This is a genomic window from Pseudomonas sp. JQ36 (genome assembly GCF_053851495.1).
In genome coordinates, this window is the sequence record NZ_CM132642.1 from 1,765,482 (window position 1) to 1,880,824 (window position 115,343).

Sequence of the window (115,343 nt, forward strand, 5' to 3'; positions counted from 1 at the left end):
GGGATTCTGATGGCTCAGGACTTTCGTCAATTGCTGGCCGATGCACGCCAGCGCCACATTGACTTCCAGCCCTTGGGCGACTTGTTGCCCGAGTATTTCAATACCTTGCCCGTGGGCCGTGTACAACGTGGCGCGCTCGAAGGCCGTGAAGGCTGGCTGGGAGTGCAAGGCGCATGACCAGACGCTGGGCACTGCCGTTGTTGGTCGGTTTCTGTCTGCTGGCCTATCTGTTGCCGTTGAGCAGCCATGGCCTGTGGATCCCCGACGAAACCCGATACGCACAGATCAGCCAGGACATGCTGCTCAGTGGCAATTGGGTGTCGCCGCATTTCATGGGCCTGCGTTATTTCGAGAAACCGATTGCCGGCTACTGGATGATCGCCCTCGGCCAGGAATTGTTCGGGCAGAACCTGTTCGGCGTGCGCTTCGCCTCGGCCCTCAGCAGCGCATTGAGTGTGCTGCTGGCCTACCTGGTTGCGCGCAGGCTGTGGAACGACCCGCGCAAGAGCTTCGTCTGCGCCCTGCTCTACATGAGCTTCACGGTGGTTGCCGGTCAGGCCGGGTACGCCAACCTTGATCCGCAGTTCACCTTTTGGGTCAACCTGAGTCTGGTGGCGCTGTGGTTTGCGCTCGACAGCAAAAGCACCGCGCAGCGACTGGGGGCCTGGGCGATATTGGGGCTGGCCTGCGGCATGGGTTTCCTGACCAAGGGTTTTCTCGCCTGGTTGCTGCCGGTGTTGATCGCGTTGCCGTGGATGCTCTGGCACAAACGCTGGCGCGAGCTGCTGATGTTCGGCCCGGTGGCGGTCGCCATCGCGCTCATCGTCAGCCTGCCGTGGGTACTGGCGGTGCATGCACAGGAACCGGATTACTGGCGGTTCTTCTTCTGGCACGAACACATTCGGCGCTTTGCCGGTGACGATGCACAGCACGATGCGCCGTGGTGGTTCTACCTGCCACTGCTGGTGGCGTTCAGTCTGCCGTGGGTGGGCCTGTTGCCGACCACGTTCAGGCAAGCCTGGCAAACCCGGGCCGAGCCGAAGATGGTCTTCCTGCTGTTGTGGCTGCTGCTGCCGCTGGTTTTTTTCAGCCTGAGCAACGGCAAGCTGCCGACCTACATCCTGCCGTGCCTGTTACCGATGGCGTTGCTGCTGGGCAATGCGCTGGCCGATCGCTTGCGTCTGGAGCAAGGACGGGCGCTGGCGATCAATGGCTTGCTGAACCTGCTGCTGGGTGTGCTCACTCTGATTGCACTGGTTTACCTGCAACTGAACAAACCGGTGTACGACCACGAACTGCACAGCCTGGTGCTGGTGTTCATCGCCCTGATCGGCTGGATCATCGCCAACCTGGCGCAAGCGTTCCTGCCGCTGCAATGCTGGGCGGCACCGGCGCTGGGCAGCCTGTTGCTGGTGGGGATCCTGCCGGCCGCATTGCCCGAGTCAGTGGTGGCCAACAAAACCCCGGATCAGTTCATCCGGCAGCACGTCACCGAGCTGTCTGGCGCCACGCATCTGCTGAGCAATGATCTGGGCGCCGCAGCGGCACTGGCCTGGCGCATGAAAGACCCGCAGGTCGCGCTGTACAACACGGTCGGCGAGCTCAAGTACGGACTTTCCTACCCGCAAGGCGCAACACGCCGAATCACCAAGGACACCGTTCAACAATGGGTACGTGACGCGCGCCGCAGCGGCTCGGTGGGTGTGCTGATGCGCGTCAAGGGACAGGGCGAACTCGAAGAGCTGGACCTGTTGCCCAAGGACGGTACCCGTTACGAGTCGGGCAATCTGGTGATCATGGTGCTGCCGGAGGATCCGGCATGAGCTGGTTTTTGTTACTGACGGCGTGCCTGCTGACCTGCCTGGGGCAAGTCGCGCAGAAATTCGCCGTCGAGAGCTGGCGCGGCGTCGCTTCGTCGTGGGCCGACAAACTGCGTTCGCCGTGGTTGTGGCTGGCGCTGGTTTCGCTCGGCGCCGGGCTGGTGGTCTGGCTGCTGGTGTTGCAACGCCTTGAAGTGGGCATCGCTTACCCGATGCTCAGCCTCAATTTCGTCCTGATTACCCTGATCGCCCGCTTCATCTTTCGCGAACCCATCGACCGTCGGCATTGGCTGGGCGTGGCGCTGGTGATCGGCGGCGTGGTTCTGCTGGGGCAACCGTCATGAACCAGGCGCAAGGTATCGGTTTCGCTCTCGCCAGCGTGGGGCTGGTCAGCAGTGCCCAACTGGGCATGCGCTGGAGCATGACGCGCCTGCCGCAGCCGGAACAATGGCTGGCGGCGCTGAGCGCCGGCCGTGTCGATCTGTCGGCATTGGCCGTGGTTGTGGCCGCGATTTTCGCCTACGCCCTGTCGATGCTCTGCTGGCTCGCGGCATTGCGCGATCTGCCGTTGGGCCGGGCCTATGCGCTGTTGAGCATCAGCTACGCGCTGGTGTACCTGCTGGCGGCCAGTCTGCCGCTGTTCAACGAATCGTTCAGTTTCACCAAGTCGCTGGGCGTGGCACTGGTCATGCTCGGGGTCATCACTATTAACACTCGTCCCTCTCGTGCGCCCGAACTCAGGAGTGCTCCATGAAAATCACAGTTTTTGGTAGCGGTTATGTCGGTCTGGTGCAGGCCGCCGTGTTGGCCGAAGTCGGTCACGACGTCGTGTGCATGGACATCGATCAGAAGAAAGTCGACCTGCTGCGTCAGGGGCACGTCAGCATCTTCGAACCGGGCCTGTCGAGCCTGGTGCGCGAAGGACTGGACTCCGGTCGCCTGCATTTCACGTGTGATGAAAAACTCGCCGTGCAACACGGTCGCGTCGCCTTCATCGCCGTGGGGACGCCGTCCACCGAGAATGGCTCGGCCGATCTGAAATATGTGCTGTCGGTGGGCGACGCCGTGGCGCGGCATCGGGAACAGCCGCTGATTCTGGTGGAGAAATCCACCGTGCCGGTCGGCACCGGCGACACCCTGCGTGCACACATTCAGGCCGCACTGGACAAGGCCGGTCGAGCGTTGCGGTTCGATATTGTCTCCAACCCGGAATTCCTCAAGGAAGGTTCGGCGGTGGCCGATTGTCGTCGTCCGGACCGCATCGTCATCGGCTGTGAAGGTGACGACGTGCAAGACGTGATGCGCGACCTGTACTCGCCATTCAACCGCAACCACGACCGCATCATGTTCATGGATCTGCGCAGCGCCGAGCTGACCAAATACGCCGCCAACTGCATGCTCGCAACCAAGATCAGCTTCATCAACCAGATCGCCGAACTGGCCGAGCACCTCGGGGCCGACATCGAGTCGGTGCGTCAGGGTATCGGTGCCGACTCGCGCATCGGTTATCACTTCATCTACCCGGGTTGCGGCTACGGCGGGTCGTGCTTCCCCAAAGACATGCGCGCGCTGATTCACAGCGCCGAGCAGGCGCACTGCTCCAGCGACCTGCTGCAAGCGGTCGAGGCGATCAACGAGCGGCAGAAGCACAAGTTGTTCGACCGCATCAATGCGTTCTACCAGGGTGACCTGCGCGGCAGGACCTTCGCCCTGTGGGGCCTGGCCTTCAAGCCGAACACCGACGACATGCGTGATGCACCCAGTCGCGTACTGCTCGAATCGCTGTTCGCCGCCGGTGCCCATGTTCGTGCGTTTGACCCCGAAGCCATGCAGGAAACCCAGCATCTGTACCTGAACGAAGAGAAACTGATGTTGATGGGCACCCCTGAATCGGTGCTGGCCGGTGCCGATGCGCTGATCATCTGCACCGAATGGCAGCAGTTCAAGGCACCGGATTTCGACCTGATCCAGCAACGCCTGAAAGCCCCGGTAATCTTCGACGGGCGCAACCTGTACGACGCCGAGCGTCTGGCGCGCAATGGCTTCCAATACTTCCCGATCGGCCGTGGTGATTCACGCAAACTGCCGATGCCGCTGCAGCAGTGGTCTGACAAAGCGAAAGTCGCTTGATCAGCTTGTCGCCTGTCATCCGCCGGCAGTCCCTGATCGCAGGGCTGCTGGCACTGCTGCTGTTTATCGCCGGGGTTCACGGGCAGGCGCCCGTTGGCTTCGATTCACGTTTCGTACTGTTTGCCCAAGAGATGTTGCGACACGGGCCAACGGTATTCCCGACCACTTACGGTGAGCCGTACGCCGACTATTCGGCGCTCTCGACCCTGTTCATCTGGTTGTTGGCGCTGCCCTTCGGCGCGATCAACCCCCTGACGGCATGGCTGCCGAGCGCCATTGCCGGCGGTGTGATCGTGACGTTGATGTACCGCTTGCTGGCGGTGCATTCGCAGCGCTGGGCACTGATCAGCATTGCGTTGCTGATGCTCACCAGCACCTTTGTCACCGAAGTGCGCGCGGTGTCACAAGACCTGATGCTCGCCGCCGTGGCGCTGTCGGTGTTTTACCTGGGCTACGCACACAACCACTTCGGTTCGCGCCGGCGCTGGCCGCTGATCTTTGTCCTGTTGTTGCTGGGCTTCGGGATTCGTGGGCCCATCGGTCTGGTGGTGCCAACCGGCATGCTCTGCAGTTACTACTTGCTCAATCGCGAGTGGCAACGCCTGTTGGTGTTCGGTGTGCTGGCGTCGATCCTGCTCGCCGCGTGCGTCGGCCTGCTGCTGTGGCTGGCCAGACTCAGTGGTGGCGAAGCGTTCCTGCAGGACGTGATCCGCATGCAATTCATGGGGCGCATGGACGGCAGTGAAGGCGTCAGCGGCTCGCTGTATTACTTCACCAGCTCCATGGGCAACTACGCACTGGCGTATCCGCTGGCGATCCTGACGCTGGCCGCGACCTGGCTGAGCAAACCGCATCAGCGCGGGCCGGCCTTGCGTCTGGTGCAGTACTGCGCGGCCGCCGGGCTGATCGTGATGGTCGGCTTGTCGATTCCACAGGCAAAGAAGGCGCGTTATCTGCTGCCGATGTTGCCGATGGCGGCGATCATCGCCGCGTACCCGTTTCAGGTGCTGCATGGCCGGGTGTTCCGCGTATTGCGTGGGGTGATTCAAGGCATCTGGCTGGTGACGCCGGGACTGTTGATGGTGGCCCTGCTGGTTTCCAGGCGCCGCTTTCCCGAGCAACTCGACGGCATCACTGTGGTACTGATCGTACTTGGTGTTGTGCAATTGCTCGCGTTGTCGCGACTGATGATCCCGCGCTGGCGAGCCGAAATGTTGGCGCTGTGCGCAGTGCTGGCGTTGTGGACGGTGTATGTCGCAGTGTTCGAACCGGTAGAGCGACGCCTGTACGACACGCAGACCTTCAGCCGCGCTGCCTTCGCGCAGGTGCAACAGCACCCGGCACCGCTGGTGCTGCACGGCATGGGCAAAGACGCCAAGGCGATCAAGTTCATGGTCAACGTCGAGCAGGATCTGCAACCGCAGTTCACCGAAACGGTGCAGCAACTCGAAGCCCTCAAGGGCCCGGCCTGGCTGATGATGGACAGCAAGGACCTGCAATCGCTGCAAGGCACTTCGCTGGCTGGCCTGCAACCGGTGCTGACGGGGCGTTTCGACAAGAACGATTACGTGCTGTTGTATCTGAAGCCCTTGTAGGAACTGATTGAGGCTGCGATCTTTTGCGCTTTCAGGAAAATCGCAGCCTGCGGCAGCGCCTACAGGGACTTTTTACCATGAGTTTTGTTGTACGCCGGGCGCGGCAGAGTGATGCCGCCGCCCTCCCCGCCATCGAGCGCTCGGCTGCCGAACTGTTTCGCACAGATCCGACCCTCGCCTGGCTTGCCGACACCGACGTGGCCAGTGCCGCGCAACATCGTCAGGCCATCGACACTGCCCATGTCTGGGTCGCCGAAAACACCTCGGCGCAACTGGCCGGATTTATCCGCGCGCAGGATGTTGGCAAGCAACTGCACATTGAAGAGCTGTCGGTCAGCCTCGCGTTTCAGGGTCAGGGCGTAGGCCGTCGACTGGTGCAGGCCGCGATTGAACATGCCCGCCGTCAACAAATGCGCGCCGTGACCCTGACCACGTTTTGTGACGTGCCGTGGAATGCGCCGTTTTATCAGCGGATGGGGTTTGTCGTGATCGCACCGGGTGAGCAGGAAGTGCATTTGCGAAATGCTCTGCAGAAAGAGATCGAGCATGGTTTTGCCGCCGAACGACGCTGCGCCATGCGCCTGAGATTGCCCTGACAGGACAAATCCCTTGTAGGAGTGAGCCTGCTCGCGATAGCGTCCTGTCAGTCAACTGCGTTGGCGCCTGGGACTCAGTATTCGCGAGCAGGCTCGCTCCCACAGGGTTTCTCACCATGAAAATAAGGACATTTGCACTGCCGTGGCCACCTACTCCCGCCTGATCCGCCGACTGATGATGACCTCGCTGAGCATCGTCATCAGCCGTGCCCTGATCAGTCCGCTGCTGACCCTGTTCCTCAGCAACAAACTGGGCCTCAACCCGCAGGACGTCGGTCTGCTGTTGGGCATCGCCGTGTTCAGCGCCACGCTGTTTTCGCTGTACGGCGGCTACATCATCGATCGCCTCGACAAGCGTCAGCTGTTGATCCTGACCATGCTTTCCAGCGGTGTCGGCCTGATGCTATTGACCTTCGCGCAGAATCTGTACCTGGTCACGCTGGTGCTGATCATCAGTGAAACGGCGTCGGCGCTGTTCCTGATCTGTTCCAAAGCGATGCTCAGTGAAAACCTGCCGGTCGGCCAGCGGGTCAAGGCGTTTTCGCTGAACTACACGCTGACCAACATTGGCTACGCCGTTGGCCCGATGATCGGCGTGGTGATTGCCGGGGTTCAGCCTTCTGCGCCGTTTATCGTCGCGGGGCTGATTGCCGCTGGCAGTGTTTTCCTGCTGCTGGGCGTCTCTCGTGAGGCCAGTCCGGTTGCGCCGGGCAGCCCGCCGCAGAGTTTCCTGAACACCCTGATCATCCTGAAAAACGACCGCACGATGATCCTGTTCACCCTCGGTTGCCTGCTCAGCACCCTGGTTCACGGGCGCTTCACCCTGTACCTGTCGCAATACCTGCTCGCGACTCACACCCAGCAACAGACCCTCGACACCATGGCCGCCCTGCTCGCATGCAACGCGATCACGGTGATCCTGCTGCAATACCAGATCGGCCGCTTTCTCAAGCGCGAGCACCTGCGGTTCTGGATTGCCGGCGGCACCGCGCTGTTCATCGTCGGCTTGATCGGCTTCAGCCTGGCCGACAGTCTGGTCGGCTGGTGCGTGGCGATGTTCATCTTCACCCTCGGCGAGATGATCATTTACCCGGCGGATTTCCTCTTCGTCGACACCCTTGCACCCGAAGAGCTGCGCGGCAGTTACTACGGCGCGCAGAACCTCGCGGCGCTGGGCGGCGCGCTGAGCCCGGTGATGTGCGGGTTCCTGCTGATGCACACGCCGGCACCGAGCATGTTCTATGCCTTGAGCGCTCTGGCGGCGCTGGGTGGGTACTTGTGTTTTGTCAGTGGACGCCGTGTGGCGACAATTCAAAAATAATGCACTGAAACTGCATTTATATGAATTTGTCAGCATCGAATTTGCCCGGCACACTGTGCGCGTTCCTCCCCCAATAGTTGGAACGCTTCGAGGACTTTCCGAAACGGACAAGTCCTTTTTTTGCCCCGAATTTACCGCAAGGACCCGATTCACATGCTCGCTCGCTGGTTGCCTGCCGCCATCAACACCCGCCCCACCGAATGGAGCCGCGCCGCGATTGGCATGGCCTTGGGCACTTTGTTCAGCGTCTGGGCGTGCAGTCAGCTGTTCGGCCATGAAGTGGCGTATCACCTGATCGGGCCGTTGGGCGCCTCGGCGGTGCTGCTGTTCGCCGTGTCCTCCGGCGCACTCGCGCAACCGTGGTCGATCATCGGCGGCTACCTGTGCGCCAGCGTTGTCGCACTGTTGGTGGCCCACGTGTTGGGCCGAACCCTCGGCAGCGCCTGCCTCGCGGCGGGCATGGCACTGATTCTGATGTGCTGGCTGCGTTGCCTGCATCCACCGGCCGGCGCCCTGGCGCTGACGCTGGTACTGGCCGATCCGGCCACCATCGCCATGGACTGGAAAGCCATGGAACCGGTGATGCTCGCCGCCGCCTGCATGCTGCTCAGCGCCCTGGCCTATAACAACCTGACGCGCATCCGCTACCCGAAACGCCCGGCCGAGCCAGCGCCGGCACTGGTGCCGGTGGATAGCCAGGCAATTACCGCCGAGGATTTGAAACTGGCACTGGCGGACATGGAAGCGTTTATCGACGTCACGCCCGAAGACCTTGAACAACTGATCCACGCCAGCGAACTGCACGCCAAGCGCCGTAGCATCGGTGAAGTTTTCACCCGTTAAGCACCTGAATCTCTGTGGCGAGGGAGCTTGCTCCCGCTCGGCTGCGCAGCAGTCGTAAACTCGCCGTGTCGGGCCGCTTCGCAGCCCGGCGGGAGCAAGCTCCCTCGCCACAAAAGCAATCCTCAACCTGCTGCAAAAACGCAAACTCCCCCTGCACATATCCCGGTTGTACACGGCAAATTTGCACTGTTACGATCCGTCAACGCTCGCGCGCGAGCTTCTCGAATAAAGACAATAAAAGCAGGGAGTTAGTGATGACTGCTCAGGCTTCATCCCCGCGGACGCCGTCCATGGATGCCACGCCAGACGAAGTGCTGGCCGAGGTTCGCAATCACATCGGTCACCTGACCCTCAACCGCCCCGCCGGTCTCAATGCCATCACCCTCGACATGGTTCGTCAGTTGCAGCAGCAACTCGATGCCTGGGCGACTGACACCAACGTGCGTGCCGTTGTTTTGCGCGGTGCCGGTGAAAAGGCTTTTTGTGCCGGTGGCGATATCCGTTCGCTGTACGACAGCTTCAAAAGCGGCGATACGCTGCACGAAGATTTCTTTGTCGAGGAATACGCCCTCGACCTGACGCTTCATCATTACCGCAAACCGGTGCTGGCCTTGATGGACGGTTTCGTCCTCGGCGGCGGCATGGGCCTGGTGCAAGGTGCGGATCTGCGGGTGGTCACCGAAAAGAGCCGGCTGGCGATGCCAGAAGTGGCGATCGGTTATTTCCCCGATGTCGGCGGCAGCTATTTCCTCTCGCGGATTCCCGGTGAACTGGGGATCTATCTGGGCGTCAGCGGCGTGCAGATTCGCGCGGCCGATGCCTTGTACTGCGGGCTGGCCGACTGGTTTGTCGACAGCAGCCAACTGCCGAGCCTCGACGAACAACTCGACCACCTGGAATGGCGCGACACGCCGCTCAAGGATCTGCAGGGCCTGTTGGCGAAAAACGGCGTGCAAACCCTCGCCGATGCACCGCTGAAGAAACTGCGTCCGGCCATCGACCATTTCTTCGCCCTGCCGGACGTGCCGAGCATCGTCGAGCAACTGCGCGCGGTCACCGTCGCCGACAGCCATGAGTGGGCGACCACCACTGCTGATCTGCTGCAGACCCGCTCACCGCTGGCAATGGCCGTGACCCTGGAGATGCTCCGGCGCGGTCGCCAACTGAGCCTGGAACACTGCTTCGCCCTCGAACTGCATCTGGATTGCCAGTGGTTCGCACGCGGCGACCTGATCGAGGGCGTGCGCGCCCTGCTGATCGACAAAGACAAGACACCACGCTGGAACCCGCCGACCCTCGCTGCGCTGGACGCCGGGCATGTCGCGAGTTTTTTCCACGGTTTCACTGAGAGCGGGAGCTGAGCCATGCACGATCTCGAACTGACTGAAGAACAAGTGATGATCCGCGACATGGCCCGGGACTTCGCCCGTGGCGAAATCGCGCCGCATGCGCAAGCCTGGGAAAAGGCCGGCTGGATCGACGACGCGCTGGTGGCAAAAATGGGCGAACTCGGCCTGCTGGGCATGGTGGTGCCCGAGGAATGGGGCGGCACTTACGTCGATTACGTGGCCTACGCCTTGGCGGTGGAAGAAATCTCTGCCGGCGACGGCGCCACCGGTGCGTTCATGAGCATCCACAATTCGGTGGGCTGCGGCCCCGTCATGAATTACGGCAGCGAAGAACAGAAAAAGACCTGGCTGGCCGACCTCGCCAGTGGCCAGACGATTGGTTGCTTCTGCCTGACCGAACCGCAGGCCGGCTCCGAAGCGCACAACCTGCGCACCCGCGCCGAACTGCGCGACGGCCAGTGGCTGATCAACGGCGCCAAGCAATTTGTCAGCAATGGCAAACGGGCGAAACTGGCGATCGTGTTTGCAGTGACCGACCCGGATCTGGGCAAGAAAGGCATTTCCGCGTTCCTCGTACCGACCGATACCCCGGGTTTCATCGTCGATCGCACCGAACACAAGATGGGCATCCGTGCCTCCGACACCTGCGCAGTGACCCTGAACAACTGCAGCATTCCCGAGGCCAACCTGCTCGGCGAACGCGGCAAGGGTCTGGCGATTGCCCTGTCCAACCTCGAAGGCGGCCGCATCGGCATCGCCGCGCAGGCCTTGGGCATCGCTCGGGCAGCGTTTGAAGCGGCGCTGGTGTATTCCCGCGATCGCATCCAGTTCGGCAAGCCGATCAACGAACACCAGAGCATCGCCAATCTGCTGGCCGACATGCACATGCAAATCAACGCGGCGCGCTTGATGATCCTGCACGCGGCGCGCCTGCGCACAGCGGGCAAACCATGCCTGTCGGAGGCGTCACAGGCCAAACTGTTCGCCTCGGAAATGGCCGAGAAAGTCTGCTCCTCGGCGATTCAGATTCATGGCGGGTATGGGTATCTGGAGGACTATCCGGTCGAGAAGTACTACCGCGATGCGCGGATTACCCAGATCTACGAGGGGTCGAGCGAGATTCAGCGGATGGTGATTGCGCGGGAGCTGAAGAACTACCCGTTGTAATGCCAAAAGCTTCGCGAGCAAGCCCGCTCCCACACTGGATCTGTGTCGTACACAAATCCAGTGTGGGAGCGGGCTTGCTCGCGAAGGCGTCAGTCAGCTCAGCGCATTATTTGCCCTGAAACTCCGGTGCACGCTTGGCGACAAACGCCGCCATGCCTTCCTTCTGATCCTGCGTGGCGAACGCCGCATGGAACACTCGGCGCTCGAAGCGCACGCCTTCAGTCAGGTTAACCTCAAAGGCACGGTTGACGCTTTCCTTGATCATCATCGCAATCGGCAGTGATTTGCTGGCGATCACCGCAGCGACCTTCAGCGCCTCGTCGAGCAGTTCATCACTCGGCACGATCCGCGCGACGATGCCGCAGCGCTCAGCCTCCACCGCATCGATCATCCGCCCGCTGAGGCACATTTCCATGGCCTTGGCTTTGCCCACGGCGCGGGTCAGGCGCTGGGTGCCGCCCATGCCCGGGAGCACGCCGAGGTTGATTTCCGGTTGGCCGAATTTGGCGTTGTCGCCGGCCAGAATGAAGTCGCACATCAGCGCCAGTTCGCAGCCGCCGCCAAGGGCGAAGCCGTTGACCGCAGCAATGATCGGCTTACGGCGGTTGGCCACGCGATCACTGTCGCTGAACAGGTCATCCATGTAGATCTGCGGGTAGGTCAGCTCGGCCATTTCCTTGATGTCGGCACCGGCGGCGAAGGCTTTCTTCGAACCGGTAATGACGATGCAGCCGATGTTCACATCAGCCTCCAGCGCATCCAGGGCATGGTTCACTTCGCTGACCAGTTGCGCGTTCAGGGCGTTCAGCGCCTGTGGGCGGTTGAGGGTGATCAGGCCGACGCGGCCATGGTTTTCCAGCAGAATCGTTTCGTAGCTCATACATGACTCCTGAATTTGTACCCTGTAGGAGCTGCCGCAGGTTCGGGCCGCGTTCGGACGATCTTTTGATCTTGTTTTTAACAATCAAAAGCAAAAGATCGCAGCCTGCGGCAGCTCCTACACAGGTTTGGGTTTAAAGGTTTCGTGAGATGACCATGCGCTGAATGTCGCTGGTGCCTTCGTAGATCTGGCAGACGCGCACGTCGCGGTAGATGCGCTCCAGCGGGAAGTCGTTGAGGTAACCGTAACCGCCCAGCGTCTGCAATGCCATCGAGCAAACCTTCTCGGCCATTTCCGAAGCGAACAGTTTCGCCATCGAGGCCTCGACCAGTGCCGGTTGACCGCTGTCACGCAGGGCCGCGGCGTAATGCACCATTTGCCGGGCGACGGCGATCTGCGTGGCCATGTCGGCCAGACGAAACGCCACGGCCTGGTGCTCGATGATCGGCTTGCCAAAGGTATCGCGCTCACGGGCATAGTCGCGGGCCGCTTCGAACGCAGCGCGGGCCATGCCCACCGCTTGCGACGCGATGCCGACCCGCCCGCCTTCGAGGTTGGCCAAGGCGATCTTGTAGCCTTCGCCCTCCTCACCCAAGCGGTTGGCGACCGGTACTTTGACGTCTTCAAACAGAATCTGGCAGGTGTCCGACGCGTGCTGGCCGAGCTTGTCTTCGACCCGCGCGACTTTATAGCCCGGTGAATCGGTCGGCACGATGAACGCGCTAATGCCGCGCTTGCCGGCACTCGGGTCAGTCACCGCAAACACGATCACGATCCCGGCGTTCTGCCCGGAGGTGATGAACTGTTTGCAGCCGTTAAGTACGTAGTGATCACCTTCCAGACGGGCACGGGTTTTCAGGCTGCTGGCGTCGGAACCGGCCTGCGGTTCGGTCAAGGCGAAGGCCCCGAGCATGGCGCCACTGGCCAGCGGTTTGAGGAAGCGTTCGCGCTGGTCGTCGTTGCCGAACTTGAGGATCGGCACGCAGCCCACCGAGTTGTGCACGCTCATGATGGTCGAGCAGGCGCCGTCGCCGGCGGCGATTTCTTCCAGAGCCATGGCGTACGCCAGGTAGCCGGTGTCACAGCCGCCCCACTGCTCCGGCACCAGCATGCCGAAAAAGCCCAGTTCGGCCATTTCGCCGATGGCTTCCTTGGGGAAACGATGCTCGCGATCCCACTCGGCGGCGAACGGTTTCAGCCGCTCCTCGGCGAACTGCCGGGCCATGTCGCGGATCTGGGTTTGGTCTTCGTTGGGAATCATGGTGAATCCTTAAATTCAAGTCGCACCGCCTATACATTGTGGGAGGGGGCTTGCTCCCGAATTGGCCGTGTCAGTCAGATAATTTCTGAATGACACACTGCCTTCGGGAGCAAGCCCCCTCCCACAGGGAGAACGGGTGCTGGCCTCAGTAGACGCATTCCACGGCCATTGCCGTGGCTTCACCGCCGCCGATACAGATCGCCGCGATCCCGCGTTTCAGGTTTTTCTGGCGCAGGGCCGAGAGCAGGGTCACCAGAATCCGCGCGCCCGAGGCGCCGATCGGATGGCCCAGCGCGCAGGCGCCGCCGTGCACGTTGAGCTTGTCGTGAGGGATTTCCAGATGGGTCATCGCCGCCATCGCCACCACGGCGAACGCTTCGTTGATTTCGAACAGATCGACCTCGTTCAACGCCCAACCGGTCTTCTTCACCAGCTTCTTGATCGCGCCAATCGGCGCCACCGGGAACAGGCCAGGAGTGTCGGCAAATGCCGCGTGACCGTGAATCACCGCCAGTGGTTTGAGACCAAGTTTCTGTGCTTGCGACTGGCGCATCAGCACCAGCGCCGCAGCGCCGTCGGAGATCGAGCTGGAGTTGGCCGCAGTCACCGTGCCGCCTTCGCGGAACGCCGGTTTCAGCGAGGCGACCTTGTCCAGTTTGGCTTTCGGCGGCTGCTCGTCGTTGCTGATCAGCACCTGCTCCTTGCCGACGGTCACGGTCAGCGGAACGATCTCGGCCTTGAAGCTGCCGTCCTCGATCGCCTGCTGGGCGCGGGTGGTCGAAGCGATGGCAAAGGCATCCTGGGCTTCGCGGCTGAAGTCGTTGGTTTCGGCGCAGTCTTCGGCGAAGGTGCCCATCAGCCGGCCCTTGTCGTAGGCGTCTTCGAGACCGTCGAGGAACATCGAGTCGAGCACCCGGCCGTGGCCCATGCGGTAGCCGGCGCGGGCACGATCCAGCAGATACGGGGAGTTGGACATGCTTTCCATGCCGCCGGCGATCACCACATCGGCGCTGCCGGCGACCAGCATGTCGTGGGCGAGAATGGTGGTTTCCATGCCCGAGCCGCACATCTTGTTGACCGTGGTGCAGCGCGTCGATTTATCCAGCCCGGCGCCCAAAGCTGCCTGCCGCGCCGGCGCCTGACCGAGGCCGGCGGGCAATACGCAACCGAACAACACCTCATCAACCGCGTCGCTGGCAACTCCGGCGCGCTCAACCGCTGCCTTGATCGCGGCAGCGCCAAGTTGCGGCGCGGTGAGGCTTTTCAGTTCGCCCTGAAAACCGCCCATTGGGGTGCGGACGGCGCTGACAATAACAATCGGATCGTTGGCAATAGTCATGACAAATCCTCCTTACTTGGCGGCCATGCGCAAGGCGCCGTCGAGACGGATCACCTCACCGTTGAGCATGCTGTTTTCGATGATATGCCGAACCAGCGCGGCGTACTCGGCAGGTTTCCCAAGACGCGGCGGGAATGGCACGCCAGCGGCCAGCGACTCGCGCACTTCCGGGGTCATCCCGGCCATCATCGGCGTTTCGAAAATGCCTGGGGCAATGGTCATCACGCGGATGCCGAAGCGCGCCAGTTCACGCGCGGCTGGCAGGGTCAGACTGGCGATCGCGCCTTTAGAGGCGGAATACGCGGCCTGGCCGATCTGGCCGTCGAACGCCGCGACCGAGGCGGTGTTGATGATCACCCCGCGCTCACCGTCGGCATTCGCCTCGCTCTCGGCGATGGCCGCCGCGGCCAGACGCAGCATGTTGAAGCTGCCGATCAGGTTGACGTTGATCACCTGGGCAAAACTCGACAGCGCATGCGGGCCGTTCTTGCCGAGGATCTTTTCGCCACGGACGATACCGGCGCAGTTGACCAGACCGTTGAGGCTGCCAAAGGCTTTGAGCGTGGCCTGCACGGCGGCTTCGGCAGCGGCTTCATTGCTGATGTCGGCGACGACGCTTTGCGCGCCGAGGCGCTGGGCCTGAGCGGCAACGGCTTCGGCGTTCATGTCCACCAGCATCACTTTGGCGCCGGCGTTGACCAGCAATTCAGCGCTGGCCGCACCCAGGCCCGAGGCGCCGCCGGTGACGATAAAAACCTTGTTCTCGATCTGCATGACTGACTTCCTGATTCAAGCTGAAACGTTGTGCGCCACGGCCTCTTGAGCCTTGGCGATTTCCTGGTTGCGCAAGATAAAGCGCTGCAATTTGCCGCTTGGGGTTTTCGGCAATTCGCTGACAAATTCGATTTCACGCGGGTACGAATGCGCGGCCAGACGTTTGCGCACGTGTTGCCGCAACTCCTCGGCCAGCGCCGGTTCGGCGCGGTATTGCGGGTTGAGCACGACGAAGGCTTTGACCAGCTCGGTGCGCTCCGGATCAGGCTTGCCGACCACGGCCGCTTCGACCACCGCCGGGTGCTCGATCAGCGCGCTCTCGACGTCGAACGGGCCGACGCGGTAGCCGGAGGTGGTGATCACGTCATCACTGCGCCCGACGAAGCTGATGCTGCCGTCCGGGTTCCACTCCACGGTGTCGCCGCTGAGGTAGTAGTTGCCGACGAAAGCTTTGGTCGGCACGCCTTCGTAGCCGCCGAACCAGCACATCGGCGACTGGGTGCGGTCGATGGCGAGGATGCCCGGCTGGCCGACACCGAGTTCGTTGTACTGCTCGTCGAGCACCACGATGCGATGGCCCGGCGAGGCGAAACCGGCGGCGCCGAGGTGGATCGGGTGTTCGAGCCCGTGGTGGTTGCACAGGACCATGCCCAGTTCGGTCTGGCCGTAATGGTCGTGAATGACTACGCCGAGGTTGTCGGCGAACCAGCGGATCACTTCCGGGTTAAGCGGCTCGCCAGCGCTGCTGACGATGCGCAGCTTGCCCTTGATCGACTTGGCGAACTCGTTGCCGCCGGCAATCAACAAGCGGTACGCGGTCGGCGAACCGGTGAGGTTGGTGATGGCGTATTTGTTGATCACCCGGCAGGTGCTTTCGAGGGTGAACGGGCCATCGTAAAAGGTGATCGGATGCCCCATCGCCATCGGCCCGGTGACGCCGAAATAGATGCCGTAGGCCCAGCCCGGATCGGCGACGTTCCAGAACGAATCTTCGGGGCGCAGATCCACCGCGTCGCGGGTGTAACTCTGGAACGCGACGATGGCCTTGAGCGGCACCGACAGCGCTTTCGACGGGCCGGTGGTGCCCGAAGTGAACATCAGCAGGAACGGGTCTTCGCCGCTCAGCAGCACCGGCTCGCAGAGATTGGAATAGTTGGCCAGCTCGGCCCAGAAACTGAAATCGCCACGGACGATGCCCTGGCCCTTGGCGCCGCCGACGGTGACGAGGGTCGGGCAATCGCTGACTTCAGCGAGTTTTGGCCGGTTGACCGCGTCGGTGACTACCACTTTGGCGCCGGAACTGTTCAGGCGATGTTCGATGGCCTTGGGGCCAAATGCGGTGAACAACGGCTGATACACCGCGCCGATGCGCCAGGTGGCGAACACGGTGATGAGCAATTCGATGTTGCGTGGCAGCAGGCCGGCGACCTTGTCGCCCTTCTGCACGCCTTGTTCGAGAAGGAAATTGGCGAAACGCGCGGCATGGTCTTGCAGCTCGCTGAAGGTGTACGTGGCGCTGGCGCCGTCGCGGCCCTCCCAGAACAACGCAATGCGCCCCGGCAAGGCGTGGCGGTCGCAACATTCGACGCAGGCGTTGAGCGCCTCCAGCGTGCCGCTGAGCGCAGCGTCCACGGTGTGCTGATAGTTGAACTGTTCGGTGGCAGACAGGTAATCGCGCATTGCCAGAATCCCTCGGTGTTTTTATTAGGCTGGGAACCGTAAACAACACAGGGATAGTCGCGCTGCGGCGCGGAGGCGGCAATGGTCAAAGCCATCAAAGTGGCTGACTGGTTTGGCCAAGGTTCGCGAGATGTACAGGCTGGACTGACGCCTTCGGGAGCAAGCCCCCTCCCACAGGAGATTGCATTTCACAATGAGGGATCAGCCACAAAAACAAGGGAGGCTGCAATCACAGAAGGGATGCATTTCAAATGAAAGGCCACCTGGACAAGCCAGGCAGGCTGAAAATTACAGGAACAATGCATTTCAAATGTGGGAGGGGGCTTGCTCCCGAAGAGGCCTGATCAGGCTACAAACAGTCCGGATCAGACCGCTTCGTTGAGGATCAGCGTGCGGTAATGCCCCGGATTGGACCCCGACCACTTGCGAAACGCCTTGTAGAACGAACTCGCATCGGCAAACCCCAGCCGTGTGGCGATCTCGACGAAGCTGATCGACGGCTCCGCCAGCCAGGTGATTGCCAACTCCTTGCGCACGCTGTCCTTGAGGCCCTGATAGGTCTGCCCTTCCTCGGACAAACGCCGGCGCAGGGTCGAGGCGGACATGCACAGCTGTTGCGCCAGAGCCTCGGTCTCCGGCCACTGTTCGGCAGGTAGCTGGCGTAAATCTTGTTTGATTCGGCTGGCGAGGCTTTCCGGGTCGCGGTACTTGACGAGAATGTTCGCCGGCGCATGGGCCAGAAAGCGTTTCAGCTCTTCGGCCGTACGCTTGATCGGCAGGTCGAGGCAGTCGGCGGCGAAGATCATCCGCGTGCGTGGACGGTCGAAGCGCAGGTTTTCCGAGAACATCACCCGGTAGTCGTCGCAGAAATCCGGCTCGGCGCAGCGCAGCTCGATCGCCAGAATCGGGATCCGCCGCCCCGCCAGCCAGCAGGCGACGCCGTGGACGATCATCCAGTAGGTGAAATAGGTAAACGCCCGACGCGGTTCGGGGTCGTCTTCGAGCAGGACGATTTCCGCCAGGCTCTGCTGATGCGCCAATTGCGCGGGCATTCTTTCCAGCATCAAGGAGAGGAAATTCAGGCCCATGTCCAGGCCGGCGGCCAGGGTCGGTTGCGCCATGGCGCTTCGACAAAGGAACTCAAGGCTGCCGGACTTGAGCTTGCGTGGATCCATGCCGAAGAACTCGTCATCACCGCGCCGGGCCAGCAAGCGCCAGAGTTTCGCGTATTGCGAGGCCGGCACCCGGCCCTCTGCGCCGTGCAGCAAGGCTGAATCGATACCGACCTTGTTCAAGACTTCATCCGTGGCCACGCCCGGGGCACAACTTTGCAGCAGTGCTTCACGCACCAGTTGCACGGCGATGGTGTCTTTTTCCGACATGGAGCGAGGCAGACCTTGTTGTTTTCGAGTGACCGGCATCTTAACGCAGGATGCGAATTCAACACGAATCCCCTGTGGGAGCGGGCTTGCTCGCGAAGGCGATGTGTCAGCAACATCCTTATCGACTGACACGCCGCCTTCGCGAGCAAGCCCGCTCCCACAGTTGGAGATGAGCAAGGCAAAGATAGGTGCCGTTCAGCTGACGTTCAGGTAAATGTCAACCATCCCCATTTGGGAATGAGTGTCATTATGTTACAACTTAGCCACCTATCTAAATCACTTGTGGTTGCCTGAATGCTCGTTCCCTTTCTGATCATGCTGCGCGAAGGCATTGAAGCCGCGCTGATCGTTGGCATCATCGCCAGCTACCTGCAACAGACCGGCCGTGGCCAGTGGATGCCGGCGGTGTGGATCGGTGTGTTTCTTGCCGCTGCGCTGGCGTTGCTGGTCGGCGGCGGTCTGGAGCTGGTCAGCGCCGAATTCCCGCAGAAAGAGCAGGAATTGTTCGAAGGTATTGTCGGACTGGTCGCGGTGGGCATTCTCAGTTCGATGGTGTTCTGGATGCGCAAGGTCGCGCGTTCGATCAAGCATTCGCTGCAGGCCTCGCTGGATCACGCCCTGACCTCGTCAAAGCATCAGGTAATCGCGCTGATCGCCATGGTGTTCTTCGCCGTGGCCCGCGAAGGCCTGGAAACCGTGTTCTTCCTGCTCGCGGTGTTCCAGCAGAGCGAAGGCCCGGGCGCGCCGATCGGTGCCCTGCTCGGTCTGGTGCTGGCGATTGTCGTCGGTTTCCTCATCTACAGCGGCAGCATGCGCCTGAACCTGTCGGCGTTCTTCAAGTGGACCGGGCTGTTCATTCTGGTGGTCGCCGCCGGGATCCTCGCCAACTCGGTCCAAGCCCTGCATGAAGCCGGTGTGTGGAATCACCTGCAGACTGTGCTGTTCGACTTCAGCGCGACGCTGCCGATGGACGGCCCGCTGGGCTCGGTGCTGGCCGGCATGTTCGGTTATCAGGATGCGCCGACCGTCAGCACCCTCGGTGCGTACCTGATCTATCTGGTGCTGGCGCTGGTGATGTTTTTCTACCCCGCCGCGCCGGCCTCCAGCGCTGACGCAGCCGGCAAATCGTCTTCCGTTTCCAGCCAATAAGGGCACCCATGTCAAAGCCTAATACTCCCCAGGCCTCCCCTCCCCGCGCCTTGCGTTGGGCGGTGGCCGGTTCGGTGGTCGTGATGATCGCCGCCGGTGGCCTGTTCTACTACGCCTCGAAAATGGCCGCGGCCAAGCGTCAGCACAACCATGATGAAGTGGTGGTCAACATCAACGCGCACAGCTGCGATCCGAACGAGCTGACGGTTCCCGCTGGCCGCGCCAGTTTCCGCATCGTCAACCGTTCCGACCGGGCGGTGGAGTGGGAAATTCTCGACGGTGTGCTGGTGGTCGAAGAACGTGAAAACATCGCCCCGGGCCTGAGCCAGGTGATCAACGCCAACCTGCAACCCGGCGACTACGCGATCACTTGCGGCCTGCTGAGCAATCCGCGTGGCGTGCTCCACGTAACGCCGACCGCAGCCTCCGACGCTGCCGCCAAGGCCAAGCCGTCGATGGTCGCCTTCGTCGGGCCGCTGTCGGAGTTCCGCGTGTATCTGGCAACTCAGGGCAGCGGACTGATCAAAGCCGTGACCGCGCTGAATCAGGCAATTACCAGCGGCGACCTGGCCCAGGCGCAAGCGCTGTACCTGCCGGCGCGTGCCGCTTACCAGCGTCTGGCGCCTGCCGCGCAACGGCTGGCGGAACTGGACAACAGCATCAATGCCCGCGCCGATTACTTCGAAAAACGCGAGCAGGATCCAGCCTTCGTCGGCTTCCACCGCGTCGAATATGCGCTGTTCCAGCAACGCAGCCTCGACGGCTTGAACCCGGTCGCCGAGCGCCTGCTGGCCGACGTCACCACGCTCAAACAACAACTGCTGGCCCAATCGCTGCCGCCGGAGCAACTGGTGAGCATCGTGGTGCGCAATCTCAACACCCTGGCTGATGTGCGCGCCGCTAGCGGTGAAGAGGAGCGCTACAGCCACGCCGATCTCAATGGCTTCGCCAGCAACCTGGAAACCGCGCACAAAGTGGTCGAGCTGCTGCGGCCGATGCTGAGCAAGTCGGCGCCGGAGCTGCTGCCGAAAATCGACGCGGCGCTGAGTGATTTCGACAGCGTACTGAACAGCTTCAAGGTCAAGGACGGCTACGCCACTTACGACACGGTCAGTGGCGAACAACGCAAACAGATCGCCGACAAGGCCAAGGCACTCGCCGACGCTCTGGATGGCATCGATCCCGCCCTCGGCCTCTCCGGCCTGTAAGCAGAAGACGAATACCGATGAAAGAATTGCAAAACCTCGATCTGCAACGTCGCCGCCTGCTGATGGGCATGGGGGTCGCCGGTGTCGCACTGGCCGGTTCCGCCCTGAGCTGCCCGGCCATGGCGGCGGTCCCGGCGCAAGTCACCGAAGCGCCGAGCAGCGACAAGACCGAAGACCGCCACGACTTCCACGGCGTGCACCAGACCGGCATTGTCACCCCGCGTCCGGCGTCCGGCATGTTCGTGTCGTTCGACGTACTGGCCAGCGATCGCGAAGACCTTGAGCGGCTGTTCCGCACCCTCAACGAGCGCATCGCGTTCCTGATGAAGGGCGGCCCGGTGGCACAGATCGATCCGAAACTGCCGCCGCCGGATTCCGGCATCCTCGGCCCGGTGGTGACCCCGGACAACCTGACCATCACCGTCTCGGTAGGCGAATCGCTGTTCGACGAGCGCTTCGGTCTGGCCGCCGCCAAACCGAAGCGCCTGCAACGCATGGTCGGCTTCCCCAACGATGCGCTGGAGGCCGATTGCTGCCACGGCGACTTGAGCCTGCAGTTCTGCTCGAACACCGCCGACACCAACATTCACGCCCTGCGCGACATCGTCAAGAACCTGCCAGACCTGCTGCTGGTGCGCTGGAAACAGGAAGGCAGCGTGCCGCCGCAAGCTCCGGCGAAACCGGGTGTACCGGCGCAATCGGCGCGCAACTTCCTCGGTTTCCGTGACGGCTCGGCCAACCCCGATTCCAACGACGCCAAGGCAATGGACAAGATCGTCTGGGTGCAACCGGGCAGCGATGAACCGGCCTGGGCGACCCACGGCAGCTATCAAGCGGTGCGGATCATCCGCAACTTTGTCGAGCGCTGGGATCGTACGCCGTTGCAGGAACAGGAAAGCATCATCGGCAGGGTCAAGACCACTGGCGCGCCGATGGGCGCGCAGCATGAGACCGAAGTCCCGGATTACAGCAAAGACCCGGAAGGCAAACTGACCAAGCTCGACGCGCACATTCGCCTGGCCAACCCGCGCACCGCCGCGAGCCAGGCCAACCTGATTCTGCGCCGGCCGTTCAACTACTCCAACGGCGTGAACAAGAACGGCCAGCTCGACATGGGCCTGCTGTTCATCTGCTACCAGGCCGATCTGGAAAAAGGCTTCATCACCGTGCAGACCCGGCTCAACGGCGAGCCGCTTGAGGAGTACCTCAAACCGGTCGGCGGCGGCTACTTCTTCACCCTTCCGGGTGTCACCGGCGACAAGGATTTCATCGGTCGCTCGCTGCTCAACGCCACCCAACCCAAAACCGCTGCCTAACCATAAAAAACCTCGGAGCCGCTCCATGAAAAAGTCGCCACTCGCGTTACTGCTGACCCTCGGTTTGCTCAACACCCCGCTTTCCGCGTTCGCCGCGACGGCGCCGCTGGATCTGGTCGGCCCGGTGTCTGACTACAAGATCTACGTCACCGAGCAACTGGATGAACTGGGCAGCCACACCCAACAATTCACTGATGCGGTGAAGAAAGGTGATCTGGCCACTGCGCAAAAGCTCTACGCCCCGACCCGCGTCTACTACGAGTCGATCGAGCCGATTGCCGAGCTGTTCAGTGACCTCGATGCGTCCATCGACTCCCGCGTCGACGACCACGAAAAAGGTGTGAAGGCTGAAGACTTCACCGGTTTCCATCGCATCGAATACTCGCTGTTCTCGGAGAAAAGCACCGAAGGCCTGACGGCGCTGGCGGACAAGCTGGACAGCGATGTGAAAGACCTGCAGACCCGCGTCGCCGGCCTGACCTTCCCGCCGGAGAAAGTCGTCGGTGGCGCTGCCGCGCTACTGGAAGAAGTGGCCGCGACCAAGATCTCCGGTGAAGAAGACCGTTACAGCCACACCGACCTGTACGACTTCCAGGGCAACATCGACGGCGCGAAGAAAATCGTCGACCTGTTCCGTCCGCAGATCGAGAAGCAGGACAAGGCGTTCGTTGCCAAAGTCGACAAGAACTTCGCCACCGTGGACAAGATCCTCGCCAAGTACCAGACCAAGGACGGTGGTTTCGAGACGTATGACAAGGTGAAGGATAACGACCGCAAGGCGCTGGTTGGCCCGGTCAACACTTTGGCTGAAGATCTTTCCACGTTGCGTGGCAAGCTCGGTCTGAACTGATTGATGTAGAGGCCTTAAGTGCCCCATCGCGAGCAGGCTCACTCCTACAGTTGGAATGCATTCCCCTGTAGGAGTGAGCCTGCTCGCGATAGCGGTTTTAACCGCACCGAATAATCTGAAGGTTTACAAAATCCTGTAGAGCAACCGCTCGATCCGCACCCGACTCACGCGCTTGAGAAACTTCGCCACCCCCGCCGGATACTCCGGCAAGGTTTCCAGGTTCTGGAAGCTGGCAATCCGCGTGGTGTTGCGGAAGATCTCTTGCTGCTCCTTCGCCCGTGGCTCAAGCCACTCGCCTTGCGGATCATCGATCAGCAGCGCGTTTTCCAGGTCGAGGCGGAACGCCCGCGGATTGAGGTTGTTGCCGGTCAGCAGCGTATAGCGCTGGTCGACCCACATGCCCTTGAGGTGATAGCTGTTGTCGCCGTCACGCCACAGGTGCAGGTTCAACTGGCCGCTGTCGATGTTGCGCTGATGGCGCTTGGCAAAACGCCGCAGGCTGATTTCGTACAGATACGGCAACGCCGCAATCACCTTGAACGGCTCGCTCGGCGGAATGTAGAAATCGTTGGCGGTCTTGTCGCCGACCACGATGTCGATCTTCACCCCACGGGCCAGCGCGCGATTGATCTCGCGGATGATCGGCAGCGGCAGATTGAAGTACGGCGTACAGATGGTCAGCTGCTGTTGCGCACTGGCGATCAGCTCGACAATCACCCGGTTCAACGGATTGTTTTTGCCCACGCCCAGCAACGGACTCACCGACAGGCCGCTGTGCGCCGTGCTGCCGGCGCTGGTGTCGTACGCCGCATATTTGAGACGGCTGCGCAGATCGCCGATGTCGTTGCGCAGGCTGCGGGTGGTCGGCAGATTCGGCAGGTCGAGGCGATGTACAGCCTTGGACTCGATCAGGCCATGCTTGACCAGATGATGCATCGAGTCGGCCAGTTCGCGGCTGTGCAGCACGTGATAACGGTCGAATCGGTACTTGTCGAACTTGTGCAGGTAGACGTTGTTCAGGCTTGCACCGCTGTAAACCACGCAATCGTCGATCACGAAGCCTTTCAGATGCAGGACGCCGAACAGTTCGCGGGTCTGCACCGGCACGCCGTAGACCGGCACTTCGCTCTGGTGCGTGCGAGTCATTTCCTGGTACCACGCCGAGTTGCCCGGCTGTTTGCCGGCACCGATCAGCCCACGCTGGGCGCGCAGCCAGTCAACCACCACGACGATCTCCAGCTCCGGGCGCTTGAGCTTGGCGGCGTGCAAGGCATCAAGGATTTCCTGACCGGCCTCGTCATGCTGCAGATACAGCGCAACGATATAGATGCGCCGGGTCGCCTCGGCGATTTTCTCCAGTAGGCAACGACGGAACTCGGCGGCGCCGGACAGAATGGTCACGGCCTCGGGAGTCAGCGGAAAGCTGCGCAGTTTGGGCAGCAAAGAGCGTTTGAAAAGCAACGGCATAGGGCTCGCAATGGGTCGAATCCGAAGAACCCGAGAGCTTACACCATCAACCGGTTCGGGTCTTGTTACTGTCTGTAATGCCCCCTTCGCGAGCAAGCTCGCTCCCACATTCGAATGCATTCCCCTGTGGGAGCGAGCTTGCTCGCGAAAGCGGTATGGCAGACACAAAAAAATAACCGCTTGACCAAGGAGAACGATCGTTCTACTGTTAGCCCCATGAACGAAATCACTGACACCTCGACCCGCGACATCATTCTGGATGTCACCGAAAAGTTGATCTACAAAAGTGGCATCGCGGCCACCGGCATGGATCTTCTGGTGAAAACCGCCGGCGTCTCCAGAAAAAGCATTTACCGCTACTTCGCCAACAAGGAGGAGCTGACCGTCGCCGCCCTGCAACGCCGCGATGTGCGCTGGATGCACTGGTACCGCAGCGCCGTCGATCAGGCCGAAACCCCGGCCGACCGCCTGCTCAACCTGTTTACCGTACTCAAGGGCTGGTTCGCCTCGGAAGGCTTCCGCGGCTGTGCCTTTATCAATACCAGTGGCGAGACCGGCGATCCTGAAGACCCGGTGCGCCAGGTCGCCAAAGACCACAAACAGAAACTGCTCGACTACCTGTGCGAGCTGTGCACCGAACATGGCACCGAGGACCCGCAACGTCTGGCCAGACAGTTGCTGATCCTGATTGACGGCGCCATTACCGTAGCGCTTGTGATGGGTGATCACAGTGCCGCTGATAATGCGCAATGCATGGCGCGTAAGTTATTGGACCTGTAACGCCTTAAATAAGCCTCAACCGTTGTTTAATCGTTAATTAGATCGGGAGACTGACAATGTCGACTGCTGCCCAAGTGCGTCCACCGCTACCGCCATTCAATCGTGAATCGGCTATCGAAAAAGTACGTCTGGCCGAAGATGGCTGGAATTCCCGCGATCCCGAGAAGGTGTCGCTGGCTTACACCCTGGATACGAAATGGCGCAACCGCGCCGAGTTCGCCAACAACCGCGAAGAAGCCAAGGCCTTCCTGACCCGTAAATGGGACAAGGAACTTGATTACCGCCTGATCAAGGAACTCTGGGCCTATTCGGACACGCGCATCGCCGTGCGCTACGCCTATGAATGGCGTGACGATTCGGGTAACTGGTTTCGTTCCTACGGCAATGAAAACTGGGAATTCGACGAGCATGGGCTGATGTTCCAGCGCTATGCCTGCATCAACGACATGCCGATCAAGGAAAGCGAGCGCAAGTTCCACTGGCCGTTGGGTCGGCGTCCGGATGATCATCCGGGGCTCTCCGATCTCGGTCTGTAAGCTCACATAGTTCCAATTGTAGGAGTGAGCCTGCTCGCGATAGCGGTGTGTCAGTCAACCTAAATATTGAATGTTCATACGCAATCGCGAGCAGGCTCACTCCTACAGGAGATTTGTTGGTGGTCAGGCTACTGCGGCAGTCCTTTCAGCCTCCAGTTCCCGCACCAGCGGCAACACCCGCTTGCCGAAATACTCCACCTCCTCCTGAAAGTGCAGAAACCCCGCCAACACCAGATCCACCCCCACCGCTTTCAACGCCACAATCCGCTCGGCAATCTGCTGTGGCGTGCCGATCAGGTTGGTCTTGAAGCCATCGTTGTATTGCACCAGATCCTCGAAAGTGGATTTCGCCCAGTTGCCCTCACCTTCCGGCGACGCCCTGCCCGCTTGCTTCGCCGCATCGCCAAACGCGTTCACCGCCTCAGGGTCGGCCTGGTCGATGATCTGCGCCAGTACAGCGCGGGCCTCTTCTTCGGTGTCGCGGGCGATGACGAAGGCGTTGACGCCGATCTTCACCGAATGCTTGTTCGCCGCCGCTTTGGCGCGAATGTCATCAACTTGCGCCTTGATTCCTTCGACGCTGTTGCCGTTGGTGAAATACCAGTCGGAGACTCGCGCCGCCATGTCTCGTGCCGCGCGGGAACTGCCGCCCTGAAAGATTTCCGGGCGGCCCAGCGGTTTCGGTTTGAGGCTGTAATTGTCGAAGCGGTAGAAGTCGCCGCGAAAGCTGAAGTTGTCCTGACTCCAGATCCCGCGCAGCGAGCGGATGAATTCTTCGGAGCGCCGGTAGCGCTCGTCGTGCTCCAGCCAATGTTCGCCGATGGCCTGGAATTCGCCCTTGAACCAGCCGCTGACGATGTTCACGGCGATCCGGCCGTTGGTGAGTTGATCGATGGTCGCCAGTTGCTTGGCTGCCAGCGCCGGCTGCCATGGTCCCGGCAGAATCGCCGCGATCACCTTGAGCTTGGTGGTAGCCGCCAGTAGCGCATGACTGAACGCCACCGATTCATGCTGAAACTCGGCGCCGTAACCGGCGGTAAAGCGGATCTGCGTCAGGGCGTACTCGAACCCGGCCGCTTCGGCGAGTTGCGCGAGTTTGCGGTTGTAGTCGATGCCCCAATCGGTGCGCTGCTCGATCTTGCTGACCACCAGGCCGCCACTGACGTTCGGCACCCAGTAGGCGAATTTCACGGCTTGCTTGCTCATTGGCGTGTCCTCGGGACATTGGGAAGGTCAATGGGACAGAGCAGCAAGCGTGCCAGGGCTCAGGCACCCGGTTTTATTGGGCTTGAGACTGATGGAGTTGCATTGTTGGAGGGTGATTTGTTGTCGAGGTGTTGGGTGGGCAACAGTTGGGTTTTGAGTTGAAAGGGCTGACCCCATCGCGAGCAGGCTCACTCCTACAGGGGGAACGCATTTCAAATGTAGGAGTGAGCCTGCTCGCGATGAAGCTTTACGGGTCGCCGCAACACCTGGAAATGAGTAACATGTCAGCCCTTCCCCGCAGCCCCTCTGCGCCCTGCCGAATAAGCCGATTCCATGCCTTTCGAACTCAGCGTTGACCTCACCACCCTGGCCGTTCTGGCCCTTGTCGCTTTCATTGCCGGTTTCATCGACGCCATTGCTGGCGGCGGCGGTCTGTTGACCACCCCGGCGCTGCTCACTGCCGGCCTGCCACCGCACCTGGTGCTGGGCACCAACAAACTGAGTTCGACCTTCGGCTCGGCCACCGCCAGTTTCACTTTCTACCGACGCAAACTGTTCCACCCTCGACAGTGGATGCACGCGATCGTCGGCACCCTGGTCGGTGCGCTCACTGGTGCTGTCGTCGCGCACTACCTGCCGGCGGAATGGCTGAACAAGATGCTGCCGGTGATCGTCTTCGCCTGTGGCCTGTATCTGTTGTTCGGCGGCACGCCAAAAGCGCCGCTGGACAGCGATGCCCCGATCAAGAAGAAATGGCAATCGACCCAAGGCTTCAGCCTCGGTTTCTACGACGGCGTGGCCGGCCCCGGCACGGGCGCGTTCTGGACCGTCAGCAGCCTGCTGCTCTACCCGATCGACCTGGTCAAGGCCAGCGGCGTGGCGCGCAGCATGAACTTCGTCAGCAACATTGCGGCACTGTCGGTGTTCGTGTTTTCCGGGCAAGTGGACTGGATCATCGGCCTGAGCATGGGCCTGTCGGTGATGGTCGGCGCGTTCTTCGGGGCGCGCACCGCAATCAGCGGCGGCGCCAAGTTCATTCGTCCGGTGTTCATCACCGTGGTATTGGGCTTGACTGTGCGGCTAGCCTGGCAACACTGGTTCAGCGTGGCCTAAACGGCGCGCCACGTAGACGTCGATCAGGTAACGGGCAATCGATTTTGACGCCGGCAACGGCGGCAGATCGTGCACGTTGAACCATTGGGCGTCTTCGATCTCGTCTTCCTGACAGACGATCTCGCCCCCGGCATATTCGGCATGGAAGCCGAGCATCATCGAATGCGGGAACGGCCAGCACTGGCTGCCCATGTACTGGATGTTCTTCACCTCAATGCTGACTTCCTCGCGCACCTCGCGAATCAGGCAGTCCTCCGCCGATTCGCCCGGCTCGGCGAACCCGGCCAGCGTGCTGTAGACCCCGGTGACGAAACGCGGTGAGCGCGCCAGCAAAATTTCGTCTCCGCGGGTGATCAGCACGATCATGCTCGGCGAAATCCGCGGGTAACTGCGCAGGTCGCACGGCTGGCAATACATCGCTCGCTCGCGCGGCACCTGCGTCATCGCCTGCCCACAGTTGCCGCAAAAGCGATGTTCACGCGCCCAGGTGCCGATCTGCGCGGCATACCCGAGCACTTTGTAGACGGTGTGATCGCCATCGAGCATGAACGCCCGCAGGCCTTTCCAGTTGCAGCCCGGCACGTCACTGGAACTGCGCAGCTCCAGCAGATACACCGGCTCGCCATCGAGATGGCCGATGCCGTGTTCGGCGAGGACTGACAGGTCCTGACGCTTGAGCCATTCCCGCGGGAACAGCGCGCCGTTGTCATCGAACAGAAAGCCTTCGGGGCTGCGCGCCACGGCCCAGCCGCCGGGTTGATCGGTGTCCAGTACTGCAGTGGTCCAGCGAGCTGTCATGGTTTCTCAATCCAGAAATTCGGGTTTCTGTTTACTCATATGGGCGGCCATGGCCACGCGCAAGTCGGTGGATTGCAACATGGCGGCGTTCCAGGTGGCAACGTATTCGAGGCCGTCGTCGATGCGATGGTCGCGCATGTAGCTGATCATTTCCTTGGTGCCGGTGACCGCAATTGGCGATTTGCTGGCAATGTCGCGAGCAATGTCCATCACGCCTTCGAGCAGCAGATCCTTGTCAGCGTAAACGCGATTGACCAGGCCGATGCTGCGGGCTTCTTCTGCGCCGAAAGTGCGCCCGGTGTAAGCCAGTTCACGCAGCATGCCGTCACCGATGATCCGTGGCAACCGTTGCAAAGTGCCAACATCGGCGGCCATGCCGATATCGATTTCCTTGATCGAGAATTGCGCATCTTCGGCGGCGTAGCGCATGTCGCAGGCGGCGATCAGATCGATGGCGCCGCCCAGGCAATAGCCTTGAATCGCCGCCAGCACCGGTTTGCGGCAGTTGTCGACGGCATTGAACGAGGCTTGCAGGGTGAGAATCTTGCGCCGCAGCAGGCGCGCGTTACGGCCGACGTCCTTGCCCAGTTCGTTGGCGACGCCGGCGAGCATCATCAGGTCGATGCCGGAGGAAAAGTGTTTGCCGTTGCCGCTCAGCACCACCACCCGCACTTCATCAGTGTCATCGATCCACTGGAAAATCTCGACGATCTCGCTCCAGAACGCGGCGTTCATCGAGTTGATCTTTTCCGGGCGATTGATCTGCACATGAGCGATGTTGTCGGCCAGTTCGACGCTGAAGGCGGTGTATTGAGTCATGGCAGTGATCCTTTACCGGGCAGAAAATGAGGCCCGAACTATAACAAGGCATGACGATGGCGGTTCGGCCAAATGCGGGACTGCTTCGAGAAATGGGGTGTCAGGGCTGGCCTCTTCGCGAGCAAGCCCGCTCCCACATTGATGTTCAGTGAACTCAGTTTCTGCATTCACCACCGATCCTTGTGGGAGCGAGCCTGCTCGCGAAGGGCTGTACCGCCGATCTAACTGACCTTCACCGCCACATACGCCGCTGTCACATAAGGCACCGTCAGCTCATGCCGCCCACGCAACGCCGGTTCCGAGACAATCAGCGCGCGAATCTGCTCATCAACGTTGTCGCGCTGCGCCTGCGGCAATGCTGCAAGGAAACTGGTGGAGCGCACCCGATTGAAAATCACGTCCTCGGGCGAGCCGGTGTGTCCGTGATGAAACTGCTGCAACTGCAGCGCCCCGAACGCCGGATGCGGAAACGCTTCGCGCCATTGACCGGTGTAGTAACGCGGCGTGTCCCCCTCCAGCGCGTTGACGATTGCGTCGAGTTTCGGCACCCAGCTGACCTGCGTATCGCGCAGGTTCCAGATCAGGCCAAGCTTGCCGCCGGGCTTGAGTACCCGGGCAATTTCGCTCAAGGATTCTGCGGTAGCAAACCAGTGAAACGCCTGGGCGCAGACCACCACGTCCACCGACGCGTCGGGCAATGGCAGATCGGTCGCGGTACCGCTCACAGCCAGTACATCGGGCCAGGCAGCGGAGAGTTTTTCCAGCATCTGCGCCACCGGTTCCACAGCGATCACCTGCGCGTCGGTCGCCACCAGCCGTCCGGTGAACTTGCCGGTACCGGCGCCCAGATCGATGACAGTCTTGTGACTGTCCAGACCCAGCGTCTGCGTCAGCCACTGACTGACCTGCGGCGGATAATCGGGGCGACCTTTGACGTAGGTATCGGCGGCAGTCTTGTAGCCGGCAGCAGCGGAGTGATGGACCTGATCTTTCATGGCAGTTCCTCATGTGTCAGCGCGGCAGCATGGCAAGGCGCTGGATGGACGGCTGGCATTGCTGAGCATAACGCCGGCATTTGCGCGCTCCTTGAACAGAGCCTGACAAAACAATGAATCAAATGCCGTACGGTGTTGTTCAAAGTGAAACATAACCCTCTGTGGAACCTTGCCCATGACTATCCGTTCCGTTATGTTCGCCGCCCCGTGGCCGCTGGTGACCGCGCTGTCTGCGTCGATGGCGTTTGCCAACGGTGACGAAAGCACCGCCTGCAAGGAATACCAGGACCTGGCTGAAGCCATCAACGATTCATCGAAAACCTGACATAGATAAAGGAACGCCATCATCGTCAGCGATCAGGCATTCAGAGCGGAACTCGGACAGCATCTGGCGCGGCTGTGGCGCTACGGCTTGCTGCTGTCGCGCAATCGGCACGTGGCCGAGGATCTGGTGCAGGCCACGTGTGTGCGGGCGCTGGAACGTGCCGGCCAATATGTGGCCGGCACGCGCATGGATCGCTGGCTGCTGAGCATCCTGCATTCGATCTGGCTCAACGAAGTGCGCGTGCGTCGGGTGCGTCACGGTGCGGGACAGGTCGATGCCGACGGGCAACTGGCCTTCGCGCAGACTCATGTGCTGGCGGCGCAGGTGATCCGCCGGGTCGATGCGTTGCCGGAAACCCAGCGCGAAACCGTGTACCTGGCGTATGTCGAAGGCTTGTCCTACCGCGAGGTCGCCGAGATCCTGCAAGTGCCGATCGGCACGGTAATGAGCCGTCTGGCCACCGCGCGCCTGAAACTGGCTGAATACCCGCCGCTGCAAGCCGTGCCGCAAACCACCGGAGGTGACCGCTCATGAACAAGGCCTCCGACGAACAACTGACGGCTTACCTCGATAACGAGCTGGACCCGGCGTATCGCAGCCAGCTCGACAGCGCGATTGCCGACGACCCGTTGCTCAGCCTGCGCGTGCAATGGCTTGATCGCAGCAGCCTGCCGTACAAGGAAGCCTATGACGAACTGGCGCAACAGGCACCGCTGGAACGTTTGCAGGCGCGCCTTGATGCCATTCCCGCCTCCCAGCAGCCAGGCCTGAGCCGGCGCTGGTTCATCGGTGCCGCCGCCGCGAGTCTGCTGGCGGGCGGTGTGTTGGCCGATCGCCTGTTTCTCGCCTGGCAAACCCGGCAAACACATAACTGGCGTGCGCTGGTGGGCGACTACATGGCGCTGTATGTGTCGCACACCCTCGATCACCTGCCGAGCGACGAAGCCAGCCAGCGCGCGCAACTGCGTGCGGTGGATGCACGCTTGGGGCTGAATCTGTCGCCGGCGCTGGTGAGGTTGCCGGGCGCCGAACTCAAGCGTGCACAAATGCTCGAGTACGACGGCGTGCCGATTGCACAACTGACCTATCTCGATGCGAAACACGGGCCGCTGGCCTTGTGCGTGACCCGCTCCAACAGCGGCAGCCGGCCATTGGCGCACGAACGCCGACACGAGATGAACGTGGTGTACTGGACCGAAGGTGAACATGCCTGGATGCTGATCGGCCACAACCCGGCGCCGGCGCTGGAAGACCTGGCAAAACACCTGGTCGACAAGCTGGGCGCGTGAGTGCCGCTCCACTATGCTGAGCGGGTGATTATCCAAGGAGGAAGCCCCGATGCAGATTTCACCCCGCACCGCCCTGCTGGTCATTGACGTGCAGAACGACTTCATCCCCGGCGGCCAGTTGGCCGTGCCCGAAGGCGATCAGATCGTGCCGCTGATCAATCGCCTCGGTAGCCTGTTCAAACAGGTGGTGATTGCCCAGGACTGGCACCCGAGCGGCCACGCGTCCTTCGCCTCAAGCCACCCCGGACGCCAGCCTTACGAGGTGATTCAGTTGCCCTACGGCGAGCAGGTACTCTGGCCGGAGCATTGTGTGCAAGGCACATCCGGTGCCGAGTTTCACCCCGGGCTGGATCTGCCGCACGCGCAGCTGATCATCCGCAAGGGCTGCAATCCGGACATCGACAGCTATTCGGCATTTCTCGAAGCAGACCGGCACACCACCACCGGTCTGGCCGGTTATCTGAAGGAGCGCGGTATCGACACGGTGTACATGGTCGGTCTGGCGCTGGACTTCTGTGTGATGTTCTCGGCGCTGGATGCGCGGGCGGCGGGGTTCAATGCGTTCGTGGTGCTGGACGCCTGTCGTGCCATTGACAGGGATGGATCACTGGCAGCGGCGATGGAGCGGATGCAGACGGCCGGGGTTGGCTTGATTCAGTCGAACCAACTCATCTGACCAACACATATCCCTGTGGGAGCGGGCTTGCTCGCGAAGGCAGAGTGTCAGTCGACATAAGTTAATCTGACAGACCGCCTTCGCGAGCAAGCCCGCTCCCACAGGTTTCGGGTCAAGTCATGTCAGGCAACCACAACCTGAACCGCGCCCCACCCAACGGCGAACTTTCCACCGTCAGCGTCCCGCCCTGCGCCTCCAGCGCCCGGCGGCTTATCGCCAGGCCCAGACCAAAGCCGCCGGTGGCGCGGTCGCGGCTGCGATCAAGGCGATAGAACGGTTCGAAAATCCGCTCCCGCTCGTCATCCGGGATGCCAATGCCATCGTCGTCGACCCAGATCTCGCAACCATCGGGGCTGACCTGCACACCAATCTGAATACGTTTTTCGCAATAGCGCATGGCATTGCGCAGCAGGTTCTGAATCGCCCGGGCGGTCAGGCGCGGATCCAGCGTGAAGCGTTCGAGCTGACCGTGCAGCAGCACGTCGATGACGATGTCCGGTGAGTCCAGCTCTTCATCGACACTGCCCAGAATGCTGTCGATGAACTCATCCAGCGAAACCTCGACCTGCTCCGGCAACTGCGCCGGGTTCTGCAAACGGCTGTAAGACAGCAGTTCCAGCACCAGCTCATCCAGTTCCCGAATGTGTGCGACCAGCCCTTGCAGGCGCTCGCGACTGGTCACCGGCAAGTCATCGGACAGCGCCAGGGCCAGACCGAAGTCCAGCCGGGTCAGCGGCGTGCGCAATTCGTGGGACACCGCATTGAGCAGGTCGCGCTGCTGATTGAGCAGATCCTCGATGTCGCCGGCCATGGTGTCGAACACGTTAGCCAGACTACCGATGTTGGAACTGGCCGGAATCTGTGTGCGCTCGTTCAGATGCCCCTTGCCGAAGCGTTCGGCGGCGCCCTTGAGGCGCTCCAGATCGCGCCAGTGCGGACGAATCCACAGCAGCAGGCAGGCGAGCATGCTCGCGCCGATCAGCACGTTGATGCTCCAGTACAACAAATTGACGTCCAGCGGATCCGGCGGCACCACCATTTGCACAGCAACGTCATCGTTCAGTGGGGTGACCGCCAAGGTGCGCCACCCCCAATCGCCGATACGCACCACGTTTTCCCCGGCGCGCAAACGCGCCTGCTCGGCGGCGGTGAACCCGGCGTCGTCGATGCGCGCCAGGACGATGTGCAGCGGCTGGAAATCCTTGTCCATCGACTGCGCCAACGCTGGCCACTGCTCCTGCGGCACCGCGCGAAACTGTCGGGTGATCAGCGATTGCAGGCCGCGCGAGTAGTCGAGGTTGTAGGTGATGAAGCGCTCGCGGAATGCCATGACCACCAGATCCGGCACCAGATAGATCGCCGCGCTGTAGGAGACGATCGTCACCAGATACAGACGAAAGAGGATTCTGAACATCAGCTCAGCATTCCCATTCGGAACGGCTGAACAGGTAACCCTTGCCCCACACGGTCTTGATCTTGCGCGCCTCGCCGGCGTGGTCATCGAACTTGCGCCGCAGCTTGGAAATCGCCACATCCACCGAACGATCAGTGCCGTTGAACTCGATGCCGCGCAGGCGTTGCAGGATCTGGTCGCGGCTCAGCACTTCCCCGGCATGCCGGGCCAGCACCACCAGCAAATTGTATTCGCCGCTGGACAGCTCCACCGGTTGCTCGCGCCAGGTCACGGTGCGCTCGGACAAGTCGATGCACAGATTGCCCATGACGATGCGGTCATTGACCGTCATCGGTTCACCGAGGCTGCTGCGCCGCAACAAAGTACGCACCCGGGCCAGCAGAACCCGTGGCTCGCACGGTTTGGTGACGTAATCGTCGGCGCCCATTTCCAGTCCGAGTACCTGATCGTGACTGTCGTCGCGGGCGGTCAGCATCAGGATCGGCAGCGTCGCCGAATCCGCCCGCAGCAAGCGGCAGACCTGCAAGCCATCGAGGCCGGGCAGCATCAGGTCGAGGATCACCAGATCCGGCGGATTGATCCGCGCCCGTTCACGCACATGGTCGCCACGCCCGATCACGCAGACGGAATAGCCGTTGCGCTCCAGGTAGCTGGAAATCAGTTCGGCGAGGGCGGTGTCGTCTTCGACCAGGAGGATGTTGGGCATGGGGTGTTCCAGGAAAGTGCTGTGGCGACTGTTTGGGCCTCATCGCGAGCAGGCTCACTCCTACAAGGTTCGTGTCTGGCACAGTTCCAATGTAGGAGTGAGCCTGCTCGCGATGGCGGTTTATCTGTCGCAATAAATTTCAAGGCGTAAAGGATATACGCCCTCACCCGTCCCTGAGTAAAACCCTTACACAATTTCACACAGCGCCTACAAAGCTTCACCGCTACCCTCGGCGTCTGGCCTTAGGATGCGGGCTTCAATATTGGGGGTGGTACATGTCGAAAAATCTGCTGGCCGGGCTCGGCCTGATCGCCGTTGCGCTGTTGCTGAGCGCCTGTGATTCGTCCTCGAAGGCCGAAGAAGAAGCGCCGCCAGCCACCGTGCGCATCGAGACCATCGAGGCCCGCCCCCTGTCGATCAGCAGCGAACTGAGCGGGCGTATCGCCGCGCCACGCATCGCCGAAGTGCGTGCCCGTGTGGCCGGCGTGGTGCTGCAACGGACCTTCCGTGAAGGCAGCGACGTGAAAAAGGGCGACGTGCTGTTTCGCATCGACCCGGCGCCGTTCAAGGCTGACCTGGACAGCGCCGAAGCCGCGCTGCGCAAGGCCGAGGCCAATGCCTTCCAGGCCAGGCTGCAGGAGCAACGCTACGCTCAGTTGATCGACGACAAGGCCATCAGCGCTCAGGATTACGACAACGCCCGCGCCAATGCCCGGCAAACCGCCGCCGACGTGGCAGCCAATAAAGCTGCGGTAGAACGGGCGAAGCTGAACCTCGGCTACGCCACCGTCACCGCGCCGATTTCCGGGCGTGTCGGTCGTGCTCTGGTCACCGAAGGTGCACTGGTCGGGCAGAATGAAACCACGCCGCTGGCGCTGATCCAGCAGCTCAACCCGATCTACGCCGACCTCACCCAGTCGACCCGTGAGCTCAATGAGCTGCGCCGTGCGTTCCGTTCCGGGCAGTTGCAGGAAGTCGGTCAGGATCAGGTCAAGGCCACGCTGATTCAGGATGACGGCAGTCTCTACCCGTTACCGGGCAAGTTGCTGTTCAGCGACATCACGGTCGACCCGGGTACCGGCCAGATCATTTTGCGCAGCGAGTTCCCCAATCCTGACCTCGACCTGCTGCCGGGCAGCTTCATCCGCGTACGTCTGCAACAAGCCACCGTACAGAACGGCATCACCGTTCCGCAACGTGCGGTGCAGCGTGACAGCGCGGGTATCGCCCAAGTGCTGACTGTCGACGAGCAAATGCGCGTGGCCCAGCAGCCAGTGCAGCTGGGTGCGGTGCAGAGCGATCGCTGGATCGTCAGCGATGGCCTCAAGCCCGGCGACCGCATTGTCATTGAAGGCCTGCAGCACGCCCGTCCCGGCGAAAAAGTGCAGATCGACGACACCCCTCTTCCACTTGCCCAGACCTCTGGTCAGTAAGCAGGACGCTTTTATATGCCGCAGTTCTTTATCGATCGCCCGGTGTTCGCCTGGGTTGTCGCCCTGTTCATCCTGTTGGCCGGTGCGCTGGCCATCCCGCAATTGCCGGTGGCGCAGTACCCCGACGTTGCCCCTCCGCAGATCGAAATCTACGCCGTCTACCCCGGTGCCTCGGCGCAGACCGTCGATGAAAGCGTGGTCAGCCTGATCGAGGAAGAGCTCAACGGCGCCGATCATCTGCTGTACTTCGAATCGCAAAGCAGCCTCGGCAGTGCGACGATCAAAGCGACGTTCCAGCCGGGCACCAACCCGGAGCTGGCGCAGGTTGATGTACAAAATCGCCTCAAAGTGGTCGAGTCGCGGCTGCCGCAAGCGGTCAATCAGCAAGGCTTGCAGGTAGAGAAAGTCTCCGCCGGCTTCCTGCTGCTGATCACCCTGACCTCCAGCGACGGCAAGCTCGATGACGTGGCGCTCAGTGATTACCTGGCGCGCAACGTGATGAACGAGATCAAACGCATCGACGGTGTCGGCAAGGCTCAGCTGTATGGCGCCGAACGCGCGATGCGGATCTGGATCGATCCGCAGAAGCTGATCGGTTTCAACCTGACCCCGGCCGATGTCAACGCCGCCATCGTCGCGCAGAACGCCCAAGTGTCGGCGGGTAGCATTGGCGACTTGCCCAATCCGTCCTCGCAGGAAATCACCGCGACCATTCTGGTCAAGGGTCAGTTGTCGACGCCAGAAGAGTTCGCCGACATCGTGCTCAAGGCCAATCCTGACGGCTCCACCGTGCGCATCGGCGATGTGGCGCGGGTCGAAGTCGGCAGTCAGGAATACCAGTTCGGCACGCGCCTGAACGGCAAGCCGTCCACCGCCGTCGGCGTGCAACTGGCGCCGGGGGCCAATGCGCTGGCGACCGCCACTTTGATCCGGGCGAAGATGGACGAGCTGTCGCGCTATTTCCCGGCCGGTGTCGAATACAAGATTCCGTACGACACCTCGCCGTTCGTCAAAGTCTCGATCACCAAAGTGGTTTACACCTTGGGCGAGGCGATGCTGCTGGTGTTTGCGGTGATGTTCCTGTTCCTGCAGAACATCCGCTACACGCTGATCCCGACGCTGGTAGTGCCGGTGGCCCTGATGGGCACCTTCGCCACCATGCTCGCACTGGGCTTTTCGATCAACGTGCTGACCATGTTCGGCATGGTGCTGGCGATCGGCATTCTGGTGGACGACGCCATTGTCGTGGTGGAAAACGTCGAGCGCATCATGGCCACTGAAGGCCTGTCGCCGAAAGAGGCGACGCGCAAGGCGATGAAGCAGATCACCGGGGCGATCATCGGCATTACCCTGGTGCTGGTGGCGGTGTTCATCCCGATGGCGTTCATGCAGGGTTCGGTGGGGGTGATTTACCGGCAGTTCTCGCTGTCGATGGCGACCTCGATCCTGTTCTCGGCGTTCCTGGCCCTGACTCTGACGCCAGCACTGTGCGCCACGCTGCTCAAGCCGATCGCCAAGGGCGAGCACCACGAGAAAAGCGGATTCTTCGGCTGGTTCAACCGCCGCTTCGAGCAACTGACCGATCGTTATCAAGGCTGGGTCGGTTACGCGCTGAAGCGCAGCGGGCGTTATCTGCTGATCTACGGCGTGCTGCTGATCGGCATGGGTTTGTGCTTTGCGCGTCTGCCCTCCTCGTTCCTGCCGGTTGAGGATCAGGGTTACACCATCACTGATATTCAGTTGCCGCCGGGTGCGAGCAAGAACCGTACGGTGCAGGTGGTCGAACAGATCGAAGCGCACAACGCCAGTGAACCGGGGGTGGGCGACAGCACGGTGATTCTCGGCTTCAGCTTCTCCGGTAGCGGGCAGAATGCGGCGCTGGCGTTCACCACCTTAAAGGACTGGTCGGAACGCGGCAGCGACGACTCGGCTACTTCGATTGCCGACCGCGCCAATATCGCCCTGAGCCAGATCAAGGACGCCATCGCGTTCGCGGTGTTGCCGCCACCGGTCGACGGCCTCGGTACGTCGAGCGGTTTCGAATTCCGTCTGCAGGATCGCGGCGGCCTCGGTCACGCGACATTGATGCAGGCGCGCACCGAACTGCTCGCCGCCGCCGACAAAAGCCCGATGCTGATGAACGTGCGCGAAAGCGCGCTGGCCGAAGCGCCGCAGGTGCAACTGGAGGTAGACCGCAAGCAGGCCAATGCGCTGGGCGTGTCGTTCGCTGACATCGGCAACGTGCTGTCCACCGCCGTGGGTTCTTCCTACATCAACGACTTCCCCAATCAGGGGCGCATGCAGCGGGTGGTGGTCCAGGCCGAAGGCGATCAGCGCAGTCAGGTTGATGACCTGCTGAAAATGCACGTGCGCAATAACGCCGGGCACATGGTGCCGCTGTCGGCGTTCGTCCAGGCAAAATGGACGCAAGGCCCGGCGCAACTGACCCGTTACAACGGTTATCCGGCGATTGCGATTTCCGGCGAACCGTCGCCCGGGCACAGCACCGGTGAAGCGATGGCGGAGATTGAACGTCTGGTCGCCCAAGGGCCGAAGGGTCTGGGTCAGGAGTGGACCGGGCTGTCGTTGCAGGAACGGTTGTCCGGCAGTCAAGCGCCGATCTTGCTCGGTCTGTCGTTGCTGATCGTGTTCCTGTGTCTGGCGGCGTTGTACGAGAGCTGGTCAATTCCGACTTCGGTGCTGCTGGTGGTGCCGCTGGGCGTGCTCGGCGCAGTGCTGGCGGTGACCTTGCGCGGGATGCCCAACGATGTGTTCTTCAAGGTCGGGCTGATTACCATCATAGGCCTGTCGGCGAAGAACGCGATCTTGATCATCGAGTTCGCCAAGAGCCTGTATGACGAGGGTCACGACCTGATTGATGCGACGTTGCAAGCCGCGCGCCTGCGTCTGCGGCCGATCGTCATGACTTCGCTGGCGTTCATCCTCGGCGTGGTGCCGCTGGCCATCGCCACTGGCGCCAGTTCGGCGAGCCAGCAAGCCATCGGCACCGGAGTGATCGGCGGGATGATCACGGCGACGCTGGCGGTGATCTTCGTGCCATTGTTTTTTGTAGTAGTGATGAAGCTCGTACAACGCTTCACCAAACACCACTGACCCCTGTGGGAGCGGGCTTGCTCGCGAAGGCGTCGTGTTAGTCAATACTGATGTAGCTGACACACCGCTTTCGCGAGCAAGCCCGCTCCCACAAGGTCATTCGAACAGTCACGTCAGTGGTCATCCCGGACGTCGCTGGGCTAAGGTGTAAAGACATCCTGGCCCATCGAGTCCCCATGCGCTTTCTCGCCCGCACCCACCCTCGCCTGTCCGCCGCCGCTCTGGTTGGCCTTGCCACTGGCCTGCTGATCCCTGCCGACTCCATCGTCAGCAAAATCCTCATCGGCTGGAATGCCGGCGTCTGGACTTACCTGATCCTGATGTTCTGGCTGGCCACTCGGGCCAAGGCACCGGACGTCAAACGCATCGCCGTCGTTGAAGACGAGAACGCCGGACTGGTGCTGTTCGTGGTGTGTATCGCAGCATTGGCAAGCCTGGCCGCCATCACCCTGGAACTGGCCGGCACCAAGGATCTGGATACTCATCGCAAACTTCTGCATTACGCGTTCACCGCCGTCACCGTGGTGGGTTCGTGGCTGGTGATCGGGGTGATCTTCTGTGTGCACTACGCGCGCCTGTTTTACACCTGGGACGGCAAGGAACCGGCCTTGCGTTTTGCCGAAGGCCTGACCACGCCCAATTACTGGGACTTCCTGTATTTCTCGTTCACCATCGGCGTGGCGGTGCAGACTGCCGATGTCGGCGTGGCTACTCGCGATATTCGCAAGATCGTGTTGGCGCAATCGTTGATTGGATTTGTGTTCAATACGGCGATTCTGGGGTTTTCGATCAATATTGCTGCCGGCCTGTTTGGCTGACGAATACTTGACCTTTTCAGTTATGCAGAGCGCCGCCCGTCGGTGTTCTAACGAAGTTTCACGCGCATTCACTTGACGGAGCGTCGGCTTCTGGTGTTTCCTGAAACCGGTTTCAGCGCCATCGCGGCGCACGGAACGAATAAATCCAATAATAGGTTTCAGACCGTGAACGACTTCTCCGCCGCCCAGCGCAGCCGCGTGACCATGCTTGATGTTGCCGAGCGCGCCGGCGTGTCCAAGGCCAGCGTCTCGCGCTTTATCGGCGATGACCGCGCCCTGCTCTCCGATGCCATCGCACTGCGTATCGAGCAGGCGATCAGTGAGCTGGGTTATCGCCCGAACCAGATGGCCCGTGGCCTCAAACGCGGGCGTACCCGCCTGATCGGCATGCTGGTGGCCGATATCCGCAACCCTTATTCGATTGCCGTGATGCACGGGGTGGAAACCGCCTGCCGTGCGCACGGCTACAGCCTTGTCGTGTGCAACACCGACCGTGATGACGAACAGGAACGCCAGCACCTGGCGCTGTTGCGCTCGTACAACATCGAAGGGCTGATCGTGAACACCCTTGGCCACCACCGTGACGAACTCCACGAACTGCACCGGGAAATGCCGCTGGTGCTGGTGGATCGCAAGGTCGATGGCCTCGACAGCGACATGCTCGGGCTGAACAACCCGCAGGCGGTCGAGATGGCCCTGACGCACCTTGAGCAGCGCGGCTATCGCGATGTGTTGCTGGTGACTGAGCCTTTTGACGGCACCAGTTCGCGGATCGAGCGAGTCAGCAGTTTTCAGCAGCAGATGGCCCAGCGTTCCGGTCTGACCGGTGCGGAGCTGGAAACCGGCGCAGAACTCGCCACTCAACTTCAGAACTTCTTGAAGCAACCGGCGAATGGGCCGAAAGCGCTGTTCTGCGCCAATGGCGTGGCAGCGTTGGCCTGCACCCTCGCCTTGCGCGAAATCGGTTGCCGATTGTTCGAGGATGTCGGGCTGATTGCCCTGGATGATCTGGATTGGTACCCGTTGGTCGGCAGCGGGATTACCGCCCTCGCTCAGCCCACAGCCGAGATTGGCGCGCGGGCGTTTGAGTGTTTGCTCAAGCGTTTGCGGGGGGATGTCGAGGTAGCGCGCAGAGTGGATTTTGCGCCGGTGCTGGTTGAGCGCGGGTCTACCCGAGGATCTTTGCGGTGACTGTTATGGCGCCATCGCGAGCAGGCTCACTCCTACAGGGGGAGCGCATTCCAAATGTAGGAGCGAGCCTGCTCGCGATGGCGCCCGAACGCCCGACGAAGATCAATCAGATTTTTTTGAACAAAAATGAAACCGGTTTCAGAGGTAGATAACAATGAATAAACCTGCCGTTTCCATCAGTCTGTCCAGCTACGGCGCCGAGCTTGTGCGCCAACGCGGGCAGGACTTCTTCATCGATGTGCTGGCCGCTGCCGGCGCTGATCGCATCGAGTGGCGCGAAGAGTTGCTGACCCGCGAAGTGCCCGAGCAACTGCACGCCGCCGCCCGGGCGCAGGGCCTGCAAAGCATTTATTCGTCGCCGAGCGAACTGTGGCTCGCCGGGCAGGCACGGCCCAATCCCGAGTTGATCAGCGCCCTGCAACATGCAGAGGCGTTTGGCTCGAAATGGCTGAAAGTCTCGCTCGGTTACTTCACCGACAACTGTGATTTGCAGGTGCTGAAACAACTGCTGGGCAACAGTCCGGTGCAGTTGCTGGTGGAAAACGATCAGACCTTGCATGGCGGCCGCATCGAGCCGTTCCAGCGCTTTTTCGCGGCGGTCGAGCAGCATGATTTGCCGATCAAGATGACCTTCGACATCGGCAACTGGCAGTGGCAGGACCAGTCCGCCGCCAACGCCGCACGCCTGCTCGGACGCCACGTCGGCTACGTGCACTGCAAAGCGGTAGCGCGCCGCGCCGACGGCAAACTGGTCGCCGTGCCACCGGCCGTCAGCGACCTGCATTTGTGGGAACAACTGCTGCGGCACATGGCCCAAGGCGTCATGCGTGCCGCCGAATACCCATTGCAGGCCGATGACCTCGTGGCACTGACTACCGAGCACGTGGCCGCCCTCGCCCGCCTCGGCCAATCGCGTCTGGAGCCTGCCCATGTCTGACATCGATATTCTGTCGTTCGGCGAAACCATGGCGATGCTGGTCGCCGAGCAGACCGGTGATCTGGCTGCGGTCGAGCACTTTCACAAACGCATTGCCGGCGCCGACAGCAACGTGGCGATCGGCCTGTCGCGCCTGGGTTTCAATGTGGCGTGGCTGAGCCGGGTCGGCAGCGATTCCCTCGGACGTTTTGTGGTCGAGACCTTGATCAAGGAAGGTCTGGATTGCAGCCATGTCGCGGTCGATCACCAGCATCCGACCGGTTTTCAGTTCAAGTCCCGTAACGACGACGGCAGCGACCCGCAGGTCGAGTATTTCCGCCGTGGCTCGGCGGCCAGTCATTTGTCCGTGCAGTCAATCAGCGACACCTTGCTCGGCGCCCGTCACCTGCACGCCACCGGAATTCCGCCGGCGCTGTCGGCAACCGCCCGGGAAATGTCGTTCGAGCTGATGACACGCATGCGCCATGCCGGGCGCAGCGTGTCGTTCGACCCCAATCTGCGCCCGAGCCTGTGGGCCTCTGAGCAAGAGATGATCCGCGAGATCAACCGCCTCGCTGCCCTCGCCCATTGGGTCTTGCCGGGTTTGAGCGAAGGTCGCTTGCTGACTGGCTTCGAAGACCCGGCGGACATCGCCGCGTTTTATCTCGATCAGGGTGCCGAAGCCGTAGCGATCAAGCTTGGGCCACAGGGTGCCTATTACCGCACGCATCTGGATCAGGGTTTTGTCGCCGGGGTGCCGGTGGCCAACGTGGTCGACACGGTGGGTGCGGGCGACGGATTTGCCGTCGGCATGATCAGTGCCCTGCTGGAACATCAGAGCTTTGCCGAGGCGGTGCAACGCGCGAACTGGATTGGCAGTCGGGCGGTGCAGAGTCGCGGGGATATGGAGGGTTTGCCGACCCGGTCTGAGCTCGTCGCCGAATTCGAGGCCGCTGATCGCGAGCAGGCTCACTCCTACAGTGGATCTCCGCCAGTCACAGCTGCAGCGGCAAACACATAACCCTTGTAGGAGTGAGCCTGCTCGCGATGAGGCCCGCTCAGACAACCGATTCATTGAACCTGCTGCGACAAAAACAACAAGCTCAGGAGCAACACCATGAAAACCGCAACCCTCGCCGCCCGCCGTTGGTGGTACATCATGCCCATCGTGTTCATCACCTACAGCCTGGCGTATCTGGATCGCGCCAACTACGGCTTCGCCGCCGCGTCCGGTATGGCCGCCGACCTGATGATCACCCCGGGCCTGTCTTCATTGCTCGGTGCGCTGTTCTTCCTCGGCTACTTTTTCTTCCAGGTGCCGGGTGCGATCTACGCGCAAAAGCACAGCGTGAAAAAGCTGATCTTCTTCAGCCTGATTTTCTGGGGCGGCCTCGCCACCCTGACCGGCGTGGTGTCCAACGCTTACTGGCTGATCGTGATCCGCTTCATGCTCGGCGTGGTCGAAGCGGCGGTGATGCCGGCGATGCTGGTCTACCTGTGCCACTGGTTCACCCGTGCCGAACGCTCGCGGGCCAACACCTTTCTGATCCTCGGCAACCCGGTAACGATGCTGTGGATGTCGGTGGTTTCGGGCTATCTGGTGCAGCACTTCAGCTGGCGCTGGATGTTCATCATCGAAGGTTTGCCGGCGGTGCTCTGGGCGTTTATCTGGTGGAAACTGGCCGATGATCGTCCCGCTCAGGCCAAGTGGCTGAGCGAGCAGGAAAAGCACGACCTGGAAAGCGCCCTTGCCGCCGAACAGGTCGGGATCAAAGCGGTGAAGAACTACGCCGAAGCCTTCCGTTCGCCAAAGGTGATCATTCTGGCGCTGCAGTTTTTCTGCTGGAGCATCGGCGTCTACGGCTTCGTGCTGTGGCTGCCGTCGATCCTCAAGGCCGGCGCACAAATGGACATGATCGAGGCCGGCTGGCTGTCGGCGCTGCCGTATCTGGCGGCGGTGATTGGCATGCTCGCGGTGTCGTGGGGCTCGGACAAACTGCAGAAGCGCAAACGTTTCGTCTGGCCGCCACTGCTGATCGCCTCCGTCGCGTTCTACGGTTCCTACGCCTTGGGCGCGGAACATTTCTGGTGGTCGTACACGCTGCTGGTGATCGCCGGCGCCTGCATGTACGCGCCTTACGGGCCGTTCTTCGCCATCGTTCCAGAGATCCTTCCGGCCAACGTTGCCGGTGGGGCCATGGCGCTGATCAACAGCATGGGCGCGCTGGGCTCGTTCGGCGGCTCGTACCTGGTCGGCTATCTGAACAGCTCCACCGGTTCGCCCGGTGCCTCGTACTTGCTGATGAGCGGCGCGTTGCTGCTGTCGGTGGTGCTGACGATTTTTCTCAAGCCCGGCGCCAGTGATCGTGTCGTGGCCAAAGCCGTAGTCACGCGTCCCGTGCCGGCGCATTCCTGAAGAGATTTTTGCTCATGAAAAAGCAAGTCGTGCTGTACAAGAAACTCTCGCCGGCGCTGATGTCGCGTCTGCAGCAACAGTGTGAAGTGACGCTGATCGAAAGCCTCGACGCCGACGGCTTGATGAAACTGCGCGACGCCCTGCCCGGCGCCCACGGTTTGCTCGGCGCCAGCCTCAAACTCGATGCCGCGCTGCTCGATCTGGCGCCACAACTTGAGGCGATTGCCAGCGTCTCGGTGGGTGTCGACAACTATGACATCGACTACCTGACTCAGCGCAAGATCCTCCTCAGCAACACCCCGGACGTGCTCACCGAAACCACCGCCGACACCGGTTTCGCCCTGATCCTCGCCACCGCCCGGCGCGTGGTCGAGCTGGCGAATATGGTGCGCAGTGGCCAATGGCATCGCAACATAGGCCCGACGCATTTCGGCACCGATGTGCACGGCAAGACCCTGGGCATCATCGGCATGGGCCGCATCGGCGAGGCGTTGGCCCAGCGTGGACATTTCGGTTTTGGCATGCCGGTGCTTTACCACAGTCAGTCGCGAAAACCGGCGGTCGAGGCGCGCTTTGACGCGCAGTACCGTAGCCTTGAGGCGCTACTGCAAGAGGCGGATTTCATCTGCCTGACCCTGCCGCTGACCGCGCAGACCGAAGGCCTGATCGGCGCCGAGCAGTTTGCGCTGATGCGCCCCGAGAGCATCTTCATCAATATCTCGCGGGGCAAAGTGGTGGATGAAGCGGCGCTGATCGACGCGTTGCGCCATCAGCGGATTCGCGCAGCGGGGCTGGATGTGTTCGAGCGTGAACCGCTGAATCATGATTCGCCGTTGTTGCAGCTGAATAATGTGGTGGCAACGCCGCACATGGGCTCGGCGACGCATGAGACGCGGGAGGCGATGGCCAGGTGTGCGGTGGACAATCTGCTGGCGGCTCTGGCTGGGGAGAAGCCGGTGAATCTGGTGAATCCGGCGGCTTGGCAGGGCTGAAAAATGCGCTGAATGGCAGATTGCATTCGCGAGCAAGCTCGCTCCCACAGGGTTCGGTGTGTACAGAATATTTGTGTACAGCCCCCATCCACTGTGGGAGCGGGCTTGCTCGCGAAGGCGGACGACCAGTCGACATAGATGTTGAACGACATACCGTTTTCGCGAACAAGCCCCCTCCCACAGGGTTCGGTGTGTACAGAATATTTGTGTACAACCCCCATCCACTGTGGGAGCGGGCTTGCTCGCGAAGGCGGACGACCAGTCGACATAGATGTTGAATGACATACCGCTTTCGCGAACAAGCCCCCTCCCACAGGGTTCGGTGTGTACAGAATATTTGTGTACAGCCCCCATCCACTGTGGGAGCGGGCTTGCTCGCGAAGGCGGACGACCAGTCGACATAGATGTTGAATGGCAGATTGCATTCGCGAGCAAGCCCGCTCCCACAGGGTTCGGTGTGTACAGAATATTTGTGTACAGCCCCCATCCACTGTGGGAGCGGGCTTGCTCGCGAAGGCGGACGACCAGTCGACATAGATGTTGAATGACATACCGCATCCGCGAGCAGGCCCGCTCCCACAGGGGATTGGGTGATGCTGCGTAATTGGCGGAAGGCAGCCGGAGTCGAACCTGCCCGGGAACGGATGCCGTCCCCAACCGGGTTTGAAGCCCGGCCGCGCCACCGGGCGCGATTGCCTTCCTTTGAACTCAGGGTGCGTCGGCACTGGCCAGCGCGTTGTCGTGGCGGATCACCCGGGATTCGCCGATGCGCCGGGTCAGGCCGAGGCGGTCGAAGTATTCCAGGTACTGAATACAGCGTTTGCGTCCCAAGCCTAGCGCATCACGGAAGGTTGTCACCTGGATCGACGGATTTTCCTGTTCCATTTGCAACAGGATGTCGGCCATACGCCGCAGTTGCCCGTCAGGCAGAAACAGATCGCGCACCACTTGGTGCATCAGACCCAGGCGCGCCAGTTTGCGCAGCAGCAGGCGCACCACGGCATCTTCCGTACCGAGCACTGTGGCGACGTCGCGCACCCAAGGCGGATCAAACCCGGCCTGTTCGAACAGCGGCTGCATACGCTGCCACAGGGTTTCGTCTTCGGCATTCAAACGCACCTGATGATCCGGCAGATGCAACCACGGCCCGCTGGCGTTGATCGATCCGGCGACGCGCAGTTCTTCCAGCAGGCTGACGAAGGTCGAACGCTCCAGCGCCAGACCACTGAAGCGCCGCAGGCGATCGCGATCCGGTCCCATCTGGTCCGGTTCCAGCTCGTGCAATTTTGCCAACTGGCCCAACAAGGTGAACTTCAACAGCCCCCAGCGCTGCACGTTGAACAGCACCGGGCCTTGGCGGGTGTCGATCAGGCGCACGTTGGCTGGTAGCGCCCAGTCTTCACGCGGGCGATTGAATTGACGCTCCAGCCGTTGCGGATCGAGGCCGCCAGCGCTGTGGTCAAGCAGCAGTGGTAACGCTTGTTCAAGACTGTCGCTGCCGGCCAGGGCCTGCAGTTGCGCCAGCCGCTCCGGGCTGCGGCGTTGTCGGGCCGGGGCGAACGGGTCGAGCACCTGACCGCCACCGAGGGTGCGTTGCGCGCTCTGGTCGCGCAGGATCAAGCGATCGCCCTTCACCGCGTGCACCGGGGCGTTGATCAGCAATTGCGCGAACATGCGCTGACCGGGGCTCAAGCGCGAACCTTCGAGCAACGCCACACGGGCGATGACGTCCTGAGTGCCGAGATGCACATGCACCGGGTGAAAATGTTCGAACGTGCGCTCGCCGGGCAGCAGTTGAAACTCGATATCGAGCCGTTGCGTCGGCGCGTGCAGCCACTCCGCCAACAACCATTGGCCGCGATGGATCTGCTCCAGGGTCAATCGATCGCCACTGATATTCAGTGCCACCCGTTGCCCGGCGAAGGCCTGTTCGGCAGGCTGGTTTTGCGCGTGCAAGCCCCGCACCCGCACCGATTTGCCGGACGGCCCGAGGGCCACTCTGTCCCCGACAGAAACCGTGCCCGACAACGCCGTGCCAGTCACCACAATCCCGGCGCCCGCCACGCTGAAGGCGCGGTCGATGGCCAGGCGAAAACCACCTTCGCGGCTGCGCTCATGCACTTCGCTTTGAATCTGCAGCAAGCCCTGGCGCAGCTCATCGACACCCTGCCCGGTCACGCTCGACACGGTCAGTGTCGGCGCATCGGCGAATGGCCCGGCTTCGAGCAAATCCAGAACCTGGCGCTGCACCTCTTCTACCCTGCCCGCTTCAACCCGATCGCATTTGGTGATCGCTACCAGCGCCCGGGGAATGCCCAGCAACTGGACAATCGCCAGATGCTCGCGGGTCTGCGGCATCACCCCGTCATCCGCCGCCACCACCAGCAACACCAGATCGATGCCCTGCGCGCCGGCGAGCATGTTATGGGTGAATTTCTCGTGGCCCGGCACATCGATGAACCCGGTCAGCCCGGCACCGGGTTCCAGCTCCGCGTAGAGATAACCGAGGTCGATGGTCATGCCGCGCTCGCGCTCCTGCGGGCGACGGTCGCCGGTTTGCCCGGTCAGCGCTTGCAGCAGCGAGGTCTTGCCGTGGTCGATGTGCCCGGCGGTGCCGACGATCACGACTCGACCTGCAACTGTGGCAACTGCGCCAGCCACGCCGGCTCATCGTCGAGCTGCCGCAGATCGAGCCACAGCGCATCGTCGTCAATGCGCCCGAGCACCGGGATCGGCAACTGGCGCAATGCCGCTTCCAGATTCAGCAGACAACGCCCGCGCATGCGTTTCGACACCTGCGGGCGCAGGCACAGCGCCGCACTCGGCAACCGCGCCACCGGTTGGCTGCCGCTGCCGATCATGCCCAACGCCTGCACGGCGCTGACCTGCCAGGGTTCGCCCAAGGCTTCAGCCATCGCCGGTTGCAAACGGCAAGCCTGGGCGAGGATCTCGGCTTGCGGGCGAGTCAGCAGGCGCAAACTCGGCAGACGTTCGGCGAGGCGATCCGGATCGCGATACAGGCCCAGCACTGCCTCCAGCGCGGCCAGTGTCAACTTGTCGACCCGCAAGGCGCGCTTCAACGGATTCTTCTTGATCTTCGCGATCAAGTCTTTGCGCCCGACAATCAACCCGGCCTGCGGCCCGCCGAGCAATTTGTCGCCGCTGAAGGTGACGATGTCCGCGCCATCAAGCAGCGCCTGTCTTACCGTCGGTTCCGCTGGCAGCCCCCAACGGGTCAAGTCCAGCAGACTGCCGCTGCCCAGATCCTCCAGCAGCGGCACGCCGTGCCGATGGGCCAACTCGGCCAGTTCGGCGGTGGGCACCCGGGCGGTAAAGCCTTCGATGCTGTAGTTGCTCGCATGCACGCGCATGATCAAGCCGCTGCGTGGGCTGATGGCGGCTTCGTAATCGCGGGCGTGGGTGCGGTTGGTGGTGCCGACTTCGTGCAGACGCACACCGGCGCGGGCCATGATGTCGGGAATGCGGAACGCGCCGCCGATCTCGATCAGCTCGCCACGGGAAATGATGCCTTCCTTGCGCGCACCAAGGCTGTTGAGGGTCAGGAGCACCGCAGCGGCATTATTGTTGACCACGGTGACGGCTTCAGCACCGGTCAGTTCGCGGATCAGGCCTTCGATCAGGTCATCGCGATCACCGCGTTTGCCACTGACCAGATCGAATTCCAGATTCAGCGGATAACGCGCGGCCATCTGCACCGCGTCGATGGCTTCGTCCGGCAGCAAGGCGCGGCCCAGATTGGTGTGCAGCACCGTGCCGGTCAGGTTGAACACTCGCCGCACGTTGCTGCGCTGTTGCTGCGTCAGACGCTCGCCAACCCGCCCGGCGAGCACGTCGGGGCTGATTTCGACGGCTGACAATTGCCCGTGCAACACGTCTGAGCGCAATTCATCCAGCAACTGCCGCAAACCGCTCAGCAACACCTCACGACCATAACGTTCAAGCAGTGGCACACAGGCCGGGTGACGCAACAAACCATCAATGGAAGGCAACCGCAGGGCAACACTCGAAGACATCCGCCACTCCCGAAAACAAAAGACTCTCCGGCATGGCCAGACGCAACGCGTCTAAATACAGCACACCGGCCCCCAATTGTGGGAGCGGGCTTGCTCGCGAATGCGGTGAGTCAGCCACAAATAATCTGACTGACACGGCCCCTTCGGGAGCAAGCCCCTCTCACAAGTTTTTCAGGAGTGTAGACGCTCTGGTCATTCGTCTCCCGGCGCCAGCAACAGATTCGGTGCCAGACGCTGATAACCGTCCTGCGCCAGACGCATGTCGAGCAGCAGGCTGCTGAGATCCGCCGACAACGCTTCGCCTTCGGCATCGTTCTCCAGATAGACCAGTTTCAAGTAGCTGTTGCAACTGGGGCAGACCTCCGCGCGAATCGGCGCCTGATTGGCGGCGTGGCGATCATCCTCTAGGCTCAGGTAATCGAGGCCTTTGCTCGATTCGCAATACACGCACTTGACCCGCACCACATGCCATTCGCAGGCGCACAACGAACACACCAGATAGCGCAGACCGTTGTGTTTGCCGCGATGACGAATGACCCCAGCCATTGCCGGTGAACCGCAACCCGGGCACTGGCTGAGGCTGTCGCCGGGTTTCAGTTGCAGGTTCGGTGCGCTGAGCAGCCAATGGCTCCACGCCGCTTGCAGGCCGGCGCCGAGAAACGGCACCAGCGCCGCCGGCACCATTGAATACTGACCGCTGACCAGCGCCACCGCCCACGCACGCAACTGCCCGGCGCTGGCGCCGCGTAATGTGGCGAGCGCTTCGACTACAGCGGGTTGATCCGGCGCCACATAACGTTGCAATAAAGCACCCAGATAAGCCTGCCAGCCCTCTTCGCGCACCAATGTGTCGGCGGCGAACGGCGGTAAGCCATGTTGCTGACAGGCTTCGATCCTTTGCTGATCAAACGGTGCCGTCAGCGGTGGATCGTCGAAAACCTGCTGTTGAGCCCGGCACAATCCGGCGATCAGACGCAGGTAATCGGCCAGCGGATGCTCCTGAGCCAATTGCTCCAGACGCTGGGCGCGTAAAGTGAACAGATTATTTGGTGGCAGGTGCAGAAACGGCGGCGAACTGGCCGCCGCTTCGATTTCCCCGGGTTCAAGAATGGTTGCCAAAGGTCAGCCCTTTTTGGTGATCGGTCGCTCCGGCACGTCCGGATTGCGTTCATCGCGGGTGATGTCGCGATACCACAGTTCGTGGTGCTTCCTCGCCCAGGCGCGGCTGACCCAGCCATGCAGCATCGCGTCCACCGAGCCCTTGATCCACAGGCCCGCGTAGATGTGAATGATGATGCTCAGCACCAGAATGAACCCGGCCAGCGCATGCAACAGCATCGCCCAGCGAATCACGGTGATGCCGAAATACGCACTGAACCAGGCGCGCCAGATCACCAGCCCGGTGAACAGCAACCCGAGCATGCACAGCAGTAAAGTCCAGAACAGCAGCTTTTGCCCAGCGTTGTACTTGCCCACTGGCGGTACGCTTTCTTCGTCGTTGACCAACACCCGATCAATGCGGCGCATCCACTTGCGGTCGTTGCTTATGAAGAAGTTGGCGCGCCAGAAACTCAGCACCAGACCGAGGAACAACACGAACATCGCTATTCCCATGTACGGATGCAGAATCCGCGTCCACGGCCCGCCGCCGAACAGGTTGGTCAGCCAGAACATCGACGGATGAAACAACGCCAGTCCCGACAGCCCGGCCATGAAGAACAGAATCGCCACCAGCCAGTGATTGGTGCGCTGGTTGGCGGTGTAGCGCAGGATCGTCTTGTTGCTCATGGCCGGTCCTCCCCGCGTGGATCGAAGGTGTGCACCGCCGGGTCGACAACATGTACGGAGGTATCCGGCGGCGTCGGATGTTCATCCTCTTCAACCCGATTCGGGCCGATGCGTACGTAATGGAAGAACCCGGCCAGCACTGCCGCACCCATCGCCAGCAGGCCCAAGGGTTTGCTGATGCCTTTCCACAAGCCCACCAGCGGACTGATGGCCGGCGCCTCCGGCAACCCGGCGTAGATCTTCGGCGTGTCGGCGTGGTGCAACACGTACATCACGTGGGTGCCGCCGACGCCTTCCGGGTCATACAGCCCGGCGTTGTCGAAGCCACGGCTTTTTAAATCGACGATGCGTTCGGCGGCATGTTCCTTCATATCTTCCTTGGTGCCGAAGACAATGGCGCCGGTCGGACAGGTTTTCACGCAGGCCGGTTCCAGCCCGACCGCGACGCGGTCGGAACACAAGGTGCATTTGTAGGCCTTGTGATCCTTCTGCGAGATGCGCGGAATGTTGAACGGGCAACCGGTGATGCAATAACCGCAGCCGATGCAGTGATCCTGATCGAAATCGACGATGCCGTTGGCGTGCTTGATGATCGCGCCGGGACTCGGACATGCCGCCAGGCAACCCGGCTCGGCACAATGCATGCAGCCGTCCTTGCGGATCAGCCACTCGAGGTTGCCAGCGTCGGTTTCGTGTTCGGTGAAGCGCATCAAGGTCCAGGTTTCTGCGCTCAGATCCTGCGGGTTGTCGTAGGTGCCGTGGTTGTGGCCGACCTCGTCGCGCAGCTCGTTCCATTCCGAGCAGGCGACCTGGCAGGCCTTGCAACCAATGCATTTGGTGGTGTCGATCAGCTTGGCCACCGCCTCCTGATTCCTCACCGAGGGCGGCACCGTGGTGGTGGCCGAGCGGGCAATGATGTCTTGGCTGGCCATTTACAGTTTCTCCACGTTGACCAGGAATGACTTGGATTCCGGGGTCTGTGTGTTGCCATCGCCGAGGAACGGCACCAGGGTGTTGGTCAGGTAACCGTGGCGTGTCTGACCGGTGAATCCCCAGTGCAGCGGGATGCCGATCTGATGCACCACCTGGCCGTTGACCTGCAGCGGCCGGATGCGTTTGGTCACCACCGCCACCGCCTCGATGAACCCGCGTTTGCAGCTGACCCGCACCCGATCTCCCGCCGCAATGCCCTTCTCCTTCGCCAGCACTTCGCCGATCTCGACGAACTGCTCGGGCTGGGCAATCGCATTCAACTTGCAATGCTTGCTCCAGAAGTGGAAGTGCTCGGTCAACCGGTAACTGGTGCCGGCGTACGGGAAGTCCTTGGCTTCGCCGAGGCTTTCCCAGACCGAATCGAAGATCCGCGCCGCCGGATTGCTGATGGCTTTCTTGTTTTGCGGGTGCAGCGGATTGATGCCGATCGGCGTTTCGAACGGCTCGTAGTGCTCGGGGAATGGCCCTTCGTTCATCTTGTCGACGGCGAAGAACCGCGCCACGCCTTCCGGGTTCATGATGAACGGGTTCATCCCGGCTTCCGGCGGCACATCGGCCTTGTAGTCCGGCACATCGGTGCCGCCCCAGGCCTTGCCGTTCCACCACACCAGACGTTTTTTCGGATCCCACGGTTTGCCGGCGACATCCGCCGAAGCGCGGTTGTAGAGGATCCGCCGGTTGGCCGGCCACGCCCAGGCCCAGCCCTGATGCTGATGCATGCCATACGGGTCGGCATTGTCACGTCGGGCCATCTGGTTACCGGCCTCAGTCCAGCTGCCGGCGAAGATCCAGCAACCGGACGCGGTGCTGCCGTCATCCTTGAGCAGACCGAACCCGGCCAGTTGCGAACCGGCCTTGACCACCACGCCGCTGGCATCGGTGAAGTCGACCATGGCGCTGCCGTTGATTTCCTTGGCCAGCTCCTCCGGCGATGGCTCGTCAGGGATCTTGTACGGCCATGACAGGTTCAGCAGCGGATCGGGGAACTTGCCGCCCTCGGCCTGATAACGCTTGCGCAGGCGCAGGAAGAGTTCGCTCATGATGCGGATGTCGGTTTGCGCTTCGCCGGGGCCGTCGGCGCCTTTCCAGTGCCATTGCAGCCAGCGGCTGCTGTTGACCAGCGAGCCGTCCTCCTCGGCAAAGCAGGTGGTCGGCAGGCGAATCACTTCGGTCTGGATCTCGGCGCTTTTCACATCGTTGTATGGCCCGACGTTTTGCCAGAACTCCGAGGTTTCGGTGGCCAGCGGGTCCATCACCACCAGCCATTTGAGCTTGGCCAGTGCGCCCATTACCCGGTTTTTGTCCGGCAGCGCAGCGATCGGATTGAAGCCTTGGCAGAAGTAGCCGTTGACCTTGCCTTGGCTCATCAGGTCGAACATCTTCAGGACGTCGTAATTCGGGATATCCAGTTTCGGCAGGTAATCGTAATTCCAGTTGTTCTCCAGCGTGGCGTTGGCGCCGTACCACGACTTCATCAGGCTGACGTGGAATTTGCTGTAGTTCTGCCAGTAGGACAGTTGCCCCGGACGCAATGGCACTTGTGTGCGTTTTTTAATGAACGCGGGGTAGTCCTGCTCGGCGTCGCTGCCCAAAGTCAGATAGCCCGGCAACGCGTTGGACAACAACCCGAGGTCGGTCAGGCCCTGAATGTTCGAGTGCCCACGCAAGGCATTGACCCCGCCGCCGGGCATGCCGACGTTGCCCAGCAGCAGTTGCACCATCGCCGCGCTGCGGATGATCTGCGCGCCGATCGAGTGCTGCGTCCAGCCGAGGGCATAGAGAATGGTCATGGTCTTGCCGGGCGTTGAGCACGTGGCAATCTCATCCCAGATTTTCTGCATGGCATCGACCGGCATCCCACAGATCTGGCTGGCCAGATCAATGTTGTAGCGGCTGTAATGCTGCTTCATCAATTGATAGACGCAGCGCGGATCCTGCAGGGTCGGGTCGACTTTGACGAAGCCGTCCTCGCCCAGCTCGTAACCCCAGCCGGATTTGTCGGTGTAGCTGCGTTTAGCCGCGTCATAGCCGCTGAAGATGCCGTCCTCAAAGCCATAGCCCGCTTTGACGATGAACGAAACGTCGGTGTAGTTGCGCACGTATTCGTGCTGGATCTTGTCCTGAGTCAGCAGGTAATTGATCAGCCCGCCCATGAAGGCGATGTCGGTACCGGTGCGGATCGGCGCGTAATAGTCGGCCACCGAAGCGGTCCGGGTAAAACGCGGGTCGACCACAATCAGCCGCGCCGCGTTATGCGCCTTGGCCTCGGTCACCCATTTGAAGCCGCAGGGATGCGCTTCTGCTGCGTTGCCACCCATCACCAGGATCAGATTCGCGTTGGCGATATCGGTCCAGGTGTTGGTCATGGCTCCACGGCCGTACGTCGGGGCAAGACTTGCCACCGTCGGGCCGTGTCAGACACGCGCCTGGTTATCGAACCCCAGCATGCCGAGACTGCGAATCACCTTCTGAGTGATGTAGCCGGCTTCGTTGGACGCGGCCGACGCGGCGAGGAACCCGGTGGTCAGCCAACGATTCACCGTTTGCCCGCTGTCGTTCTTCTCGATGAAGTTGGCGTCACGGTCGGCCTTCATCAGGTCGGCGATGCGATCCAGCGCCTCGTCCCAACTGATGCGGGTCCATTCGCTGCTGCCGGGTTTGCGCGTTTGCGGATACTGCAAGCGGCCCGGGCTGTGAATGAAGTCCAGCAGGCCAGCGCCTTTTGGACACAGGGTGCCGCGGTTGACCGGGTGGTCGGCGTCGCCCTCGATGTGAATGATATTTTGCGCGACGTTCTTCGAGGTATCGCCCTGGCTGTACATGATCAACCCGCAACCGACCGAGCAATACGGGCAGGTGTTGCGGGTTTCATGGGTGTGGGCAAGCTTGAAGTGGCGCACCTGCTCGGCGAAGGCCTGCGTCGGGGCCATGCCCAACGCGCCCAGGCTAGAGCCTGCAAGGCCGATACCGGCGACCTTGAAGAATTGACGACGGCTGAGATCCATCGTGCACTCCTGATCAGGTGGAACCCGGTACTTGAGCCGGGCTTTTTCTGGACAAACACGGTTACGGCAGAATGCCTGCCGGCTTTTTCACTGTAGACAATGACCACACACTCTGTGTGAAAACCGACCGTCGGCCGTTTGTCGGCTAACCCCATTCCCCTGTAGGAGCTGCCGAAGGCTGCGATCTTTTGATTTTGGTTTTTTAAAACAAGATCAAAAGATCGCAGCCTTCGGCAGCTCCTACAGGGGTTCCGGGTTTATCATGACGCCCATGAACAACCCGCCTTCACGAGACCGCGCATGACTTTCGATTTTGATCAGGTATTCGACCGCCACCACACCGGCAGCACCAAGTGGAGCCGCTACCCGGCCGATGTGTTGCCGATGTGGGTCGCTGATATGGATTTCGCCGCGCCGCCGGTAATCATCGAGGCACTGCAGCAGCGTCTGTTGCACCCGCTGGTGGGTTACAGCGTGGCGCAGGACAACCTGCGTGAAGCCATCGTCGCCGACCTGTTGAACAAGTTCGCCTGGAAGGTCAAACCGCAGGAGCTGATCTTCCTGCCGGGCGTTGAATCGGGTTTCAACATGGCTTTGAAAGCGCTGGTGCAGCCGCAGCAGAATGTTGTGGTGCAGGTGCCGAACTACCCGCCGCTGCGGCATGCGCCGGGGCATTGGGGGCTGAACAAGGTCGAGCTGGAATTCGTCGCCCAGGCCGATGGCACTTATGCCACCCCACTGGAGACCCTGCGCGAGTCGCTGAACGGTGGCGGCGCCCTGCTCCTGAGCAACCCGCACAACCCGATCGGCAAGGTCTTTGCCCGTGAGGAGCTGCAAGCCGTAGCGGATATCTGTGCGGCACAGGACGCCTGGATCATCTCCGACGAGATCCACGCCGAGCTGTGCTTCGACGGCCGCGTGCACATTCCGACCGCCTCCCTGAGCCCGGAAATCGCCAAACGTACGATCACCCTGATGTCGGCGAGCAAGGCCTACAACATCGCCGGCCTCAAAACCTCGTTCATGATCATCCAAGACGCCGCCCTGCGCGAGCGCGTCAACCACGCCCGTTGTGGCATGGTCGATAGCGTCAACCCGCTGGGCATGGAAGCCACCCGCGTCGCCTACAGCGAAGGCGCGCCGTGGCTGGCCGAGCTGAAAACCTATCTGCAGGCCAACCGCGACTGGCTGGTGGATGCGGTGCGCAGCCGCTTGCCGGGCGTGACGATCAATGTGCCGCAGGGAACCTATCTGGCGTGGCTCGATTGCTCGGCGCTGGACCTGGACAATCCGCAGCAGTTCTTTCTTGAGCAGGCCAGAGTTGGTCTGAGCGCGGGGCTGGATTTTGGTGATCAGCACCAACAATTCGTGCGCCTGAACTTCGGCTGCCCGCGGTCGTTGCTCGAAGAGGGCATCAGTCGCATGGAGCGTGCCCTGACAAACCGCAATATCTGAAAACACCACCAATCTGTAGGAGTGAGCCTGCTCGCGATAGCTGACTGACATTCAACATCAATGTCGGCTGATACACCGCCATCGCGAGCAGGCTCACTCCTACAATGGTTTTGTGGTCATCCAAAATCCGATCGAACTCACGGCAAACCGTCCGGGTCAACCACCCATACCTGCCCTGAGAACCTCGGAGATTTGTGATGACCGACTATCCAAAACCACCCTTCCCCGCACAAGCCCAAGCCGTCCCCGGTGCGCAAAGCAAAATGCAGCCTTACCCCGACTGTGGCGAGCAAAGCTACGTCGGCTCCGGGCGGCTGGCCGGCAAGATTGCGCTGATCACCGGCGCCGACAGCGGCATTGGGCGTGCGGTGGCGATTGCCTTTGCCCGCGAAGGCGCAGATGTGGTGGTGGCCTATCTCAATGAACATGATGACGCCAAAGAGACCGCACGCTGGGTTGAACAGGCAGGCCGCCAATGCCTGCTGCTGTCCGGCGACCTCGCGCACAAGGCCCACTGCCAGGAACTGGTGGACAAGACCGTCGAACGCTTCGGGCGCATCGACATTCTGGTGAACAACGCCGCGTTCCAGATGACCCACGAGACCTTCGAAGAAATCCCCGACGACGAATGGGTGATGACCTTCGACGTCAACATCACCGCGATTTTCCGGCTGTGCCAGGCGGCGATCAAACACATGCGTCCCGGTGCCTCGATCATTAACACCAGCTCGGTCAACTCGGACATGCCCAAACCGACCCTGCTGGCCTATGCCACCACCAAAGGCGCAATTGCCAACTTCACCGGCGGTCTGGCGCAGATCCTCGGGCCGAAAGAGATCCGCGTGAACTGCGTGGCCCCAGGGCCGATCTGGACGCCGCTGATCGTCTCGACCATGCCCGATGAAGAGGTGCAGAACTTCGGCGGCAACACCCCGCTCGGCCGCCCGGGGCAACCGGTGGAAGTGGCGCCGATTTACGTGCTGCTGGCCTCCGATGAAGCCAGTTACATCACCGGGCAGCGCTATGGCGTGACCGGCGGCAAGCCGATGCTCTGAGCGGCGCGAGAAAAACTGAACCTGGCGGCATGACGTCCCTCCATACCTTTAAGAGCCCCAACCGGTCCGCAGGATCAGGAGGTCGTCATGTCCGCCCCGCTCATCAAACTCTTCACCCAGCCCAACTTCGTCTGGACTGACATCCGCCGCGAAGAAGAGGCCCATCCCCGCCACTATCTGGCGCATCTGCTGCTATTGGCGCTGATTCCCGCCGTGTGCCTGTTCCTCGGTACCACGTATGTCGGCTGGAGTCTGGCAGCCGGCGAGACCGTACGCTTGAGCACGGCCAGTGCACTGCAACTGAGCATTCTGCTGTATGTGGCGATTGTCGCCGGGGTCGCGATCATCGGCGGGTTCATCCGCTGGATGTCACGGACGTTCGACGCATGCCCCACGCTTAACCAATGCATCGGTTTCGCCGCCTATACCGTGACGCCGTTCTTCGTCGCCGGGATCGCCGGTCTCTATCCGAGCCGCTGGCTGGCGATTCTGGTGCTGGGTGCCGCGTCGGTGTATTCGACGTTCCTGCTGTTCGTCGGCCTGCCGACGTTCATGCATGAGCGTAAAGAACAGGGCTTGCTGTACTCGGCCTGCGTCTGGGGCGTCGGCCTGCTGGTGATGGTGACCATTCTGGTGTCGATGATTCTGCTGTGGTTCAACGTGCTCTCGCCCGAGTACCTGCGAACTACCGTTGGTTAACCCGGTGCCAACGCTGTCGTCGATGGACGACCGGACATGAGCTTTGTCGTGTGGGTCGCGGTGCTGGGCGCCGTGTTGCTGACCCTTGCGCTGACCTCGTCATACCTGCGCTGGATGCCGGTCACCACGTCGGCGGTGTGCCTGCTGCTGGGGATCGGCATCGGCCCCAGCGGTCTGGACTTGCTGAAGCTGTCACTGGAAAACGCCTCGGTCTGGATGGAGCACCTCACGGAAGTGGCGGTGCTGTTTTCGCTGTTTGTCTGCGGGCTGAAGTTGCGTCTGCCACTGCGCGACAAGCGTTGGCGGATTGCCTTCGGGCTGGCCGGCCCGGTAATGGTCTTGACCATTGCCGGGGTCAGTGTATTGCTGCATTGGGGCCTGCAATTGCCTTGGGGGCCGTCGCTGTTGATCGGGGCGATGCTGGCGCCGACCGACCCGGTACTGGCTGCGCTGGTACAGGTCAACGATGCGCGGGATGTTGACAGTGTGCGCTTCGGTCTGTCCGGTGAAGCCGGGCTCAACGACGGTATCGCTTTTCCGTTCGTGATCCTCGGGCTGTTGCTGTTGCAGGCCGATGCGCAACCCGGTGCTTTGACCGATTGGGTGCTGCACGGTCTGCTCTGGGCGGTGCCGGTGGGTTTGCTGACCGGTTACTGGATGGGTCGCGGCATCGGTCGGTTGACCCTGTCGCTGCGCATCCGCAACGATGACAGCACCCTGAGCCCGAACGACTATCTGGCGCTGTCGCTGATTGCCCTGGCCTATGTCGGCGCAGATGCGATTGGCGGTTACGGTTTTCTGTCGGTATTCGCCGCCGGCCTCGGCTTGCGCCAGGAAGAAGTCAAATCCACCGGCGCCAGCCAGCCGCCGGCCGAACATCTGGTGCAACCGGTGGTGGGCCATCAGAACATCGAACCGCAGGACGCGGTGCACGGCGATACCGAACGACTGGAAAGCAGCCAGGTCGCCGCCGGCATCATGATGGGCGACATGCTCTCGTTCGGCAGCCTGGTGGAACGGGCCATGGAAGTGTTTCTGGTGACCCTGCTCGGTGTGGTGCTGGTGCCGCATTGGGACTGGCGGGCATTGGTCATCGGCGCGGTGCTGTTCTGCGTGGTGCGTCCGCTCTGCGTCGCGTTGATGCCTTGGGGCACCTTGCTCGACGGTGGTCAGCGGCTGTTGATCGGCTGGTTCGGCATTCGCGGGATCGGCAGCCTGTTCTATCTGTTTTATGCCTTGAACCACGGGCTGAGTCCTTCAGTCGCGACGTTGTGCACCAACATCACCCTGTCAGTGGTGGCATTGAGCATTTTGCTGCATGGCATCAGCACCCAGCCGCTGCTGGCCCGCTACGAACAACGGCAAAAACGAAAAAACTGATTTTTCAGACGGGAATCACTTGGGTAATTAATCGAAGTTTTTTCTGAAAATAAATGGATCCCTCGACCAAAGCGGACAGTCACAAGCATAACCCCTCGCTGGAAGCACTCGGCGGGGTCCGGCAGGTTCGGTTCCCCTGCGGCTTGCAGCCCATGAAAAGGAATCTTTGGATAACAAGGTCACGGTCATGAAAGAATGCTCGACTCCTGCACAAATCAAGGCTTGCAGGGCTTTGGCCCTGGAACGCAATCGTCAATTGTTCGAAGATGCCCACGCCCTCAACCGAGCGGCTTACGAGCTGCTGGAAGCGGACAATCTGGACCTCGAACAGTTTGAGCACTATCGAGCACTGCGCCGCAAAGCCGATGCGAAGTTCGAGGAAGCCATCGATCACCTGTGTGTCCTCAACGAAGACTTCCCGCCGATTCCGATGTCGCCGCATCATTCGCAGGAACTGCGTCGGCAGCTTGAAACCGTCGAATAAAGCGCGCAAGAAAAAGCCCGGCAGCGATGTCCGGGCTTTTTCTTTGGGCGGCGTTCAGCCCCCGGGGTTGGTTACCTGAATGAACACCGCGTAAGCCCCGAGCAGGATCCAGAACGTAGCGAAAATCCAGGGCGTGCGCACCGAAAACAACAGCGACTTGCGATAGCCCTTGTGGCTCGACTCCATCTCGCTGAACAGCGGCGACTCGTCGTAAGCCATGCCCATGATCGGCTCGCTGCGCAACAACTCGCTCTGCTTGTAGTGCCAGTGATCGATGATGTCGTACGCCGCACGAATCCCCGGCCAGGCGTTGAGCGAACTGAGTAGCCCAAGCAGTGCGAGAAACGGCGGCACCACCAGTGTGAACAGCTTGCCCCACTCAGGGTTGAGGTTGGCCATGCACGAAGCAAAGGCAATCACCAGAAACGACTGCGCCGCCAGATAGGCATCGGTGCGATTGGCAAGGATGCTGGTTTCGTACTGGATTTCCTTGCGATAGAAATCCAACCGTTCCTTGGGTGAGCCGAACATCTTGGCGTCATGTTCGGTCAAGTGTTCTTCAGCGGTGGGCTGGGTCAGTATGCGAGGCAAGGGACGCGCACTCCATGGCGGGGAAACCTTTTAGAAGGCCCTCGCCACGGACAAGTTCAGGCGGATTCACTTCATCGAGCGGGCGATGATTTCCATCAGGTTGAGCTGGGTGAACGGCTTGGGCAGACGCGGCAATTGCGCGGCGAAGCCTTCCAGACGTTCGGCGTAACCGGTGGCCAGGACGATCGGCAAATCCGGTTTGAGCAGACGCACCGCATGCGCCAGTTGCGCGCCGCTCATGTGCGGCATGGCCATGTCGGTGATCATCAGATCAATTACTTCGCCCTGCTCGAACAACGTCAGCGCCCTGGCACCGGACGTCGCGCTGAGCACCCGATGGCCAAGGTCTTCGAGTAGCAGCGTGGTGCTGGTCAACACTAACGAGTCGTCGTCGACCACCAGCACGCTGAGGCGTGGCACGGTGAGCGGTTCGCTGCCCGGCTGCACCGTTGGGGACCGTGCACCATGCGCCGCTACCGGTAACCAGAGTTCTGCTGCCGTGCCCTGCCCCTTCTCGCTCTTGAGAATAAAACGGCCACCGAGCTGCTCGATGAAACCATGCACCATCGACAGCCCCAGCCCGGTGCCTTTGCCCAGGCCTTTGGTGGTAAAAAACGGATCCCGGGCCGAGGCCAGCGTGTGCTCGTCCATGCCTTCGCCGGTGTCGAGCAGACTCAGGCAGACATAACGTCCCGCTGCCATGGTCGAGTGGCTCTGTTCAAGGACGACTTCCGCCCAGGCGCTGATCACCACTTTGCCGCCATCGGGCATGGCGTCGCGGGCATTGGTCGCCAGATTGAGCACCGCCAGTTCCAGTTGGTTGGTATCGGCCAGCACCGGTTCCAACCCTTCGGGCAGCGAGGTTTCGATGCTGATTCCCGGCCCCAGCGAACTGCGCAGCAGCCCGGTAATGCCTTGCACCAGTTGCGCGATATCGACCGGTTCGGTCTTGAGCTCCTGACGCCGGGCAAACGCCAGCATGCGTTGGGTCAGCGATACGCCGCGCAGCGCACCTTGTGTGGCATTTTCCAGCAGGCGATTGAGTTTCGGGTCGTCACCCACGCGCTTGCGCACAATTTCAAGGTTGCCGAGGATCACCGTCAGCAGGTTATTGAAGTCGTGGGCAATGCCGCCGCTGAGCTGACCGATGGCCTGCATCTTCTGCGCCTGGAACAGTGCCTCGCGGGTTTTCTCCAGGGCCTGCTGCGACTCATGGACCTCGGTCACGTCACGGGTGATTTTTGCGAAGCCGAGCAACGTCCCGGTCTCGCCACGAATGGCATCCACCACCACATGGGCGAAGAATCGGCTGCCGTCCTTGCGCACCCGCCAGCTTCTGTTTTCGAAACGCCCTTCCCGCGCCGCGATTTCCAGCGCCCGTTGCGGTTCGCCGCGCTCGCGGTCTTCAGCGGTGTAGAAAATCGAGAAGTGCTCGCCAATGATTTCTTCCGGCCGATACCCTTTGATCCGCTGGGCGCCCTGATTCCAGTTGGACACCCGGCCGTCCGGGCTGAGCATGTAGAGCGCGTAGTCCGTGACACCCTGCACCAGCAGGCGAAACTGCTGCTCGCTTTGCTTGAGGGTTTCTTCGGCCATTTTGCGGTCGGTCAGGTCGCGGGTGATCTTGGCAAAGCCCAGCAGCGTGCCGTCCGGATCGATGATCGGGTCGATCACCACATGGCACCAGAAATGCGTGCCGTCCTTGCGAACGCGCCAGCCTTCGCCTTCGTATCGCCCTTCGCGGATTGCGGTGTCCAGCGCCCGTTGCGGCAAGCCCGCCGCGCGATCCTGCCCGGTGTAGAAGCGCGAGAAATGCTCGCCGATGATTTCTTGCTTCTCGTAGCCCTTGAAGCGTTTGGCGCCAGTGTTCCAGCTGGTGATGATGCCGTCCGGATCGATCATGTAAATCGCATAATCGACCACCGCATCGATCAGCAGACGGAAACGCATCTCCTCGATCGCGGCAGTTTTGCTCGGGTTGTCACTCATCAGGTTCACCGCTGGTTTTCGTTAGTGCAAGTATGCGGCAATCCGGCGCCATGGGAAGGTGCAAACGCGCGTCAATTCACGACGTGATCAAAGTGCTCGCTGCACACGAGTCTGTACCGAGCGACCACCAGCGCGGCAACAGTTGCTGAATACGCGGTTCGGCGAAGCGGTCATCGATCAGCATCACCACACCACGATCCTCGCGGGTGCGGATCACCCGCCCGGCAGCCTGCACCACTTTCTGCACACCCGGATACAGATAGATGTAGTCGTAGCCGGCGCCGAAAATCGCCGCCATGCGCCGTTTCAACTGCTCGTTGATCGGGTTGAGCTGGGCCAGCCCCAGGGTCGCAATGAACGCGCCGATCAGCCGTGCTCCGGGCAGGTCGATGCCCTCGCCGAACGCACCGCCCAACACGGCGAAGCCGATGCCCTGGCTGTCGGCGGTGAACTGATCGAGAAAGGCCTGCCGTTGCCCTTCGGCCATGCCCCGGGATTGCTGCCACAGATTGATCTGCGGATGGCGTTCAGCGAGTAGCGTCAGCACTTGTTGCAGGTAATCGAAGCTGCTGAAGAACGCCAGGTAATTGCCCGGGCGCTCGCTGAACTGGCGGGCGATCAGCTCGACGATCGGCTCCAGCGACGCCTGCCGATGATTGAAGCGCGTGGAAATCCGGCTGACGATCTGCACCTGCAGCTGTTCGGCACTGAACGGTGATTCGACATCGATCCACACTGTGTCGGAGGGTGTGCCGAGCAGGTCGGCGTAATAGCGCCGCGGGCTTAGCGTCGCCGAGAACAACACGCTGCTGCGCGCCGCTTTCAGGCGCGGGCCGATGAACGCCGCCGGCACCACGTTGCGCAGGCACAACTGCGACAGCGGCCGCTTGCGCTCGAGGTCGCGCTTGCTGATGTCGAACAGGTAATGCTCGTCGAACAGCTCCGCCACCCGGCCGAACTGCAGCATGTCGAAATAGAAGGTTTGCAGCGCGCTGTCGAGTCCCTGCGGATGATCATTGAGGTAGTCGCCGATGGCCGCGCTGCACAGGGACACCGCTTGCAGCAGTTTCTCCGGGGCCTTGTCGTAGGCCTGATATGGCGCCAGTTGCGGCTGATGCAGCGCGTTCCACTCGCGATTGACCCGTTGCAGGGATTTTTTCAGCACTTCGGGGGCCGTCTTGCGCACACTGGCCAGCGCGGCCTGATCGAGACTGGCGCTGTACATCGAACGCCCGCGTTCGACCAGATTGTGCGCTTCATCGGCCAGCACCGCGACTTTCCACTGATTGAGCTGGGCCAGACCGAACAGCAGCGCGCTGAAATCGAAGTAATAGTTGTAGTCCGCCACCACCACGTCGGCCCAGCGGGCCATTTCCTGGCTCAAGTAATACGGGCACACCGCGTGCTGACGGGCCACTTCGCGCATCGCCGCCTGATCGAGCAGATTGATCCGGCTCGCCGCTTGGCGGGCGGCGGGCAGGCGATCATAGAAGCCCTGGGCCAACGGACAGGATTCACCGTGACAGGCTTTGTCCGGGTGTTCGCAGGCCTTGTCGCGGGCGACCATCTCCAGCACCCGCAGCGGCAGGTTTTGCGATTGATCGAACAACACCTGACTGGCATCCAGCGCCAGCTTGCGCCCCGGGGTCTTGGCGGTCAGGAAGAACACCTTGTCCAGTTGCTGTGGCGCCAGCGCCTTGAGCATCGGGAATAGCGTGCCGAGGGTTTTACCGATCCCGGTGGGCGCCTGGGCCATCAGGCAACGGCCGGTGCTGACCGCTTTGAACACCGATTCGGCCAGATGTCGCTGGCCGGGGCGAAAGTCGGCGTGGGGAAAGCTCAATTGCTGCGCGGCCAGATTGCGCGCCTCGCGGTGGGCCATTTCCTGCTCGGCCCAGTCCAGGAACAACCGGCATTGTTGTTCGAAAAAGGCCTGCAAGGCGGGTGCATTGAAGGACTCGACCAGACAGGTTTCCTTTTCGCTGACGATGTCGAAATACACCAGCGCCAGATTGATCTGCTCAAGTTCAAGCTTGCGGCACATCAGCCAGCCGTAGATCTTCGCCTGCGCCCAATGCAGCTGCCGATGGTTGGCCGGTTGCTTGCTGAGGTCGCCGCGATAGGTTTTGACTTCTTCCAGACAGTTCTGCGCCGGGTCGTAGCCGTCCGCCCTGCCCCTGACTTTCAATTGCAGAAACTCGCCTTCCAGCGCCACTTCGCTCTGGTATTTGTCGCTGCGCCGCGAGGCCACAGTGCGGTGACCGAGCATGCCTTCGAGGGCTGTCGGCGATGGGGTAAACCGCAGGTCGAGGTCGCCGGTCTTGGCGGTGAACTCGCACAGCGCACGCACCGCAATGCTGTAGCTCAAGCGCTCTGCTCCGCCCATTGCACGTAGCACACGGCGACCGGCATCTGATGTTGGTGACAGAACTCCAGCCAGCGCAGCTGGTTGTACTGCAAGCGGTCACCGGGGCCTTTGACTTCGATCATCCGGTAGGTCTTGTGCTGCGGCCAGAACTGGATCAGATCGGGCATACCGGCGCGGTTGGCCTTGATGTCGAGCAGCAGCCGATTGAACCAGTGCTTGAGGTGTTCGGCCGGCAAGCACGCCAACGCCTGTTCCAGCAATTGCTCGTTCAACGCGCCCCAGAACACGAACGGTGACTGCACGCCCCATTTGGCGGTGAAGCGCTCACGAATGGTCTCGGTGTAACGCCCGTCGTCGAGTTGGTCGAGACAGGCCTGGAACAGTTCGGCCCGGCGTTGCTGAAAGTCTTCGTTGAGCAGGTCCACCGGCCCGCGCTGGAACGGATGAAAGAACGCCCCCGGCAGCGGCGCGAATATCGCCGGCCAGCACAGCAGGCCGAACAGCGAGTTGATCAGGCTGTTCTCGACGTAATGCACCGGGCCGCTGTCTTCGTGCAGATGCGCCTGCACGTAGAACTCCACCGACATTCCCGGATCAGTGCGCGGCAGTTGCAGATCAAGGCGCTCGACCGGGCGTGGCGTTGCCCGTTTGAGCGGTGGCCCGCCGAGTTTGCGTCGCAGCCGTGGCAGCATCCGTTGCAGGCTCTGCTGTTCGGCGGCGCTTTCCGGCGCCTGTTCGGCGAGGCTGGCGAGCTCCAGCGCCAGTGCGTATTCGCCGCAGCGCTCCAGCACGCGGATCATTCGCTGACGAGCGCCGGGGTAGGCACAGTTGCGGTAAATACTCAGGGCCAGGGCAAACTCGGCGATGCGCTCGCAATACTGGCCGATCTGGAACAGTACCTTGCCGCGCCGCCGTTGCAGCCACGGGTTGTCGAACTGCAACGCGCAGACCTGCTCGACGATGATCTCCAACGGCTCACCGGCCTCGAAGCGTTGCTGGCACTGATGCAGGAACAGACAGGCGTCAACGTCTTCACGGCTGCGCAGGCCGCGGGAGTCGGAGCAGAACTCGACTTTTTCGTAGGTAAAGATCCCGAGGTCGGCGAGGACGAATTCCGACCAGTCCTGGTACAGGTTGCCGAAGAACATCAGACGCAGGCGGTCGCACACATCCATGATGGTCAGGCTGAGCAAGCGGTCGCCGAGCGTCGGCGCCCAATCACAGAGGCTGCGCGACTCGCTGAATTGCTCGGCGAGCGCCGGCAGCCAGTCGTCCTTGCGGCCCTTGGGTTGCTCGATAAAGCTGCCGAACGCCTGCAGCAGTTCGGCCTTGAGCAACACGTCGAACACTTCGGCCACGCTCAACAAAGCCTGATCGTCGAGCCAGCCGTGACGCAACAACGGCTGCGCGGCGCTGCTGATGTCCCCGATTTCCGGGTAATTGAGTTTGCCGAGGCGGAAATGCACGCCCTTGCGCATTATCATGCGCACCAGCAAAGCCTGCGAAGTGCGTGGCAAGGCCTTGAAGTCGCGGATAAAGCCGTGCTCGGATTCGCTCATCACATCGGCATAGCGAAGGTCAAGCCAATCAAGCACTTGCCGGAAGTTGTTGAGGTAATAAAACGGATCGTCGAGCGGATTGGCAGTCACGGGAATTCAGGGCCATGGCGAGCGAATACTGGTTATGCGTACAGATACCAGCTCTGCCCTGTCTCCTGCAAACGGAAAAAGATCAGTGGCAGCGGCAATCGGGATTTTTTCAGGGTGCCATAGAACTTTTCCCGGTTCGACGGCACCAACCGCGTTAGAGACCGGATACGGTCAATTGATATGGAATGAGGTATTTGAGGTGGGTATGAACATCAAGACTCTGGGTCTTCCCCTGGCGGTAGCAGCCTTCCTGGCATTGGGCGGCTGCTCGACACCGACCGTGGTGACCTTGCAGAACGGCACTCAGTATTTGACCAAGGACATGCCGAAAACCAAGAACAAGGATGGCTTCTATGAATTCGAAGATATTTCCGGAACCAAGGTGAGAGTCCGCGGCGACGAGGTCGCGACGGTGCGCAAGGAAGACTGACACCCCGCTGTACGGGTAGGAGCTGCCGCAGGCTGCGATCTTTTAAAGGCAAGATCAAAAGATCGCAGCCTGCGGCAGCTCCTACAGAAGCCAATCAAAGTACTGGGCGTTATTCGAAAGCAGGCAAACCCACAATGCTGTTGTCACAGCTGAAATAATGCTCGCCCCGCCGCGCCAGCTCGGCTTGCAGACGCCGGCAGCGCTCCAGATCCTGCTGGGTCATGCGGTCGATGCTCAGGTTACCGGTGGCTTGCGCCTGTTTGTCGTCACCCCGCCGAAACGTCACGAACGGCTGTTCGGGCTGGATCTGAAACAGGCTTTTCTCTTCGACCGGCTCGGCTGCTTCGGTCTTCGCCGGTTTCGGCAATTGGTCACTGCTGATGCCATAGCGGCTCAGAATCGAGGTTTGAGGCAGATCGGCCCAGGCATTGGCCGATAACAGCGCCAGTCCGACAATCCCGACATACCCCTTGAACCTTTTCACGTGTGCATCTCCTGTACTCAATGGCGGCTGGCTATAGAACGTGTGTGCACGTGCTGGCTTTAGGCCGCTTCTGCTGTTTGCAGAGCTTTTGAGTCAGGGTGTGGCTGTCGAGTCACTTTTGATACCAGGTTGTGGCGAGGGAGCTTGCTCCCGCTTGAGCGCGTAGCGCTCACAAAATCTTCAGAGCCGCTAGCAAGCTCCCTCGCCACAGGTTACGGATGTATCAGGCGATCACAATTCCATCGGCACTGAGGCTATTCAGCGCCACCCCAACCAGCGTCACCGAATCACCACCAAACTTCAGCACCGTGTCCTGCCCCACCATCGAGGCATGCGCGCGGAAGTCATCATTGGGCAATACACCCTGCACGCCAAGGAACACCAGTTTGTCGTTGGCCGTAAAGCCAACCACCCGGTCCTGACCGAACGCGCCATTGAACAGGAACGTATCCGCCCCGCCCCCGGACTCCATCAGGTCATTGCCGGCGCCACCGACAAACACGTCGTTGCCCGCGCCGCCGATCAAGTGGTCGTTGCCATCCAGGCCAAACAACCAGTCACCGCTGGCATTTGCCTTGAGCGTGTCGGCGCCGCTGGTGCCTTTGACGCTGGACTCATACTGCGTGACGTTGCTGCCGACCTTCAAGCCGCTGGCCGTGACGCTATGGGTCACGTCGTCCTTGAACAGCCCCCAGAGAAAACCTGGCTCCTTGGTGACGATGCTGCCGATGTCGCGGGTGATGCTGATCCCGCCGTTGGCGTCGCGCACGTACAGGTTGCCGGCGCCGTCGTTGGCGAAGTCGAAGGTGTTCACCGCTTTCTGCAAGTCGAGGGTGTTGTTGCCGGCGCCACCGAGAATCACGTTGTAGCCGCCACCGTCACGGAACGTGTCGTTGCCGGCGCGGCCTTCCAGATAGTCATTGCCGCTGCCGCCCTGGATCAGGTCGTTACTGTCGCTGCCGATGATGAAGGTGCTGCCCTTGTGGGTTTCGGCGTTGCGGTTGAGGTCCTGCACCCAGGTGTTGGCCCGCGCCGGATCCGACAGGTTGGCGACGATGATCGTCGAGTCCTTGCTGGTCAGATCGTAGAACTTCGACTCGATGATCCGGTTCATGCCGTCGCCGTAAGCGGTCGGCAGGTGCGAGATCCAGGTCGGGATGTTGAGGATGGAGAACGGCAGCAGATTCCACGCGGTCGAGGCGTAGTGATCGTTGAAGCTGACGATGTTGTCGGTGGCCGACTCCTTGGGTGCGTCGTGCACGCCGATCGAGGCGCCGGTAAAGGTCGAACCGTCGAGGGCGCGGAACACCGGATCGTTTTCGTAACCGACGTTGAGCACTTTGTCGGTGCTGCTCTGGGTCGGCGAGGCGTAGGCGATGTAGTTGGAATCGGCGAAGAATCCGCCCCACTTGCCGCCACTCAGATCGGCCATGCTGTTGACCGCCAGCCCACCGAGACTGTGGCCGCTGACCAGCACATCCTTGCCGCTGAGGCCGTTGGCCTTGGCGAACGCCACCACGTCATTCAGTAGATTGCCGAACGCTTCGCCAACGTAGTTCTTGGCGTAGTCCTTGGGGCCGAAGGCTGCCAGCAGATCGTTGATCACGTCGCCGATGGAGTCGATGATCAGGTTTTCCCGAGGGCCGCTGGTGCCGCGAAAGGCGATACCGATTTCGGTGAGATGGCCCTGAGCGTCGTACTTGCCGAGGATCTCGACCTGAGCGGTGGTGTAACCGGCCTTCTCGCCGAAGAAGGTTCCGCGCGCGTCGGTCTTGCCGTCGTAGCCCAGTTGCGAGGCGGTGATTGGTGTCCAGCCAGCCTTTTTCACGGCGTCGAGGGCGAGTTTTTCCGAGTCGGGGTTCCACGGAATCCCGGGAATCACCCCTTGCGAATCAGTACCGCCAAGCAGCGCGGTGACCAACGTGGCCGGCAGGCCGAGACCGAAACCGTTGTGCTGATAACCGGCGGCAAAACCGTTATCGAGGTTGTGATAGGAATACAGCGTGATCGCCATGGCATCGCTGAACAGCGCCTTGGAATCGGCTGTGCCGAAGTTCTTGTAGTCATACACACCCATTGCTATTGCCTCTCTTTTGTTGGAATTGTCAGAGATAGCTCACAGCCAGGGCGCCCCTCACGGGCACGCCCCGGAGCATTTCAGTACTACTTGCATTGCTTTTAACTGTAGGAGTGAGCCTGCTCGCGATGAGACCGTGTCAGGCAACATGGATGGAGACTGACTCACCGCGATCGCGAGCAGGCTCACTCCTACAGGGTTTGTCTTAACAAGGAGCTAGGCGAACACGAACGCCGAGTCCGACAGGTTAGCCACTCCCACCCCGACCAGGGTCACGGCATAGTCGCCAATCTTCAGCACGGTATCAGCCCCCGACTGTGCAGCATGCTGCTTGTAGTCGTAGCCCTGCCCCGCGCCTTCGACGCCCATGAACACCAGTTTGTCGCTGCCCTGATAGCCATTGATCGCGTCGAAACCGAACGCGCCGCTGAACAGGAAAGTGTTGTTGCCTCCCACCGCCGTCATCACGTCATTGCCGGCGCCGCCGACGAAGGTCACGTGTCCCTTGTCGCTGATCAGCTTGTCATCGCCACCCAGACCGAACAGCCAGTCACCGTCGGCGCTGGCGTGCACTGCGTTGCCGTAGGCATCGCCGTTGAGCGAATGGGTGTACTGGGTCAGTTCGCTGCCATTGGTCAAGCCCTTGGCCGTGACGCCCCAGGTGATTTCCTTGCTGCCCCACCACGACCCCGATTCCTTGCTCACCAGCGCGCCGATGTCGCGGGTCATGCTGATGCCGCCGTAAGCGTCACGCACGTACAGCGTGCCGTCACCGTCATTGGCGAAGCTGAAATTCTGCAGCGGTTTCTGCAGCTCGAACGTGTTGTGGCCCTGGCCACCGAGGAGGACGTTGAAACCACCGTCATCGCGGAAGCGGTCATCGCCGCCCAGGCCTTCGAGGAAGTCGTTACCCGCCCCGCCCTTGAGCCAGTCGTTGCTGTTGGTGCCGATGATGAAGGTGCTGCCGGTGTGCGGCTCGCCGCTACGCCCCAGATCCTCGACCCAGGTCTTGCCCCGGGAAGCTTCTTCCAGGTTGGAAACGATGAGGGTCGAGTCCTTGTGCGTCAGGTTGTAGAACTTCGAGTCGATCACCCGGCTCAAGCCATCGGCATACCCGAGCGAGCTGTGGGCCGACCAGTTCAGCGGATTGACGATGCTGAACGGCACCAGGTTCTGCGTGGTGGACGCATAGTTGTCGGTGAAGTTGACGATGTTGTCGGTGGTCGACTCATGCGGCCCGTCGTGCTTGCCCAGCGACCCGCTGCTGAACGTGGTGCCGTCCAGCGCGCGGAACACCGGATCGTTTTCGTAACCGATGTTCAGCACGTTGTTGCCGGTGCTGCTCTGGGTCGGCGAGGCGAACGCGATGTAGTTGGCGTCCTTGAAGTACCCGCCCCAATTACTGCCGCTCAACTCGGCCACGCTGTTGACCCCAAGGCCACCAAGGCTGTGGCCGCTGAACAACACGTCCTTGGCGGCGATGCCGTTGGCCATGGCGAATGCAGCGACAGCCTTGAGCAGGTTGTCGAAGGCGTTTTTCGCGTAGTTACTCGCGTAATCCGATGGCCCGATGGCGGCCAGCAGGTTGTTCTTCATGTCGCCGAAAGTATCGCTGTAACCCAGCCCGCCGGTGCCGCGAAAGGCCACGCCGAGGCCGATCAGCTTGCCGCCGGCGTCGTACTTGCCGAGCACTTCGGCCTCGGCGCTGGTGAAGCCATCCTTCTCGCCGAAGAACGTACCTTGCGCGCCGACCTTGCCCTGATAACCCAGTGCCGTCGCGTTGAGCGGTTTCCAGGCGGTGGCCGGCAACGGCTGGCCGGTTGGCGTATAGGCATACAGCGTCAGTGCGATGGCATCGCTGTACAACGCTTTGCCGTCGGCATTTTTATAATCGAACAATCCCATGTTGTGCTCTCTCTTCCTTCAAAACCGGCAGCCCGCGAGGACTGCCGGCACGCTTTTAGAACTGCCAGTCGAGGGTCAGACCCACACCGTGGTCTTTCTCGTTGTTACCGATCAGTCCGTTGTAATCCAGGTTGACCCGGACATCGCGATTGAGCGCCAGCCCGGCGCGCACGCCGACCAAGGCTGCATCACGATCCATCGACACACTCTGTACGGTGAACGCGCTGTTGCCATTGGCGAAGGCCAGGTGGCTGTCAGCATCGACATTGCTCAGGTTGTGCTGCCAGCCGAGGGTCGCGCCCAGTTCCAGCTGATGTTTGTCCGACAGCGCGAAGCTGCGCTTGGCGCGCACGCCAAGGGTCGACAGCACCACGTCGCGGTTGTCTTCGCCGCTCTTGAGCGCCGCAGCATCACCCTTTTCGGTGAAGCTCTCGGTGTTCAAGTGCACGTACGACAGATTGGCGAACGGCTCCAGGTTCATCGGTTGCAGGCGCAGATCGTAAGCCGCTTCGGTGAACACCTGAGTGGTCGCCGCATCGTGCTTGGTTTTCTCTTTGCCATTGACGCCCGCGAACTGCAGATCACGTTTCACGTCCACGCGATGCCAGCTGTAAGCGGCACCGGCGGTCAGACGCAGCGCATCGACCTGATGCCCGAGGTACGCGCCCAAATGGTAGCTGTCGACCGAGGCCGAAGAATGCGTACCGCCGCCCATGTTCAACGAACTGTCGCTATAACCGGTAACGAAACCCAGACGGGTATCTTCAGCGATCAGGCCGTCGACACCGGCCAGTAGACCGCCGATGGAGCTGTTGGAGTCGGCGTTTTCGTGGCCGCCATCGCTCTTGCCCCACGACCCCAGCACCTTGACCCAGGCATTGCTGCGATCGTCAGTCGGTGCGTCGGCATTGAACAGGTCACGCTCGCGCAGACGCTCGCCCACTGCCTCACGCAGGTAGCGGCTGTCGTTGATCAGCATGGTGCCGATGGCCGGGTGAATTTCCCCGGACAGTTGCTGGAAGGCTTGTTGCGCCGACGCCGCGTTCGGCGACAACAGCAAGGTTTCGAACAACGCATTGCCCGCGCCCAGCCCTTCGGCAGCCGCACCAACCGCACGTTGGTTCGGCGTCAGACCGACACTGGCGAACGACGCGCCGTTGCGCCCGACGTCCAGTTGCACACCGCTCGCCGAGTACGCCAGGGTGCCGCCGAGAAACGCATAGTTCGGCAGCACTTGCCCGAACTGGCCTTGAATGCCACCGGCCGCTTGCAGGATGTTGAACTGCGAACCCAGCAGGCTCTGCACTTCGGTGGTGCTGAGCAGGGTCGGGCTGTTTTCCAGCGACAGACTGACCGTGGCGCCATCGATCACGGCTTTGCCACCGGCAACGATCTGGTCGCTGCTGGTCGGCGACACTTCCACCGCGTAGGTCGAACCGCGCTCGAAGGTCACGTCACCGGCCACGTTCAGGGTGCCGATCGAGTTGCCCGGCGCGACGGTACCACCGCTTTTCACGGTCAGCGCGCCGATACGGCCGTTACCACCAAGGATGCCGCTGTCGTTGACCGTGACTGCCGAAGCCAGCGACCCATTGATCGCCAGTCGCCCCTGATTGACCAGAGTCGGGCCGCTGTAGGTGTTGTTGCCGGTCAGCACCAGTGTGCCGATGCCCTGCTTGGTCAGGCCGCCGTGACCGGAAATGTCGTTGCGCCAGGTATCGAGGCCGCAGGTGATGTCGTTGCACACGCGCTCGGTGGGTTTGCCCTTGTCGAGGATCGCGCCGATGCCCGGCAGGTCCGCGACGAACTGCCCGGAACCGTAGGCACCCTGAATGCGGAATTCTTCCGGGATGTCCTGCTCGGTGACGAACATCGACGGGCCATCAATGCCTTTGCGCAGGTTGATCATGCCCCAGCCGTACAAGGCGTCGATGCCCGGTGCGCCGAGGTCGGTGGCGGTGGTACGCAGTACCGTGGCGACCTGATCGCCAGTCATGTACGGGAAGCGTTCCATCAGCACCGCCATCGAGCCGGCCACGTGCGGCGCGGCCATCGAGGTGCCGTTGTAGTTTTTGTAGGCGGTGGTCAGGTTGTCGGCGTTGGTACCTTCGATAATCGAGCTGAAGATTTTCGTGCCCGGCGCCGAGACGCAGAGACTCGCGGTGTAGCCGCAGCGCGAGGAGAACGTACTCATGATGTACGGGTTGGCGCTGGCCTGGTCCGGGTTCTGCTGCAACGCGGCGACGGTGATCCAGTTCGGCGCGATGTCCGGCACGAAGTAGCCGAGGCCGGCGATGGCGTCCGGGTTGTTCAGGTTGTAATCGTTACCGGCAGCGAAGATTGTCACGATACCGCTGCGGGCGGCGGCAATCGCACCGTCGTAGGCTCCGCCGGGCTTGGTGCCGAGCAGTGTGCGGATCTCGTTGAACTGCACTTGCGCGTCGTTGACGGTGAAGTGCGGATACGCCGGATCGCGCCCACCGAGGTCGAAACGATCGGTGATGCCGATGCCCCAGCTGTTGTTGATGATCCGCGCGCCACTGGCGATCAGCGCATCCCAACCGGCCTTGTACACCGCACCATCGTTGCCACGGACGATGCCGTCTTCCGGGCCCGGGTCGCCGTTGTCGGCGCTGATGATCTGCGCACCGAACGCCACGCCGTGCATCGGCCCGCCATCGCGGCTACCGGCAGCGATGCCACCGACGTGGGTACCGTGGGCGCCGAGCTTGCCGTCGGAGCCGACCGAGGGCGAACCGTCATAACGGAACGCATCGCCGGCTTTGACCGGGATATACGGGTCGGTGTATTCGCGGATCCCGCTGGTGACCAGGGTGATGACTTTGTTGGTGCCGGAAAACTCCGGGTGCGCGGCATACACCGGCTGGTCGAAGATCCCCAGTTTCACGCCTTTACCGGTGTAACCGGCGGCGTAGGCGTGATCCGCGCCAATGGCGCCCAAGCCCCAGTCAGCCTTGAATTCGGCACTGCGCCAACTGGCGGGATCACCACCGCGGCCGCTTTCCACATAAGGCGCCGCGTGCGCGGAGCCCCATGTGGCCAGTGCGCAGAGTACGGCGCAATTGAGGGTTTTCATGGCGAAGCGACCGCCCGTTTGCGCGGGGGTTTTGTTGTTATTCATCCAGCGACCTTCCTTAGTGTTGTTGCGAAAAAAACGTCTATTCCAATCTCATGAATGCTGCTTCATGTGGCGAGGGAGCTTGCTCCCGCTGGGGCGCGAAGCGGCCCTCTGCGTTCTTCCAGTCGAACTCTGCTGGGCGGATTTACGACTGCTGCGCAGCCGAGCGGGAGCAAGCTCCCTCGCCACAGGTATGTGCCCACAGCGCCTACAGGGATACGCGTACGCCCTCCGTCAGAACTGCCAGTTCAGGCTCAGCCCCACGCCGTGGCTCTTCTCGCGGTTGGCCAGTTGCCCGTTGTAATCGAGGTTGACCCGCACGTCCTTGCTCAATGCCAGGCTGGCTTGCACGCCGACCAGCGCCGCGTCACGCACCAGTGCCGAACTCTCGACCGTGTACGGAGTGCTGCCGCTGGCGAAGCGCAGATGCTGTTCGGCGTCGATGTCGCTCAGGCTGTGCTGCCAGCCGAGGTGGCCGCTGACGTCCAGTGCCTGTTGCGTCGACAGATTGAAGCGCTTGACCGCGCGCACACCGAGCGTACTCAGCACCGCATCACGCTGGTCGCCGGAGCTTTTCAGCGCCGCCGCGTCGCCCTTTTCCGTGAAGCCTTCGGTATCCAGATGCACATAAGCGAGGTTGGCGAACGGCTCCAGCGCCAACGGTTGCAGGTTCAGCCGGTAAGCCGCCTCACCGAAAACCTGCGTGGTCGCCGCATCGACTTTGGCTTTCTGTTTGGCGCTGACGTCGGCGTATTGCAGATCGCGCTTCACATCGGCGCGATGCCAGCTATAGGCCGCGCCGGTGCTCAGGCGCCAGGCGCCGATGTCATGACCGGCGTAAGCGCCGAGGTGATAGCTGTCGACCTTGGCCGACGAGTGCGTGTCCGAGCCCATGTTCAGCGAGCTGTCGCTGTAACCGGTGACCAGACCGATGCGGGTCTGCTCGTCCAGCGCGCCGTCGACTCCGGCGAGGAGACCACCGATTGAGGTGCTGTAGCGCGAGGTGTCGTTACCGGAATCGGTCGAACCCCAGGCGCCGAGAGCCTTGATCCAGCCATTGCTTTGCGTGGCGTTGGCATCGTGCAGACGTTCGCCGACCGCGTCGCGCAACTGGCGACTGTCATTGATCAGCATCGAGCCGAGGGCCGGGTAGATTTCGCCGCTCAATTGCTGGAAGGCTTGCTGCGCCGATGCAGCAGACGCCGACAGCAGCAGGCTTTCGTACACCGAATTGCCGGCGCCCAAGCCTTCGACCGCACTCGCCACCGCACGCTGATTCGGGGTTTGCCCGACGCTGGCGAACGAGGTCGCATTGCGCTGGATGTCCAGTTGAATGGCATTGGCCGCGTAGTCGAGGTTGCCACCGATGAACAGGTAGTCCGGCAGCACCGCGCCGAACTGGCCTTGAATGCCACCGGCCGCTTGCAGAATGTCGTACGAATGGCCGAGCAGGCTGCGGGTTTCAGTGGTGCTGAGCAGGGTCGGACTGTTTTCCAGCGACAGGCTGACCGTGGCACCGCTGATGCTCGCGCTGCCGCCAGCGACGATGCGGTCGCTGCTGGTCGGCGACAGCTCGACCGCGTAGGTCGAGCCTGGGGCGAAGGTCACGTCACCGGCCACGTTCAAGGTGCCGATGGAATTGCCCGGCGCCACGCGGCCGCCGCTGTTGGCGATCAACGCACCGATGCGCCCGGAGCCACCCAGAGTGCCGTTGTCATTGACGGTCACTGCCGAAGCCAGCGAACCGTTGACGCTGAGCAAGCCCCCGTTGACCGTGGTCGGGCCACGGAAGGTGTTGTCGCCGGTCAGTAGCAAGCGCCCTGCCCCGGACTTGATCAGGCTGCCCTGATAGACCCGGGTCGCCGCTGCGGCATCACGGGCCATACCGACGGCGTAGTCGGTCTGGTCCTGCTGACTGGCGCCGGCCGGAATACCGTTCTGCCAGCCCTTGTCCTGCAGGGTCTGCTGCCAGGCGCTGTGTTCGGCGAGGTCTTCGCGCTGACGCTGAATCAGCGCCTTGTCGGAGATGTCATTGCTCCACACATCGCTTTGCCCGGCGGCCAGATTGGCATCGAACGCGCCGAGCAATTGCCCCGGCCCGTGCATCGCCCGATTGAGGTTGGCCACGCCCCAGCCGACCCGCTCGGTCGGCGCATCGGTGACCGAACCGTCGAGTTGCGTGGCGGTGGTCAGCAGCACTTCCAGCGCCTGCTGGTTGTTCATGTACGGGTAGCGTTCCATCACCAGCGCCAGGGCCCCGGTGGCGTGCGGCGCGGCCATCGAGGTACCGGACTTGATCGCGTACCCACCGTCCGGAATGGTGCTGTCGATCTTCGCCCCCGGCGTGGTGATGCACCAGTATTTGGCGATGCCGCACTGGTTGTACTTCTGCTGATTGCTCTGATCCAGCCCGGAAACTGCCAGCCAGTGGCCTTCGAGGTCCGGCTGAAAGTACGGCAGCGCCGAGCGCACGCTGGCGTTCGGGTAGCCGCTGTTGCCGGCGCTGAACACGTTGATCACGCCACGGCGCGAGACATCCGCCGCCGCGTCGAGCCAGGTGCCCTGATTCCAGTGCTGAGCGTACGCGGCGTGCAGATCGGCCAGAGTGCGGTAGCTGACATCCGGCGGCTGGCTGCCCCAACTGTTGTTGATCGCGCGCACACCGGCATCGGCCAGAGCGTCGTATACCGCTTTGAAATAACGCGGATCGGGTTTCGGGCCGAACAGGAAGCTGTCGTTGTTGTTGGTGTTGCCGACGTAGATCTGCGCGTTGTACGCCACGCCGTGCATGCCATTGCCGTCACGGCTCGCGCCCATGGTGCCGACCACGTGGGTGCCGTGGGAATCGTTGTTGGGATTGAGCGTGCCGTTGACGTTGAACAGCGAGCCGTCGACGTAACTGCCGGAGGCCAGCACCGGCTGATAGCGCTCGCTGGCGAACTCGGGATGGGCGGCGTCGAAACCGGAATCGAGGGCGCCGATTTTCACGCCTTTACCGGTGATCCCGGCGGCGTAAGCCTTATCCGCCTGCATCCGCGCCAGGCCCCAGTCGCGCTGGAATTCGGCGCTGCGCCAACTGGCGGGATCGCCGGGCTTGCCGGTTTCAAGGTACTGCGCATGGGCTTGCGCGATGGAAACTGCGAGCAACAGGCTGCCGACCGCTGCCGGCTTGATGCGTACTTCCATGTTCACCACTCACTTTTCTTATTGTTTTGCAGGCACTGACAGCCAGATCAAAAGATCGCAGCCTTCGGCAGCTCCTACTGGGATTGCTGTGTTCTATGTAGGAGCTGCCGCAGGCTGCGATCTTTTGCTCTGCTTTGCTCCTACAGGATTTTCAGTGTTACTGGGTTTTCGGACCTTGTCCGAACGCCTCATCCACCCGTGCCAGATCCTGTTCGTTCAATGTCCCCGCGTAGTAATGCAGCTTGGTCCAGGCCATCAAATAGTCGTAGCGCGCCTGGGCCAGATCGCGGCGGGTGGTAAACAGTTGTTGTTCGGCGTTCAGCGCATCGAGGTTAGTCCGCTCGCCGCCGAGAATGCTTTGCTTGGTCGACACCACCAGCGCTTCAGCCGAAGCCAGAGCCTTCTGGTAGGCGCGCAGTTTGTTGACCCCCGACAGGCAGGCGCTGAACTGGCGGCGCAGTTCGATCAAGGTTTCGCGGGTCTTGCCATCCAGTTCGTATTCCGCCTGCTCCATGGTGCGGCTGGCCTGACGGGTCGAGGCCGATACCCCGCCACCGGCATACAGCGGCACGTTGACTTCAAAACCGATGGTGTTGGTGTCATAGCGCTGGTTATAGGTGTTGCCGCTGTCCGATTCAGTCTTGCGGATCGACGCATAGGCACTGACTTTCGGCAGGTGCCCGGCGCGGTTGCGCTCGACTTCATACTTGGCCACTTCCACCGCTTGGCGTTGCGACGCCAGATTGGGGTTGTTGCTGATCGCCAGCTCATGCCAGGTGTCGTAGTTGGCGGGCATCAGCGCGAAGGTCTGGAAATTCTGATCCAGTGGCGCCAGCTCGCTGATGTCCACCGTCTGCACGCCGACCAACGCCCCCAATTCACGCAGCGCGGCGTCCTGCTCATTGCGCGCCTCGATCTCTTCGGCGGTCGCCAGTTCATAGCGCGACTCGGCTTCCAGAATGTCGGTGCGCGTGCCCTCGCCCTGTTTGAACATGTGCTCGTTCTGCTGGAACTGCTGCTCGTAAGCCTTCTTCTTGGCCTGGGCGATGTCGATCTGATCCTGGGCGAACAAGGCCTTGGTGTAGTTATCGAGCACCCGCACCAGCAGCTCCTGACTCTTGCCGCGAAACGCTTCGTCGGCGAACAGCGACTGCGCCACGCCTTTGCGATACGCCGCGTAGGCTTCGTAGTCGAGCAAGGGTTGCTGCAAGGTCAGGGTCGAGCCGTAACTGTTGTAGTTGCGATCTTCGGTCAGGTTGCCGCGATTGGTCAGTTGCGTGGCCTTCGAGGTGTTGTGACCGCGGTTGTAGTTGTAACCCAGTCTCGGCAACAGCCCGGCACGGCCGATGATGCGGTTTTCCAGGCCTGCGTCGCGCTCCTTGATCGCGCCGAGGAACACCGGGTCGTTGCGCAATGCCTGTTCGTAGACTTCGAATGGCCCCATGGCCGCCAGCGCGCTGTTTCCTGCGAGCAGCGCGAACGCTGCTCCCAACATCGAAAGCTTATTCATACAGCCGAACATCCTTATTCTTCAGTCAACGCAGAGCCAGCGCGATCGAGCAATGGTTTGAACAGGTAGTTGAGCAGTGAGCGTTCGCCCGTGCGCACGAACATTTCCGCCGGCATACCGGGCTTGATCACCAGGCCTTGGAGTTTCTCCATCGCCTGATCACTGACGCTGCTGCGCAACACGTAGTACGGCACGCCGGTTTTCTCGTCGACCATCTGGTCGGCGGAAATCAGGCTGACCTCACCCGGTACACGCGGGGTCTTGCTCTGGTTGAACGCGGTGAACAGGATATCGACCGGCAGATGCGTGCCGACCTTGTCGATCAGGTTGATCGGCAAGTGCCCTTCGACTTCCAGGGTGGTGCCTTGCGGGACGATCTCCAGCAGGGTTTCGCCCTGACGCACCACGGCGCCTTCGGTGTGTACGCCAAGGTTGACCGCCACGCCGTCGGCGGTAGCCAGAATCTCGCTGTGCTGCAGGTCGAAACCGGCAGAGGTCAATTGCTCGGACAGGGTCACGCTTTTGAGCTGCGCGTCGGCCAGTTGCGTGCGCACTTCCTTCTGATATTCCTCGCCATGCTGTTGCAGCTTCAAGCGCGATTCGAGAATGCCCTGCTCCACCCGGCCGCTTTCACCGGTGTTCTCGGCCAGTTGCTGTTGCACTTGCGACAGCTGCCGCTGGTATTCCATCAAACGGTTGCGCGGGATGTAGCCGTTGTCCGCCAGCGGCTGCAGGTTGCTCAGTTGCTGTTGCAGCGAATCGGCCTGGGCATTGAGGTCGGTACGGGCGCGGCGCATGCCCGCCAATTGCGCGGTGGCACCTTCGATGCTGGCGCGCAGCCCGGCCTGCTCGCGGTAGAACGCTTCGCGGCGGCTGCTGAACAGTTGACGCTGACCTTCCAGCACCAGCGCCAGACGCGGGTCCGGGTCATTGCTCAGTTCCGCAGGAAAGGTGATCTCTTTGCGGTTGTCACGCTCGGCCTGCCAGCGCGCGAGGCTGGCCCAGGCCATGCGGTATTGCGCCTGCAACGACTGCACGTCGGCGGCCACCTGGGTCTGATCGAGACGGAACAGCGGCTGGCCCTGTTTGACGATCTCGCCTTCGCGCACCAGGATCCGGCTGACCACGCCGCTGCTCATCGACTGCACAGCCTTGCGCTTGCCCGAGACCACCACGGTGCCTTGCACCGGAATCCCCTGATCCAGCGGCGCCAGTGCGGCCCAGGTGAAGAAGCTGCCGGCGCCGACGATGGCCAGAATCCAGCCCATGCGGGCGAAGAATTTCGCATCGCGCTCCGGGCGCTCGGTGACATACGCGTGTTCCATGCTCGCTTCGTTTTCAGTGTTCATGCTGGCGCTGCTCATACACCCGAATTCCTTGTCGTGGGCTGGTACTGCCGGCTCATGCTGAGCCCGCCCGGTGCCTGCGCAGATTTTTCCCGTTGTTGTTCCTGGGCGCCGGACAGCGCCTTGAGGACTTCCTGACTGGCGCCGAACGCCTGCAAGCGGCCATCGTTGAGTACCAGCAGTTTGTCCGCCTGAGCCAGTACCGAAGAGCGATGCGTCACCAGCACCACCGTGGTGCCCTTGGCCTTGAGCTGGGCGATGGCGCTGGCCAGCGCGGCTTCACCGACAGTGTCGAGGTTGGAATTCGGCTCATCGAGCACCACCAGGCTCGGATCGCCATACATCGCACGGGCCAGGGCCACACGCTGCTTCTGACCGCCGGACAGACCACTGCCGTCCTCGCCCAGTTGCGTGTCGTAGCCTTGCGGCAGGCGCAGGATCATTTCGTGCACGCCGGCCTGTTGCGCGGCCGCCACGACTTTTCCCGGGTTGGCTTCGCTGAAACGGGCGATGTTCTCGGCGATGCTGCCGCTGAACAGTTCGATGTCTTGTGGCAGATAGCCTATGTACGGGCCGAGCTCGTCGCGGTTCCAGCGATGGATGTCCGCACCGTCCAGGCGCACCGTGCCGCCGAGGGTCGGCCACACGCCGACCAGCACACGGGCCAGGGTTGACTTGCCGGAACCGGAGGCACCGAGCACGCCGAGCACTTCTCCGGCGCCCAGATTGAAATTGATCATCTGCAAGGTTGCCGCGCGCTGCCCCGGAGGGCCGGCACTGACTTGCTCGAAAGTGATCTGGCCTTTCGGCGCCGGCAGCGCCATGGCGTCATCACTCGGCGGGAACGCCTGCAGCAAGGAGTCCAGACGACGGTAGGCCAGTTTCGCCCCGCTCCACTGTTTCCATACGGCGATCAACTGATCGATCGGGCTCAGCACGCGGCCCATCAGGATCGAACCGGCAATCATCATCCCGGCGGTCATGTCGCCCTTGATCACCAGCAACGCACCGAGGCCCAGCACCAGCGATTGCAGGCACAGACGCAGGGTCTTGCTGATCGAGCTGATCACCGCACCGGTGTCGCTGGCCTGATTCTGCAGGCCGAGGAAACGCGAGTGCACACCGAACCAACGCTTGCGCAACGCGCCGAGCATGCCCATGGCCTGAATGGTTTCCGCGTTGTGCAGGTGGCTGGTCGCCAGTTGGCTGGATTTCTGCGAGTAACCGGCGGCTTCGCCCAGCGGTTTTTTGGTCATGTATTCATTGAGGCACGCCAGCGCAATCAGCAACAGCGCACCGGCGGTGGCGAGCACGCCCAGCCAGACGTTGAACAGGTAGATGACAAACAGATAGACCGGGAACCAAGGCGCATCGAAAAACGCGAACAGGGCCGGGCCGGTGACGAATTGGCGAATGTGGGTCAGGTCGCCCAGCGATTGCCCGGCGTTGCCCTCGCCCTTGAACAGGTTCCGCTCGAATGCCGCCTGATACACCCGCAGGTTGAAGCGGCGCTCCAGTTGGCTGCCGATGCGGATCACGATGAAGCTGCGGATCACTTCCAGCATGCCGATGAAGGCAAAGAAGCCGACCACCATCAACGACAGCATCGCCAGCGTCGTTTCGTTCTGCGAAGACAGTACGCGGTCGTAGACCTGCAGCATATAAATGGAGGGCACCAGCATCAGCACGTTAATCAGTGCGGTAAAGCACCCGACGCTGATCAGAATGCTTTTATAGTCACCCAAAGCCTTGAACAAGGGAGCGGTGGCTGGGGCCTTCGCCATCTTCATTGATTCTTCCTGAAATGATAGATCCCGCCAGACTTCGGCGAGCGCTCAATTAATGTTCCGCCTACCTGCGAAAGATGTTTTGCAAGTACCCGCTTACAATTCAACAACAACTGCAACAATCACTTATAACGTTCAAGCACTGCCATATATTCAATCTGGATTAGTTGAGCGTTTATTTCGTTGCGCGTTCGAGTGTAACAATCAGGCCTGACTTCAAAGTGCTGGAATAGAGCCCGTCACGTTGTCGGCTGAAAAACACGATTCTTGAACCTTCCGTGCCGGTGATCGATATTCCGTCGGGTTCCGGAAACCAGCCGATGGGCGACTCGTTCAGCCATGCGCCAAGGCATTCGGCGCCCTTGCCGACGGTCTGGTTGGCTTGCAGTTCGAGGGCACAGGTGTTCGACGGTTTATCCTGCAGCTTTTGTGCTTCAGGCGCGTCATTTTTAGCGCTCAACGTCGCCTGCCATTGCCCGGCAAAAACCGATGGTTCTTCAAGTCTGAGGCTGCTTGCCATGGTTGTTTCTCCAGAAATCATGATCAGCGCCGCCAAAAGCCACGCCATTGCCTTGTAGGTAAAAACTTTACAGATCATCAGAAAATTCGCTCCGGCACCTAGCCTTGCCCAGCAATCCACACGATGCAAGCAAAGAAAGCGACGCATCGAGCGCCGCTTTCCCGTTACATCACGCCACGATGTCGCTGGTCGCGGCCTGGCCTACGGTGCTGACCTGGAAGTCCGCCACGCCATGCCCGGAGAAATCCACCGACAACAGGCTGTTGCCGCCCGACGACGTCAGGATCGCGTCGCCAGCCGAACCGGTGAAGCTGCTGACAAAGTGCAGGCCGGAACCGTTGGTGATACCGGTCAGATCGATTTTGTCCAGACCGCTGACGAAATCGAGGATCTGATCAATCGCACCCGGCTTGGAGTCGGAACTGGCTGCGAACACGAAAGTGTCCGAACCTGCGCCGCCCCACAGCTTGTCCGCACCACCGGCGCCGTAGAGGATGTCGTTGCCGGCACCGCCTTTCAGCTCGTTGGCAACGCTGTTGCCGATCAGCAGATCGTTGCCCGAACCGCCGATGGCGTTCTCGATGGTCACACCTTTGGCGATCGACACGTTACCGATCATGCCGCCAACGTCGGAGAACGAAGCTGCATTGAGGTTGATCTTCTGGTTCTGGGTGAAACCCGAGAAGTCGAAGGTGTCCTTGCCGCCCGCGTCCCACACCGAGAACACCAGCTTGTCGCTCGACGACGAGGCGCTGAGGAAATCGCGACCGGCGTTGGAGTTGAAGCCGTAGGTGGTGTCACCGGTACGGGTATTCATGTTGGCGCCGTAGAGTTTCTGGATCGCGGCAATGTCGTCCATCAGCGGGCCGGAGGAATAGGCTTCCACACCGCCCTTGCTGAAGTTCTGACTGGTATTGCTTTCGCTCCAGTAGCTCATGACGCTGTAGCCGCGGGTGTCTTGCCCGTAGGTGGCGTCATTGTAGGTCGGGTTGCCGTTGCCGGCGTTGTAGTCGCCCGGGTGCGCCAGGCCAAGGGTGTGGCCGATTTCATGGGTCAGGGTCTGACGACCGTAGTTGTTCAGATCCGGGGTCTTGTTCTGCGTATAACCGCTGTTGATCAAGTACCACGAAGTGCCGTCGTAACCCGGACCGGTACCCGGCAGGTAGGCGAACGCTGCTGCGCCGTCCACGCCACCGCTGTAGTTGGCGAAGGTCATGTGGCCGTCACCGCCGGTGGCTTTCTCGGTGAAGGTGACGTTGGCCACGTCGGCCCAGGATTGCATGGCGAGCACGGCCTGGGTTTTCTGTTGATTACTGAACTGACTGAACCCTGTGATCCCGTGCTTGTTCATCGTGCTGGACGATACCGAAGTCAGGAACGTGTAGGTGAGTTCGATCTTGCCGCTGCCATCCTTGTCCTGATAGGCAGCGCCGTCACGCAGCAACTGGGTTGCGGCCTGGTCGACGGAAAAGGAGGGTTTGCCATTGACCGTGAGGTTGCCGCCACGGTCGTACTGGTGGCTGAAGCTATTGATCTGGTTCCAGGCGGAGCTGGTTGCCGCCAGAGCCTGCACTGCGCCTACCGGCACGAATGTGTCTGCAGTGATATCAATAGCGTTAGCTTTTACTTTCGACATAAACACACTTCCTTGTTTAGCAATGGAACAGTTTTTGTCAGATAGCGACGATCCCTGGCGAGATCGTCCTATCACTCGCCCAATGAAGGCGTAAGAAACCTGACACAATTTGAAATCTGTCGTCTAGCATTTTTTTGAGATCAAATTGCACTGTTGCGTAAAACTGCCGTAAACAAAGCCTGTGAGGTCGAGAGATTGTTTTAACGGGTCGCGCCCCGTCCAATTGTCTGACGATTTTCTATTTAAATATTAAATATTGGTAAGTTGTTTTTTGTTGGGTGCGTCTCACTTTCCCGCACTCTATTAGTGCGATGCCAGTGTATTGATATCAATTAAATCAGCAGTGCTAAAACACTTGTGGGAGCGGGCTTGCTCGCGAATGCGGGGTATCTGCCAACCTGTTTGCTGACTGATCGAACGCATTCGCGAGCAAGCCCGCTCCCACAGAGGGGGGTGAGGTGGTTTAGCTACCGGTGCGGATCTTGTTCCACACCCGCGTGCGGATCCGGTCGATGTTCAGCGGCATCGCCTCAAGCGCAAACAGCTTGCCCATCATCTCCGGGCTCGGATAGACCTTGGTGTCATTCTTGATTGCCGGATCGATCAGGCTGTCGGCCTGTTCGTTGCCGTTTGCGTAGTGCACCGAGTTGCTGATATCGGCCATCACCTCCGGGCGCAGCAGGTAATTCATGAACGCATAGCCGGCCTTCTCGTCCGGCGCGTCATTGGGCATGGCAACCATGTCGAACCAGATGGCCGCGCCTTCCTTGGGAATCGCGTAACCGATTTCGATACCGTTCTTCGCCTCTTTGGCGCGGCTCTCGGCTTGCAGAATATCCCCGGAGAAACCCACGGCCACACAGATGTCACCATTGGCCAGATCACTGGTGTACTTCGATGAGTGGAAATAGCTGACGTACGGCCGCACTTTCATCAGCAACGCTTCGGCCTTCTTGTAGTCTTCGGGATTCTTGCTGTGGTGCGGCAGTCCCAGGTAGTTGAGCGCCGCTGGCAGCAATTCCGGACCGTTGTCGAGGATCGCCACGCCGCATTTCTGCAACTTTTGCATGTATTCGGGTTTGAAGATCAGATCCCACGAATCCACCGGGGCGTCGTCACCCAGCACTGCTTTGATCTTGGCGACGTTGTAACCGATGCCGGTGCTGCCCCACAGATACGGAAAGCCGTGTTCATTGCCCGGATCGTTGGTTTGCAGCGCCTTGAGCAATACCGGGTTGAGGTTCTTCCAGTTCGGCAACTGGCTCTTGTCGAGCTTTTTCAGCGCCCCGCCCTGAATCTGCCGCGCCATGAAGTGGTTGGACGGAAACACCACGTCGTAACCAGAGTTGCCAGTCATCAACTTGCCGTCGAGGGTTTCGTTGCTGTCGTAGACGTCATAGGTGACGCCGATGCCCGTCTCTTTCTGAAAGTTTTTTGTCGTATCCGGCGCGATGTAGCTGGACCAGTTGTAGACCTTGACCGTCTCGGCGGCATGGCTGATCGAGGCGGCCAGCAGCAACGGCGCCAGGGCGAGGGTTTTCTGGATCATGGGGTCGATTCCTGTAGAGACTATTGTTGTTGGCAGGCAATCAAAGGATCAAACAATCAGAAAATCAGCACGTAGCTCTTGCGCACGGTCTCCTGGATATCCCAGATGCCGAGCGTGTTGGCCGGCAACATCAGTGCGTCGCCACCTTGTATGTGCAGGGTTTCGCTGCCGTCGTCCGGGGTGAACGTGCAGCGGCCGGAGATGAAGTGGCAGAACTCCTGCGCGGTGATCTGCCGGCGCCAACGCCCCGGGGTGCATTCCCAGACGCCGGTTTCCACGCCGTCGTCGCGCTCGACGCTGGTGGTCGAGGCAATCGCGACCGGCTCGCCGAGTGGCACGGCGACCGGGTTGGATTCATCCAGTTGCAGACTGGCGGTGTTCTTGAACTGCGTAATGCTCATGGTGGGACCTGTCTTGTGAAGAAAACGGCGGTTAGTGCATGAAACCTTCCATGAACCCGGCGACCTGACTGGCAAGCTTGCGCCGCCAAGGTGCGCTGGCCGGGTTGGCCAGGGTCTGGTCTTCGTGGACGAAACTTTTGATGATCGCGTTGTAACCGAGCCAGCGGCACGGCTCCGGCTCCCAGGCGCGCAGCGCATGGATCCCGCCGTCCGGCAGCACCCACGGCTGATGCACCAGCTCGGTATCGCGCTCGAGAATCAGATCGGCCAGGGTGCGGCCGCCGAGATTGCTGGCACCCACACCCTCCCCGCCATAACCGCCGGACAGCGCAATGCCATTGGCGCGATCGCAGAGCATGTGCGGCTTGAAGTGCCGGGACATACCGAGGTTGCCGCCCCAGGCATGGGTGATCTGCACGTTTTTCAGCTGCGGGAACAGCTCGCCGAACAGATAGCGGCGCAGCTCGACTTCATCACGGGTCAGATCGAAGTTATGGCGCAGCTTGCCGGCGAACTGGTAACCGCCGCGGGCGCCGAAGATCAGGCGATTGTCGGCACTGCGCTGGCCATAAGTGACCTGACGGCTGAACTCGCTGAACGCTTGGCCACGGTTGAGGCCGATTTCATCCCAGGTCGCCGCCGACAACGGCTCGGTGGCAACAATCAGGCTTTGCACCGGCAACTGATAGCGACCCAACGGTGGCAGCGTGACCGAATAGCCTTCGACCGCCGGCACAATCCAGCGACTGCGCACACTGGCCCTGGCCGTGCGCAAACTGCCGGACTGCCAATGGGTGACCGGGCTGTTTTCATAGATTTTCACCCCCATGTTTTGCACGGTACGCGCCAGACCGCGCACCAGTTTCGCCGGGTGAATGGTCGCCACGTGCGGCGCGTAGATGCCGCCATAGGGTTTCGCCACGCGAATCTGTTGCGCCAGTTGCTCGGGGTTCAGCCAACGGTAATCGTTGTCGGTCAGGCCTTGGGCGTGCAGTTTGTCGAGGTATTCGCGCAGGCTGGCTTCCTGCTCCGGGTAGCGGGCGGCGCAGTACAACACCCCGCCTTTGCGGTAATCGCAATGGATGCCCTCACGTTCGAGGACAACTTCCACTTCATCCGGAATGCTGTGCAGCAGATCAAACGATGCGCGACGTTGTTCTGGAGAGAGACCTGCGAGCAGTCGATCCTCGCCCAGCAGGTTACCCATCAGCCAGCCGCCATTGCGCCCGGACGCACCGAAACCGGCGGTTTGCGCCTCGACGATGGCGATATCCAGACCGGGGGCGAGTTTTTTCAGGTAGTACGCGGTCCACAGCCCGGTATAACCGGCGCCGATGATCGCCACGTCGACATCCAGATCCTGCTCAAGCGCCGGCCGCGCGATCAGCGGCTCGTCGAGTTGATCCATCCACAAACTGATAGTGCGCCACGCCGGCATGCAAGACTCCGCCACTGAAAACCTTCGATGGCGTCGATCCTAGTGCGTGACTTCAATCACTGTCTTGCGCGCGTGCCCGCAAAGAAATTTGTTTGGCGTAGGCCTTCGGTGACTGGCCGGTGTGTTGGCGAAAACAACTGTAGAACGCTGACAGCGAGTTGAACCCGGCGGCAAACGCCAGTTCGTCGATACGCAGCGGCGGCGCGGCGTGGTCCAGCGACTTGAGCAAGTGCTGCAGGCGGGCCTGATTGACGTAGCGATAGAAGCTCTGGCCGAGCACCTGATTGAGCAGGTAGGAAATCTGATTGCGGCTGTAGCCGCACTCTTTTGCCACCCTTTGCAGGTCCAGTTCCGGATCGAGGTACGGCTGCTGCCGCTCAAAATACTGCTGCAGATCCTCGGCCATGAAACTGATCTGGCGCGGCGACAACCCCAGGCGACTCACCGCCGGGCGCTGACTGGGTGCGACAGCGCCGTTGGATTGCGTACGGACCAGCGAGGCGTATTCGTTGACCCGCCAGATCAGGCCGTCTTTGACCGTGATCGCTTCGCTGGAACGGAACGACACCAGCCCGTCGCCACCGCGCAAAGTCACTTCGTATTGAATGAACGCGGTGTTGCCATCCACGCGGATCCGGTCGCAATGCTCGAGCGCTTCGTCGGATTCTCGCGGCATGCTCACGCGCACGTACTCACGCAACTCGCCGAGACCGAGGACCCGGTTCTGGAAGAAATCGTTGTATTGGACGTGCGGGTGATACAGCGCCATGACGCTGTCCAGATCGCGGTGTTTCCAGCTCAGGTGATAGCGCATGACCGTAGCGGCCGTGGCCGGAGTCTGTTCTGGGCCGTCATCGTCGGCGTGCATAAAGGTCTCGGCGCAAAAGAACCGAGCTTGCCCAAGTTCGCCAAAACGATCAACGAGCAAACGGTAGTGGCCATTTGGCGATGAGTGATCACAGCGTGACTTACATCAAAAAATGCGTAGCAATCGCAAAATGAACTGAAAAATCTCACGGAAAATTCACATGCGGGTGCTACTTTTAACGTCATTGAACGGTTGAGCCAATGAAGGTTCTTCCCACCTAACGTGAGCAAAAGGAAGCGCTCGATGAAGAAGGCGGGCAACACATGAATAAAGGTTCCAGCAAAGTCACGTTCCCCAATGCGTGCCAGCTGATGCGCTGGCACTTTCATCCCATGGGTTTTGAAGCGACGATGGATGCGCCGGGCAGCATGATTGCCCGACTGTTTGATCGGGCCAGCGGCGAAACCATGATCGCCATTGCCGGCATTCCTTGTGCGACGGTGATGAACGCGGCCGATGTCGAGCGCATCATCGAGGCTGTGGAAGACGAACTGGAGGCCTTCATTCCTCCGGAATCTCTCAAGAGTTATGCATAAACTATTGTTTTATATAAAAAAGCCCGCCAATTCAGGCGGGCTTTTTTGTGCGTGTGTATTAGGCGTTTTGCGGCTGTTTCCGGTGATCGGCGAAGAACGCCTTGCCTGGGACAACCCGATCGGACGCCCTTGGCATGTTCACGGCCTGAGTATCCTGCGGCTCGACGTACCAGTAGCAATGGCTGACCGCCCGGGTGATACCCACGTAGGCCAGCCGCAGAATCTCGTCCTTCTGCGCCGTGTCATAAGGCTCGCTGTCACCAGCCTTGCCCAGGCCGGCCATGCGGTAGACCTGATTCTTGTACGGTGAGCTGGTCAGGTGCTGGCAATCCCCGAGCAGGAACACCGCATCCGCCTGCAGCCCCTTGGCGCTGTGGTAAGTCAGCTGTTTCAGCCGTCGCGCTTCGTACGGCAAGCTCGAATCAACATTAACTACAGGCTGAATATGCTGTTCTATCAATAACTTATCGCTGCTTTTTCGATAGAGCATCAAGATCGAATCACCACGATTGTAATGTTCAGCCAAGCGCTGCCCCAGGGCCTGGTCATCACGCTCCAGCACATTGACCGGCTGCACCGGCTTGGGTGCGCCGCTGGCCTTGGCCTTCTTGCCGGGAATTGCCGGCGCGGCGCGAACGATGTGCTCGGCAGCATCGATGATGTGTTGATGGCTGCGATAGTTGTCGCTGAGCATCACCCGCGTGGTGCTCGGTGACGGGAATTCCTTGTTGAACTCCATGAAGTAACTCGGCGAACTGCCGCGCCAGCCGTAGATCGACTGCCAATCGTCGCCGACGCAGAGCAATGATGAGCGCTGCGCGCCCCGCCCGACATGCATGGCCGGACCGCGACTGCGGATTTCCGCGAGGCTGGCGCGGATCCACGAGACGATCTGCGGCGATACGTCCTGAAACTCGTCGATCATCAGGTGCGACATGGGCCGCAGCAGCTCATCGCTGAGCAACTTGAGGTTCTCCGGCGAATGCTCGCTGAACAGCGCGAACATTCGGTTGTAGGTCATCACCGGCGGCTTCTGATCGAGCAGATGATCTTCCAGTGCTCGCCAGAACAGGCTCAGCGCCTCAAAGAAAAACCGATCCGGGTCGTCTTTGGCAAAACTCATGCGGCCGACCGCATCCGGCACATCCAGCCCAAGGTTTTCGATGAAGCCGGCCGCCGCGACAAAACAATCGAGCAGCGGCGCCGAGACCAGCTCACCTTTGACCTTGTAGTCGAAGCCTGGACCGGCGCTCGCGTCGCCGGCCAAGGTCGACAACACCCGCTTTGAGGCCTCATAACTGTCTAGCCAAATCAATGGCTTACGACAGAAAGCTTGAAACAGGGTGCGCTTGACGGCCCACTCGGCGCGTACGCTGAGCTTGGCGTTGGGCCGGCAAATTTGCGGGTTTTCCCGGGGATCGAAGCCGAGCACCACCCAGGCATCGAGGCTGGGAATGTAGCCATGACAGTGGAAGGTCGACCCGTTGATCTCGAACGTCTGCCGGCTGGGCTCGATGCCCTTGATCGGCCAGGCACCGGCGCGAAACCACAGGTCTTCGATGGCATCGCACAATTCTTCGTCGCGCTTGGCCGCCAGTTCGGTCACCGCCACGCGTTTCTGCACGTCCGGGTGATCGCGCTCAAGTTCCTTGAGCTGCAAGGCAGCTTTGGCCAGCGGTTGAATCAACTGGCGGAAGCGTTCGTCTTGATTGAACAAGCGGTGATAGCAGGCGTTGAGCTGCTGGCGCTGGGCATCGTTGATGCGCAGATCGAACGGGTTGCTGTCGACCTCCTCGTCAGCGCCTTGAGGTCGCAGGCTAAGGTTTTCAAACGCCTGCAAGCGCTCGAACCCCGGCAAGCTGCGAACCATTGGCAGAATGCGTGAGTGAAAGGTGCGCACCAGATCCCGCGCGTGCTTCAGGCTCAATGGCCGCCCCCAGAGCGCGAACATCTCGATCAGCTTATTGATGAAATCCTTGCGCGACTCGCGGGTGAAGGTCACCACGGTCATCGAATCCAGCTCAAAGCCCAGATAATGCGTGAGCAGCAGAATACGTAGAACCAGGGTGGTCGACTTGCCTGCCCCCGCCCCGGCGATCACCGAGGTCGAGGGGGTGTCACTGAAAATCATCTTCCATTGCGCAGCGCTTGGCTGGGCATGTTCGGGCAACAGGCGTGCCACGTCAGCCTTCATGCGCTTCTTCAGCTCGGCGGTGAGCGGCAGGCGCCAGTCGTCGAACAGATGATTATCAACGCTCGGTGGACGATGCTCGGTGCTGCGACTGTCACGAATCAACAGCACTTGCCGGCCTTCTTCCAGCCCTTCGAGTTTCCCCTCCTTGAAGCCGTACTCCACGCCAGCGGTGTGACCGCTGCGAAAACCGTCCGCCTGGCCGTGCAGCCATGACGCACGGTGTTGAGCGCGCAAGCGTGTCAGGCCATGGCCGAAGAAACGCGCGGCCAGACGCTTGAACCATGGCATCTCGGCCAGTGGGCGAAGTTCGGGAGGCAGATCGGGAGTGTGTTGCGCCACGCTGAGGGGCTCCAGTGTGTGAGGCTGTTGGGGGGCTATGGTGGCTTTATTTGCTTATGAGTTCTAGCGAAATGCTTACAGCTCATTGGTTTAGGCGATGAACTGAAAGTTGCGTGAGATTGTTTCGAGCCGGTTTCCCATCAACGGATTCGATGAGAATGCCGCACTTTTTACGCTTTTTCTCGATGATTGACTGATGGATGATGCCCGTCATTAACCGACGGTCTCGCTTCGTGGCTCTGGCGTTACGCCCCATGACGAACCTTTTGAGGAGACGATCATGCTTGAACTCAGACCTTTCAATACGCTGGGCGGCGCTCACCACGGCTGGCTGGATGCCCATCACCACTTTTCGTTCGCCGAATACTACGATCCGCAGCGCATGAACTGGGGCAATCTGCGGGTGTGGAACGATGACGTGATCGCCGCCGGCACCGGGTTTCCGCTGCATCCGCACCGTGACATGGAAATCATCACCTATGTGCGTGAAGGTGCGATTACCCACCAGGACAACCTGGGCAATAAGGGCCGTACCGAGGCTGGCGACGTACAGGTCATGAGCGCCGGCACCGGCATCGCGCACAGTGAGTACAACCTGGAGGACAAAGAGACTCGCATCTTCCAGATCTGGATTCTGCCGACGGAAACCGGCGCACCGCCATCGTGGGGCGCCAAACCGTTCCCCAAAGGCCAGCGCGAGGGTTTCGTGACCCTGGCCAGCGGCAAGGACGGCGACGATCAGAGCCTGCGCATTCGCGGCGATGCGCGGTTGGTCGCGGCCAACCTCAAGGCCGGCGAAACTGCTGAATATCAGCTGGATGCGGGACGCCGAGCTTATCTGGTACCCGCTACCGGTTTGATTGAAGTCAATGGCTTGCGCGCGCAAGCTCGAGACGGTGTTGCCGTCGAGCATGAGTCGGTGCTCACAGTGACGGCGCTGGAGGACAGCGAAATCGTTCTGGTGGATCTCGCCTAGATTGCAGGTATGAAAAAGGGTGACCAATTGGGTCACCCTTTATCCACATGATTTTACGGCTACCAACCCTTGTGGCGAGGGAGCTTGCTCCCGCCGGGGCGCGAAGCGTCCTTTTGCGACTGCTTTGCAGCCGAGCGGGAGCAAGCTCCCTCGCCACAGTTTTTTTGGTGTTAACTACTATTTCGTGGAAATAGCACCATCCACCAGCGTTTGCGCTTCGGCCACCAATTGCTTGAGGTGGTCGTCGCCAATGAAGCTTTCGGCGTAGATCTTGTAGATGTCTTCAGTGCCGGAAGGACGCGCGGCGAACCAGCCGTTCTCGGTCATCACCTTCAAACCGCCGATGGCCTGATCGTTGCCCGGCGCATGGCTGAGAATGCTCTGAATCTTCTCGCCTGCCAGCTCGGTCGACGTCACCTGCTCCGGCGACAGTTTGCTCAACAGCGCTTTCTGCTCAGGGTTGGCCTTGGCGTCTACGCGCACCGAGAACGGTTCGCCCAGTTCATCGGTCAGTGCGCGATAAGCCTGGCTTGGGTCACGCCCGGTACGCGCGGTCATTTCCGCCGCCAGCAGCGCTGGAATCAGACCGTCCTTATCGGTGCTCCAGACGCCACCATCCTTGCGCAGGAACGAAGCGCCAGCACTCTCCTCGCCACCGAAACCCAGCGAGCCGTCGAACAGGCCATCGGCAAACCATTTGAAACCAACCGGCACTTCGTACAGACGACGTCCCAGACGCTTGGCCACGCGATCGATCAGACCACTGCTGACCACGGTTTTACCCACAGCCGCATCGGCGCGCCATTGCGGACGGTTCTGGAACAGATAGTCGATGGACACCGCCAGATAGTTGTTCGGTGCCAGCAGACCACCCGACGGGGTGACGATGCCGTGACGATCGTGATCCGGGTCGCAGGCGAAGGCTACGTCGTAACGCTCCTTAAGACCGATCAAACCTTGCATGGCATGGCTGGACGATGGGTCCATGCGGATCTGACCGTCCCAATCGACGGTCATGAAACGGAAAGTCGGATCGACCTGCTTGTTCACCACGTCCAGATCAAGACGGTAATGCTCGGCAATCGCCGACCAGTAGCGCACCCCTGCTCCGCCCAACGGATCTACGCCCAGACGCAGCTTGGCGTCGCGAATGGCATCGAAGTCGATCACATTGATCAGGTCGGCGACGTAAGTGTTCAGGTAGTCGTGACGGTGGGTGGTGCTGGCCTTGAGCGCCTGCTCGTAGCTGATGCGTTTGACGCCCGCCAGTTTGTTCGCCAGCAGTTCGTTGGCCTTGGCTTCGATCCACTTGGTGATGTGGGTATCGGCCGGACCGCCGTTGGTAGGGTTGTATTTGTAGCCACCGCTTTGTGGCGGGTTGTGCGAGGGCGTAATCACGATGCCGTCGGCCAGCCCCAAAGTACGGCCACGGTTATAGCAGAGGATCGCGTGCGATACCGCCGGGGTCGGCGTGTACTCGTCACCTTCGGCAATCATCACGGTCACGCCGTTGGCGGCCAGCACTTCCAGCGCACTCGCCCCGGCCGGGGTCGACAGCGCGTGAGTGTCAATACCGACAAACAACGGGCCAGTGATGCCCTGCGCTTCGCGGTACAGGCAGATCGCCTGACTGATCGCCAGGACGTGCCACTCATTGAAGCTCAGGTCGAAAGAGCTGCCGCGGTGTCCGGAAGTACCAAACGCCACACGCTGGGTGGCAATCGAAGCGTCCGGTTGGCCGGTGTAATAAGCCGTTACCAGTCGCGGGATGTCGACCAACAATTCTGCCGGTGCCGGTTTGCCCGCAAAAGGACTGATAGTCATGCAAAACCTCTGAAATAGAGTGGTTCAGGAAATACAGCGCAGTTTACTGGCAGTTCGACCACAGCGCGACGGGATCTATCCGACAGATTTCAACGTTCACTCCAGCGGCGCCAAGCGCAATGCATCACCCAGCCTGTCGAGCGCTCCACCCAAGCCGCTCTCGCCATGATCCAGCAGGCTCAAGCGCAGATGCCGACGGTGCAATCCCTGCAAGCTGAACAGCTCGCCGGGCGCGATCAGTACCTGTTGCCTGAGCAGGCGCTGAAACACATCGCGCATGTCCAGCGGCCGCCGTGCCCGCACCCAGACCGTCGCCCCGCCTTGTGGTTCTACAACCTGTAGCGCATCGCCCAGACGCTCGCGCAACAATTGGATCATCGGGGTGCGCCGCTCCTTGAGGAGCCGGCGAAGCACGTGCAGATGCTGATCGACCCGACCGTTTCCATACAGACGAGCGATGGCCTTCTGGCGCACGGGCGATAACCGGAACGAGCGCATCAGAAAATGCCGCTGCATTTCGTTCTTCCACTGGCGCGACAACACGTACCCGTAGGGAGCTTCGAGACCGATGAATTTCTCGAACGTGGAGAAGATCAGCAGTCGGTCAGGATCCAGATGATCACGCAAACGCTCGGCGCCGGTTGCCTCACCCAGTTCACCGTAGCAGTCGTTTTCCAGCACCCAGGTGCCGTGCTCGCCAAGCAAGCCGGCAATCGTGTTGCGGTTATCCGCAGGAACCGGTGTACCGCGCGGCATGCACAGGCCCGAGGACAGCAGAATCAGGCGCACATCTTCGGTCTTGAGCAGTGTTTCCAGCCGTTGCGGCTCCAGCCCGCCACAGGACTGCAACGGCAGTTCGATCACCCGCACCTCTGCCGCCTGCAGCAACCGCAGTATCACCCAGTCACAGGGCGACTCGACCAGTATGGTTGTGTGCCTGAGCTGCAGAACGGCCACCAGGATCTCCAGCACCCCGCACATATCCGCGCCGATGTAAACATCCTCGGCGTGCCAGCATTGCTTCGGCGAGGTGGTATAGCGGGCCGCCAGAACGGTGCGTAATTCCAGCTCACCACAGGGTTGGTCGAGCAACGGTGGCTGGCGGGGATACTGGCGCAGCAGTTCACGCTCCAACAACAGCAATGGACTGTCCAGTGATTGCAGCGAAACCGGATCATCAGCATTCAACAAACGCATGCCCGGCTGCCGCGCGTTGACATAGAGCGTTTCGAGCAGATCATTGCTCATGGCGGGTGGCCTCAGCCCCGAAACCGCCCTGGCGTAATACCCGGACTTGGCCACCGAATAGATCCGCCCTTCCTTTTCGAGCAACGAATAGGCGTATTGAATGGTCGAGATCGACACGTTCAAACGATCTGCCAACTGACGCAGCGATGGCAGCCTAGCATTGCCATCGCCAGCCGATTCGGCCATCAAGCGCATCAGGTAACGGTAGACCGCCTGGTAGGCAAAGCCGGATTCCCGTGCAGCCTTCATGAGGCGGACGCCATAACCGACGGTGCGCCGAAGGATCGCTCGCTCACCTCATCGTTCCGCTGACCGGTCACCCACGCCGGCGCCATCGAGACCTGCCGCGTCGAGTGCCGCCTCCAGTGCTTGCCGGGGCGCACCATGCGCTGGCAAGGGTTCCATGGCGTAGAGGCGACAGATGAGCCGGACCGGCAACCCGCTGACGTCCACCATCCACTGCAGCACCTGCTCCGGGCCGTGCAACCCCTGCATGGCCCGATGCAAATCAGGCAGCGCCACCAACATGCCGGGATGACAACTGCGCAGGAACCGCTCGAGCCCGGCTCCACGCTCGATGAACGGCGTGAACAGCAGGCAGACCCATTGCGCTTCGTTGAGACCGTAAGTCTGCAGCAGCCAGTTCGCCGCCGCTTCGCGCAGCTCTTCAGTGGTCTGCCGTTGCCCCAGTCTTGCGATCATCTGCTCGCAGACCGGTTCCGGCACCCGCTGCATCTGCATATTCGCCAGCATGCGCTGGACATGCTCCGAGAACCCCGCTTCATAGCTGCGGCCGCTGATGAATTCGGCTTCCAGACCGCGTAAATGGGCCTCGATCAAGGGGTCGGCATATTCACCCTCACCCAGATGAAACATCCCTTCCTCTGCTTCGAACCCCAGAAACTCGCTCAAGAGCGGCCAGCGTTCTTCAAGATTGCCGACCGCCATGTCATGAATGTCGACAAATGTAGTGCGACGACATGACTCGAAGCCCCCCTCGGGGCGCCAGCATTGCCGCTCCGATTCGGGGTAAAAACCGCGATACAAATCCCCTCCCAAGCCGTCCAGCAAGGCGAACAGCTCATCGAAGGTCCCGGAATTGGACTTCAGCGCGCCGATATCGGCTTTCTGCACGGCCCGGTCGAGGTCTTCGACAAACTGCTTCTGGCGACGCGGCGATTCGCTGGCGAGCCAGGCATCGACGCCGTTACCCCAGCGCGCAATCTGGCCACAAAATTCGGCCCAGGCCAGGCAGGCGTCGTCCCGCCACTCAAGCCTCTCGCCCCTGGCACGTCGATGCCCCATCATCAGCAGATTGGTGCGATGGGCATCCGCACTGTCCTTTTCGAGTGGTGCCAGTGGGTTGAACGGCAACACTTGTCGATGTTCCACCATCAGCAACTCGACACGGGGATCGTCATACAGAAACAAGGCAGCGAAGCTGCGGTGCAGGTTGTTCAGCGCCGCCGCCCCCGCTCCGCTGCGGCGCAAGGTGGCGACACGCAACTGGAACGTGGCGGGTGCGCGGCCGGCGATACTCAACTGGGCGGCGCGCAGCAGCGCCAGCATGTAGCAACTGTCGCGGGTACCGGATGGCGTCACCATGACCTTGTATTCACCCATGCGCTCCATTCCGCCGGCGGCGACCACCAGCCGCTGGATCAGCAACTGCAGCGCTGTGCGCTCGGCTCTGGAAAAGAAACTCAGCAGGCGTTGCAATACTTGCTGATAGACATAGTTCATTGCCTGATCATGGATCGTGCTCATCAGTACTTTACCCGGCGTAAAAAATTCATATCACGCATCAGCGATGACGCTGGCGCAATAAATTCATCAATAAGTAATAGACGATCAAATACTAACACTTATGATTTTGAAGTTATTTGAAACACTTGCTGCGAAGGAGCCTGCAACCCAACCGCTTCAGTCGACGTAAGCCCCTGTCTTTATTGAGTTTTTTCTTAACTAAAAATATCTGAGGAAACTTCTTACAGCGTCCCACGAACATTGAGTACAACAAAAGCAGAACAACAATAGGAAATACCCTACAGTCATTAAACAAAATCCGGCATATCGCCCACGAGAGGAAACATTAAACGCGCAATGGAAAACAGAATGCACAGACATGGTTCATTCCTTGAGATGAAAGTAATCATTCAATTATCAGGGCTTATATGGCGATTAGAAGATACAGATTGCAGACAAAAACCGGTTCAGATGCACAACCGGCCACGCACCATGCTTGGTCTGTCTGATTATTTGCGAGGGGTAAAACGCAAGAGTCCGTGGGGCCACGGACTCTGTTCGGAGGGAGTTACGCGGGTTCGACCTGCAGGGCGACCCGTTCACGACAAGGGCATTCATCCATGTAGCGGTGCGCTTCAACGAACTCGTTGAACGGAAAAACCCGTGTCTTCAACGGCAGCAGCACGCGGTCGGCCGTCAACTGATTGATATCACGCAGGGCGCGCTGCAAGGCGACGTGGTCCTGAGTAATGCCCAGCTCGGGTTTACCGGTGAAATTGCCGATGCAGTGCACGAAGAACTGGATGTTCTTCTGAAACGCCGCACAGGCCGGGAATGGTGTCTGGTTACCGCCCTGCAGGCCATACAGGACAAGGCTGCCACGCGGTGCGAGCACATCGCCGAGCAACGACATCTGCGGACCGCCCAGACCGTCGAACACCACGTCGACACCACGGTTGTCGGTGATCTTGTTGATTCGCATCAACAGATCTTCTTCCTCGGTGACGATGACTTTCTCGGCACCCAGGGACAACAGGTAATCGCGCTCATCGGCGGTTTTTGTCGCCGCAATCACCCGCACACCCATGGCCTTACCCAACTGGACAAAGGACGGACCGGCGCAATGGCTGGCGTCAGTGACCAGAGCAAACTGCCCGGGCTTGACCCGCGCCAGATCGGCATAGGCGAAATAGGCGATCAACAACGGCGTGTAATGCACGCTGGCCTCGACCGGACTGAGCACATCCGGATAACGGGTCAGCGCGGTGCGTGGCAGCACGATCTGCTCACCATACACCGGGTAGTCATTCGGGCTTTCGGCAGGAAAACTGGCCACCTTGTCGCCAACCGACAGATCGTCCACATCGTCACCAACCGCAGTGACCACACCGGCCATTTCATGGCCGAGACCGGACGGCAGGCGTGCCTGGGACGAGGCCAGGTTCTGACGCCAGAGAATGTCGTACCAGCTGATGCCGATCGCCTCGACACGCACCTGCACTTCGCCAGGACCTGGCTGAGCGGCCGCATGCTCTTCGCATTTGAGCACCTCGGCCGGACCAAACTTGTGAAAACGGATCGTGCGGGACATCGCAAACCTCGTCAAAGTAACCTCTAATGCCCTGAACTCTATCTGGGCTTTTGACCCATGACTATCAGTGGCTATTAATAGTCGACATGCCTGTCATTGATTCCGCAGTATGAACGGCATTGGCAAAATCGATGAAAAAATGCCGCAATCGGCCCGGTAAAGCTGAATTTAGCGGTGCAGAGTACCAGCCTTTCCCCGTAATATTCATGCCGGCCATTGTTCTCATATGGTCGCTCTCGTCAAGCTTGATGACTCTGCCAGGACTCCAGATGAATCGTAATGACCTGCGTCGTGTCGACCTGAACCTGTTGATCGTATTCGAAACACTGATGCACGAACGCAGCGTGACCCGCGCCGCCGAGAAGCTGTTTCTCGGCCAGCCGGCGATCAGTGCGGCGCTCTCGCGCCTGCGCAGCCTGTTCGATGACCCGCTGTTCGTGCGCACCGGACGCAGCATGGAACCGTCCGCCCGCGCGGTGGAGATCTTTGCCCTGCTCTCGCCGGCACTCGACTCGATCTCCACTGCCGTCAGCCGTGCCGCCGAATTCGACCCGGCCACCAGCACCTCGGTATTTCGCATCGGCCTGTCCGACGACGTCGAATTCGCCCTGCTGCCGATGCTGCTCAAACGCCTGCGCGCCGAAGCCCCGGGCATCGTCCTCGTCGTGCGCCGAGTCAACTACATATTGATGCCGGGCCTGCTGGCCTCCGGCGAAATCTCCATCGGCGTCAGCTACACCACCGACCTGCCAGCCAACGCCAAGCGCAAGGTACTGCGCCGCAGCCAGCCAAAACTGCTGCGCGCCGACACCGTGCCCGGCCCGCTCAGTCTGGATGACTACTGCGCGCGTCCGCATGCACTGGTGTCGTTCGCGGGCGACCTGAGTGGCTTTATTGATGAAGAGCTGGAGAAACTCGGGCGCAAACGCCATGTGGTACTGGCCGTGCCGCAGTTCAACGGTTTGAGTACGCTCCTTGCCGGCACCGACATCGTCGCGACAGTACCGGATTACACAGCGGAGGCGCTGACGGCTGCGGGCGGTGTGCGCGCGGAAGATCCGCCGTTGCCGACGCGTACGTTTGAGTTGCATATGGCTTGGCGTGGATCGCAGGATAATGATCCGGGGGAACGTTGGTTGCGGTCGCGGATTCAGATGTTCTTTGGCGATCCTGAGAGTCTTTAGGCGCCGCCGGATAGGCTATTCGGCTGACCATTTCTGCCTTTCCACAAACCATGGAGCTCCATTCACTTCCAGAGGATTGCTACATTGGGGACATATTTGAGGGCATGCTATGGATTGTTTGAAAAGGATGCTCCCAGCCTGAAGCCCCACGTAAGCAAGCGTCCAACTCACCTTTTGTAAGTCAGGTGTCCACTGATGCGGCAGCAGTTGCCCGGTTTCGCTGGTCTTTTGGATAGGCAACTGCGTTAGCACATCTTTACTTCAAAACAAACCAAAAACCATGATCTACCGCAGCCATGGTCAGTCTACTGAGCGCATCTGTGCCGCACAGCACTGCCCCTCGGGAATATTGCATGTACAAATATGTACCTTCCATAATACCTGTGGATTGGAGAATATTTGTCTATCAAAAACCGCCTGACCATGGACACACGCTGTGTGAATGGAATAAGCGGACGACAGCAGCGCTGCCACCGCTTGTATTTCTGGCGACACTGCCGTCCAGCCGCCAACTCAATGCTCTGCTAAGATTTGCCTCTCAGATTGATTTCAAGGAGAAAAATCATCAGCCGTATTAAGGACACCGAGGCTTTCATCGCCAAATCAAAGGCGAAATTTGGCCAGCAGTTCAGTTACTCCGAGACCCTCTGGCACTCAGCGCGCGCACCTGTAGTTCTTCACTGCCTGAGGCACACCCCCCCCGAAAAAGTTGAGATAAATCCCGATCAGCATCTGAGCAAGAAGGGCGGCTGCAGGCAATGCAAGGCTGACAGCGTAAGGGCTCGACATGGCAAGACTCGGGAGGTCTTCGTCGCCGAGGCCAAAGCCAGGCACGGGGACGCCTTTGATTACGGCAAATTGGTATATCTCAATGCCAAGACAAAATTACTCATATACTGCCTTGAGCACTGCATCGAGTTCTGGCAACTTCCCGAGGTCCATTTGAAGGGCAGTGGCTGCCCTGCCTGCAAGAGTGCAAAGTTAAAAAAGAGCAATGCGGAGTTGTACAGCCAGCGGAGCGTCAAATTTGAGGAGTTCCTGACTAGGGCAAATTTGACGCATAACGGTTACTACCAGTATCAGCCCGAAAGCTATGTAGGCTTTAGCAAAAATATTCGCATCATTTGCCCCAAGCACGGCCTGTTCTCTCAACGCGCCGAGCGACATGCGAGCGGTAGTCAGTGCAAGAAGTGCGTGGCTGATAACCTCAAGATCACCGAGCCAGTACTTCGGGCGCGTATTGAGCAGAAATTTGGCTCGATTCTTTCGGTTCGATTCGGTGTCTGGTCAGGCTTCAAAACGATTGTCCAGGCATTCTGCAGTCGACATAGACATAGCTGGAGCTTGACTGCGAGCGCCCTGCTGTCGGGCGGTGGTTGTCGTCACTGTGTAAACGAACTTAAAAATCGGCCTGCTTTAGCAGCGCTGGTGAGCAGCTTGCCCCCCGAACTACGTTATTTGGAAACCAGTCGAAACCCTGATTTTCTGAGATTTAGCATCGACGCCACGCGCAAACACCGAGCTCAGTACCGCTACGAGGAAAACCTCTTTATCTCGTTTTCCCGGCCGTGCCAAGTGATCTGCCACACCCACGGAGCCTTCAAATTAAAGCCTGAAGAGCATCTGGGCGGCACGGGTTGCCATATTTGCGCCTACCAAGACCAGTTCATCAGGTCGGCACGCCAACGCTTCGCTGACCGTTTCGATTATGGCCAAACGAATTTCAGCCAAGCCAGTGGCCAAGAAAAAATCAGCATCCTCTGCGTTGAGCATGATGTTCGCGGCAGTATCAGCGCCGAACTACATCTGCGTGGCACGCCGTTTTGCGGGGTTTGCAAGAGCCAATCGCGGGCGTTGACCACCGAACAAAACCGCCGTGCTAAACACCATGCCTTGCTCCAAGCCTTTAGAGAGGCGGCTTTCGCGGCCCACTCTGGAAAGTACGAATATCCTAACTTAGAGGAGGAGCTAGTCACACGTGTCAGCAAAATCACTGCCTACTGCAAGCAGCATGATTTTACGTTTACACCGTCTGCAGCGGCGCACGTACAAAAAGGCAACCGAGCACCCTCAGGATGCCAGCGTTGCAAGGGAGACGTTTCTCGACTGCGCTACCGCAAACCTTACATCGAGGTCCAAGCAAAATTGGCCAAACATGGTTTTAGCCTTCTCACCCCAGAGCATGATTACAAGAACCAAGGTGAACCCATGTTGGTTCGCTGCAATGAAGGCCATGAGGCAAACGTAGTCCCGCAGAAGATTTTTAGTGGTCGAAGCTGCCCAAATTGCTCTCCTTTCGTTGGCGAGGCAATTACCCGCAGTATTCTTGAAGAGGGCTTCGGATTTTCGCTACAGAAACGGCGATTTAAGCAGAAAGATCATCCTCACTTGATTCAGCCCCACGCCAGCCTCGAACTGGATGGATACAATGCGCAGTACAAAGTTGCGTTTGAATACCAAGGCGCATGGCACTCCCAAAGGGCTCGGCACCGTACGGAGGCGAGCTACCAGCGCCAAATTCAGCGAGATGAGCAGAAGGCTGTTATGTGCGAAGAGCTGGAAATCAAACTAATTGTAATAAACGAGTTCATGTACCCGTTTGAGGCTGCGGATGTAAGAAAGAAGATCCTGGAAGGCCTTGATAAGGTTTGTCTGAAACAGCAGTGTGTTGTTCAAGAGCCTTTGCTGCTGCTATCTCACATTCCATTGTTCAACCTGAATGGCCAAAAGAAGCTGCTTGCACTGGCTGATGAACATAACCTCAGTGTGAAAGAAACGGCATGGTACGGAAAATGGCATAGCTACTCATGGCAATGCAACATATGCGACAACGAGTTTAAATCGCCTTATATCGTGCGTGAAACTGCAAAGTGGAAGTGCTGTCCCCGCTGCGCACGAAATCATCCAGAAGTCAAAGAGCGACGCCGGAACACAATGAAATTAAAGGGTGGTGAATACCTGGAGGCGCTTCGAGAGAGAGGCCGATCCATTGGTCTGGAGCTAGTGGATGCCGATTGGAAAACTGCGGCTCAACACGTCACTTATAGGTTCAAATGCATCCACACGAAAGCTGAAGTGAAACCCAGAAACTACAACAGCGTATTCTTGGGATACAACGGTTGTGATTGCGATGAACACCGCCGACCACGAGTTTGAGCCAGCGAACAATTTTGATTTGTATCGATCTGTTGTCCAGACTGAGGTGATTAAGTCACCTCATTTTCCGTTCTTCACGGCGAGATGATGTCGAAGAGCGGCAGACTGCCATCAGCATCGCCATAAAGCTGATCTCGTCCCAGAGGTCGCTTCTCTCCGCCCATGACTTTATGTCGTTCTGAGCGTTTACAGTTCGTTACTCAAAAGCTTGATCGGGCATCGGTATACCCTCGTTTACCTGGTCTAGAGATCGACATCGTCAAAGATGTTTCGGCCGCCCTCCTGTGCAGATGGCCGCATCAGATCGCTTCGGCCAACTGCAGGCTCTTCTCCCCGCTCTTGTGATACTTCGCTCACCCACTCGTCGACTCGGCGCCTTTGAGTTTCGACCACATCCTCCACCCTGGGCCATTCAGGGAAAGCCGCACGTATTCCCTCTAGCTGATCAATAAAATCAGAAAGGTGGTAATCAGGATCGTCCTCATAGCTATACATTTCCTGCTGAGACTGGCGAATCCTGTCTAGGTCAGGCAAGACATGCTTCTGTACATCGCTGTAGAAGTCTTCCCGCTCCTGGTCACTAAAGAACTCATGCATGTCCTGATCGTAGATGTACCCTAGGTCATCCTCATCGAACACAAAGCCGTGAATTTTGGTCGAGATCGCACCCCTTGCTGATTCCTCAAAAAGGCCTTGTCGAAGCAAGCGCAGTGCAAGGTCAGACGACATCGTGAATAGGTTTCTCGCAAAATCACGAACCAGGCTGGAGGCCAGTTCACCATCAATTTTCGAGTACATGGCCAGAAATACGGCGTCAGTCCTGCGCAGCAGAAAAGAGTACAATCTGCCCCGCCTCATGCGCACCACTTCGGCCCCACAAGTGACGTACTGATAGCATCGTGTTGCGATCACTGCGAACATGCTCGACGGCAAAATCGTAGCATTCTGGATGCCCGCATCGCCGCACGTCACAAGTTCCATCAAGCGCTCAATGGGTGTGCCATCTACAAAAATCTGCAGGTGATCAGGACTCTGGGCGAGAATCAAAGCAAACGCATCGCCAATCGTTGGGTGCTTGTACCGCCAATAGCGTCCTTCAGCAGTATCTGCTACTTGTACAAAGCTTCCCCGGAGACTCTCAAGCGCACGGATGCAACCGGCTTGGTTACCACCTAACCTTTCAATTGTCTTCATCTCATCCCCTGAGAGGTTGACCGGGCTTTCGATCGCTCCGTGCTTCATGTAAAGCAAAGCCAATGCGGCCTGACTTTCGTCATCCATGCCATGCATTGTCTCAACGAGCCATCGCTCCTGCTTGGCGACAAACTCATCGATACTTCTCTGGTCGATCTTGAGGGCCCTGGTGAATTCAATACTGCCCAACCGCCGAGCTGTCTCAGGAGCGAACCGACTGTGAGCTGCCACCGCAGGAAGAAACTCCTTTAAAGCTGTCCGAACCCGCTGCGGTTGGTTGCCAAGCTTCACATGGTTGTAGAGGATTTCTGACTTTTCTCGTGGGGTCAGCTCTTTCACGTCAATGACCAACTGGCTTTCCTCGATCAAAGGAAATGCCGTTCTCTTGAGGTCACGCCGTGCGCTGTTGTAGATGTAATCACGGCTAGTCAGGACTACACGATGGCCCGCTCGGATCATCGTCGAAAGCGCCGGGAGTATCCGATTCCATTCCATCACCAGGTCGGCTTCGTACTGCATCGCTCCAAAGGCGTCATCAATCCAGATGAACTGCGATGCTTCGTCCGTATTCCAGTGATCTCGAATTTGCTCGGGCTTTTCCAGCTTCAATACCCTACTTCCCCACTTATCCATCGCACACATGGCCATAAGTGAGGCAATCGTCGTCTTTCCTGCGGCGGGCTCTCCAACCAAGAGAACAAAACCATGCTGCTGGAGGGCCTGGAGTGCTTTGCGATACGTGCCAGTCACCACAAGCTTTGAAAGCTCAGGAAGCTCTGTCAGCAGCGCCTTCGTCTGCTTGTACCGTCTCTCATCCAAGATCTGACTGAGGTCACCCAGACCATAGAGCCGAGGTACATTCATGCGCAGGTTACTATTTAGCTGGATCTTCTCGCAGATCCATGTGGAACCCAGCAGCAGAACGTGCTTGACCCCAGCATCTTCAAACGCCTGCTTGATCTTGAGATGGCTCTGCCCAGTCCAGTCTCCGTTCGTCATCAGAACATAGACATCACACTGCCCCTTGGCGACGAGTCTGAGCACTTTTTCACGCTCACCAGCTACATCTGAAAGCGTCAGATTATGATCACGGCGCGATGTGAACTTACACTGGAAGACGAACGCGCCTTCATACAACTCATTTGGCTGAGGAGACCACGTCCCCTTGAACCCACCGTCGCGACCTCCATCATTTCCCTCTAGGAACGTCTCGACCGACTGACCCAATACCGTAGAGGCTACAGCCATACATAACTGCTGAAAGCTATGCCAACCCAAGAGGTGAAGATCGTATTTGGGGACGCTCATCTGACGTTGATCCTTGCAGCCAAGCCCTAACTCGGGACAAGTACTATCATAGCGTAACCGCCGAAATACCGTTCGCTGGAGATAGCGGCAGCATTACTTTTTAGCCTAGGTCTGGGCCTAATCCTTCGATATAATCTCCAAAACTAAGTACTATGGACAGATCGGAGAAAACCTAGCAGCTCCCCCTAGATAACTGCATCAGGCCATTTCTGCCTGAATCACTTTATCAAACCCAATTACTAGATCCTTCATAAACACAACGGCGTCTAAAGCTTGTTGTTTTGATATGTCACGCATTTTAACCTCCCGACCTCGCGACTGGATAATAAGATCTGCTTCATGCACGATTTGGTTTCGTCGGCGAGCTATGCCATTCAATTTATCAGTGATATCTTTTTGGCTTCCGTTATTCATAGCTACGGTAACCTTGCGCCAAAAATCCTTTATACCAAGAATGGTAGCGGCTTTCTGAATATTGGAAGCCGTTTGAAATGTGAAGTCACGATGCAAAATTTTTCTAACCTCCTCCTTGATAATATTCCCAGGCCGAGCGGCTGCATCAGATCTAAGCTTGTCGGTAGCTCTCTTCACAGCATTTACAGGAAGAGAGATAGAGCGAAATTCTTTCGACTGAGACTCCAACGGCAAGTTGAGGATTTTCAGGAAGTACTTTGCAACAATCTCGTGCATGTAGCGATCTAACGCAGAGACTGTTGCCGAAATAGCTCCGCGCAATAATTCAGATGCATAGTCATGTGTAAAGCTTTCCCGCGAAAGCCCGGCTGACTCTCTGAGAATAAGTAAGCTTTTTTTATCCTTACCATCAATACGGACTATTTTTTCATTTTTTGGCCAGCGCATCAATGAGATAAAATTTGCTTTCCAATCGCTTCGTATACTTCGCTGCCGGGAATTGTGAACCAAGTCGTAAAGATCGAGAAAATGATCTGCCCTTCGCATTGCGTGATCGAATAGATCCTTCGGTTCGAGAGCCATCTAATACCTTCCTTTTATGATTATTGATCATCAAACTTTGAACATAAAATACCACGCAAAAAACCGACATCGCTCCGCGTCCGGTCAAGGACCGAATCGCTGAACGCCCCGAATTGCCGGACTATTCATTCCCCGCTTACCATCAGAAGAATGTCCTATTTTGCTCAGAAGCTCTGAAAGTGTCGCGGAGCCACAAGCTGACTTTAAAATCTCATCCCAACATAAGAATACAATAAAACTTGACACCAAAAAAACCAGCTAAGCGACGAACTTCAGCCGCCCCCCAAAAAAGTCAAGCATGAGCAGCTAATCTGGCCTTGAATTGCTATCAAAAGCTTCAAACCCTAAACCGAACAATTCATCAGATTTGGACTCAATTTCCTCCACATAAATTTTTTCCTGCAATAAATTAAGTTTCTTTTCAGCGACCGATCTAGCGCCTTCAAAAAGCTCAATCCACAAATTACTATCACCCTCTCTAAACCACACCAAGTCAGGTTGAAACATTTCGACCTTTATGCCATACCCGAAAGGCTTACCTCGTTCGATGTTTTTTTGTCTGACAAAATAAGCCCGACCGCTTTCAATGCCGCGAGATCCACTATGCGATACGTAGTCATGCCTGTAAGTCATTGCAGTGTCATGCGTCTCTCGTAATGCCTCAGGAAGCATGATGCGCTCAAGCTTTACTGGTCTACCGTCACCAACAGTAAAACACTTCCCATAAAAAGAAATTGCAGCCACAAATAAAGCCTTCACTATCTCCCTATCAACCATGGCTGAACTATCAACATGGAGTGCATCATTCGCACTAGGCAATTTTATGTCACTTATTTTCTTTAGCCACACTATCGCAACGGTGAGATCTCTCTCTATCGCCGCATAAGCAAGCATTTGCTTGCAAAGGTGAGAATCCAAAACAAACTTAACGCATTTTCTACCCATATATGTATAGGTAGACTCTCTCTGACCCGTCGCCGCATTCAAGTGCACGTAACTTTTCCATTCCTTTCCCACGCTCACCTCCACTGAAACGCGTTATAAATTTTATTTTACGCGCTGGTAATGACCCGGACATCCGAACCAGACACACTCTTGATGTAGGAATAACTTGTACCGAGGACAGTAAGCTGATCAGCGGAGATTTTCGCTGCTGAAATGGCGGGCTGCACGATTACAAATCTGAAAATCATCTCATGATCGTGACATTTGTTGCGAAGCAGCTCCAAATCTATTGGGTCACCCTTGAGGATTCTGTCGAACCCTTTCGGCAGCGATTGCTGGTACCGACCCATTAATCGATTAAAGAGTTTTTCCTCGGTGTGCAGCCACTTTACTGATCGTGATGCCTGGCCGCAGACCTCATAGACATCGCTCACACGAGCTCCAGGTCGAGCCTCGCCATCTTTTTGGGGGCAATACTTGCAGTGGTAAAGGTCGACAAAGATTGCGTCCTTGCTCTCTTTGATTGCCACCAAATCCGCAATCTCACCTGCGCCATCATCGTTGAAAATGAATGCATAGTCGTCCTCGATTCGGCTGTAGGTGAACCCTTGGACGGTGTCCATGTTACGAGTTGCCCTCATGGACTCGCTGTGGATCTGGGTGGTCCCCCAGTCCCAAGCCTCAATCAGCGCTATAGGAAGCTTCAAGTCCAAGCTATTGGGTGTGTAGAACCGGTAATTGCCCTCGACCATCGAACCGTCCACGGCTAGCAATACCAAAGGGTTCGCATCCAAGTACTGCTCAAACGAGCTCTCTTCAGCGAAAATAATCTTCACCCCCGGGCAGGACACTTTGTAGCTGTCGTTCAGTAACCGTATTGTGATGCCAGGAAGCTGACGCTCCGTGCCATCTGCTGCTATGGCGATGACGGGCACTTCTAGTGTCAGATCGTCGGTCCGCTGAGGTTTGCCAAGCTCGACATCAAGCAGGTTGAAGATCTCACCATTGAACGTCACCGAAATTTTCTGCTCGTTTTCGATCGCAATGGACTCAGGCCAATCAGCATAGAAGATTCCCGTTGGCCAGGCTCCCTCAATCTTCTCCGAACGAATCACATCCTTGAGCACTTCAGAAGGATTGATCGTGGCATCGTTGAGTTTCCGTGAGGCGCGCTTGCACCACTCAATCCAGTAAATGATGCTGGAAGAGTTCATCTCCCAGATCTTCCCTTTGTGAGAGCAGCCAACGGTGGTGCGCAGTCCATCTTCATAGCCCGTTGCGAAGATGTTGGACTTTTTCGCCGTGCCGTTCTCGATTTCACTGATGACGGTATTGATGTCCCGCCCGACGTGCATCGTGAATCTCAGATCCTTGCGTGTCCTGGACAGCCCCACGTTCTGCAGCTTTATGAGCTTGATGTCGTGCAGGGTTCGGAAGGTAGGCTCACCGTTGATTCGCCTGGCATCCTTTGCAATCAAATTCAAAAAACGCGTCGCTTGCGACTCATCACCAGAGGAGTGAATGAAGAGCGTCTTGTCGGGCGCGTGGTAGTACGCCAAGTACAGAATCCAGTTCGTGTCCACAATCGCCGAGGTCTGAGCCCATCCGACGGGTGTTTCTCGTCGGGTCACCATGATGATGGTGTCTGAATCGTCGTTGATAGAAAGGAACTGCAACGGTTCTTTCTTCTGGGAGAAGTGATTCGCTTTCTCTGGCCGCCAATGGTCGCGCTCCACATGGTAGGCGATCGCACTGATCTTGGGGTTTGGGTTCAACCCGAAGATCTCCTCGGAGTCGGCATCATCCGGGAACTGTTCAGTGAACGTCTCTTTTTCGATTTCGCGGGCGATCTTGTCTTGGCTCACATCTCGAATCACGGCGCTCCAGTCGGCACTTTCCTTGTAAAGCACTGCCATCTGGTAATCGACTTTCTGGTTGGCAATGTTTGAGACGAATTTGGCGTCGCCTAGCGTGTCATCAACCCGGGTTAGCCGACCGATGAACTGTAGCGTGACGGCCGGACTGCGATGCTGGTCGTGAATAGCCGCGATTTTCAGCTCTGGCAGGTCGAAGCCTTCGCCGAGCATGTCCACGCAGACGATGATCTTGTACTTCTTCTCGACAACTTCACCCAGCAGCTTGACCCGATTCGGCACCTTGCTGTGGATGAGAATGGGTGAGAGGTCTTCATGCTTTTTGTAGAGCTCAAACAGGGCTTCAGCACGTTTTTGCGATCGTGCGCGTACCATCAGTAGGTGGTTAAAGCCTTGCTCTCGATCGCCTCGCAACAACTCTACCGCCTTATCAGCAACCACTTGGTCAGCCAACTCGAGGTTGTATTCGCGCACGGGGTGAAATTCGATCGACTTGAAGTAGCCATCGATCTGCGCATCCTTCAACGGGTAGTTGTAGATAATCTTACCTTCAAGGGGCTGATTGTCCTCCCTGAAAGGCGTAGCAGTGAACTGCAGGCATGGCTTCTCTTTAAACGCGGTTTTCACCCGCCCCCATGTCATGGCGGCCACATGATGGGTTTCATCGATGATCAGGTGGCTGCAGAGCTCAGCCAAGGCTTGGAGGGACTCTGTGTCGAATCGCTGCAATGCTTGCGGGGTAGCGACAATTACATTCGCCTCGGCAAGCTGTTGGACATCTTCAGCCGACATTCCTGAGCCGATCGCCCTAACCACAGGGTTAAGTACTGTGGCAGAAACAGCACCGATCTCCCGAAGTTTTTTCAGCCCGAGGCATTTTTCGACAAGCTGGGAACGCAAGGCATCTGACGGGACGAGCACCAATGTCCTTGCCAACCGCCCTGCGATAAGCAGACCAAGCATGGTATCGGTCTTGCCGGTACCCGTTGGCATCACGATCGTTGCCGTCGTGGCCGGAGACATCACCAGGTGGCCCAGTGAAGCGTATAGGGCGGCAAGCTGAGGCTTACGCAAGCCCGGCGTATTGGTATCCCGCACTGCCAGGTTGAAGTTGAAGAGGTGTTGCTGCCAGCTTTGATAAACGTCTAAGTACTTCCCTGTAGCATCGGACATTGCATTCACCAAATTAATGTGAAAATCAGCGCTGATTATTCAGTGGCCACATGCTATCAGCGAACATCATTTCAGGTGTACCCCGAAAAACAGTGCTCAAACGCGCCACTCCCTCTGCCTTCACCAACCGACTATCAATACCAAACAGTCCAATCTGAGATGAAGGTAGACTGAAAGCCATCCGAATCCATCTTGTTTTATGTAAGAAATCGCCATTCGCGATCACTCACAAACCTGATCCAACTGGGGCAAAATTGGGGGCATGTTTGAATTTTTTCTGCCTGTAAATATTGTTCTAGAGCCAAGTCAAAATGTTTTTTGGCGACCCGGACAGCCTCGAGCTGCCTGCACATTAAGCAGGCAGCCAAACATCAAACCCCAGCCCGGCTGTTGCGATAAATCGACAAACAGTAAAACGCCAACGCCGAAGCCGCCAGCATTCCGCCAACCACCCCGATGTAAGCAAAACCAAACTGGCTGCCGACCCAACTCCCCACCAATGCCCCGCCGCCGATACCGATGTTGTAGATCCCGGAAAACAGCGCCATCGCCACATCGGTGGCGTCCGGCGCCAGTACCAGGACTTTCGACTGCAACGCCAGCCCGAAGCCCATGATCGCCATGCCCCAGAACACACTCAGCACGCCGAGGTATGAGACGTTGCCGCTCAACGGCAACAGCAAAGCCAGGCACAAGGCGAGCAACGATACGCAGATGATCAGAAAGCGCTGCGGGTTATAGCTGTGCAGGTAACTGAACAGCAGCGAGCCGAAAATACCGGCGCCACCGAATAACAACAGCAGCAGCGTCACCACATCACCGCTCATGTTGGCCACGGTCAGTACGAACGGCTCGATGTAGCTGTAGGCGGTGAACTGTGCCGTTACCACCAGAGCCGTCAGGACATAGACGGCCACCAGCGCCGGTCGCTTGAGCAATATCGGCAGACTCTTGAGCGAGCCCGAGTTCTGGCTGGGCAGCAGCGGCAGCACCTTCGCCAGACAGAACACCAGCGCTGCCGCAAAGCCTGCAATCACGAGAAAGGTCGTGCGCCAGCCCATGGCCTCGCCCAGCAAGCGGCCAAGGGGAATGCCCAGCACCATCGCCAGCGAAGTACCCGTTGCCAGCAAGCCCAAGGCTTGAACCTGTTTGCCCGGGGGTGCCAGGCGCACGGCCAAAGACGCGGTAATCGACCAGAACAATGCATGCGACAACGCCACACCGATCCGGCTCACCAGCAGCACCCCGAAGCTGGTCGCCAGACTCGACAAAATGTGACTGGCGATAAACATTCCGAACAGCACAATCAGCAGTTTCCGCCGCTCGACGTTGCGCGTCAGCAGCATGATCGGCAGCGATGTCAGGGACACAACCCACGCGTAGATGGTCAACATCAGGCCGACCTGCGCGGTCGACATGTCAAAGCTGCTGCCAATCGAACTCAACAGGCCGACCGGGACAAACTCGGTGGTGTTGAACACAAACGCAGCCAGTGCCAAGGCAATGACTGCGTACCAGTTGCCGTTGTTTGTCGCTGTAGAATCACTCATTAAAAGTCGTTTTACTCTTTGATGATCGCGCGTGCTTGTGCGCAGCGATCTGTGCCCATTTGTCGGCTTCTTGTCCACCGATTGCCGAATGTGTCGACGTTCAGGGGACGCATCATCAGTGAGCCAGGCCACACTAATCTGGTCCAGTCGGCTTGATGAATCAATCTGCCGTTTCATTGAGCAGCAAAAGGCCTGCGTAGCGTGCGGCCATGGCGAAAGAACAAGAGCGCCCACAGTGATGGAATCAGGGCCTTGCCGAGGACTCGTATCGATCGGCATATGCCTTGATCAACTCGGTCGTCACCAGCGTTCGCATTCGCAGAGGCGGATCCCATGCCGGTTCGCCAACGAACTCGAACCATGCCTCTCGCTCGCCCGGCAACCACATTTCCAGTCCTACCTTGTGCTCGCTCAATCCCTCTTTGGCCAGATGGTTATGCAGCAGTAGCCCGTAGGCTTCCAGATTCAGAAAGTCCCGTTCTTCCTTGGCGATTTCTGCATTCTTGCTCCACTTGGGGCGCTGGAAAGTCGCCCGCTCATAGTATTTGAAATCCACTACCGTCCAGTTTTTACCGTCCTGCCTCACCAGATCAGGGCGCCGTTTGATGTGGTTGCGCGCAAAGATCTTTCGACGCTGCTGCTGCCAGCGAGACTGTATAGCCGTGCTGGCTATCCCGTGAGGCAGATGCTGGTCGTCGCACGTCTGGAAGCGTTCCAGCCCTCCCTCGCCTTCGCTCAATCCATGACAAAGACAGACTGACTCCCAGACAGCCCAGAACTTTTCCACGCCCCATATCAGTCCCGTGTCCAGGTCGCTTTGTGTACCCGCATGCAGGTAGCGCTCCAAGGCATCGTGCAACTGATAATAGTGAGCGTCGCGCGGGGCCGCACAGCGGTCGATACTCTGCAGCAGGTGCCGCAGATGGCTCAGGCTGCGCTGACGCGACTGGACATTGCCAAAATAGAGCGAGTCCTCAGCGCTGAGGTAACGATGCTGGAAGTCTTGCGCCAGCGCTTCGCCTTCCCCCACGAAGCTCCCCCAGGCACACCGAGGATCTACCTGCAGAAAACCCCGATAGAAATCCACTGCCAAAAAACAATAGAGGCCTACGATATCCGCCTTGCCAAACTGACCGACCCGACGATCCTGCGCGACCGACTCAAAGTAAGCAGCGCCCCGTTGATCAAACAGCGCACGATGCAGATGTCGATCAAAACGGCGATAGGGGTCGTCGACACTGCGACCGCGGCGCTCACACATTGAAAGCAGGCTGCGTGGGTCGACGCGGTCGAACAACTCGTCCAGCGCCAACGCATCGTGAAATGCAAGCCCGTCACCAATACGCTCCTTCCCCTTACCGTGGGCCTCGACGCCATCACGGGCCGTCAGCACCTCAGGCTCGCGTCGTGTCCGGCGAAATACCACGAAACAGCGGTAAAGCAGCGACAATGCTTCTGCACCGCTCATTGCCCCCATGCCATAGGGCACCTTCAACAGGTAACGCCCATCGGCTTCACGAACCAGTCCCACCTCGCCGTCGCTTTCTACTCGTTCGATTTCGTCGAACTGCATTATCAGGCCTCGCCGGATGTCATCAGTTCGTCATCTTCCGAATTGAATGCGGCATCAGCAAACGCGGCGCTCAGCAGTTCGTGAATATCAGGAGGCGGGCACAGACAAGTAATGAATTCATCGGCGCGTTTGGCAAACTGGCCGAAGGTGCGCAGCTCACGCGGGTCGATTTCAAGCAGCGAACACAGGGGGGTTCGGTCACGATCAAAGACGTTGTCCCACAGATACAGGAACAACTTGCCGACGATATCGGCGCGCTGAATATGGTGGACTTCGAAGCGCAATTTGAACTTGGCAAGCTGCTCCAGGTAATCCTCGATAATGAGACCCTTGGTGTCCGACTTGAACTTCTTGGGAGAGGTCTTTGAGCAATAGTATTGATTGGCGTGGCCCGAATTAGAGCGGATTCGCTTGAACTTGAGCTCGGCGTCTGGATCATGCCCTCCCTCATCGAGCAGTCGCTTGCGGTTGGCTTTGGACATTTTGGCCGCCAATTTCAACAGGTC

Annotated in this window: 88 protein-coding genes, 1 tRNA gene and 1 pseudogene (2 of these 90 cut by a window edge); 40 read left to right on the forward strand and 50 right to left on the reverse strand. The window is 60.0% G+C overall.

From position 1 onward, the window contains the following. The 11 genes from arnD to ACS4NR_RS07950 all read left to right on the forward strand — a co-directional run. Positions 1-177: the end of a 4-deoxy-4-formamido-L-arabinose-phosphoundecaprenol deformylase gene (arnD, locus tag ACS4NR_RS07900; RefSeq protein ID WP_443533574.1), read on the forward strand. Its footprint begins 708 nt before the window's first position; the window shows 177 of its 885 coding nt (coding positions 709-885); its start codon lies beyond the left edge, outside the window; it ends in the stop codon at positions 175-177. Next, on the forward strand, positions 174-1,823 hold the full coding sequence (arnT, locus tag ACS4NR_RS07905) for a lipid IV(A) 4-amino-4-deoxy-L-arabinosyltransferase (RefSeq protein ID WP_456019619.1): 1,650 nt from the start codon (positions 174-176) through the stop codon (positions 1,821-1,823). Before arnD ends, arnT begins: the two co-directional genes overlap by 4 nt. After that, a complete protein-coding gene (arnE, locus tag ACS4NR_RS07910) occupies positions 1,820-2,164 on the forward strand; it encodes a 4-amino-4-deoxy-L-arabinose-phosphoundecaprenol flippase subunit ArnE (RefSeq protein ID WP_456019620.1) in 345 nt (114 codons plus the stop codon). The genes arnT and arnE overlap by 4 nt, the downstream gene beginning before the upstream one ends. Next, complete coding sequence (arnF, locus tag ACS4NR_RS07915) at positions 2,161-2,574, forward strand: 4-amino-4-deoxy-L-arabinose-phosphoundecaprenol flippase subunit ArnF (protein WP_095135862.1); 414 nt, start codon at positions 2,161-2,163, stop codon at positions 2,572-2,574. Before arnE ends, arnF begins: the two co-directional genes overlap by 4 nt. Continuing rightward, complete coding sequence (locus ACS4NR_RS07920; protein WP_095135864.1) at positions 2,571-3,950, forward strand: UDP-glucose dehydrogenase family protein; 1,380 nt, start codon at positions 2,571-2,573, stop codon at positions 3,948-3,950. The genes arnF and ACS4NR_RS07920 overlap by 4 nt, the downstream gene beginning before the upstream one ends. Continuing rightward, positions 3,947-5,545 (forward strand): ArnT family glycosyltransferase, encoded by a 1,599-nt coding sequence (locus tag ACS4NR_RS07925; RefSeq protein ID WP_456019621.1) that lies wholly within the window; start codon positions 3,947-3,949, stop codon positions 5,543-5,545. Before ACS4NR_RS07920 ends, ACS4NR_RS07925 begins: the two co-directional genes overlap by 4 nt. A 77-nt stretch (positions 5,546-5,622) precedes the next feature. Continuing rightward, complete coding sequence (locus ACS4NR_RS07930; RefSeq protein ID WP_456019622.1) at positions 5,623-6,141, forward strand: GNAT family N-acetyltransferase; 519 nt, start codon at positions 5,623-5,625, stop codon at positions 6,139-6,141. A 142-nt stretch (positions 6,142-6,283) separates the two neighbouring features. Beyond that, positions 6,284-7,462 (forward strand): MFS transporter, encoded by a 1,179-nt coding sequence (locus ACS4NR_RS07935; RefSeq protein ID WP_456019623.1) that lies wholly within the window; start codon positions 6,284-6,286, stop codon positions 7,460-7,462. A 153-nt stretch (positions 7,463-7,615) separates the two neighbouring features. After that, positions 7,616-8,305, forward strand: a complete 690-nt coding sequence (locus ACS4NR_RS07940; RefSeq protein ID WP_456019624.1) for an HPP family protein — start codon at positions 7,616-7,618, stop codon at positions 8,303-8,305. 254 nt (positions 8,306-8,559) lie between these two features. Continuing rightward, positions 8,560-9,666, forward strand: coding sequence for an enoyl-CoA hydratase/isomerase family protein (locus ACS4NR_RS07945; protein WP_456019625.1), 1,107 nt, complete (start codon positions 8,560-8,562; stop codon positions 9,664-9,666). 3 nt (positions 9,667-9,669) lie between these two features. Continuing rightward, complete coding sequence (locus tag ACS4NR_RS07950) at positions 9,670-10,821, forward strand: acyl-CoA dehydrogenase family protein (protein ID WP_456019626.1); 1,152 nt, start codon at positions 9,670-9,672, stop codon at positions 10,819-10,821. A gap of 106 nt (positions 10,822-10,927) precedes the next feature. On the opposite strand, the gene ACS4NR_RS07955 is transcribed toward ACS4NR_RS07950, so the two are convergent. The 6 genes from ACS4NR_RS07955 to ACS4NR_RS07980 all read right to left on the reverse strand — a co-directional run bounded on the left by ACS4NR_RS07955 (position 10,928) and on the right by ACS4NR_RS07980 (position 18,137). After that, positions 10,928-11,701 (reverse strand): enoyl-CoA hydratase, encoded by a 774-nt coding sequence (locus ACS4NR_RS07955; protein WP_095135878.1) that lies wholly within the window; start codon positions 11,699-11,701, stop codon positions 10,928-10,930. A gap of 133 nt (positions 11,702-11,834) precedes the next feature. Then, entirely contained in the window at positions 11,835-12,962 is a 1,128-nt protein-coding gene (locus tag ACS4NR_RS07960; protein WP_100848378.1) for an acyl-CoA dehydrogenase, read from the reverse strand. A gap of 145 nt (positions 12,963-13,107) precedes the next feature. Further along, a complete protein-coding gene (locus ACS4NR_RS07965) occupies positions 13,108-14,301 on the reverse strand; it encodes an acetyl-CoA C-acyltransferase (protein WP_456019627.1) in 1,194 nt (397 codons plus the stop codon). 12 nt (positions 14,302-14,313) lie between these two features. Continuing rightward, positions 14,314-15,075 (reverse strand): SDR family NAD(P)-dependent oxidoreductase, encoded by a 762-nt coding sequence (locus ACS4NR_RS07970; RefSeq protein ID WP_096796067.1) that lies wholly within the window; start codon positions 15,073-15,075, stop codon positions 14,314-14,316. A gap of 15 nt (positions 15,076-15,090) precedes the next feature. Next, positions 15,091-16,755 (reverse strand): AMP-binding protein, encoded by a 1,665-nt coding sequence (locus ACS4NR_RS07975; RefSeq protein ID WP_456019628.1) that lies wholly within the window; start codon positions 16,753-16,755, stop codon positions 15,091-15,093. A 365-nt stretch (positions 16,756-17,120) separates the two neighbouring features. Further along, positions 17,121-18,137, reverse strand: coding sequence for an AraC family transcriptional regulator (locus tag ACS4NR_RS07980; protein WP_456019629.1), 1,017 nt, complete (start codon positions 18,135-18,137; stop codon positions 17,121-17,123). Positions 18,138-18,431: 294 nt separating this feature from the next. Between ACS4NR_RS07980 and efeU the strand changes: the two genes are divergently transcribed. Genes efeU through efeO (ACS4NR_RS08000) form a run of 4 tightly spaced genes read left to right on the forward strand, consistent with a single transcriptional unit; the run spans position 18,432 to position 22,660 of the window. After that, positions 18,432-19,286, forward strand: coding sequence for an iron uptake transporter permease EfeU (gene efeU / locus ACS4NR_RS07985; RefSeq protein ID WP_456019630.1), 855 nt, complete (start codon positions 18,432-18,434; stop codon positions 19,284-19,286). 8 nt (positions 19,287-19,294) lie between these two features. Beyond that, the gene (efeO, locus tag ACS4NR_RS07990) at positions 19,295-20,494 is read left to right on the forward strand and encodes an iron uptake system protein EfeO (RefSeq protein ID WP_456019632.1); all 1,200 of its coding nucleotides are present in this window, start codon (positions 19,295-19,297) and stop codon (positions 20,492-20,494) included. Positions 20,495-20,511: 17 nt separating this feature from the next. Then, entirely contained in the window at positions 20,512-21,810 is a 1,299-nt protein-coding gene (gene efeB, locus ACS4NR_RS07995; RefSeq protein ID WP_456019633.1) for an iron uptake transporter deferrochelatase/peroxidase subunit, read from the forward strand. Between the two features lie 25 nt (positions 21,811-21,835). Next, complete coding sequence (gene efeO / locus ACS4NR_RS08000) at positions 21,836-22,660, forward strand: iron uptake system protein EfeO (protein ID WP_095135896.1); 825 nt, start codon at positions 21,836-21,838, stop codon at positions 22,658-22,660. Positions 22,661-22,783: 123 nt separating this feature from the next. On the opposite strand, the gene pssA is transcribed toward efeO (ACS4NR_RS08000), so the two are convergent. Continuing rightward, entirely contained in the window at positions 22,784-24,127 is a 1,344-nt protein-coding gene (gene pssA, locus ACS4NR_RS08005; protein ID WP_103367196.1) for a CDP-diacylglycerol--serine O-phosphatidyltransferase, read from the reverse strand. Between the two features lie 216 nt (positions 24,128-24,343). On the opposite strand from pssA, the gene ACS4NR_RS08010 reads away from it, so the two are divergent. Together ACS4NR_RS08010 and ACS4NR_RS08015 are read left to right on the forward strand one after the other, a co-directional pair. After that, on the forward strand, positions 24,344-24,907 hold the full coding sequence (locus ACS4NR_RS08010) for a TetR/AcrR family transcriptional regulator (RefSeq protein WP_047602358.1): 564 nt from the start codon (positions 24,344-24,346) through the stop codon (positions 24,905-24,907). Positions 24,908-24,963: 56 nt separating this feature from the next. Beyond that, a complete protein-coding gene (locus ACS4NR_RS08015) occupies positions 24,964-25,443 on the forward strand; it encodes a nuclear transport factor 2 family protein (RefSeq protein ID WP_253151916.1) in 480 nt (159 codons plus the stop codon). 123 nt (positions 25,444-25,566) lie between these two features. Here the strand turns inward: ACS4NR_RS08015 and sfnG are convergent, their stop codons facing one another. Beyond that, positions 25,567-26,649 (reverse strand): dimethylsulfone monooxygenase SfnG, encoded by a 1,083-nt coding sequence (sfnG, locus tag ACS4NR_RS08020; protein WP_456019635.1) that lies wholly within the window; start codon positions 26,647-26,649, stop codon positions 25,567-25,569. A 333-nt stretch (positions 26,650-26,982) separates the two neighbouring features. Here sfnG and ACS4NR_RS08025 point away from each other — a divergent pair, with 333 nt between their 5' ends. After that, positions 26,983-27,762: a TSUP family transporter gene (locus ACS4NR_RS08025; protein ID WP_007951261.1), complete on the forward strand. Its 780-nt coding sequence runs from the start codon at positions 26,983-26,985 to the stop codon at positions 27,760-27,762. Here the strand turns inward: ACS4NR_RS08025 and nudC are convergent. The 3 genes from nudC to ACS4NR_RS08040 all read right to left on the reverse strand — a co-directional run bounded on the left by nudC (position 27,730) and on the right by ACS4NR_RS08040 (position 30,374). Next, the gene (gene nudC, locus ACS4NR_RS08030; RefSeq protein WP_115984600.1) at positions 27,730-28,560 is read right to left on the reverse strand and encodes an NAD(+) diphosphatase; all 831 of its coding nucleotides are present in this window, start codon (positions 28,558-28,560) and stop codon (positions 27,730-27,732) included. The two genes, ACS4NR_RS08025 and nudC, sit on opposite strands and share 33 nt — an antisense overlap. A 6-nt stretch (positions 28,561-28,566) precedes the next feature. Next, a complete protein-coding gene (locus tag ACS4NR_RS08035) occupies positions 28,567-29,379 on the reverse strand; it encodes a crotonase/enoyl-CoA hydratase family protein (protein WP_047602349.1) in 813 nt (270 codons plus the stop codon). A 221-nt stretch (positions 29,380-29,600) separates the two neighbouring features. Then, positions 29,601-30,374: a class I SAM-dependent methyltransferase gene (locus tag ACS4NR_RS08040; protein ID WP_456019636.1), complete on the reverse strand. Its 774-nt coding sequence runs from the start codon at positions 30,372-30,374 to the stop codon at positions 29,601-29,603. A 175-nt stretch (positions 30,375-30,549) separates the two neighbouring features. Between ACS4NR_RS08040 and ACS4NR_RS08045 the strand changes: the two genes are divergently transcribed. The 4 genes from ACS4NR_RS08045 (at position 30,550) to pncA (ending at position 32,664) form a co-directional block, all read left to right on the forward strand. Then, complete coding sequence (locus ACS4NR_RS08045; RefSeq protein ID WP_443533535.1) at positions 30,550-30,699, forward strand: hypothetical protein; 150 nt, start codon at positions 30,550-30,552, stop codon at positions 30,697-30,699. A gap of 63 nt (positions 30,700-30,762) precedes the next feature. After that, on the forward strand, positions 30,763-31,233 hold the full coding sequence (locus tag ACS4NR_RS08050) for a sigma-70 family RNA polymerase sigma factor (RefSeq protein WP_456020374.1): 471 nt from the start codon (positions 30,763-30,765) through the stop codon (positions 31,231-31,233). Beyond that, positions 31,230-31,988, forward strand: coding sequence for a transcriptional regulator (locus tag ACS4NR_RS08055; RefSeq protein ID WP_456019637.1), 759 nt, complete (start codon positions 31,230-31,232; stop codon positions 31,986-31,988). The genes ACS4NR_RS08050 and ACS4NR_RS08055 overlap by 4 nt, the downstream gene beginning before the upstream one ends. 49 nt (positions 31,989-32,037) lie before the next feature. Further along, positions 32,038-32,664 carry a bifunctional nicotinamidase/pyrazinamidase gene (pncA, locus tag ACS4NR_RS08060; RefSeq protein WP_456019638.1) on the forward strand — a complete coding sequence of 209 codons (627 nt, stop codon included), beginning with the start codon at positions 32,038-32,040 and terminating at the stop codon, positions 32,662-32,664. Positions 32,665-32,776: 112 nt separating this feature from the next. On the opposite strand, the gene ACS4NR_RS08065 is transcribed toward pncA, so the two are convergent. Both ACS4NR_RS08065 and ACS4NR_RS08070 read right to left on the reverse strand, forming a co-directional pair. Continuing rightward, positions 32,777-34,078, reverse strand: coding sequence for an ATP-binding protein (locus ACS4NR_RS08065; RefSeq protein WP_456019639.1), 1,302 nt, complete (start codon positions 34,076-34,078; stop codon positions 32,777-32,779). A gap of 4 nt (positions 34,079-34,082) precedes the next feature. Next, complete coding sequence (locus tag ACS4NR_RS08070; protein ID WP_047602328.1) at positions 34,083-34,784, reverse strand: response regulator transcription factor; 702 nt, start codon at positions 34,782-34,784, stop codon at positions 34,083-34,085. 275 nt (positions 34,785-35,059) lie between these two features. On the opposite strand from ACS4NR_RS08070, the gene ACS4NR_RS08075 reads away from it, so the two are divergent. From ACS4NR_RS08075 to ACS4NR_RS08110, 8 genes and pseudogenes are all read left to right on the forward strand, one after another. Further along, a complete protein-coding gene (locus tag ACS4NR_RS08075) occupies positions 35,060-36,217 on the forward strand; it encodes an efflux RND transporter periplasmic adaptor subunit (RefSeq protein ID WP_456019640.1) in 1,158 nt (385 codons plus the stop codon). Between the two features lie 15 nt (positions 36,218-36,232). Further along, the gene (locus tag ACS4NR_RS08080) at positions 36,233-39,331 is read left to right on the forward strand and encodes a multidrug efflux RND transporter permease subunit (protein WP_456019641.1); all 3,099 of its coding nucleotides are present in this window, start codon (positions 36,233-36,235) and stop codon (positions 39,329-39,331) included. Positions 39,332-39,507: 176 nt separating this feature from the next. Further along, positions 39,508-40,149: a DUF1345 domain-containing protein gene (locus ACS4NR_RS08085; protein ID WP_095135918.1), complete on the forward strand. Its 642-nt coding sequence runs from the start codon at positions 39,508-39,510 to the stop codon at positions 40,147-40,149. 165 nt (positions 40,150-40,314) lie between these two features. Beyond that, on the forward strand, positions 40,315-41,340 hold the full coding sequence (locus tag ACS4NR_RS08090; protein ID WP_456019643.1) for a LacI family DNA-binding transcriptional regulator: 1,026 nt from the start codon (positions 40,315-40,317) through the stop codon (positions 41,338-41,340). A 154-nt stretch (positions 41,341-41,494) separates the two neighbouring features. Beyond that, a complete protein-coding gene (locus tag ACS4NR_RS08095) occupies positions 41,495-42,277 on the forward strand; it encodes a sugar phosphate isomerase/epimerase family protein (protein ID WP_166495788.1) in 783 nt (260 codons plus the stop codon). After that, the gene (locus tag ACS4NR_RS08100) at positions 42,270-43,277 is read left to right on the forward strand and encodes a sugar kinase (protein WP_456019645.1); all 1,008 of its coding nucleotides are present in this window, start codon (positions 42,270-42,272) and stop codon (positions 43,275-43,277) included. The genes ACS4NR_RS08095 and ACS4NR_RS08100 overlap by 8 nt, the downstream gene beginning before the upstream one ends. 96 nt (positions 43,278-43,373) lie before the next feature. Beyond that, positions 43,374-44,665, forward strand: a pseudogene (locus ACS4NR_RS08105) (MFS transporter); the annotation flags it as partial. A 21-nt stretch (positions 44,666-44,686) separates the two neighbouring features. Beyond that, on the forward strand, positions 44,687-45,664 hold the full coding sequence (locus ACS4NR_RS08110) for a 2-hydroxyacid dehydrogenase (protein WP_456020375.1): 978 nt from the start codon (positions 44,687-44,689) through the stop codon (positions 45,662-45,664). Between the two features lie 605 nt (positions 45,665-46,269). On the opposite strand, the gene ACS4NR_RS08115 is transcribed toward ACS4NR_RS08110, so the two are convergent. The 7 genes from ACS4NR_RS08115 to fdnG form a co-directional block, all read right to left on the reverse strand. Next, a tRNA-Sec gene (locus ACS4NR_RS08115) sits at positions 46,270-46,365 on the reverse strand. A 7-nt stretch (positions 46,366-46,372) separates the two neighbouring features. Then, on the reverse strand, positions 46,373-48,289 hold the full coding sequence (gene selB / locus ACS4NR_RS08120) for a selenocysteine-specific translation elongation factor (protein ID WP_456020376.1): 1,917 nt from the start codon (positions 48,287-48,289) through the stop codon (positions 46,373-46,375). After that, positions 48,286-49,698 (reverse strand): L-seryl-tRNA(Sec) selenium transferase, encoded by a 1,413-nt coding sequence (gene selA, locus ACS4NR_RS08125; RefSeq protein WP_456019646.1) that lies wholly within the window; start codon positions 49,696-49,698, stop codon positions 48,286-48,288. The genes selB and selA overlap by 4 nt, the downstream gene beginning before the upstream one ends. A gap of 192 nt (positions 49,699-49,890) precedes the next feature. Next, positions 49,891-50,817: a formate dehydrogenase accessory protein FdhE gene (gene fdhE / locus ACS4NR_RS08130; protein ID WP_456019647.1), complete on the reverse strand. Its 927-nt coding sequence runs from the start codon at positions 50,815-50,817 to the stop codon at positions 49,891-49,893. 3 nt (positions 50,818-50,820) lie between these two features. Next, positions 50,821-51,486, reverse strand: coding sequence for a formate dehydrogenase subunit gamma (locus tag ACS4NR_RS08135; protein WP_456019649.1), 666 nt, complete (start codon positions 51,484-51,486; stop codon positions 50,821-50,823). Next, positions 51,483-52,418, reverse strand: coding sequence for a formate dehydrogenase subunit beta (fdxH, locus tag ACS4NR_RS08140; protein WP_095135936.1), 936 nt, complete (start codon positions 52,416-52,418; stop codon positions 51,483-51,485). Before fdxH ends, ACS4NR_RS08135 begins: the two co-directional genes overlap by 4 nt. Next, entirely contained in the window at positions 52,419-55,484 is a 3,066-nt protein-coding gene (gene fdnG, locus ACS4NR_RS08145; RefSeq protein ID WP_456019650.1) for a formate dehydrogenase-N subunit alpha, read from the reverse strand. 300 nt (positions 55,485-55,784) lie between these two features. On the opposite strand from fdnG, the gene ACS4NR_RS08150 reads away from it, so the two are divergent. From ACS4NR_RS08150 to ACS4NR_RS08170, 5 genes are all read left to right on the forward strand, one after another. Continuing rightward, entirely contained in the window at positions 55,785-56,939 is a 1,155-nt protein-coding gene (locus ACS4NR_RS08150) for a MalY/PatB family protein (RefSeq protein ID WP_456019651.1), read from the forward strand. A gap of 197 nt (positions 56,940-57,136) precedes the next feature. After that, positions 57,137-57,994 carry a glucose 1-dehydrogenase gene (locus ACS4NR_RS08155; protein ID WP_166495796.1) on the forward strand — a complete coding sequence of 286 codons (858 nt, stop codon included), beginning with the start codon at positions 57,137-57,139 and terminating at the stop codon, positions 57,992-57,994. A gap of 87 nt (positions 57,995-58,081) precedes the next feature. Then, positions 58,082-58,693 (forward strand): Yip1 family protein, encoded by a 612-nt coding sequence (locus tag ACS4NR_RS08160; protein WP_456019653.1) that lies wholly within the window; start codon positions 58,082-58,084, stop codon positions 58,691-58,693. A 36-nt stretch (positions 58,694-58,729) separates the two neighbouring features. Then, positions 58,730-60,073, forward strand: coding sequence for a cation:proton antiporter (locus ACS4NR_RS08165; RefSeq protein ID WP_253149891.1), 1,344 nt, complete (start codon positions 58,730-58,732; stop codon positions 60,071-60,073). A gap of 187 nt (positions 60,074-60,260) precedes the next feature. Next, complete coding sequence (locus ACS4NR_RS08170; protein WP_007967009.1) at positions 60,261-60,557, forward strand: hypothetical protein; 297 nt, start codon at positions 60,261-60,263, stop codon at positions 60,555-60,557. A gap of 54 nt (positions 60,558-60,611) precedes the next feature. Here ACS4NR_RS08170 and ACS4NR_RS08175 read toward each other — a convergent pair whose 3' ends face one another. The 4 genes from ACS4NR_RS08175 to ACS4NR_RS08190 form a co-directional block, all read right to left on the reverse strand. After that, positions 60,612-61,148, reverse strand: coding sequence for a hypothetical protein (locus tag ACS4NR_RS08175; RefSeq protein ID WP_003224989.1), 537 nt, complete (start codon positions 61,146-61,148; stop codon positions 60,612-60,614). A 66-nt stretch (positions 61,149-61,214) separates the two neighbouring features. Next, positions 61,215-63,137, reverse strand: a complete 1,923-nt coding sequence (locus tag ACS4NR_RS08180) for a PAS domain S-box protein (RefSeq protein WP_456019655.1) — start codon at positions 63,135-63,137, stop codon at positions 61,215-61,217. Between the two features lie 76 nt (positions 63,138-63,213). Further along, the gene (locus ACS4NR_RS08185) at positions 63,214-65,505 is read right to left on the reverse strand and encodes a helicase C-terminal domain-containing protein (RefSeq protein WP_456019656.1); all 2,292 of its coding nucleotides are present in this window, start codon (positions 65,503-65,505) and stop codon (positions 63,214-63,216) included. After that, complete coding sequence (locus ACS4NR_RS08190; RefSeq protein WP_456019657.1) at positions 65,502-67,154, reverse strand: VRR-NUC domain-containing protein; 1,653 nt, start codon at positions 67,152-67,154, stop codon at positions 65,502-65,504. Before ACS4NR_RS08190 ends, ACS4NR_RS08185 begins: the two co-directional genes overlap by 4 nt. A gap of 205 nt (positions 67,155-67,359) precedes the next feature. Here ACS4NR_RS08190 and ACS4NR_RS08195 point away from each other — a divergent pair, with 205 nt between their 5' ends. Then, a complete protein-coding gene (locus ACS4NR_RS08195) occupies positions 67,360-67,584 on the forward strand; it encodes a YgdI/YgdR family lipoprotein (RefSeq protein ID WP_064590001.1) in 225 nt (74 codons plus the stop codon). 109 nt (positions 67,585-67,693) lie between these two features. On the opposite strand, the gene ACS4NR_RS08200 is transcribed toward ACS4NR_RS08195, so the two are convergent. The 14 genes from ACS4NR_RS08200 to ACS4NR_RS08265 form a co-directional block, all read right to left on the reverse strand. Further along, complete coding sequence (locus tag ACS4NR_RS08200; RefSeq protein WP_095135954.1) at positions 67,694-68,068, reverse strand: hypothetical protein; 375 nt, start codon at positions 68,066-68,068, stop codon at positions 67,694-67,696. Between the two features lie 223 nt (positions 68,069-68,291). Continuing rightward, the gene (locus ACS4NR_RS08205) at positions 68,292-70,145 is read right to left on the reverse strand and encodes a polyurethane esterase (RefSeq protein WP_456019658.1); all 1,854 of its coding nucleotides are present in this window, start codon (positions 70,143-70,145) and stop codon (positions 68,292-68,294) included. Between the two features lie 216 nt (positions 70,146-70,361). After that, complete coding sequence (locus ACS4NR_RS08210) at positions 70,362-72,050, reverse strand: polyurethane esterase (RefSeq protein ID WP_456019660.1); 1,689 nt, start codon at positions 72,048-72,050, stop codon at positions 70,362-70,364. A gap of 55 nt (positions 72,051-72,105) precedes the next feature. Further along, a complete protein-coding gene (locus ACS4NR_RS08215) occupies positions 72,106-75,192 on the reverse strand; it encodes an autotransporter domain-containing protein (protein WP_456019661.1) in 3,087 nt (1,028 codons plus the stop codon). Positions 75,193-75,423: 231 nt separating this feature from the next. Next, positions 75,424-78,375, reverse strand: coding sequence for an autotransporter serine peptidase EprS (eprS, locus tag ACS4NR_RS08220; RefSeq protein WP_456019662.1), 2,952 nt, complete (start codon positions 78,373-78,375; stop codon positions 75,424-75,426). A 157-nt stretch (positions 78,376-78,532) separates the two neighbouring features. Next, positions 78,533-79,897, reverse strand: coding sequence for a TolC family outer membrane protein (locus tag ACS4NR_RS08225; RefSeq protein WP_456019663.1), 1,365 nt, complete (start codon positions 79,895-79,897; stop codon positions 78,533-78,535). A gap of 2 nt (positions 79,898-79,899) precedes the next feature. Then, a complete protein-coding gene (locus ACS4NR_RS08230; protein WP_095135966.1) occupies positions 79,900-81,249 on the reverse strand; it encodes an HlyD family type I secretion periplasmic adaptor subunit in 1,350 nt (449 codons plus the stop codon). After that, entirely contained in the window at positions 81,246-83,021 is a 1,776-nt protein-coding gene (locus ACS4NR_RS08235; protein ID WP_456019664.1) for a type I secretion system permease/ATPase, read from the reverse strand. The genes ACS4NR_RS08230 and ACS4NR_RS08235 overlap by 4 nt, the downstream gene beginning before the upstream one ends. 172 nt (positions 83,022-83,193) lie before the next feature. After that, positions 83,194-83,616 (reverse strand): AprI/Inh family metalloprotease inhibitor, encoded by a 423-nt coding sequence (locus ACS4NR_RS08240; RefSeq protein ID WP_456020377.1) that lies wholly within the window; start codon positions 83,614-83,616, stop codon positions 83,194-83,196. 91 nt (positions 83,617-83,707) lie between these two features. Continuing rightward, on the reverse strand, positions 83,708-85,174 hold the full coding sequence (locus ACS4NR_RS08245) for a serralysin family metalloprotease (protein WP_166495808.1): 1,467 nt from the start codon (positions 85,172-85,174) through the stop codon (positions 83,708-83,710). Between the two features lie 463 nt (positions 85,175-85,637). Then, positions 85,638-86,723: a polyamine ABC transporter substrate-binding protein gene (locus ACS4NR_RS08250; RefSeq protein WP_166495809.1), complete on the reverse strand. Its 1,086-nt coding sequence runs from the start codon at positions 86,721-86,723 to the stop codon at positions 85,638-85,640. A 56-nt stretch (positions 86,724-86,779) separates the two neighbouring features. Next, positions 86,780-87,124, reverse strand: coding sequence for a cupin domain-containing protein (locus ACS4NR_RS08255; RefSeq protein WP_098964086.1), 345 nt, complete (start codon positions 87,122-87,124; stop codon positions 86,780-86,782). A gap of 31 nt (positions 87,125-87,155) precedes the next feature. After that, complete coding sequence (locus ACS4NR_RS08260; protein ID WP_210557198.1) at positions 87,156-88,562, reverse strand: NAD(P)/FAD-dependent oxidoreductase; 1,407 nt, start codon at positions 88,560-88,562, stop codon at positions 87,156-87,158. A 52-nt stretch (positions 88,563-88,614) separates the two neighbouring features. Next, the gene (locus ACS4NR_RS08265) at positions 88,615-89,430 is read right to left on the reverse strand and encodes a helix-turn-helix domain-containing protein (RefSeq protein WP_456019665.1); all 816 of its coding nucleotides are present in this window, start codon (positions 89,428-89,430) and stop codon (positions 88,615-88,617) included. A gap of 263 nt (positions 89,431-89,693) precedes the next feature. Here ACS4NR_RS08265 and ACS4NR_RS08270 point away from each other — a divergent pair, with 263 nt between their 5' ends. Then, complete coding sequence (locus ACS4NR_RS08270) at positions 89,694-89,966, forward strand: DUF1652 domain-containing protein (protein WP_025109621.1); 273 nt, start codon at positions 89,694-89,696, stop codon at positions 89,964-89,966. Between the two features lie 58 nt (positions 89,967-90,024). Here ACS4NR_RS08270 and ACS4NR_RS08275 read toward each other — a convergent pair whose 3' ends face one another. After that, positions 90,025-92,499: a UvrD-helicase domain-containing protein gene (locus ACS4NR_RS08275; protein ID WP_456019666.1), complete on the reverse strand. Its 2,475-nt coding sequence runs from the start codon at positions 92,497-92,499 to the stop codon at positions 90,025-90,027. Positions 92,500-92,779: 280 nt separating this feature from the next. Between ACS4NR_RS08275 and ACS4NR_RS08280 the strand changes: the two genes are divergently transcribed. Then, positions 92,780-93,475 carry a pirin family protein gene (locus ACS4NR_RS08280; protein ID WP_123586423.1) on the forward strand — a complete coding sequence of 232 codons (696 nt, stop codon included), beginning with the start codon at positions 92,780-92,782 and terminating at the stop codon, positions 93,473-93,475. A gap of 177 nt (positions 93,476-93,652) precedes the next feature. Here ACS4NR_RS08280 and pgm read toward each other — a convergent pair whose 3' ends face one another. The 4 genes from pgm to ACS4NR_RS08300 all read right to left on the reverse strand — a co-directional run bounded on the left by pgm (position 93,653) and on the right by ACS4NR_RS08300 (position 99,884). Next, entirely contained in the window at positions 93,653-95,299 is a 1,647-nt protein-coding gene (pgm, locus tag ACS4NR_RS08285) for a phosphoglucomutase (alpha-D-glucose-1,6-bisphosphate-dependent) (RefSeq protein WP_456019667.1), read from the reverse strand. A 96-nt stretch (positions 95,300-95,395) separates the two neighbouring features. Then, entirely contained in the window at positions 95,396-96,796 is a 1,401-nt protein-coding gene (locus ACS4NR_RS08290; protein WP_456019668.1) for an aminotransferase-like domain-containing protein, read from the reverse strand. A 48-nt stretch (positions 96,797-96,844) separates the two neighbouring features. Then, positions 96,845-98,314 carry a hypothetical protein gene (locus ACS4NR_RS08295; protein WP_456019670.1) on the reverse strand — a complete coding sequence of 490 codons (1,470 nt, stop codon included), beginning with the start codon at positions 98,312-98,314 and terminating at the stop codon, positions 96,845-96,847. Between the two features lie 547 nt (positions 98,315-98,861). Next, complete coding sequence (locus ACS4NR_RS08300; protein ID WP_253149879.1) at positions 98,862-99,884, reverse strand: zinc-dependent alcohol dehydrogenase family protein; 1,023 nt, start codon at positions 99,882-99,884, stop codon at positions 98,862-98,864. A 269-nt stretch (positions 99,885-100,153) separates the two neighbouring features. Between ACS4NR_RS08300 and ACS4NR_RS08305 the strand changes: the two genes are divergently transcribed. Both ACS4NR_RS08305 and ACS4NR_RS08310 read left to right on the forward strand, forming a co-directional pair. Next, the gene (locus tag ACS4NR_RS08305) at positions 100,154-101,068 is read left to right on the forward strand and encodes a LysR family transcriptional regulator (RefSeq protein WP_267794818.1); all 915 of its coding nucleotides are present in this window, start codon (positions 100,154-100,156) and stop codon (positions 101,066-101,068) included. 531 nt (positions 101,069-101,599) lie between these two features. Continuing rightward, positions 101,600-104,224 (forward strand): hypothetical protein, encoded by a 2,625-nt coding sequence (locus tag ACS4NR_RS08310; protein ID WP_456019671.1) that lies wholly within the window; start codon positions 101,600-101,602, stop codon positions 104,222-104,224. Positions 104,225-104,467: 243 nt separating this feature from the next. Here the strand turns inward: ACS4NR_RS08310 and ACS4NR_RS08315 are convergent, their stop codons facing one another. From ACS4NR_RS08315 to ACS4NR_RS08345, 7 genes are all read right to left on the reverse strand, one after another. Next, on the reverse strand, positions 104,468-106,726 hold the full coding sequence (locus tag ACS4NR_RS08315; RefSeq protein WP_456019672.1) for an nSTAND3 domain-containing NTPase: 2,259 nt from the start codon (positions 106,724-106,726) through the stop codon (positions 104,468-104,470). Positions 106,727-106,924: 198 nt separating this feature from the next. Continuing rightward, positions 106,925-107,722 (reverse strand): HEPN domain-containing protein, encoded by a 798-nt coding sequence (locus ACS4NR_RS08320; RefSeq protein ID WP_456019674.1) that lies wholly within the window; start codon positions 107,720-107,722, stop codon positions 106,925-106,927. A gap of 306 nt (positions 107,723-108,028) precedes the next feature. Beyond that, the gene (locus ACS4NR_RS08325) at positions 108,029-108,739 is read right to left on the reverse strand and encodes a hypothetical protein (RefSeq protein ID WP_456019675.1); all 711 of its coding nucleotides are present in this window, start codon (positions 108,737-108,739) and stop codon (positions 108,029-108,031) included. Positions 108,740-108,774: 35 nt separating this feature from the next. After that, the gene (locus ACS4NR_RS08330; RefSeq protein WP_456019677.1) at positions 108,775-111,714 is read right to left on the reverse strand and encodes a DEAD/DEAH box helicase; all 2,940 of its coding nucleotides are present in this window, start codon (positions 111,712-111,714) and stop codon (positions 108,775-108,777) included. Between the two features lie 371 nt (positions 111,715-112,085). Then, positions 112,086-113,264: a sugar transporter gene (locus ACS4NR_RS08335; protein ID WP_456019679.1), complete on the reverse strand. Its 1,179-nt coding sequence runs from the start codon at positions 113,262-113,264 to the stop codon at positions 112,086-112,088. Between the two features lie 244 nt (positions 113,265-113,508). Then, positions 113,509-114,837 (reverse strand): hypothetical protein, encoded by a 1,329-nt coding sequence (locus ACS4NR_RS08340; RefSeq protein WP_456019681.1) that lies wholly within the window; start codon positions 114,835-114,837, stop codon positions 113,509-113,511. A 2-nt stretch (positions 114,838-114,839) separates the two neighbouring features. Beyond that, positions 114,840-115,343 carry the 3' portion of an McrB family protein gene (locus tag ACS4NR_RS08345; protein WP_456019682.1) on the reverse strand. Its footprint extends 903 nt past the window's final position, so the window shows 504 of its 1,407 coding nt (coding positions 904-1,407); its start codon lies off the right edge, out of view; it ends in the stop codon at positions 114,840-114,842.

Coding starts and splice junctions, on each gene's coding strand:
- arnT (WP_456019619.1), top strand. CDS start 174: ATGACCAGACGCTGGGCACTGCCGTTGTTGGTCGGTTTCTGTCTGCTG.
- arnE (WP_456019620.1), top strand. CDS start 1,820: ATGAGCTGGTTTTTGTTACTGACGGCGTGCCTGCTGACCTGCCTGGGG.
- arnF (WP_095135862.1), top strand. CDS start 2,161: ATGAACCAGGCGCAAGGTATCGGTTTCGCTCTCGCCAGCGTGGGGCTG.
- ACS4NR_RS07920 (WP_095135864.1), top strand. CDS start 2,571: ATGAAAATCACAGTTTTTGGTAGCGGTTATGTCGGTCTGGTGCAGGCC.
- ACS4NR_RS07930 (WP_456019622.1), top strand. CDS start 5,623: ATGAGTTTTGTTGTACGCCGGGCGCGGCAGAGTGATGCCGCCGCCCTC.
- ACS4NR_RS07940 (WP_456019624.1), top strand. CDS start 7,616: ATGCTCGCTCGCTGGTTGCCTGCCGCCATCAACACCCGCCCCACCGAA.
- ACS4NR_RS07945 (WP_456019625.1), top strand. CDS start 8,560: ATGACTGCTCAGGCTTCATCCCCGCGGACGCCGTCCATGGATGCCACG.
- ACS4NR_RS07950 (WP_456019626.1), top strand. CDS start 9,670: ATGCACGATCTCGAACTGACTGAAGAACAAGTGATGATCCGCGACATG.
- ACS4NR_RS07955 (WP_095135878.1), bottom strand. CDS start 11,701: ATGAGCTACGAAACGATTCTGCTGGAAAACCATGGCCGCGTCGGCCTG.
- ACS4NR_RS07960 (WP_100848378.1), bottom strand. CDS start 12,962: ATGATTCCCAACGAAGACCAAACCCAGATCCGCGACATGGCCCGGCAG.
- ACS4NR_RS07965 (WP_456019627.1), bottom strand. CDS start 14,301: ATGACTATTGCCAACGATCCGATTGTTATTGTCAGCGCCGTCCGCACC.
- ACS4NR_RS07970 (WP_096796067.1), bottom strand. CDS start 15,075: ATGCAGATCGAGAACAAGGTTTTTATCGTCACCGGCGGCGCCTCGGGC.
- ACS4NR_RS07975 (WP_456019628.1), bottom strand. CDS start 16,755: ATGCGCGATTACCTGTCTGCCACCGAACAGTTCAACTATCAGCACACC.
- ACS4NR_RS07980 (WP_456019629.1), bottom strand. CDS start 18,137: ATGTCGGAAAAAGACACCATCGCCGTGCAACTGGTGCGTGAAGCACTG.
- efeU (WP_456019630.1), top strand. CDS start 18,432: ATGCTCGTTCCCTTTCTGATCATGCTGCGCGAAGGCATTGAAGCCGCG.
- efeO (WP_456019632.1), top strand. CDS start 19,295: ATGTCAAAGCCTAATACTCCCCAGGCCTCCCCTCCCCGCGCCTTGCGT.
- efeB (WP_456019633.1), top strand. CDS start 20,512: ATGAAAGAATTGCAAAACCTCGATCTGCAACGTCGCCGCCTGCTGATG.
- efeO (WP_095135896.1), top strand. CDS start 21,836: ATGAAAAAGTCGCCACTCGCGTTACTGCTGACCCTCGGTTTGCTCAAC.
- pssA (WP_103367196.1), bottom strand. CDS start 24,127: ATGCCGTTGCTTTTCAAACGCTCTTTGCTGCCCAAACTGCGCAGCTTT.
- ACS4NR_RS08010 (WP_047602358.1), top strand. CDS start 24,344: ATGAACGAAATCACTGACACCTCGACCCGCGACATCATTCTGGATGTC.
- ACS4NR_RS08015 (WP_253151916.1), top strand. CDS start 24,964: ATGTCGACTGCTGCCCAAGTGCGTCCACCGCTACCGCCATTCAATCGT.
- sfnG (WP_456019635.1), bottom strand. CDS start 26,649: ATGAGCAAGCAAGCCGTGAAATTCGCCTACTGGGTGCCGAACGTCAGT.
- ACS4NR_RS08025 (WP_007951261.1), top strand. CDS start 26,983: ATGCCTTTCGAACTCAGCGTTGACCTCACCACCCTGGCCGTTCTGGCC.
- nudC (WP_115984600.1), bottom strand. CDS start 28,560: ATGACAGCTCGCTGGACCACTGCAGTACTGGACACCGATCAACCCGGC.
- ACS4NR_RS08035 (WP_047602349.1), bottom strand. CDS start 29,379: ATGACTCAATACACCGCCTTCAGCGTCGAACTGGCCGACAACATCGCT.
- ACS4NR_RS08040 (WP_456019636.1), bottom strand. CDS start 30,374: ATGAAAGATCAGGTCCATCACTCCGCTGCTGCCGGCTACAAGACTGCC.
- ACS4NR_RS08045 (WP_443533535.1), top strand. CDS start 30,550: ATGACTATCCGTTCCGTTATGTTCGCCGCCCCGTGGCCGCTGGTGACC.
- ACS4NR_RS08055 (WP_456019637.1), top strand. CDS start 31,230: ATGAACAAGGCCTCCGACGAACAACTGACGGCTTACCTCGATAACGAG.
- pncA (WP_456019638.1), top strand. CDS start 32,038: ATGCAGATTTCACCCCGCACCGCCCTGCTGGTCATTGACGTGCAGAAC.
- ACS4NR_RS08065 (WP_456019639.1), bottom strand. CDS start 34,078: ATGTTCAGAATCCTCTTTCGTCTGTATCTGGTGACGATCGTCTCCTAC.
- ACS4NR_RS08070 (WP_047602328.1), bottom strand. CDS start 34,784: ATGCCCAACATCCTCCTGGTCGAAGACGACACCGCCCTCGCCGAACTG.
- ACS4NR_RS08075 (WP_456019640.1), top strand. CDS start 35,060: ATGTCGAAAAATCTGCTGGCCGGGCTCGGCCTGATCGCCGTTGCGCTG.
- ACS4NR_RS08080 (WP_456019641.1), top strand. CDS start 36,233: ATGCCGCAGTTCTTTATCGATCGCCCGGTGTTCGCCTGGGTTGTCGCC.
- ACS4NR_RS08085 (WP_095135918.1), top strand. CDS start 39,508: ATGCGCTTTCTCGCCCGCACCCACCCTCGCCTGTCCGCCGCCGCTCTG.
- ACS4NR_RS08095 (WP_166495788.1), top strand. CDS start 41,495: ATGAATAAACCTGCCGTTTCCATCAGTCTGTCCAGCTACGGCGCCGAG.
- ACS4NR_RS08100 (WP_456019645.1), top strand. CDS start 42,270: ATGTCTGACATCGATATTCTGTCGTTCGGCGAAACCATGGCGATGCTG.
- ACS4NR_RS08110 (WP_456020375.1), top strand. CDS start 44,687: ATGAAAAAGCAAGTCGTGCTGTACAAGAAACTCTCGCCGGCGCTGATG.
- selA (WP_456019646.1), bottom strand. CDS start 49,698: ATGTCTTCGAGTGTTGCCCTGCGGTTGCCTTCCATTGATGGTTTGTTG.
- ACS4NR_RS08135 (WP_456019649.1), bottom strand. CDS start 51,486: ATGAGCAACAAGACGATCCTGCGCTACACCGCCAACCAGCGCACCAAT.
- fdxH (WP_095135936.1), bottom strand. CDS start 52,418: ATGGCCAGCCAAGACATCATTGCCCGCTCGGCCACCACCACGGTGCCG.
- ACS4NR_RS08150 (WP_456019651.1), top strand. CDS start 55,785: ATGACTTTCGATTTTGATCAGGTATTCGACCGCCACCACACCGGCAGC.
- ACS4NR_RS08155 (WP_166495796.1), top strand. CDS start 57,137: ATGACCGACTATCCAAAACCACCCTTCCCCGCACAAGCCCAAGCCGTC.
- ACS4NR_RS08160 (WP_456019653.1), top strand. CDS start 58,082: ATGTCCGCCCCGCTCATCAAACTCTTCACCCAGCCCAACTTCGTCTGG.
- ACS4NR_RS08165 (WP_253149891.1), top strand. CDS start 58,730: ATGAGCTTTGTCGTGTGGGTCGCGGTGCTGGGCGCCGTGTTGCTGACC.
- ACS4NR_RS08170 (WP_007967009.1), top strand. CDS start 60,261: ATGAAAGAATGCTCGACTCCTGCACAAATCAAGGCTTGCAGGGCTTTG.
- ACS4NR_RS08180 (WP_456019655.1), bottom strand. CDS start 63,137: ATGAGTGACAACCCGAGCAAAACTGCCGCGATCGAGGAGATGCGTTTC.
- ACS4NR_RS08195 (WP_064590001.1), top strand. CDS start 67,360: ATGAACATCAAGACTCTGGGTCTTCCCCTGGCGGTAGCAGCCTTCCTG.
- ACS4NR_RS08205 (WP_456019658.1), bottom strand. CDS start 70,145: ATGGGTGTGTATGACTACAAGAACTTCGGCACAGCCGATTCCAAGGCG.
- ACS4NR_RS08210 (WP_456019660.1), bottom strand. CDS start 72,050: ATGGGATTGTTCGATTATAAAAATGCCGACGGCAAAGCGTTGTACAGC.
- ACS4NR_RS08215 (WP_456019661.1), bottom strand. CDS start 75,192: ATGAATAACAACAAAACCCCCGCGCAAACGGGCGGTCGCTTCGCCATG.
- eprS (WP_456019662.1), bottom strand. CDS start 78,375: ATGGAAGTACGCATCAAGCCGGCAGCGGTCGGCAGCCTGTTGCTCGCA.
- ACS4NR_RS08225 (WP_456019663.1), bottom strand. CDS start 79,897: ATGTTCGGCTGTATGAATAAGCTTTCGATGTTGGGAGCAGCGTTCGCG.
- ACS4NR_RS08230 (WP_095135966.1), bottom strand. CDS start 81,249: ATGAGCAGCGCCAGCATGAACACTGAAAACGAAGCGAGCATGGAACAC.
- ACS4NR_RS08235 (WP_456019664.1), bottom strand. CDS start 83,021: ATGAAGATGGCGAAGGCCCCAGCCACCGCTCCCTTGTTCAAGGCTTTG.
- ACS4NR_RS08240 (WP_456020377.1), bottom strand. CDS start 83,616: ATGATCTGTAAAGTTTTTACCTACAAGGCAATGGCGTGGCTTTTGGCG.
- ACS4NR_RS08245 (WP_166495808.1), bottom strand. CDS start 85,174: ATGTCGAAAGTAAAAGCTAACGCTATTGATATCACTGCAGACACATTC.
- ACS4NR_RS08250 (WP_166495809.1), bottom strand. CDS start 86,723: ATGATCCAGAAAACCCTCGCCCTGGCGCCGTTGCTGCTGGCCGCCTCG.
- ACS4NR_RS08255 (WP_098964086.1), bottom strand. CDS start 87,124: ATGAGCATTACGCAGTTCAAGAACACCGCCAGTCTGCAACTGGATGAA.
- ACS4NR_RS08260 (WP_210557198.1), bottom strand. CDS start 88,562: ATGCCGGCGTGGCGCACTATCAGTTTGTGGATGGATCAACTCGACGAG.
- ACS4NR_RS08265 (WP_456019665.1), bottom strand. CDS start 89,430: ATGCACGCCGACGATGACGGCCCAGAACAGACTCCGGCCACGGCCGCT.
- ACS4NR_RS08270 (WP_025109621.1), top strand. CDS start 89,694: ATGAATAAAGGTTCCAGCAAAGTCACGTTCCCCAATGCGTGCCAGCTG.
- ACS4NR_RS08280 (WP_123586423.1), top strand. CDS start 92,780: ATGCTTGAACTCAGACCTTTCAATACGCTGGGCGGCGCTCACCACGGC.
- pgm (WP_456019667.1), bottom strand. CDS start 95,299: ATGACTATCAGTCCTTTTGCGGGCAAACCGGCACCGGCAGAATTGTTG.
- ACS4NR_RS08290 (WP_456019668.1), bottom strand. CDS start 96,796: ATGAAGGCTGCACGGGAATCCGGCTTTGCCTACCAGGCGGTCTACCGT.
- ACS4NR_RS08295 (WP_456019670.1), bottom strand. CDS start 98,314: ATGAGCACGATCCATGATCAGGCAATGAACTATGTCTATCAGCAAGTA.
- ACS4NR_RS08300 (WP_253149879.1), bottom strand. CDS start 99,884: ATGTCCCGCACGATCCGTTTTCACAAGTTTGGTCCGGCCGAGGTGCTC.
- ACS4NR_RS08305 (WP_267794818.1), top strand. CDS start 100,154: ATGAATCGTAATGACCTGCGTCGTGTCGACCTGAACCTGTTGATCGTA.
- ACS4NR_RS08315 (WP_456019672.1), bottom strand. CDS start 106,726: ATGAGCGTCCCCAAATACGATCTTCACCTCTTGGGTTGGCATAGCTTT.
- ACS4NR_RS08320 (WP_456019674.1), bottom strand. CDS start 107,722: ATGGCTCTCGAACCGAAGGATCTATTCGATCACGCAATGCGAAGGGCA.
- ACS4NR_RS08330 (WP_456019677.1), bottom strand. CDS start 111,714: ATGTCCGATGCTACAGGGAAGTACTTAGACGTTTATCAAAGCTGGCAG.
- ACS4NR_RS08335 (WP_456019679.1), bottom strand. CDS start 113,264: ATGAGTGATTCTACAGCGACAAACAACGGCAACTGGTACGCAGTCATT.
- ACS4NR_RS08340 (WP_456019681.1), bottom strand. CDS start 114,837: ATGCAGTTCGACGAAATCGAACGAGTAGAAAGCGACGGCGAGGTGGGA.